Source organism: Stappia sp., from assembly GCF_965276915.1.
Lineage (GTDB): Bacteria > Pseudomonadota > Alphaproteobacteria > Rhizobiales > Stappiaceae > Stappia.
In genome coordinates this window covers 3853093-3963877 of sequence record NZ_OZ255709.1, presented here as the reverse complement: position 1 = coordinate 3963877, position 110785 = coordinate 3853093, and the positions used below count along the sequence as shown (strand labels likewise).

Below are 110785 nucleotides of genomic sequence, written 5' to 3'. Positions count from 1 at the left end.
GCGGTGCTCCTGGCGCCGTATCTGCGCAAGTTCGGTGCCTACACGGTGCCCGACTTCCTCGGCACCCGCTATGGCGGCAACATGGCGCGCCTCGTCGGCATCGTCGTGCTGTTCTGCTGCTCCTTCACCTACATCACCGCGCAGGTCTATGCCTCGGGCATCATCGCCTCGCAGTTCCTCGGGATCGACTTCCGCTATGCCGTCTTCGCCGGCCTTGCGGGCATTCTCGTGTGCTCGATGCTGGGTGGCATGAAGGCCGTGACATGGACGCAGGTGGCGCAGTACATCGTGCTGATCGTCGCCTATCTGCTTCCGGCCATCTGGATGTCGACCGTTCAGTTCGGCATCCCGATCCCGCAGCTCACCTATGGCGGTGCGCTGGCGCAGATCTCGCAGTACGAGCAGCTCCTGGAGGTCACGCGCACGCATGTCGCGCCGTTCCAGACCTACAGCCCGATGGACTATTTCTTCCTGATCTTCTGCCTGATGGTCGGCACGGCTTCGCTGCCGCACATCCTGATGCGCTTCTTCACGACCCCGACGGTTCGTGAGGCACGCAAGTCGGTCGGCTGGTCGCTGTTCTTCATCTTCCTGCTGTACTTCACGGCACCGGCCTATGCCGCCTTCTCGAAGTTCAACCTGATGGGTCTCTTCGTGGCGGCCGGCGCGGATGCAAGCTACCAGCTTGCCTTCACGGCCATTCCGGAGTGGATGACCCAGTGGGGCTCCATCGCGGGCCACCAGCTGGTGACGATCTGCGGCGTCAAGGCGGAGACCGTCGCGGCGATCCAGGCGGCCTGCGAAGCGAAGGGCTTCGCCACCGGCTTCCCGTATACGGAACTGAAGCTGAACAACGACATGATCGTGCTTTCGACCCCGTCGATCGCCGGCATGCCGATCTGGGTTGTCGGTCTCGTCGGCGCGGGCGGGTTCGCCGCGGCGCTGTCGACCGCCGACGGCCTGCTGCTGGCCATCGCCAATGCCCTGTCGCACGACGTCTACTACAAGATGATCGACCCGAAGGCCGACTCCAAGCGTCGCCTGATGGTCGCCAAGATCCTTCTCGTGGTGGTTGCTCTTGCGGCAGCGTTCCTGGCGCGCACCAAGCCGTCCGACATCCTGTCGATGGTGGCGTGGGCGTTCTCGATCGCCGCGGCCGGCCTCTTCGCCCCGCTCGTCATGGGCGTGTGGTGGAAGCGGACGACCAACATGGGCGCGGTGCTCGGCATGGCTACCGGCTTCCTTACGACGATGTATTACCTGATCGGCAACGTCTACGGCTTTGACCTGGTCAAGGGCACGGGCGACGAGATCACGTGGTTCGGCGTCGCATCGATCTCCGCCGGCGTGTTCGGTGTCCCGGTTGCCTTCATCGTCACCTATGTGGTGTCGCTGGTGACGCCGGAACCGAGCGAGGAAATGCAGGACTTCGTCGATCGTCTGCGTCTGCCGAAAGGCGGCACGATGATGGTTCAAACGCACTGACGAACCCGCTATAGACATGACGCAGGGCCTCCGGGCCCTGCGTTTTCATTCCGGATCGGACAATTCCCATGAAGGCTTCCGCGCTCAGCGGCGTTCTCCTGCTCGTCGGCACCTACCTGCTGGCGGTCGTGACCTTTCTTCTTGGCGGCGCACCGACCGAGGTCGCCGTCTTCCTTGGCGGCACCTACGCGCTCACCGCGATGGCGGCCTTCCTGTTCTCGCGCGGCATTCTGGAGCTTGTCGTGGGGGCGGATCGCGACATCACCTTCTTCGTGGTGCTGCGCAAGCTGACCGACCCGCTGCTCGCCCTTACCGCGCCACTGACGCCCGCGTTCCTGCTGCCTTTCGCGGTCTCGCTCTATGCGGCGTTTCTGTTCTTCTTCCTGAAGCTGTTTCTGTTCGGCGACGCCTTCCTCAACATCCCGCCGCTGTTCATCGTGCTCTACCTGATGGTGAGCACGACACTTCAGGGATGAGAATGGCTCCCGGTCTTCGTACGAAAAGGTCGTGCGATGGCCGTGTCGCGCAATTGACACAAAAAAAATCGGCGTCTAGTGTAACAATTGCCTGACTGAATGGTCGGGCGGCAGCAACGGCGCTGTCCGATATCGCAGGCAAAAAGGCCTCCACATGCCTCCTTCTCAGGAGCCATGCGGAGGCCTTTTTGCGTTTCTGGTCCAGCTGGACCGTTTGGGTCGGGCAGCCGGGCGGCAACAAAAAGAAAGCCGCGGCGCCGGACATGGCCGGGCATTGCGCGGGGGAGCCTTCCCGCCCGCGGGCCCGTTGGGGGGTATGCATGTCGAAATTGTCGAAAGAGGTCGAAGCCGTGGAAACGGAAGTCGACCATGTCCTGGGGGCCGAGTACGAGCATGGCGCCGTTCCGCTGACCGCGCGGCGCAGCATGTTCTCGGTCACCACCGTGTGGATCGGTTTCCCGATGATCATCACCGGGGCCATGACCGGGTCCCTGCTCGTTCTCGGCATGGGCTTTTCCGATGCGCTGACCGCGATGATCATCGGCAATGCCATCATGTTCGCCTATGTCGGCGCGCTGGGCGTGCTGGGGACGCGGACGGGATTGAACTTCTCGCTGCTGGCCAGCATCGTTTTCGGCCGCAAGGGCTACGTGCTCGCCTCCGGCCTGCTTTCGACGTTGCTGCTCGGCTGGTACGCCGTGCAGACCGGCATCACCGGCGCGCTGATCAGCACCGCCTACGATCTCAACTATGTGGTGATGACGGTGATCGCCGGGGCGCTCTATATCGGCATCACCTTTGTCGGGGTGCGCGGATTGCACGCCATCGGCCTCGTCTCGGTGCCGCTCTTCGTCGTGCTCGGCCTCTACGTCATGTTCGACGCGGCCGCGACGACGTCCTGGGAGGCGATCGCCGCCTATCCGGGCAACAATGGCGTCGCCACCATGTCGATGGGCGTCGGGCTCACGGTGGTGATCGCGCTCTTTATCGACGCAGGCACGGTGACCGCCGACTTCAACCGCTGGGCCGCCGACACGAAGAGCTCGATCGTCGCGACCTTCAGCGCCTTTCCCTTCGCCAACCTGGTCGCCATGCTTGTCGGCGGTGTGACGACCGCGGCCCTTGCCGTGCCGGATGCCAATCCCTTCGGCGCCGACAACATGTTCGGCTACATGAACGCCAAGCAGCTGACGTTCCTGAGCGTGCTGGCCTTCCTGTTCCTCTACTGCAACCTCGGCTCGGTCTGCGCCCACTGCCTCTACAACGCGGCCACGGGCTGGTCGCGCATCGTCGGCAGCCACATGCGGCTGATGGCGGTGGTGCTGGGTGCCATCGGCATCGTGATCGCCGCCGGCAACGTGTGGGCCTTCTTCATCGAATGGCTGTCGCTGCTCGGCATCCTGGTGCCGCCGATCGGGGCGATCATCATCGTCGACCAGTTCTGGACCCGCCGCAACGCGGTGATCGACCGGGACTGGCGGGCCGGAGCCTTCCTCGCCTGGGGCATCGGCTCGCTCGTCGCCTTCGGCGTCGAATTCTACGCCCCGCAACTGTCCACGGCCATTTGCGCCGGGCTCGCCGGCGGCATCGCCTATGCGGTCATATCCTTCACGGCCGCGCCTGCCAAGGCGTCGGCCTGACCGCATCCGCCCGCGGCTGCTCTTCCCACCGGCCGCGGGCGGGCCCCTTGTTTCCGGCGCTTTGCGCCGCAGTCCTATCCGGAGATCCAGATGAGCCTCGACTACGAGATTTTCGACCTCGGCGACTTCACCCTGCAGCGTGGCGCGACCCTGCGCGGCGCGCATCTCGCCTACAAGACGTTCGGAACGCTGTCGGCGAAGCGCGACAACGCCATCGTCTACCCGACCTGGTATTCGGGCCAGCACATGGACAACGAGTGGCTGGTCGGAACGGGGATGGCGCTCGATCCGGAAAAGTATTTCATCATTATTCCCAACATGATCGGCAACGGGCTCTCGTCGAGCCCGAGCAATACGGCCGAGCCCTACAACGCGGCACGGTTTCCCAAGGTGACCGCCTATGACAATGTCCGCGCCCAGCACCGGCTGGTGACGGAAAAGTTCGGCATCGAGCGGCTGCCGCTCGTTGTCGGCTGGTCGATGGGTGCGTTGCAGACCTTCCACTGGGGGGCGATGTTCCCCGACATGGTCGAGCGGATCGCGCCGTTCTGCGGTTCGGCGAAGTGCTCGCGGCACAATTTCGTCTTCCTGGAGGGCGTCAAGGCGGCGCTGACGGCCGATGCCGCCTGGAACGAGGGCTGGTACGAGAAAAAGCCCGAGCGGGGCCTGCGTGCCATGGCGAGGGTCTATGCCGGCTGGGGCTTCTCGCAGGCCTTCTACCGCGAAGAGCTTGACCTGAAGACGCTCGGGTTCTCGTCGCTGGAGGATTTTCTGGTCGCCTTCTGGGAGGGGTTCTTCCTGCCCAAGGACGCCAACAACCTGCTGACCATGCTGTGGACCTGGCAGAATGGCGACATCAGCGACAACCATCTCTACAATGGCGACTTCAAGGCAGCGCTCGCGGCGATCAAGGCCAAGGCCTTCGTCATGCCGGGCCGCACGGACCTTTACTTCCCGCCGGAAGACAGCGCGTTCGAGGTCGCCAACATGCCGAACGCCGAACTGGTTCCGATCGAGTCGATCTGGGGCCATTTCGCCGGCGGTCCGGGAACCAACCCGGTCGACGTCGCCTTTCTTGACGCCAAGCTGAAGGAGTTGCTTGCGTCCTGAGGACCCTTGCGCGCGCGTCGGCCCCGCACCGGAAACATTCGGGCGGGGCAGGAAAGCGACAGCGCGCAGGGCGCGGGGAGGAGACACGCCAGGGACGAAATATCGTCAATTCTCGCGAGGGGAGTGGTAGTGTCAGGGCGCGCAAAAAAACGGCGGCAAAAGCCGGCGCCATCCAGAATGAGGGACAGCCTGTGGTGAGTTCAGGTCACACATCCGAACCGTGGCGTGTCGGGGTGCTGTTTTCGCAAAGCGGCTTCATGGCCGTGATTGAGGAAACGCAACTCCGCGGAACGCTTACGGCCATCGACGAGATCAACGCGGCCGGGGGCATCAACGGCCGGCCGCTGGAACCGGTGATCTACGATCCGGGTTCCGAGGCGCGCGCCTTCGGGCGCTACGCCCGCAAGCTGATGATCGAGGACGGCGTCAGCACGATGTTCGGCTGCTACACGTCCTCGAGCCGGCGGGCCGTGCTGCCCGTCGTCGAGCGGCTCAACGGACTGCTCTGGTATCCGACGCTCTACGAGGGGTTCGAGTTCTCGCCCAACGTCATCTACACGGGAGCCGCACCCAACCAGAACAGCGTCGAATTGTGCCGGCTGCTGATGGAGGCCTATGGGCGGCGCTTCTTCTTCATCGGCTCCGACTACGTCTATCCGCGCGAATCCAATCGCATCATGGGCGAACTGGTGCGCAACAGCGGCGGCGAGGTGGTGGGCGAACGCTACCTGCGGCTCAACGCGGACCGCTCCGAGTTCCAGCCCTTGATGCGGGAGGTGAAGGCGGCGCAGCCGGACGTGATCTTCTCTACCGTGGTCGGCGACAGCACCGTCTTCCTCTACCAGACCTACCACGATTTCGGTTTCAATCCGAAGGTGATGCCGATTGCCAGCCTGACAACCACGGAGGCCGAGATCCAGGCGATGGGTTTCGACGTGGGTGAGGGGCATCTGACGGGCGCGCCCTATTTCCAGGGCATCGGCAACGAGAGGAATTCGTCCTTCGTCGAACTCTACAAGAAGCGCTACGGCGACGACCAGTCGACCAACATGTGCCTGGAGGCGGCCTATTTCCAGGTTCACATCTTCGCCAAGACGCTGGAGCAGACCAACTCGATCGACACGGAGATCATGCGGACATCGGTGATGGGGTCGGAATTCGACGCGCCGCAGGGCAATATCGCGGTCAATCCGGTCTGTGGCCACACCGATCTGTGGACGCGCGTTGGCCGGGCCAACCGGCAGGGGCAGTTCGATCTGGTTTATGAATCGTCCAGCCGGGTCAAGGCCGATCCCTATCTGATCGGCTACTCCCGCAATCTCGCCTATGCGTGACAGTCGCCCGGGCGATATCGGCCGCAAGAGCCGGCCCCGGGAACCTTGAGGACAGATTTCCGATGCGCAGGATGCAGAACGACATGGCAGGTCAGGCCGGTGCGCGGACACAGCGCGCAACACCTTCGCAACGCGGCGCGCGTCCGGCCCAGGCAAGCTTTCCCTTCGCCGACATGTCCATCGCGGTGATCACGGATCGCGACCGGGACGGCGATGCGTTCATTCGCGAGTTGCAGAAGCTGCGCGCCAATCCGCACCATATCTGGCCGGCGCCGCCGCATCTGCCGCTGGGGTTCGACGCGATCTTCTGCGATCTCGTCGAGGACCTGCCGCGCCGGGTGCCGTGGCTGCCCGGCGAGCCGGAGGCGGCCCTCATCGTGATGCTGAAGAAGCAGGCGGCCTTCCGCCCGGACCTGATCCGCGACTGCGCCGCGCATGGCGTTCTCGTGCTGCCGGCGGAGCCGCTCTCCGTGCAGTGCACGCTGGCACTGGCACGCGACCATTTCCGCTACGAGCAGCGCCTGCGCGGGCGGATAGACAAGCTGGACGAGAACCTGCGCAACATGCGCAGCGTCGAACGGGCGAAGTCGATCGTGATGCACAAGAACAAGTTGAGCGAGGAAGAGGCTTACCAGTTCTTGCGTCGACAAGCGATGTCGAGGAGGGTTTCCATCGGGGCAGTTGCAAATGCAATTGTTGACTCCCAGGAACTTCTTGGGTAGTTTTTCGTTCAAGCGTTGAGGAGCGCTTGATAGGTGGCAACGAAGCCACCTGAAATGCAGGCATTGGTGCCCCGCGACTGTCCGTGAAAGCGGCTTCGCGGGTTTTTTTGCGTTCGCGCACCGTAGTGCGCGGCACCGAATACTTGCGTGCCAGCGACCGGATGGTCGCCCACAAACAAAAATGCGTTGGCAGTGAAGCCCCGCCGTCGTCCGCCCGCAAGGCGGCCGCGCGGGGTTTTTGCGTTCGACCAGAGGGTGAGAGATGACAATGAAGAGACGCAGTTTCCTGAAAGGGGCGGCAGCCACAGGCGCGATCGTCGCCACCGGGTTCCCGCATATCTGGAACAAGAACATGGACCTGGCCCGGGCGGCTGATGGCGAGATCAAGGTCGGGGTCCTGTTCTCGCTGACCGGAACGACGGGCATCATCGAGGAGTCCCTGAACAAGGCGACGCTGCTCGCCATCGAGGAGATCAACGATGCGGGCGGCATCAACGGCATGCGGCTGGTGCCCATCGTCGAGGACCCGGCCTCCGATCCCGCGACCTTCGCGGAGAAGGCGCGCAAGCTCGTCGTCGGCGACAAGTGCGTCTCGGTCTTCGGCTCCTACACCTCGGCCAGCCGCAAGGCGGTGCTGCCGGTCTTCGAGCGGCGCGACAATCTCTACTGGTACCCGACCCTCTACGAGGGGCGCGAATGCTCGAAAAACGTCATCTACACCGGCGCCGTGCCGAACCAGCAGCAGAACGAGTTCATTCCCTGGCTGGTGCAGAATTTCGGCAAGAAATTCTACCTGATCGGCTCGAACTACATCTACCCGAAGGAGGAGAACAACTACTGCAAGAAGATGCTTGAAAGCCTCGGCGGCGAGGTGGTCAACGAGGAATACGTGCCGCTCGGCCATTCGGAATTCTCGTCGGTGATCAACAAGATCCGTTCGAGCGAGCCGAATGTCATCTTCTCCACCGTCGTCGGCGATTCCGTCGTGGCGCTGCATCGCCAGTACCGCGCGGCCGGCCTCGATCCGCAGAAGATGCCGATGGCGAGCCTCACCACGTCGGAGAACGAGGTCGCGGCGATGGGCGGCGAGGCGGCCGCCGGCCACTTCACCTCCGCCCCCTACTTCATGGTGCACAAGTCGCCGGAGAACGAGCGTTTCGTCGCCGCCTACAAGCGCCGCTGGGGCGACGACAAGGTGACCCATTTCGTCTCCGAGCCGTCCTATTTCCAGGTGCATCTGTTCAAGCAGGCGGTGGAGCAGCTGGCGCCCAGCGACATCACCCCGCCGACGATCCGCGAGGCGGTGAAGGGGCAGGAGCTGATGGCTCCGCAGGGCCACATCCGGGTCGACCCGGAAAGCCTGCATACCTGGCTCTGGCCGAAGATCGCGATGGCCCGCGCCGACGGACAGTTCGAGGTGCTGACCAGCTCGTCCGACTGGCTGCTTCCCGAACCCTACGCCGCCTATCCCGGCCAGTCCTGCACCGAGGCGGGCCTCGTCCAGAAGTGACGGATACCTGCCTTCCGCGACCCGGCGCGTGTGCGCCGGGTCCCATCCCCTGCCGCCGTCTTCGCGAGGGAACGTGACGTGGACTTCTTCATTCAACAACTGATGACCGGCCTCAGCATCGGCTCGATCCTGCTGCTGGTCGCGCTGGGCCTGGCGATCATCTACGGCTCGATGGGCGTCATCAACATGGCGCATGGCGAGTTCGTCATGCTGGGAGCCTATGGCGCCTGGGCGATGAACGCCTATTTCGGCCTCGGCCTGCTGGCCAGCCTTGCCTTCGTTTTCGTTGGCGTCGGCGCCTTCGGGTTCGCGGTGGAGCGCGGCGTGATCCGCTTTCTCTACCGGCGGCCGCTCGACACCATCCTCGCCACCTGGGGCATCGGCGTGATGCTGCAGCAGGCGGTGCGCCTCTTCGCCGGCGGCGAGCTGCGTTACGTGGAGATGCCCTCGCTGCTGAGCGGCACTGTGTCCGTGTTCGGCACCATCGTGCCCGGATACCGGGTGTTCATCTTTCTGTTCGTCGCGGCGCTCTTCCTGGTCACCTGGCTCCTGATGTTCCGCACCTCCTTCGGCACGCGGCTGCGCGCGGTGGTGCAGGACCGGCAGACGGCGATGTGTTTCGGCGTCAACGCGGACCGGGTGTACAGCCTGACCTTTGCCTATGGCGCCGGACTTGCCGGACTCGCCGGGGCCCTGGTCGCGCCCTTGAAGAGCGTCTCGCCGGAAATGGGCGGCGCCTATGTGGTCGACGCCTTCTTCGTTGTCGTGCTCGGCGGCGTGCAGAGCCTGTTCGGCACGGTGGCAAGCGCCGCGCTGCTCGGCCAGATGAGCGGCTCGCTCGCCTATCTGGCCAACGACACGATCGCCAAGGCCCTCGTCCTGCTCGCCATCATCGTCCTGATCCGTTTCCGGCCTCAGGGCCTCTTCGCCACCAAGGTCCGGAGCTAGTTCCATGACACGACCGATTTCCGCCTTGCGCGGCGCCGGCGAGGCGAGGCTGCAATTCGCGCTCTACGCCCTCGTCTGCCTCGCCATCTTCCTGGTGCCGCTCGCCGTCGGCGACGATTTCCTGCTCAACCGCTATGCCCGCTATCTGGTGCTCGGCATGGTCGCCATGGCGCTCAGCCTCTCCTGGGGCTATGCCGGCATCCTCAATCTGGGCCAGGCGCTGTCCTTCGGCCTCGGCTCCTACTGCATGGCAATGGCGCTGAAGCTGCGCACGGTGCCGGTGCACACCGGCTCCGACGGGTTGCCGGACTTCATGGTCTGGAACAATGTCGAGACGCTTCCCTGGTTCTGGGTGCCGTTCCACTCGACCGCCTTTGCCATCCTGGCCGGCATTGCGGTGCCGGTGCTGGTCGCCTGCGTGCTCGGCTGGTTCATCTTCCGCGGCCGGGTCACCGGCGTCTTCGTGGCGATCATCACGCTGGCGACGCTGGTCGTTGCCAACCTTTTGATCATCGACCGCCAACCCTATACCGGCGGCTTCAACGGCATCACCGACCTGGCCCAGCTGTCGCTGTTCGGCTTCACCTTCGATGCCTATTCGAAGTCGACCTACTACTTGGTCGCCGCCTGCCTCACCGTTTCGCTCTTCGCCTGCCTGGCGCTGACCCGCTCCAAGGCCGGCCTCATCCTGCAGGCGATCCGCGACGACGAGCGGCGGGTGCGGTTCTTCGGCTATGACGTTGCCGCCTACAAGATGCTGGCCCTGGCCGTCTCGGCCGCCGTCGCAGGGCTTGCCGGCATGCTCTACACGGTGGTGATGGAGTTCGCCTCGCCGACCTTCCTCGACGTGTCGCTGTCGCTTTCCATCGTCATCTGGTGTGCCGTCGGCGGCCGCCAGAGCCTGCTCGGCGCGACGCTGGGGGCGATCCTGATCGCCGGGATGCAAGGCGCGCTGTCGGAATCCGAAGCCTTCCTCGACACCTGGATGCTGGTGATGGGCGCGATCTTCGTGACCGTCGTCCTGGTGCTGCCCAACGGTCTTGCCGGTCTCGTCTCGGCCGGCGCGCATCGGTTGGCCGCGATGCTGGCGAGCCGCGACCCTCGCCGCGGCGAGACGGTTCATCTCGGCAAGCCCGCGGAGGACCGCCCGTGAGCGCGCATCTGGAGCTCTCCGACATCCGCGTCAGCTTCAACGGCTTCCTTGCCGTCAACGGGCTGAACCTTTCCATCTCGAAAGGCGAGCTGCGCTGCCTGATCGGACCCAACGGGGCCGGCAAGACCACCGCGCTCGACCTGATCTGCGGCAAGACGCGGCCGGATGGCGGGTCCGTCCGCTACGCCGGGCAAGAGCTGTCGCACATGGAGGAGCACCTGATCGCCCGGGCCGGGGTGGGGCGCAAGTTCCAGGTTCCCAGCGTCTTCCGCCAGCTCAGCGTGCGCGACAATCTGGAAGTCGCCATGTGCCGGCATACCGGTGTCTTCGCGACCCTCTTTCGCCCGGCACGCGGTCGCAACGGCGAGGGGCTGGAGACACTGGCCGAATTCGTCGGACTGGCCGATGCGCTCGAAGAACCGGCCGCAAACCTCTCGCATGGCCAGACCCAGTGGCTGGAGATCGCCCTGCTGCTTGCCCAGGACAGCGAGCTGATCCTGCTCGACGAGCCGACAGCCGGGATGACCCAGCAGGAGACGGTGAAGACCGCCGACATCTGCAACCGGCTGAAGGGCAAGCACACCATCGTCGTGGTCGAGCACGACATGGGCTTCGTGCGCGAGATCGGCGACGTCATCTCTGTGATGCATCAGGGCCAGCTTCTCGCGGAAGGAACGGTGAGGGAGGTCTCGCAGCACGAGAAGGTGCGTGAGGTCTACCTCGGATCGATGGGGATCGGCGGTGCTTGAGATCAGCGGACTGAATGGTTTTTACGGCAATTCGCGCGCGCTCAGCGACGTATCGCTCAGTGTTGCTTCGGGAGGCTTCCTGTCGGTGCTGGGACGCAACGGGGTCGGCAAGACGACCCTGATGCGCGCCGTGCTCGGCCTGCTCGATCGCACGGACGGGGAGATCCGCCTGCAGGGCGCGGATATCTCCGCCCTGGCGACGCACGAGCGGGCGCGCGCCGGCATCGGCTACGTGCCGCAGGGTCGGGGCATCCTGCCGCGCTTCACCGTGGAGGAAAACCTGCAACTCGGCGGTTTTGCGCGCACCAGCGGGCGCGGCGCCGAGCTGGAGGCGCTCGTCTACCGGATGTTCCCGGTCCTCAGGGAGTTCCGGGGGCGGGCCGGCGGCAACCTGTCCGGCGGACAGCAGCAGCAGCTCGCCATCGGTCGGGCGCTGATGAGCGATCCCTCGATCATCCTGCTCGACGAGCCGGCGGAGGGCATCCAGCCCAACATCGTCGAGCAGATCGAGCAGGCGATCGTCTCCCTCAACAAGGATCTCGGCATCGCCATCGTGCTTGTCGAGCAGGACATCCAGTTTGCGCGCCGTGCCAGTTCCGCTTTCGCGATCCTGGAGAAAGGGCACGTCGTTGCATCCGGGCCCGTCGCCGATCTGACGGATGAACTGGTCCACCGGCACATGGCGGTGTGATCGCCGCCGGCCCAACCGGGACCGAACGCCTTTCAAACGGAGGAAACTGACAAATGCTACATGGCGATATTTCCAGCAGCAACGACACGGTCGGCGTCGCGGTCGTCAACTACAAGATGCCGCGCCTGCACACCAGGGCGGAAGTGCTCGAGAATGCCCGCAAGATCGCGGACATGGTCCAGGGCATGAAGGTCGGCCTGCCGGGCATGGATCTGGTGATCTTCCCGGAATACTCGACCCACGGGATCATGTACGACCCCAAGGAGATGTACGAGACGGCCTCCGCCTGCCCGGGCGAGGAGACGGCGATCTTCGCCGAGGCCTGCCGCAAGGCCAATGTGTGGGGCGTGTTCTCGCTGACCGGCGAGCAGCACGAGGAGCATCCCAACAAGGCGCCCTACAACACGCTGATCCTGATGAACAACGAGGGCGAGATCGTCCAGAAGTACCGCAAGATCATGCCCTGGGTGCCGATCGAGGGCTGGTATCCGGGCAACTGCACCTATGTCTCGGAAGGGCCGAAGGGGCTGAAGATCAGCCTGATCATCTGCGACGACGGCAACTATCCCGAGATCTGGCGCGATTGCGCCATGAAGGGGGCGGAGCTGATCGTCCGCTGCCAGGGCTACATGTATCCGGCCAAGGAGCAGCAGGTGATCATGTCCAAGGCGATGGCATGGGCGAACAACGTCTATGTGGCGGTCGCCAACGCGGCCGGCTTCGACGGCGTCTATTCCTATTTCGGTCATTCGGCCATTGTCGGCTTCGACGGGCGCACGCTCGGCGAGTGCGGCGAGGAGGACTACGGCATCCAATATGCCCAGCTGTCGACCTCGCTGATCCGCGATGCGCGCAAGAACATGCAGTCGCAGAACCATCTCTACAAGCTGGTCCACCGTGGCTACACCGGCATGATCAATTCCGGCGAGAGCGACAAGGGCCTGGCCGCGTGCCCCTATGATTTCTACCAGAAGTGGATTTCCGATCCGGAAGGTACGCGTGAAATGGTCGAGGCGATGACCCGCTCCACCGCCGGCACCGACGAGTGCCCCATGGACGGCATTCCCAACGAAAAGACCAAGGTCCACCGCTAGGGGCTCTCCCGGCGTGGGCCGGTTCCGGCGCGGGGGCGGGCAATGTTTGCCCGGGCCCGCGTCTTGCGCCGGAACCGGCATTTCCGACTGTTTCCGTTGCTCCCCGAACCTGTGAAGTCAGATCATGCCGCTTTCCGCCTATCAGATTGCCGAGGAACCCTATTTCGAACCCCAGGGCGGGGAGGTGGCGCTGTTCTCGGCCGCCCACGCCCTTCGCCAGCCGGTGATGATCAAGGGCCCCACGGGCTGCGGCAAGACCCGCTTCATCGAGCACATGGCCTGGCGGCTCGGCCGGCCGCTGATCACGGTCGCCTGCCACGAGGACATGACGGCCTCCGACCTTGTCGGCCGCTACCTGCTGGATGCCGGCGGCACTGCCTGGCATGACGGGCCGCTGACGCTTGCCGTGCGGCACGGGGCGATCTGCTATCTCGACGAGATCGTCGAGGCGCGCCAGGACACGACCGTCGTCGTTCACCCGCTGACCGACGACCGGCGCATCCTGCCTCTGGAAAAGAAGAACGAGCTGGTTCGGGCCCATCCCGATTTCCAGCTCGTGGTCTCCTACAATCCCGGCTACCAGAGCGTGTTGAAGGACCTGAAGGAATCCACCAAACAGCGCTTCGTCGCGCTCGATTTCGCCTATCCCGATGCGCAGCGAGAGGCGCAGATCGTCGCGCGCGAGGCCGGCATCGCCGGTTCCGATGCCGCCCTGCTGGTGCGCATTGCCGAGCGCACCCGCAACCTCAAGGGGCACGGCCTCGACGAGGGCGCCTCGACGCGGATGCTGATCCAGGCCGGACGGCTGATGAAGCAGGGGGTCGGGCTTGCCGAGGCCTGCCACATTGCGCTCGTGTTGCCGATCACCGACGACATGGGCGTGCGCGAGACGCTGGGCGATGCCATCACCGCCTGCGTCTGAGGCCTCGCCATGACCCTGTCACCGCCAGCGAAGCTGGACACCTCCGTCCTCTTGCCGCTTCAGTCTCGAGAGATGGAAGAACGGCCGCTGTCCGAGCGGATCCCGGGGCTGCGGCGCTATCTGGCGGCGCTTTACGGGGTGCGGGCGAGCCTTCGCGCCCTGCCGGGTGCCGACGGGGCGCAGGCCGTGCGCCGGACAAGCCTCGACGGTCGCGTGCTCTTCCTTCCCGAGACCTATCGCGGCTTTCGCGACGAGACCGCGGACCGGCTCTATCTGGCGGCCACCGCCCATGCAGGCGCGCATCTTGCCTTCGGCGGCGCGCGGTTCGAGCCGAAATCGCTCAAGCCCCTGCAGATCGCGCTGGTCTCGCTGCTGGAGGATGCAAGGGTCGAGTGGCTGGCGATGGAGGCGCTTCCCGGGCTTCGCCGGCTCTGGCGCCCCTTCCATGAAGAGCTGGCCCTCGACAAGGACGGGGCGACGGCCACCGCCGAGGTGCTTTTGGCGCGCCTTTCCCTTGCGCTTTTCGATCCGGCAAGGCCACTCGACAATCCCTGGCTTGCCAAGGGGCGCGACATGTTCTTTGCGGCGATGCCCGAATGGGACGATCCGGGAGCGCTGAGGTTGCTCGGCAGCCTCTTGGGCAACGATCTCGGCCAGATGCGTGTGCAGTTCAACGCCAAGACCTATGCCGTGCAACCGGTCTACCGCGACGACAATGCCGGCCTGTGGGAGTTCGACCGTCCACCGCCGCCCGAGGAGGAAGACGCGAGCCTGGCGGAGGCCGTGCGCATCGAGACGCGGGAAAAACCGCCCGAGCCCGGTGAACGCGAGAGGCAGGAGGCGGGGGAAGAGAGCGATCCGCGCCCGGCAAGCCTTTCCCCGCTTGACCCAGACCAGTGGATCGCGGTGGCGCGGATGCCGGAATGGGACCACGGCGCAGGTCGGTTGCGCCCCGACTGGACGACGATCGTCGAGGCGACACCCCGCACCGCGCCGGCAGGCCTTGTCGAGCGCTGGCTTGAGGCGCGGCCGGACATCGCCCGGCGCACCGCCGGCCTGATCCGTCAGGCAAAGGTCGGGCGGCCGGCACGTCTGCGCCGACAAGGCGAGGGCGACCGGCTCGATTTGGATGCGGCGGTCAGGGCCGCGATCGACCTGCGCGCCGGCTTCGATCCGGACACGCGCATCTTCGAGCGCAGTGCCTTGTCGGAGCGGGATCTTGCAATGCTGGTGCTGCTTGATATCTCGGAGTCCACGAAGGACACGATCGGCGGCACGGCGACCTCCGTCTTCTCCGTCCTGCGCGAGGCGGTCGCGCACCTGTCAGCGGCCCTGGCCGAAACGGGCGACCGCTTCGCGCTGCACGCTTTTTGCTCGAACGGTCGGGACGAGGTGCGCTACAGGCGGGTGAAGGAGTTCACGGAACCGTTCGGAAACGCCGCGAGGTCGCGCCTTGCGGGCCTTCGCCCCGGACTTTCGACCCGCATGGGCGCGGCGCTCCGGGTGGCGACACGCGAGGCGGCACGGCAGCTCTCCCATCGCCGGTTGGTGCTGGTCGTCACCGACGGAGAACCCTCCGACATCGACGTCACCGATCCCGCTTATCTGGTCGAGGACGCCCGCAAGGCGGTGCAGGAGGCGGCGAGCGCCGGGGTCGACGTCTTCTGCGTCGGTCTCGACAAGACCGGCGAGACCTATCTGTCGCGCATCTTCGGACGCGGCAATTTCGTGCAGATCGGCAAGGTGGAGATGCTGCCCGACCGGTTGCCGCAGATCTATGTGCGGCTGACGCGGTGAGGCGTCGCGATCCGGGCCGCTGTCAGTCCCGGCAGGGAATGTCGAAGGCGGAGAGGAAGCGGCCAACGGCGGCGCGGATCTCCGGCTCGGAATCGTCCGGGCAGGGCACCTGATAGACGTACCGGCGGATGCCGATATAGACGATGCCGCCATGCAGGTTCCAGATGTCCTCCATCTCCGGTTTTTCCGGACCGGGAGCGGCAAGACAGACTTCCTCCATCAGCGGACGCAGCAGGAGCCCGCTGACGAATTCCAGATAGCGGCGGTTGAGCTCGGCGCCGGCAAGGCCGGAGAACATGAAGATGCGCATCCACTCGTAGCTGAAGATGGCTTGCGTGTACTCGCGGTAGAAGGTCAGCGTCCGCTCGTGGATCGAGCGTGACCTGTCGCCGATCAATGCCGGCCAGTCCGGCGAGATGCGATCGAGATAGACAGCCCGGTAAACGGCCTCGATCAGGTCGGTCTTGGTGTTGAAGTAATTGAAGATCAACGATTGCGTCACACCCAGGCGCTTGGACAGTTCGCGGGTGTTTCCCTCCAGGCCCACTTCGGAGAAATAGGCGGTGGCGCCGGCGATGATCATCGCCCGCCGTTCTTCCGGCGACAGGCGCTTGCGGTCGCCCGAACTCGTCTCGCTTTTCGTCATCCCGCCCGCTCGTTGTGGCCCAGACCGCTGGAAAACCTTCTTGTTCCGGTCGGCATCGCCGCCGTCAAGTTTTCTCTTGCTTTTCGATAAACCGTAATAGATCATTTGATCAATAAAGAAAGACGCCGTTGCCCCATCCGCTCCTCGAGTGAGGAACGCCCGGAGAAGAATGCGGCCGTCGGGGAGGAACATCGACATGAAAGCCGCAGCGGCCGGATACGTCCGGGCGAACGATCTTTCGCATGCCATTTCCCTGCTTGCCGCCTCTGAAGGGCAGGCGCGGGTGCTGGCCGGCGGGCAGAGCCTGATCGCCTCGCTGAACCTGCGCCTTGCCGGCGAAACCGCGCTGATCGACATCAATGGCGTCACGGAACTTTCCGGCATTGCGCTCGACGGGGACGTCCTTCGCATTGGTGCGCTCACCCGCCACCGCGAACTTGCAACGTCAGATCTCGTTGCCCGCCATGCGCCGGCCATTTCCCAGGCCGCGCCGCTTATCGCCCATGCGGCGATCCGCAACCGGGGGACGATCGGCGGTTCGCTCGCCTATGCCGATCCGGCGGCGGAACTTCCGGCCTGCATGATTGCGCTCGACGCGACCATTGTCGTGCAGGGACCGGCCGGTCGGAGATGGATCCGGGCGACCGATTTCTTCATCGACCTGTTCACCACCGACCTTGGCGAGGACGAGATGATCGTTGCCGTCGAGGTGCCCGCATGCGCGCCCGGCGAGCGTCAGGTGACGATGGAGCTCGCCCGGCGTTCAGGCGACTACGCGCTTGCCGGCATCGTGCTGGTCAGGCGGACGCACGGCGCGCGGGTCGCCTTCTTCGGTGTCGGTCCGACCGCGATGCTGGCGCGTGCCGCGATGGCGGTGATCGACCGTGGCGGTTCGCCGGACGAGGCTGCGGCCGTCCTTGACGAGGATATCCAGCCGCTCGACGACGTGCATGCGCCCGCAGCCGTGCGTCTCCACCTGGCGCGTGTGTTGCTGCGCCGTGCCCTCAACGCGATCCGTGCGGCGGAGGTCGATCATGTCTGATATCGCAGGGTTTCCCACCAAGGTGGACATCTCGCTCACGGTCAATGGCGAAAGGGTCGAGGCGCGTGTCGATGTCGCCCGCCATCTCGTCGATTTCCTGCGTCTCGACCTTGGCCTGAGCGGCAGCCATGCGGGTTGCGAACATGGTGTATGCGGCGCCTGCACGCTGCAGGTCAACGGCGAGGTCGTGCGCGGCTGCCTGACGCTGGCGGCGCAGCTCGACGGCGCGGATGTGTGGACCGTGGAGGGCCTGACCGACACCGGTGCCCTGGCCGATCTTCAGGCCGCTTTCGTCTCCCGCAACGCCCTGCAATGCGGCTTCTGTACGCCGGGCATGCTGTTTGCCGCCGCCGACGTGCTGGCGTCGAAGGACGTGCCGAGCCGCGCGGAAATCCGCGAGCACATTTCCGGCAACTATTGCCGCTGCACCGGCTACGAGGCGGTGGTGGATGCCATCGAGGCCGTCGCAAGGTCGCGCGCCGGCAGCGGGGAGGCTTCGGCATGACCATCAATTTCGGCAATCCCGACCGTCCCAACAGCTATATCGGCCGCACCGTTCCGCGCCCCAATGCCCGCCGGCTGGTCGAAGGCCGGGGCCGCTATGTCGACGACATCGTGCTGCCGCGCATGCTGCATGTTGCCTTCGTCCGCAGCCCCCATGCCCATGCGGAGATCCGCGCCATCGATACCGCCGCGGCGGCGGCCGTGCCGGGCGTGCGCCGTGTCTTCACGGGCTCGGATATCGCGGAATATTGCAGCCCCTGGGTTGCCGTTCTCGCTCATCTGAAGGGGCTGAAGTCGGCGCCCCAGCATCCGCTCGCCATGGAGCGCGCCACCTGGACCGGGGAGGCCGTCGTCGCCGTCGTCGCCGACACGCGGGCTGCTGCGGAGGATGGCGCGGCGCTGGTCGAGGTTGAGTACGAGCCGCTTCCCGTCGTCACCGACATCCGCACCGCGCTCGACGAGGCGACGCCGCTGATCCACCCGGAACTTGGCGACAATCTCGCCTTCCGCCGCCTGCATGAGCACGGCGAGGTGGATGCGGTCTTTGCCGGGGCGCACACGGTGGTGGAGGCGAGTTTCAAGACGGCGCGGCACACGGGCGTGTGCGTCGAGCCGCGCTCGATCCTGGCCGATTACAATCCCGCCGAAGGCCAGATGACGGTCTATCACTCGACCCAGGCCCCGCACATGATGCAAAGCGTCATCGCCCAGCATCTCGACATGCCGGAAGGCAGGGTCCGGGTGATCTGCGGCGACGTGGGCGGTTCCTACGGGATCAAGGTGCACGTCTATCCGGACGAGATGGCGACGGTCGCCATTTCCCGCGCCATGGGCCGGCCGGTCAAGTTCATCGCCGACCGGATCGAGAGCTTCGCCACCGATATCCATGCCCGCGACCACGAGATCGATGCGCGCATCGCGGTCGACGGGGACGGCCGCATCCTCGGCATCGACGTCGATGACTGGACCGGCATCGGTCCCTATTCGGTCTACCCGCGGACCTCGGCGATCGAGGGCAACCAGGTGGTCAACCTGTGCGGCGGTCCCTATGATTTTGCCGCCTACCGGGCCCGCACCACGGTTGTCCTGCAGAACAAGGCGCCGACCTGCCAGTACAGGGCTGTCGGCCATCCGATCGCGGTGGCGATCACGGAAGGGCTGGTCGATTTCGCCGCCGAGGCGCTGGACCTCGATCCGGTCGAGATGCGCCGCCGCAACCTGATCAAAGACGATGCCTATCCGTGCACCTCGCCGGCCAACATGCGCTTCGAGGGACTGTCGCATCATGCCTCACTCGCCAAGCTTCTGGAACTGATGGACTATGACGGCTTGCGGGCCGAGCAGGCAGCGCTGAGAGAGAAGGGCGTCCATCGCGGCATCGGCATCGCCAGCTTCATCGAGCTGACCAATCCGAGCCCGTTCATGTACGGCATCGGCGGTGCGCGCATCTCGGCGCAGGACGGCTGCACCGTGCGCATGGATCCCGACGGCAGCGTCGTTGCCATGTCGGGCGTCACCGAGCAGGGGCAAGGGACCGAGGCGATGCTGTCGCAGATCGTCGCCGAGGCCGTCGGCGTGCCGGTCACGCGGGTGAAGGTGGTGACGGGCGACACCCAGACGACCCCCTATGGCGGGGGAACCTGGGCCTCGCGCGGGGCGGGCATCGGCGGCGAGGCCGCGCTTCAGGCGGGCCTTGCGCTGAAGGAGAGCATCCTGACGGTCGCCGCCTCGATGCTGCAATGCGCGCCGGATGAACTCGACATCGTCGATGGCCAGATCTGCGACAAGGCCGGCGGCGAGGCGCGCATGCCGCTCGAGGAGCTTGGCCGGATCGTCTATTTCCGCGGCGACACATTGCCGAAGGACCTGCCGCGCGAGCTGGTGCAGACGCGCCACTTCATCACCTCGGACTATCCGTTCGCCTTCACCAACGGGGTACAGGCGAGCTACCTGGAGGTCGATGCCGAGACCGGTTTCGTCAAGCTCCTGAAGCACTGGTGCGTGGAGGATTGCGGCCGGGTGATCAACCCGCAGCTCGTCGACGAGCAGATCCGCGGCGGCATCGTCCAGGGTCTTGGCGGGGCGCTCTTCGAGGAGTGCCACTATGACGGGGACGGCCAGCTCCTGAACGCCAACATGGCCGACTACCTCGTGCCGATGGCGGCGGAAATGCCAGACATGGTGATCGGCCACGTGGAGACGCCGACGCAGGAATCGCTGCTTGGCGCGAAGGGCGCGGGAGAGGCCGGCACGGCCGGCGCACCGGCCGCGGTGATGAACGCCATCAACGATGCCCTTCGCCCGCTGGGAGGGCGGGTGACGCAGATGCCGTTCACGCCGGCGCGGATCCTGGCGTCGATCGGAGTGAAATGATCCGCACTCGCAAGGGTGCGCATGCCCCCGGAGGAGGGGAGCGAACTGGGAAGAGAACTGGGAGGAAAGTCATGAACATGAAGCATCTCTTCGTGGCCGCGACGATGCTCGGCACGGCCCTCGCCATGCCGGCGGCGGCACAGCAGTCGATCACGGTCAATATCGGTTCCAGCCACCCGGAGGCGAACATCTGGGTCTGGGCGATGAAGAACGTCTTCCAGCCGGAGGTCGACCGCCTGCTCGCCGAAAAGGGCGAGTACAAGGTCAACTGGGTCGAGGCCTATGGCGGAACGCTCTACAAGTTCACCGACACGCGCGAGGCGGTGCGTGACGGCATCGTCGACGTGGGCATGGTCGGCACGGTCTGGGAAGGCGCCACCATGCCGCTCCAGAACGTCACCTATTTCACCCCGTTCGCGACGTCCGACCATTTGCTGCTGATCGACATTTTCGACCGGCTGTCGGACGAGCTGCCGGAGCTGCGCGACAGCTGGGCGGAGCAGAACATGGTGCACCTGTCGTCGCTGATCACCGACAGCTACGATGTCTATGCCAACTTCGAGATCGACACGCTGGCCGATCTGAAGAACCGCAAGATCAATGCACCGGGCACCTCGGCCAACTGGCTGCGCGACACCGGCGCAACGCCGATCGACGGAGCGCTCACCACCTACTACACCAACATCCAGACCGGCGTTTCTGAAGGAGCGCTCTCGTTTGCCTCCGGCATCCTGCCGACAAGGGTCTACGAGGTCGCGCCGAAGCTGACGCGCGTCGGCATCGGAGCCATGTATTTCGGCGGCATCGCGGTCAACAAGAGCTTCTTCGACGGGCTCCCGGCCGATGTCCAGGCCGTCTTCCGCGCCGCCGGCAAGGAGACGTCCAGGCGTCACGGCGCCTACGTGACCGACAAGGCCAACACGGCCATCACGGAGATGCAGGCGGCGGGCCTGGAGATCACCGAACTGTCGGCCGAGGAAAAGCGCAAGTGGGTCAGCAACCTGCCGAACATTGTCGAGCCGTGGCTGGAGACCGGCGGCGACGCGGCAAAGACCGTGCTCAAGGCCTATTTCGCGGCCCTGCGCGAGGCAGGTGTCGAGCCGCTGCGCGACTGGGACGCCGGGCTCTAGGACAATAGCCGTTTCCGAAGAGGACCCCGCCCGGATAGCATCCGGGCGGGGTCCTTGCGCGGCGCGAATACGGCGCAGCAGGCGCGAAACCGGGGAGAGTGGGTGAATGGCCGAGGAGATCGATCTGGAGACGAGCGTCGAGGCGCCGCCCGTGCGCCCGGTGGCGCGTGGTCCCTTCGCCCTGGCGGCCAACGCGCTGGCGGCGATCGGCACGATCTGGATCTTCGTGATGATGCTGGTCATCGTCGCCGACGTGCTCGGGCGCAACCTCTTCAATGCGCCAATCACAGGTGTGGCGGAAGTCTGCGCCCGCTCCGTTGTCGCCATCGTCTTCCTGCAGGTGTCATCAGCGGTGCTCAGCGGCCGCATGACGCGGGCGGATTTCTTCGTGCGCGGCCTTGAACAGGCAAATCCGCGTGTGATGCGTCTTGTCGATGCGCTGTTCGCGCTCGTGGGCGCTGCCGTCTTTCTGGCGATCCTCTACGCGACATGGCCGGACACGGTGGCTGCCTGGCGGGGCAGCGAGTATTTCGGCGTGCAGGGCGTCTTCACCATTCCGACGCTGCCGTTCCGCGCCATCATCATCATTGGCTCCGCCTTCGCGGCCGCCGCATATCTCGCGGTTGCCGTCTCGCATCTCGTTTCTCAACCGAAAGACGACGCATGACCGCCCTGACCATCGGCGTTCTTCTGATCCTCGCGCTGATCTTTTTCGTACTGATGGGCATGCAGATCGCGGTTGCGCTGTTCGCCGTGGCGTTTGCCGGCGTGTGGATCATTCGCGACAATTTCGAGCTCGCCATGCGGCTCCTCTCTCTCACCGCCTATAACGGCATTGCCGACTATCTCTTCGCCACCATTCCGCTTTTCGTGCTCATGGGGCTGCTGGTGAGCATCTCCAATGTCGGTCGCGACACGTTCGAGGTGGCCGAGGAACTGTTGCGCCGGGTTGCGGGCGGGCTCGGCGTGGCGACGGTTGCCGCCAACACGGTCTTTGCCGCCGTCACGGGCGTTTCCATCGCCTCGGCGGCGGTCTTCACGCGGGTCGCCGTGCCTGAGATGCGCCGGCACGGATACCGGGCGGGCTTTTCCGCCGGCACCGTTGCCGGCAGTTCGGTGCTCGGCATGCTGATCCCGCCGAGCCTGCTGCTGATCATTTACGGCGTTCTGGCGGAAGTCTCGATCGGGCGCATGTTCGTTGCCGGCGTCATTCCCGGGCTGATGCTGGCGCTCGGCTTCGTTGTCATGATCGTGCTGCTTGCCCGGTTCCGCCCGGGCTTCGTCTTCACCGACCCGGCGGCGCGCTCGCTGGCCGCCGCGGACGAGCGGCCGCGCCTTTCCGGGCGTGAGGTCGCCGTCAAGCTGCTGCCGATCCTCGCGCTCGTCGTTCTGGTTCTCGGCGGGCTCTACAGCGGCTTCTTCACGCCGACCGAAGCCGGCGGCGTCGGTGCCTTCGGCGCGCTGCTGATCGCGCTGGCGCGGCGCAAGCTCGACCGCCACCGCATCTGGGAAGTCCTGAAACAGACCGGAACGGTCTCCGTCGGCATTCTCATCCTGCTGATCGCGGCCGGCTTCTACAGCCGCATGCTGTCGGTTGCCGGCATCCCCAACGCCATCGGCGACATGGTGCAGACGAGCGGCTTCGGCCCCTACGGCTTTCTGGCGCTCTATGTGGTGCTGCTGCTCCTGCTCGGCATGATCCTCGACAGCAGCTCGATCCTGCTGATCATGGTGCCGATCGCCGCCCCCATCGCCCAGTCGATGGGGTTCGACCTGATCCATTTCGGCATTGTCACGGTGATCGCGGTGGAAATCGGCCTGCTGACACCGCCCTTCGGCATATCGGTCTTTACCGTCCACAACACGCTCGCCGATCCGGATGTCGGGGTGGAGCAGATCTTCCTCGGTACGATGCCCTACATGGCCGTGATGCTCGCCTCGCTTGCCGCAATCGCCGTTTTCCCCGCGCTGGCGCTGGCTCTGCTGTGAGCGGCCCTGCGCCGGCACGATAACTGTTATTGCGCCGGCGCGATTGACCCTCCCGCCGCCTGCATGCGACCGAAAAGGCAACGCCCGCGCAGCATGGCGACCCGGCACAGCCGCCGGGAGCATGCGCGGGAAACCGGGGATCACCGGCGGTGAGAAGACCGGCCCCGGCCATTCTTCAAGGAGGACATGGCATGCTGGATCTCAAGGGCCGCGTATCGATCTACCAGCCGGAGCAGGAGGGGCTTCAGTTCCCCTATGAGCCCGCCTTCGAAAGCGTCGAGCACGAGCGTCGCCACCGCAAGGAGCGCCTTGTGGCCGCCTGCCGCGCCTTCGCCCTGCAGGGCTTCGACTACGGTTTCGCCGGCCATCTCACCGTGCGCGATCCGGAGCGTCCGGAACTCTACTGGACCAATCCGATGGCGGTGCATTTCGCCAAGGTGAAGATGTCCAACCTGATCCTGGTCGATCACGAAGGCACCGTTGTGGAAGGCACTCACGCGGTCAATCGGGCCGGTTTCGTGCTGCATGCCAACGTGCATGAGGCGCATCCCGATATCATCGCCATGTGCCACGCACACACGGTCTACGGCACCGCATTCGCGGCGCTCGCCCGCCCCATCGAGCCGATCACACAGGATGCCTGTGCGTTCTTCGAGGATCACGTCATCATCGGTGACGAGGCCGGCGCGGTGGCGGTCGAGAACCACGCGGGTTCCAATGTCGCGACCGCCTTCAAGGGCGTGAAGGCGGCGATCCACCAGAACCACGGACTGCTGACGGCTAGCCGTCACAGCATCGAGGCGGCGGCCTTCTGGTTCATCGCGCTGGAACGTTGCTGCCAGCAGCAGCTCGCAATCGCCGCCACCGGTATCCAGCCGACTTACGTCAAGCCGGACCGGGCCCGCTACAGCCGCGAACACGTTGGCAGCGAGTATATCGGCTGGCTGCATTTCCAGGCGATCTGGGAGCAGCTGCGCGAGGACAGCCCGGACATGTTCGACTGAGCGCAGTTTCTACAGTCAGGTTGCCCGACCTGGCGGCCGGTGCGCTCCCCGCGTCCGGTCGCCGTTTTTTTCAAGGCCGGCTGACGAACGTTGCCGGTGTTGGTACCATTCCCTTTCGAGGGACAGGTCGCCCGACGCTGTCCGGCAACACGCCTTGCGACGGGACTTCATGAAAGACAATCGCCTGCTTGAAATGCGGGTTTTCAGGGCGGTGGTGGAGGCTGGCGGGTTTCGCCATGCCGCCGACCTGCTCGGTGCCAGCCAGCCCTTCGTCAGCCAGAGCGTCTCGGCGCTGGAGATGCGTCTCGGCGTCAAGCTGCTGCACCGCTCGACGCGCGGTCACCGGCTCACCGGGGAGGGACAGACCTACTACGCGGCCTGCATCAAGGCGATCGAGACGGTCGACGCCGTCGAGGGCGAGGTGACGGCTGCGACGCGGCAGGTGGCTGGCGATCTTCGCGTCAGCGCTCCGATCGCCTTCGGCACAGACCAGATTGTGCCGCGTATCCCGGCCTTTCTGGAGCACCAGCCAGGGGTCAATGTGGTGCTGTCCCTGACTGATCGCTACGCCAACCTGATCGAGGAGAATATCGATGTCGCCGTGCGGATGGGACGCCTTGACGATTCCTCGCTGATGAGCCGCAAGCTTTGCGACCTGCAGCGCGTCGTTGTGGCCGCGCCGGCTTTTCTTGAGGCCCATGGCCCGGTCGGGCATCCGCGTGATCTGGCCCGGTTCAATTGCCTGGCGTGGGAAGGCCGCAGAGGCCATCTCAACCGGTGGCCTTTCGTCATCGACGGGGCGGTGGAGACCGTCTCCGTCAGCGGCAATTTCCGCAGCGCCAACGGCCTCTCGCTGGTGCAGATGTGCATGGCCGGCGTCGGCATCATGCGGATGGCCGAGCATCTTGCCAATCCGGCGATTGCCCGTGGCGATCTGGTGCGGCTTCTCGCCGGTTTCCAGGCGAAGGACGACACGGCCTTCCACGCGGTCTACCTGCCCGAGCGCCAGTTGCTGCCGCGCGCGCGCCTGTTCATCGACTATCTGGCGGAGGCTTTCCGCGATCCGCCCTGGCAGGCGGTCCGCTGAGGCGGCAGGGGCATTTGACGGTGGGGGCGACAGGCGAATTGTGAGCGCTGCAAAACCGCGCTAAAGAGCATCGGGCGTCACGGTGCAGGGCAGAATGAGCGGACAGTTTCGCGGACAATCCCGGAAAGGGGAGGAACAGGCATTGAGGAGCGCGGTTTCCGCGCTGATGATGCTTGTCGTCCTCGTCACCGGTCTCGTCCCCGCGGGGATGATGCCGACTCGCGACGCGGACGGCCACCTCACTGTCGTCCTTTGCACAACGCAAGGCCTGCGCTCCGTCACGCTCGATGCGGCCGGCCGGGAAGTGCCGGCGCAGGACGAGGACACCGACCGGTCACCCGCGCCCTGTCTCTTCGCCACCGCCGTCGCGCTTGCCGCTGTTGCCGATCCCGCCTGGCAGCCGTCCTTCACGGTCGCGGAAGTTTCTCTCCAGCCAACCGGCCATGGCGACCCGCTTTCCAGGCTCCAGCCGCTGCCGCTGGGAGCCAGGGCACCGCCCGTCACTCTCTGAGACACAGTCCCTTTCCTGACGCGGCTGCGCCGTTCTCCCCGAGTGGAGACGGACGCCATGCCCGTCGACATGTGCTGGAGAGTTTTCATGAGCGTTCAATCCGAAGGCGCGTCCGCGCCCGTTCACCCGGCCGCAGGCGATGCCGACCGCCGGTTTTATCTCGCCGCCTGGCGCTGGCACTTCTATGCCGGCCTCTATGTGGCACCCTTCCTGGTCATGCTGGCCATCACCGGTCTGGCGATGATGTATATCGCCGTCTTCGACGGCCGCGACGGCGAGCATATCGCCGTGACGGTTCCACCCTCCGCCACCGCGCTGAGCGTCGCGGATCAGTCGGCAAGCGCGCTGCAGGCCGTTTCCGGCGGCACGCTGGTCGAGTGGATCAAGCCTGCCACCACGGAGCGGGCCTCGGTCTTTCGCATCGCCGCCGGCGATGGCCAGGCGATGGTCGCGGTCGATCCCTATACGGGCGCCGTGCTGGAGACGTGGGACCGGCGCGCGGGCTGGTACGACTTCGTCAACGACATCCACGGAACCCTGCTTATCGGCACACTCGGCGACCGGCTGATCGAGATCGCGGCCGGTTTCGCCGTCGTGCTTGTCGTGACGGGTCTTTATCTGTGGTGGCCGCGCGGCACGGGTGCCTTCCGTGCCTTCGTGCCGAACCTTGCGGAGCGGGGGCGGGCGCTCTTCAAGAGCCTGCACGTCACGGTCGGTGTCTACGTGTCGCTGATCCTGATCGTCTTCCTGCTTTCGGGCCTCTCATGGTCCGGCATCTGGGGCGAGCGCTTCGTTCAGGCCTGGAGCACCTTCCCGGCCGAGAAATGGGACAATGTCCCGCTCTCCGAAGACATCCACGCCTCGATGAACCACGGAGCGGTCAAGGACGTGCCCTGGGCGCTGGAACAAACGCCGATGCCGGCCTCCGGCTCCGATGCCGGCGTCACAGGCATTGCCGAAGGCGTGCCGGTCAACGCGGATACCGTTGCCGCCCTTGCCGGTGCGCTCGGTTATCGCGGGCGTTTCCGCATGTCCTTCCCGCGCGGCGAGACCGGTGTGTGGACGATCAATCAGGACACGATGAGCAATGACGCGCAGAACCCGGTTTCGGACCGGACGGTGCATGTCGACCGTCATACGGGCCGGGTGCTCGCCGATGTCGGCTTTGCCGACTATTCCGTCGCCGGCAAGGCGATGGCCGTCGGCATCGCCTTCCACGAGGGCGACATGGGCCTGTGGAACCTCGTCCTCAACACGGTGTTCTGCCTGTCGGTGATCTTCCTATCCGTCAGCGGTGTCGTCATGTGGTGGCTGCGTCGGCCGAGGAAGGGGGCGATCCGCCTCTTCGCCCCGCAGGTTCCCGAAGGACTGCCGCACTGGCGTGGCGCGATGCTGGTCATGCTCGCCCTGTCGCTTGCCTTCCCGCTGGTCGGGCTGACGCTGGTCGGCGTCATGGCGCTCGACGTTCTGGTGCTCTCGCGCCTTGCCGTCTTCCGGCGCGTCTTCGCCTGAGACAACGCGGTTTCCGGAGCCGGTTGCAACCGGCTCCGGAGCCTGACCTTCCGCTGCCCCACTTGCTGGTGTAGCAGGGAGCGAGCGGATCGGACGAAAGGCTTGCGGAACATGAGCAGGGACGACATCTATCCCGGGCTGACACAGCTCGGCAAGGCGACGGAAATACCGTCGGACCCGGAACAGGCGGTGCTGGAGCGGGTGCCCAATCCGCAGGCCGGAACGCGCTATGCGGTGCGCTTTACCGCACCGGAATTCACCTCGCTGTGCCCGATGACGGGCCATCCCGACTTCGCCCATCTGGTCATCGACTACCTGCCGGCGGGCTGGCTGGTGGAGAGCAAGTCGCTGAAGCTCTATCTCACCTCGTTCCGCAACCACGGCGCCTTCCACGAGGACTGCACCGTGTCCATCGGCCGGCGACTTGCGGATCTGCTCGAGCCGGAATGGCTGAGGATCGGCGGCTACTGGTATCCGCGCGGCGGCATCCCGATCGACGTCTTCTACCAGACCGGCCCGGCGCCGGCCGATGTGTGGATCCCGGACCAGGGCGTGCCGTCCTATCGCGGGCGCGGGTGACAAGGCGTTGGCAGCAAAGGCGGACATGATGCAAAGATTTGTTGTTCTTGCGGTTTTTCTCCTGCTCGTTGTCGGTGGCGGGTTGCTGCTGGGCGGGCTGAGCGTCGTCGGCGACTGGTATGGGAACCTTGCCAAGCCCGCCTTCAATCCGCCACCCTGGGTGTTCGGTCCGGTCTGGACGGTCCTTTACGTCTTCATCGCGATTGCAGGCTGGCTTGTCTGGCAGAGGGATCGATCCGGTTGGGCGATGCGGCTTTGGGCGGTGCAATTGCTGCTCAACTTTCTCTGGACGCCGGTCTTTTTCGGCGCCCACCGGATCGGGTTGGCGCTTGTCATCATCCTGCTGACGGTCGTCGCCATTCTCTCGTTCGTGGTGTCGGCTTGGCGCAAGCATCGCGCCGCCGCCGTGTTGTTCCTTCCCTATGCCGCGTGGGTGGCGTTTGCATCCGTGCTGAACGCCGCGATTTTTCTGCTGAACTAGATTGTATCGACATTCAGGTTTCGGACGCGGCGGCGGAGACGGAGCCGCGCGAAATGATAAGCTTGCGGCGACCGGCCGGACCGAACCGGCGGAAACGCAGTCCCTGAACCGCCACCGGAGCGAGGCCATGAAGATCATCCGAACCGAAGACAACCCGTCGACGACGCCTCCGGCGGCGTATTTCACCGGCAAGGTCAGCATGGCCTCCCGCTTCACCACGCAAGAGCCGGCGCGCGTCGGCGGCGCGATTGTCACCTTCCAGCCGGGCGCACGCACCGCCTGGCATACCCATCCGCTCGGCCAGACGGTGATCGTCACGGCCGGCACGGGGTGGGCCCAGTGCGAGGGCGAGCCGAAGGAAGAGATCCGGCCAGGCGACATCATCTGGTTTCCGCCGGACGTGCGCCACTGGCACGGCGCCACCGACACAAGCGCCATGACCCACATTGCCATCGCCGAAGCGCTCGACGGGGTCTCCGTCGACTGGATGGAGCATGTTGGCGACGATCAGTATCTCGGTCCCCTTCGCTGACGCGAAGGGGACGGGCGTCGGGTGAGAAATGGAGCGGGTGCGTGACGACGGTACTGATTGACAGAACATTCGAGCGGACGCTCGACCGCCTTGTCGCCGGGGCCGTGCCCGGCCAGGCGTTCGAGGCCTGGACATTCGACGACCGGGACAGCCGCGTTGAGGCTGAAAGGCAGCTTGCGGCAAAAGGCGTGACGGCACGCATCCGCAGCGCCTACAAGCCCCTGCTGCACGCCTTCCTCGAGGAAATCGACCTTGCCGGCGTCACGGCGATCGGGATTGGCTATCCGGTTCTTCCGCACACGCCCGAAAACCGGTTCCGGCTGGAGACCTATCCGCTGGCCGCACTGGTCGGGGAACGGGAGATCCGCTTTTTCCCCCGTATGGACGGGGGGCTCGACTACGACGTCACGCTGACCGGTTCCGACGGGCGGGTGCGGCACTGCCGGATCCTTGCCCCGAACCGGGTGCATGTCGATACGGCGGGGGCGACAAACCTCTCACCGACCGGTTGGTACGCAAGCGGTTCGGACGAGATCGGCGAGCGGCTTGAAACCGATTACGAGGCGGTGTTCGAGGCCGTCATCGAGGCGGTTTCGGAACACGACTGGGGCACGAGCGAACCGTTCTTCGACGAGCTCAACATCCGTGTCGAGCTCCCCTCGGCCGATGAGGCACTCGCCCATCCCGGCGAGACGACCAGCCTGAAGGAAGCCCTGCACGAGGACCTCTATTTTTCCCTGCTGGAGGTCTTCCTGCGCAAGACGGGACGGCCGATCGGCGACAGGGGGCTGCGGCCCGGCCAGATCGTGCCGGAAGTGGTCGAGAGCGACGGGCGCATCGCCTTGCGGATCGAGACGCGGGCGCTGTCGGGAGACGTTGAGGAGTGCGCCGTCCAGCCGCTGGACGCGGCGCGCGAACCGCTTGCCACGGCACAGGTCGCCACTGAACTGGACGGGCTCGGCGGCCGGGCCTTTCAGTCACGGAGCCGGGCGGGGCGGACGGTGAGGGCATGCCATGTGGCCGGATCCGACGCGGCCGTCATGATCAGCGCCGGCCAGCATGCAAACGAGACGACCGGCGTCGTCGGTGCGTTGCGCGCCGCACGGCGTCTGGCGGCACGCGAAGGTTCCCATTTCACGGTCTCGCCGCTGGAGAACCCGGACGGTTACGCCCTGCATCAACGCTTGCGGCGCGACAACCCGCACCACATGCATCATGCTGCGCGGTACACGGCGTTCGGCGACGACCTCGAATACCGCCCGCGCGGCGTTGGCACTCTCCACGAGACGGAAATCCGGGTCATGGCCGAGCGGGTGAGCGGCGCGCGCCTGCATGTCAACCTGCACGGCTACCCTGCCCATGAATGGACGCGGCCGCTTTCCGGCTATGTTCCCGCAGGCCACGGAATGTGGACCGTGCCGAAGGGGTTCTTCCTGATCATGCGCCATCATGAGGGCTGGTCGGACCCGGCGGAGATCCTGCTCGACAAGGTGACGCGCCGCCTGGGCGAGGTTCCAGGCCTTTTGCGGAACAATGCCGGCTGGATCGCCTTGTTCGAGGCCCATGTCGGCGATACCGGATTGCGGCTCGTTAACGGCATTCCCTGCCTGTCAGCCGTCGACGACCGCCATGCCGTGCCGCTGACCCTGATCACCGAATACCCGGACGAGACCATCTATGATGCGGCCTTCGTCGCCGGGCATACGGCGCAGATGGAAACGGTGCTTGCCGCCTATGATGCCTGGCAGGAGATCGCCTCCGCCGGTGCCTGACCGGTGCCTGACCGGTGGAGTTGGCCGGCGGAGTTGACCGGCGGAGCGCGTCAGCGGATCAGCGTCACGTTCTTCGCGCCGGCGAGCCACAGGATGGTGCGCACGACCAGCAGGCAAGCGATGACGATGGCCATGATGCAGACCGAGAAGGCGGCCGCCTGGTTGACGGCGCCGCGATCGGAGAGCTGCAGTACCGAGACCGCCGCGAGCTGGGTCGAGGGCGTCACCAGGAAGATCACCGCCGACAGCGAGACCATCGTGCGCATGAAGTAGAACACGCCAACCCCGAGCAGCGTCGGCCACAGGAGAGGCAGGGTCACCTTCCGGAGCGTCGTCACGGCGCTGCCGCCAAGCGTGGTCGAGGCCTCGTCGAAGGTGGAGCCGATCTGCTTCAGGCTGGTGGAGGAGATCAGGAAGGCGTGGGCGTGGTTGTAGTAGACGCTGAGGATGACGATCAGCGCGAAGCTCCCGTAAAGCACGTTGAGCGGATTGGACGGCTCGTTGAAGGTCAGCACATAGCCGAGGCCGAGCACCATTCCAGGCACCGCTGCGGGAAGGATGGCAAGGAAGGAGAGGGGGCCTGTCAGCGGGTTCCTGAATTTCTGTACGACGATGGCGGTCAGGGCGGTGATCGCGACGCCGACGAACGCCGTTGCAAGCGACACGCCGACGCTGTTCCAAAGCGGCGCGGTGCCGTTCTGGACGTCGAACTCGTAGTGCTTGAGCGTGAAGCTCATGTTGTAGGGCCATAGCCGCACGAAGCTGGCGACGACGACGATTGCCAGGACGCTCAGGATGAGGGCGACGACGACATAGGCATAGACCGAGAACGCCATGTCCCTGCGCAGCGAGGGCTTCACCACCAGCGGCTTGGACTGTGCCGTCACCGAGGCGTGCTGCTTGCGGGAGATCCGCTTCTCGATGAGCTTGGCGAGAATGGCGGGCACCAGCAGGACAATGCCTATGACCGCGCCGAGCCCGAACTGCGCCTGGCCGATCACCTGGTTGTAGACCTCGGTCGCAAGCACGCTGAAATCGCCGCCGATGACCATCGGGTTGCCGAAGTCCGTCATCACCAGGGTGAAAACGACGAAGATCGCGGCGGCGAGCCCGAAGCGCGTGGCCGGCAGCGTCACGTCGCGGAAGATGCGCAAGGGGCCGGCACCCAGCGCCTCTGCGCTTTCGTAGAGACGCGCATCGGCGACGGCGAGTGCGGCCGACAGGATCAGATAGGCGTAAGGAAACGCGTAGAGCGCGTTGGCGATCGCCGTTCCCCAGAAGCCGTAGATGTCGATGTCGAACCCGAGAAACCGGTTGAGCACGCCGTTGCGGCCAAGCAGCAGGATCAGTCCTTGCGCCTGCACCAGGGAGGGCGCGAAAAGCGGGGTGAGCACGGCGATGCGCAGGAACGGCTTGAAGGGGATCTTCGCCCGCTGGAGTGCGTACGCGTAGAAATAGGCAAGGCCGACCGCGGCACATGTCGCCGTCAGGGACATGGCGATGCTGTTGTAGACGAGCTTCCAGAACCGCTCCGCGCCGAACGTGTCCGTGAAGTTGCCGATGCCGTACCCGTCCGGCGTCTCGAACCCGCGCAGCAGGATGCCGGTCAGCGGCATCAGCAGGAAGACCAGGATCGGGATCGCGGCAAGGATGGACAGGCCAAGGGTCACGCTGCGGTCGCCCGTCAGGCCGCCGCCGCGTCTTGCGGCGGGCGGCGCGGTGGTTTCGGCGGCCAGGCTCATGACAGGACCCTCAAGGCCTCGGCGGGAATGGAAATGGCAAGTTGTTCTCCCTGTTCGGGAACCTTCGAGGTCCCGTGCAGCTCGACCATGATGCTGGTCTCCCGGCGCGCATCCGGTTCGACCTCGACACGGGTGACATTGCCGAGGAAGGAGACCGAGCGCACCGTTGCGGGGAGGATGTTGGCGCCGGTGTCGCCCCGGCCCGCGAGCGAGACCGCCTCCGGACGCACGCCGAGCATTGTCGCGCCGTCGCGTGCCGGGTGGTCGATACGCAGCGGCGTGCCGCCGAAACTCATGGCGCCCTGCGCTCCGGCCTCGACCGGCAGCACGTTCATGCGGCCGATGAAGTCGGCGACAAAAGCGCTGGCAGGCTCGCGATAGAGCTGCTGCGGCGTGCCGATCTGCTCGATGCGTCCCTTGTTCATCACCACGATGAGGTCGGCCATGGCGAGCGCTTCCTCCTGGTCATGGGTCACCATGATGGTGGTAATGCCGAGACGCTTCTGCACGGCCCGGATCTCGACGCGCAACTCCTCGCGCACCTTCGCATCGAGCGCCGAGAGCGGTTCGTCGAGCAGGAGGGCGGAAGGGTCGGGTGCGAGCGCGCGGGCGAGCGCGATACGCTGCTGCTGGCCGCCCGACATCTGCGCCGGAAGCTTTTCTGCCTGGTCCGAAAGATGGACCAGATCGAGCATTTCGGCGATGCGGGCCCGGATCCGCTCCTTCTCCCAGTGCCGGCACTCCAGGCCGTAGCCGACATTGCGTGCCGCGGTCATGTTGGGAAAAAGCGAATAGGACTGGAAGACGACGCCGAAATTGCGGGCCCTTGCCGGGATCGAGGAAAGGTCCGCCTCACCCAGGCGGATGCTGCCGGCATCGGCCTCTTCCAGTCCCGCGATGACACGCAGCAGCGTGGTCTTGCCGCAGCCTGAAGGCCCCAGGAAGCAGACAAAGGAGCCGCGCGCCACGTCCAGCGAGACATGGTCCAGCGCCGTGATACGGCCGAAGCGCTTGACGAGATCGTGGATCGAAAGGTCCATGGAAGGTTCCCCTGCTGCGGATGCAGCCTTCAAGAATGCAAAAAGCGGGAGGCCGCCATGGGGCGGCGCCCGTCAGATGACGCGCGCCGGTGAAGACGCGCGTCCCGAAAGCTCGCAGGACAGGCGGTCTCGCGCGAGCGACAAGACCGCCTGTCCTGAACGGAGTTGATGATGGCTGGCGGAGCCTTGGCCGGTTGTACCTGACGATGCGAAAGGCCGCAGGACCTTCAGGCGTCGGCGTCGCTCCGCCGGACGCAGCTCAACGCTCGTACTTTTCCTGCCAGGTCTGGATGATCCGGCTCCGGTCCTCGGCAGCGGCCTTGAAGTCGACCGGGAACAGAACCTGAGACACGTCCGCCGGGAGGCCCGCCTTGGTGAAGCGCTCGGGCATGGTGCCGCCGGGAACCGTGACGATCGCCTTCCAGGAGAAGTAGGCGTTCGCCGCTTCCTTGCTCACCGTCCAGTCGAGGAAGCGCTTGGCGGCTTCCTTGTTCTTCGAGGCGGCGACGAGCCCGTTCGCCTCCAGCTCGTTGCCGGCGCCCTCGGACGGCACCACGAGCGTGATCGGATAACCTTCCTCGATGTTCTTGACGGCGCGCAGCCCGAAGGAGGCGCCGACCGTGTATTCGCCGGCCGAGGCGGCATTGCACGGGCGGGAGCCGGACTTGATGTACTGGGCGACGTTCTTGTCGAGCTTGTCGAGGAAGGCCCAGCCCTTCTCTTCGCCCATCATCTGCAGGAGCGAATCGATCTGGATGTAGCCGGTGCCGGAACTGGCCGGATTGGGCATGACGACTTCGCCCTTGAAGGACGGGTCGGTCAGGTCGGCCCAGGAGGTGGGCATCTTCAGGCCCTTGTCCTTCAGTCGCTCGTTGTTGACGCAAAGTGCCGCCATGTAGCCGGTGACGGCGAACCACTTGCCGTCGGGATCGCGGAAACGGGCCGGGATCGCATCGAGACCCTCGGGCTTGTAGGCCTCGAGGCCCTCGAGAATCTGCGGGTTGACCATCGAGGTGACCGCGAAGCCCCACAGGACGTCGTGCTGCGGATTGGCCTTCTCGGCGATGATGCGCGCCGCCAGGTCGCCGGTGGACAGACGCAGCAGGTTCACGTCGACATCGGGAAGCGCCTTCTTTGCCTCCTCGAGGAACGCGGCGGCCTCGTCTTCCTCGTAGGCCGTGTAGACCGTGATGGATTCGGCCATCGCCGTGCTCGAAAGCATCAGTGCTGTCAGGCCGCCAAGGGCCCACCTCATACCCAGGTGCATATCCGTTCTCCTCTGTTGGAAAGGCAACATTTGTCCTTTTTCGACATTTAACGCGCAAACGCGGTGCCTTCACAACAGTCTAAATGAAACTTGCGAGATTTTTTAGCCGTCGAAGGGCATCCGGGGGCGTTTGCGCCTAGGCGATGTGCAGATTGACCTGCGATGCGGCAAGGGTGTGCTGCAACGCACCTTCAGGCTTCGCGTCGGTGACGAGGTCGTCAACCTCGGTCACGTTGCCCAGATGCACGAGCGCGGTGCGGTAGAACTTGCTGGAATCGGTCGCAAGCAGCGTCGAGCGGGCCTGGCCGATCGCTGTGCGCACGATCGAAACCTCGTTCTGATCGTCATCGCCCATCGCTCCGTCCTCGTCGATGCCGCTGACGGCGATGATGGCGGTGTCGAAGCGGAACCGGCGAATGAACTCGGACATGCTTTCGCCCATCACGCTGCCGGCCACGTTCTTCACGAACCCGCCGGGAACCGCGATTGTGAAGTCGGTCCTGTCCGTCAGGATCACGGCCGCGCGCAGACTGTAGGTGACGACTTTCAGCTCCTTGCGCTCGCAAAGCGCCTCCGCCACCGCTTCGCAGGTCGAGCCCGCATCGAGGAACAGCGAGGCGCCGTCCGGCACGAGCTCGGCAACCCGCCGCGCGATGCGGTGCTTGATCGTGAAGCGTTCCACCCGCCGTTGCCGGTAGGTCTGGGCGTCGATGGGACTCGTCAGGGCAACGCCGCCGTGATGCCGTCGCACCCGTCCCTGCATGGCAAGGTCGGCGATGTCGCGCCGGATGGTCTGCGAGGTGACAGAGAACCGCGTGGTCAGTTCCTCGACGGAGGCGTAGCCCGATTTTTCGAGGAAACCCATCAGATCCAGTTGCCGCAACGTTTTTTTCTTGGGGCTTTCGTCCATCAGGAAGTGTGCCGCTTTCATCGCCCGGCCTGCCTTACCGGCAGCGCCGTCGTCCCGAACCCGTGTCCGTGTTTCAAGCACATGTTGAAAAACCGACATTTCAGCCGGGAATAGGGGCACGGACCGGCAGCCAAGGCAAGTCCGCCTTCCCCGGTCGTGGCAAACATGGCTGGCGGCGGCGGGCCGGGGCGGATCGGAACAGTGCCGTCTCAGTCGGCGTACGAGGCGGTCCGGCGCCGTTCGCTGGGCGAATGGCCGAAGCGTTCCTTGTAGTCGCGCGAGAAGCGTCCGAGATGCGAGAAGCCGCAGGAATAGGCGGCCTCGGTCACGCCAGGCGCATCCTTGTGCGCCATCAACTGGTAATGGGCCGCGTCCAGCCGGGCGTTTCGCAGCACCTGCATCGGCGACAGGCCGAAGATCCGCTGAAACCCCTTTTGCAGGGTCCGCACGTTGATCCGGGCTGCCGCCGCGATGTCGGCCAGCGTGATCGGCTCCGAGAGATTCGCATGGATGTAGTCGAGCGCCTGACGGATCGCCCTCGGCTTCGCCTGCTGGTCGGAGCGCTCGATGATATGCGAGATGTTGCTGTGCTGCAGCGTCAGCAGCGCATGGGCGAGGTCATGCTCGGCGCGCAGATCGCCGCCGCCCAGCGGACGCTGGAACAGGTCGCCGTTCTCGACTGCATCGACGCATGCGGTGACGATCCGCTGCAGGCGTCGTCCGGGCGGCGAGGCGAGGTCGACCTTCATGTCGAACCGGATCGGGCCGGGCAGGGGGGCCCCCACCAATGCCTGAGCCACGCTCTCCAGATGCGCGCGGTCGATCTGGATCAGCAGCTTGCTGCAGCCTTCTCCCCAGTGCAGCCGGGCATTGCGGTCGGGATTGAGAATGGCCGCCATCGACGGGCTCGCCGTCATCTCCTCGCAGCGATGCTGCACGCGGGCCATGCCCGCCAAAGGAATGTGAAACAGGTAGAACGAGCCCAGCAGTCCGGGATCGACGATCACTTCCGGCCCGTAAGCAAGGTAGTTGACCGACAGGTTCAGGCCCTTGACCGCGTTGTGCCGCACCGACAGGCTGGCGCGGCGGCTCTGGATGTCCAGCCGGTGGTCGCAGAACTTCTGGCCGATGCGGTGACGGGCCTCGTCGAGGTCGGTGGTGCGCAGCACGGGATGGCTCGCGAAATACTCGCGCGGCGGCAATGTCCGTTCGGCGGTCATGGCACCTCCCGTGGCTACAGGCTCTCCGGTCACGATGAACGCAAGAACCGCATTTTATTTCAAGCCTAAAATATTTCGCCGCAACAGGCGTTCGTTTTTTGGATAAGCGGTTCCGCGTTTTCGGGGCAGGCTCGCATCACAATAGCCCAACAATAGCGGATCGAAGTGGAGTGCGCACAATGGAACCTGGTGTGACCAAGGCCGATGCCGGACTGAACGGACACGCATGGAACGTCGTGGGGCACACTTATGTGCCCAAGCTTTGGAACGAGGATGCCTTCGTCTGGCATGCCACCCTGCCGGCGGGGACATTCGTCCCGCCGCATATCCATCCGACCCAGGACGAATGGATCTACATGCTCGATGGCGAGCTGGAGGTCGAGTTCGGGGACGAGAAGGTCGTGGCCCGGGTCGGCGACACGGTGAAGATGCCCCGTGGCATCGCCCATGGCATTTTCAACCGCTCCGGCGCGACGGCCCACTGCGTCTTCGGTGTCGCGCCTTCGCGCAGGCTCTACGACCTCTTCATCGCGCTGGATGGCGTCACAGACCCGGCGGAGCTGGTGCGCCTGTCGGCCCTGCACGAGGTCGATTTCCTGCCGCCGCCGGGCGGCGCCTGAGCATCGGTGAAGACCATGACAACGGTTCTTCCCCCCGCCCGCGACTGGGACGATGCCTTCGCGAACATGGCTCATGTGACGAACTCGCATGAGCTTCCGGGTTTCTGGTCGGCGCGTGCCGCCGAATACCGCGCGCGGATGCAGGCCGAGGGGCACCGGCTCGAACTCGACATCGCCTATGGCGGGCACCCGCGCGAGGCCTATGACATCGCCTGGCCGCAAGGGGAGGCGCGCGGGCTCGCCGTCTTCGTCCATGGCGGCTACTGGATGCGGCTCGACAAGTCCTTCTGGACGGACTTCGCCGAGGGCGCGCGGGCAAGGGGGTGGGCGGTCTGCCTGCCGAGCTACACGCTTGCCCCGGAGGCGAGGATCTCGCAGATCACCGCCCAGATCGGCCGGGCCATCGAGCATGTCGCGGCTCACGTTGCCGGACCGATCCGGCTTTCGGGGCATTCGGCCGGTGGCCACCTGGTCAGCCGGATGGTTTGCGCCGACAGCCCGCTCTCCGAGGGCGTTCGCGCCCGCATCGAGCACACGCTGTCGATCAGCGGGCTGCACGACCTGCGCCCGCTGCTCCACACGAAGATGAACGAGACTCTGCGTCTGGATCTTGCCGAGGCACGCAGTGAAAGTGCGGTGCTGGCGCAGCCCGGCGTGGCCGCGCCGCTCACCTGCTGGGTCGGCGGCGGCGAGCGGCCCGAATTCATCCGGCAGGCGCGGTTGCTCGCGGATGTCTGGGGCGGGCTCGACGTGCCGGCCACGGCCCATGTCGAGGGCGATCACAATCACTTCACGGTGCTCGAGGGGCTGAAGGATCCGTCCTCCGCGATCACCGCCGCCTTCGCCGGCGAGGCCTGACCCGCCCCGGCCAACCCCGCATGAAAGGACAGACCATGACCGCAATGGCCCCCGGTATCGTGAAATCCGGCGAGAGCATCGAACAGATCCGCTGGAACATCCTCGGCCAGACCTATGTGCCCAAGCAGATGACCGAGGAGTGTTTCTCCTGGCATGCGACCCTGCCGCCGGGCACTTTCGTGCCGCCGCATATCCATCCGGATCAGGACGAGTTTCTCTACATTCTCGAGGGCCGCTTCACGTTCCTGCTCGACGGGGCCGAGGCGATCGGCGAGCCGGGCGATCTGGTCAAGCTGCCGCGCGGCGTGCCGCACGGGATCTTCAACAAGTCCGAAAGCGCGATCAAGACGCTGTTCTGGGTGACGCCGACGCTGCAGCTCTACGACCTGTTCTGGGCGCTGCACAACATGGGGCCGGGCGCGGACCCGGCCGAGATCGTCGCGGTCTCGGCGGCGCATGCCATCGACTTCCTGCCGCCGCAAGACAGCGAGACGACGCAATGACGGTCCTGATCGCGGGCGCGGGTATCGGCGGGCTGACCACCGCCTTGATGCTGCACGCGCGGGGCATCAAGGCCCAGGTGGTCGAGCAGGCGCCGGAGGTGCGCGAGGTCGGGGTGGGCATCAACACGTTGCCCCACTCGATTGCCGAACTGGCGGAGCTGGGGCTTCTGGAACGGCTCGACGAGGTGGGCCTGCGCACGCGCGAGTTGCGCTATCTGACCCGCCAGGGCCAGGAGGTCTGGCGCGAGCTGCGGGGCCTGCACGCGGGCCACAAGCACCCGCAGTTCTCCATCCACCGGGGGCGGCTGCAGAAACTGCTCTATGACGCGGTGATCGAGCGGATGGGACCAGGTGCGGTTGCGACGGGGCTCAGGTTGTCCGGCTTCGTGCAGGACGAGGCCGGCGTCACGGCGCATTTCACGGACGCGCTCGACGGGCTTTCCTCGCGTACGCTGCGGGCCGAGGTGCTGGTCTGCGCCGACGGCATCCACAGCATGGGGCGCAAGCGCTTCTACCCGGGCGAAGGCTCGCCGAGCTGGCAAGGCGTTGTCATGTGGCGGGGCGCGGCCGAGTGGCCGGTCTGGGAGGACGGTGAGACCATGGCCATCGCCGGCGGGCTGGGTGGCAAGCTGGTGCTTTACCCGATCGCGCCCGCAAAGGACGGCCGGCAACTGATGAACTGGGTGGTCAACGTCCGCGTTGCCGATGCTTCCGTGTCGCCGCCGCCTCCTGAAAGCTGGTCGAAACAGGCACCGCTTTCCAGGGTGCTGCCCCATGCCCGGCGGTTTACCGTGCCCGGCTTCGACGTGGAGGCGCTGGTGCGCGCCAGCGGTACGATCTTCGAATACCCGATGGCGGACCGCGATCCGTTGCCGCGCTGGACGCACGGACGGGTGACGTTGCTCGGCGATGCGGCCCATCCGATGTATCCGGTCGGCTCGAACGGAGCGGCACAGGCCATTCTGGACGCACGCTGCCTTGCCGATCACATGGTTCGAGCCGAACATCCGCGCGAGGCACTCTACCGCTACGAGCTGGACCGGTTGCCGAAGACGGCCGAGGTGGTGCGCACCAACCGCAAGGGCGGGCCGGAGCGGGTGATCGACGAGGTGGAGCGGATCAGCCCGCGCCGCTTCGACAACATCGAGGATGTTCTCAGCCATGCGGACCGCAAGGCCATCGTCGAGGGCTATGCGAAAATGGCGGGTTTCGCCGCGAAGAAGACCGGCTGAGAGCGAAGCCGGCGACAGGAAGAACCGGCGGACGGGAGGCCGGTACGACAGGCCAGGGGGGCGGTGCGCCGTGCCCGGACTGGCCATCTTGCAAAAATCCGACCCCGGTACGGGGCGTGAAGAGGGGAATAATCATGACTTCCAGATGGACACGGAAACTCGCGGGACTGGCAACGGGCGTCGCGCTTGGTGCGCTCGCCACCTCGGCGGCGCTCGCCGAGGATATCAAGATCGGCATGGTGGTCACGCTGTCGGGCCCGCCGGCGGCGCTGGGCCAGCAGATCGTCGACGGCTTTCAGCTGGCGCTCGAGCAGAATGGCGGAATGCTGGGCGGGCAACCGGTGGACCTGATCGTCGAGGATGACGAACTCAAGCCGGACGTGGCGCTGATCAAGGCGCGCTCGCTGCTCGAGCGGGACCAGGTCGACTTCGTGGTCGGTACGGTATTCTCGAACATGCTGCAGGCGATCTTCAAGCCGGTCGTGCAGTCCGAAACCTTCCTGATCAGCCCGAATGCGGGCCCCTCGACCTTTGCCGGGCGCAACTGCAACCCCTATTTCTTCGTCACTTCCTACCAGAACAATCAGCCGGCCGAAGTCAGCGGCATGATCGCCAATGAGGAAGGCTTCAAGAACGTCATCGCCATGGTGCCGAACTACCAGGCCGGGCGCGACAATATCGAGGGCTTCAAGCAGACCTTCAAGGGCGGCGTGGCGGACGAGATGTTCACACCGCTCGGCCATCAGGATTTCTCGCCCGAGCTGGCGCGGATCGCCACCTCGGGTGCCGACGCGCTGTTCACGTTCATGCCGGGCGGCATGGGGGTGCGGCTGGTCCGGCAGTTCGATGCGGCCGGACTTTCCGACAAGCTGAAGTTCCTGTCGGTCTTCACCACGGACGAGTCCACGCTGCCCGGCCAGCAGGATGCCGCGCTCGGTTTCCTCTCCGCCGGATCGTGGGCGCCCGACATGGACAACGAGGCCAACAAGGCCTTCGTCGCCGCTTTCGAGGAGAAATACGGCTATGTCCCGGGTTCCTTCGCGGCGCAAGCCTACGATGCGGCCCAGCTGATCGGCAGCGCTCTTGAAAGGACCGCCGGCAATACCGAGGACAAGGATGCCATGAGGGCGGCGCTCGAGGCCGCCGCGTTCACCTCGGTGCGCGGCGAGTTCTCCTTCAGCAACAATCACTATCCGATCCAGGATTTCCACATGCTGAAGGTGGCCAAGCGCGAGGACGGCAAGTTCTGGACGACGGTGGTGAAGACCGTTGTCGAGGACTATGAGGACAGCTTCCACCAGGACTGCAAGATGTAGGATCCGCTACCCCGCCGGACCCGACCGCGCGGTCGGGCCCGGCGGTAAACAGGCAATACCCCTTGCAGGGGCCTTGAGAATTCATCGCCCGGTCTCGAGCCCCGACAGCAACAGCTCAAGCGTGTCGGCCGCATTGACAAGACGGTTTCCCGGATCGTCTCCATCCGCGATCCACAGCGCTGCATCCACCAGCGCGCCGTTGATCATCCGGGCGAGCGTCTCGGGGTCTCCCGCCTTTACCCGTCCCTCGGCCATCAGCCGTGAGAGCAGGGACGACAGGGAGACAAGACACTTGCGTTCACTGGCCTGGGTATAGGCTGCACCGAGGATCGACGGGGCGTCGCGCAGGACAATGCGCTGGATCTCCGGTTCGAGCGCCATTTCCAGGTAGAGACGACAGCGCTGCCGGAATGCCTCCCACAGATCGCTCGACCCGCTGGCCGCAGCCTCCAGCCGTTGGTCCATCTCGCCTTCGACCGTCTGCACGACGGCGCGCAACAGGCCCTTCTTGTCACCGAAATGGTGATAGAGCGCGCCACGGGTCAGGCCTGCCGATCCGGTGAAATCCTCCATCGCCGCGTCCGCATAGCCCTCGCGAGCCAATATGCCGCGAGCAGATGCGATCAGCTTTCGCTTCGTTTCCTCGATCATTTCCTGCCGGGTTCGGCGAACCATGCCGGGCTCCTTATTCACATACATAATGCATGTTAATTGACATACAGATTGCATGTCAGTATCACTCACATGCAATCTGTATGTCAATCTCGGGCGAGCAATCGCGCTTCCGCCCTCCAAGGGATATCCAACATGGCCAACCCCTACCGGGACCTCTTTCGCGCTCCGGGAACGGCGAGCTTTGCCGTCGCCGGCTTCCTCGCGCGCCTGCCTCTGCCGATGACCGGCATCGGCATCATCACGATGGTTTCCCAGCTTCGCGGCAGCTACGGGCTGGCCGGCGGCGTGGCGGCGACCTTCGTCTTTACCTATGCGCTGGCCGCTCCGCAGATTTCCCGTCTGGTCGACAGGAAGGGGCAGGGGCGTGTGTTGCCCGCAGCGGCCGGAGCGAGCGTTTCCGGACTGCTGATCCTGCTGGCCTGCTCATACTGGCGGATGCCGGACTGGACATTGTTCGCGGCTGCGATCCTCTCCGGTTTCATGCCCAGCATGTCCGCGATGGCACGCGCCCGCTGGACGGAAATCTACAGCGGACAGCCGCAGCTGAAGGCGGCCTACTCCCTCGAGACGGTCCTCGACGAGATGTCTTTCATCGCCGGTCCGCCGCTGTCCGTCGGCCTCGGCGTTGCGCTTTTCCCCCAGGCGGGACCACTTGCGGCGGCGGTTCTGCTGGCAGCGGGCGTGGCGCTTTTCACCGCCCAGACCGCGACCGAGCCCGGTGTGAAGCCTGTCGCTCCGCTCCCGGGCGAGAACATCGCTGTCTTTCGCAATCCGGTGGTCCTTGCCCTGACCCTGATGATGGTTGCCATGGGCGGCGTCGTTGGTTCAATCGATATCGGAAGCGTGGCGTTTGCCGACCAGCAGGGGCGGCCGGCCGCCGCGAGCTTCGTTCTGTCGTCCTATGCCGTGGGTTCCTGCGCTGCCGGCCTGCTTTTCGGAGCCTTGCGGATCGATATCCCGCACCGCCATCTTCTGGTGCTCGGCGGGCTGGCGACGGCTGCGGCGACCGTGCCCCTGCTGCTTGCGGGCAACATCATGGCGCTCTCGCTGGCAGTGCTGGTCGGTGGCCTGTTCTTCGCCCCGACGATGATCGTGGCGATGGAACTGGTGGAACAGGCAGTGCCGGGAGCAAAACTGACGGAGGGGCTGACCTGGCTTCTCGCCGGCCTCAACACGGGAACGGCACTGGGCGCTGCGCTGGCCGGGCAGATCGTCGATGCCTTCGACGTGCAAGCCGGGTTTTTTGTCGCGGTTGGAGCGGGCCTCGCCATCTTGATGCTCGCGGTTCTCGGCTCTCGCCTTCTCGCCCGCAGGGGCGGCCGAGGCCTGCCGGAGATGCGCCCGCATGTCTGCTGATCGGGAGGGCCGTGGCCGCCTGCGAGCAGGCGCTACCCACTGCGGTCTTCCCTGGCGGACCGCGTCATGTTCTCTCGGCTCCGGTTTTCGAAGCTCTGCGGGGTCACACGCCGGGCGCGCGCCACATGGCGGAGGTGACGCCGGCGTCGGTCAGGGCCTTTTGCTGCGGATAGGCGCGTTCCCAGCGATCGCGCGCGGCGAGATAGGTTTCCGCCATTGCAGGGTCGGGCGTCACGATCCGTTCCACTTCGGACATTTCCGAGCCGGCTTCCGCCAGCGAGGAGAAGTTGCCGATGCCGAAGGCGGCGACGGCGGCACATCCCAAGGCCGTTGCCTCGCGCACCTTGGGAATGGCGACTTCGCGGCCCAGCACATCGGCCAGGATCTGAGCCCAGAGTGCTCCTTTGGAGGCGCCTCCGGCGAACACGACCGGCTTGTCGATGCTGACCTTGGAGAAGCTCATCACCCGCTCCAGGTTGATGCTGGAGACGATGGCGGCGTTCTCTTCCAGGGCCCGGAACAGGCTCGCCTTGGTGGTGTGCCCCGGCTCGATCGACATGTTCAGGAAGGAGGGCGCTGCGTGGTACCAGTGCCCGAAATCCATCGCGTCGGAAAAGACCGGGATGATCCCGTTGCTACCGGGCGGAACCCTGGCTGCCATTTCCTCCAAGAGGGCGTAGACGTCCATGCCGCGCCGGGCGGCCTCTGCTTTTTCCGCGTCGCAGAACGTGTCGCGAAACCAGCGCATGGTCAGGCCGACGAAAAAGGAGATGCATTCGGCCTGGTTGAGCCCGGTCACCACATGGGGATTGATGCGCACCCGCCTTGTGTCGTCGGTGCGGCCCGTTGGGATGTTGATCACCTGCTGCCAGAACGTGCCGCCGAGAATGGCGGCGTCGCCGTCGCGGGTGACGCCGAGGCCAAGCGTTCCCATCTGCACGTCGCCGCCGCCGCAGATCACCGGCGTGCCGGTTTTCAGCCCCGTTTCCTCCGCCGCCTTCGCTGTCACACCGCCGATCGCCGATCCGGGTTCGACGACCTGCGGGAACAACCCGCGCGGCAGTCCGGCCCTGGCGATGAGCGCGTCCGACCATTGCCGGGCGCCGGGATCCAGCAGTCCCGTGGTTCCTGCGTTGGACGGTTCGACGACGATCTCGCCGCTCAACCGGGCGGCAACCCAGTCGTTGATCATCGACAGCCTTGCCGCCTTTTCGAAGATGCGAGGGCGGTTGCGGCGCAGCCATTCCAGGCGCGGCCAGACCCCGAGCGCGAAAGTCTGGCCGCTGACGCGGTAGAAATGCGCTTCCAGTTCCTCGTCGCGGGCCTTCAGGTCGGCGACTTCGGCCGTTGCCCGTCCATCGACATTGGCGCAGGCCCACAATTCGGTTCCGGCCGCGTCGTAGACGACGATGCCTTCGCGCATCGAGGTCGAGCTGATCGCCGCGATCTCGTCGGCGCGGATGTCGGCATCGGCGATGGCGCGGCGGATGCAGCGGGAGAGCAACCGCCAGTTCGCCGCGCAGTCGAAGCTCATCGAGCCGGGAACGCCCGCCTCGCTGATATGGGTCCATTCCTCCTGGCTGAGACCGCATTGCCGGCCCGTGTGATCAAAGACCACGGCCCGGCCGCTGCCGGTGCCGGCATCGATGGCAAGATAGTATTGCGGCATTGAGCTCTCCTCGTCGTGCTATCGGCCGGTCTCAGCCGTTGAACTCGGCGATGTGCAGGCCTCCGCCACTGAAATCAGTAAAATAGACAAGGCCGGCCGAGTCCACGAAGACGTCGGTGGTGTTGATAACCAGCGGCCGGCCGGGACGGTGGTCGACGTGACGGGTCGGTGCCTGGGGCACCAGTGCGCCGACCTCCCGGGGCGCATAGGGATTGGAAATGTCGTGCACCCTGAGGCCGGCATTCTGCCAGGTGGAGAAGATCAGCGTTGAGCTGACGAAGCTGCCCGGCCGGTTTTCATGCACGTTGTGCGGCCCGAAATGACCGCCGACGGCCTTGTAGTCCCGGTCGTCGGGTTTGGGGAACGTGGCGATCGACACCGGGTTGGCCGGATTGCGGATGTCGAAGATCCAGATCGGCTTGTCGCCGTCCTCCTCGTTGTCGAGGACCGTCTCGTCGACGACGATCAGCAGATCGCGGTCGGGCAGGGGCAGGCAATTATGGGTGCCGCCGCCGAAGGGCGGCGCCCAGTTGCGATGCGCGATCATCCTGGGGTCGGTGCGGTCCTTCACGTCGACAACGACAAGGCAGGCGTCGCGCCAGCCGCAATAGGCCGTGTCGCCGTGAACGATCGGATGATGCAGGCTGTAGCGCCCCTCCGCGAGCGGCCAGTCCGGCACTTCGCCAGCGGCGACATTCATGCCCGGCAGCCAGAACCGGCCGGCGATCTCCGGCCGCGTCGGGTCGGACATGTCGATCGTCACGAGAATGAAATCGGTGAAGCCCTCGATCTGGGCGGAGGCATAGGCCCAGCGCCCGCCCGTGTACCAGATCCGGTGCAGGCCGACGCCGTCGACCGGCATGAACCCGATCTGGCGCGGGGTGACCGGGTCGCTCAGGTCGTAGACGGCCATGCCGGCGGAGTGGTTGCGGTCTTTCGATCCCATCGCCTTGGAGACGTCGCGCGTGTCCGCCTTGTAGTAGTTGCGCTCGTCGTCGCTTGAAGGCTGGGCGAACTGGTCCTGGGCATGCACCGTCAGCAGCAGATTGTCATGCACCTGGAGATGCAGCGACCACGTGTTGGCCGGGGAGGGGACATAGTTCACCGTGCGCGGCCGGGCCGGGTCGCGAACGTCGATCACGCTGAAGCCCCCGGAGAAGATGTGGGCGACATAGGCATAACCGTCCCGCACCATGATCTGGGTGCCGTCGGACCGGCCTCCCTGGGTGCAATGGCCGATCAGCCGCATGTTGGAAGCGTGGGCGGGCGCGCGCAAGGCGGTGGTCGTCATGATGTTCCTCTCCGGGGGAAGGTCCGGCTGTCCGGCCCGTTTCGTCCGAGGCCTGAATGGTGGATGCCAGATCGCTTTACGACTAGATCAATTGTTGTTATAAAAAACATATGAACACGAGCGATGCGGGTCGTCAAGCGCCCTGACCCGCATTTCACCTTGACTGCCCGGTTCGCCCCGGGGCAAACGCGCCAGGCCAAGGGTGACCGCTTTCAGCTTGAAGTTTGGCGGGACCTGATTCGTAATGCCGTTGAGTTTTCGGCCGGAAACCCCTGCGTCAGAAAAGGCCCACGTCCCGGTGCGTGCCTGAGAGATCATCCATGAATGCTTTTGAAACGCCCATCATTTCCGAGGAAGACGCGCTGCTCGCCAGGGTCGCCTGGTATTACTACCATGACGGCCTGACGCAGCAGGCGATCGGCGAGAAACTGGGACTGCCGCGCATCAAAGTCTCAAGGATGCTTGAAAATGGCCGCCGCAGCGGCATGCTCGAGGTGCGGATCAATTCCGCTTTGCAGGGCTGCCTCGAGATCGAACGGCGCGTGCAGGATCGTTTCAAGCTGGAGGAGGTGCGGGTCATTCCGCATCTGTCGGGGGAGCCGCGCAGCGAACGGCTGGGCCAGGCCGCCGCCCAGTTCCTGATGCAACGCCTGGAGGAAGGCGGTCTCCTGGCCGTCGGCTGGGGGGAAATGGTCGGCGCGGCGATCCGCCGCCTCGGCCATCTCGTCAATGACCGGCGGATCGACCTCGTTGGCATGACCGGCGGCGTACAGGCCTATGTCGACGGGCTCCGGGTCGTCAGCGCCGATTGCAAGATGTTCCTCGTGCCGGCCCCGCTTGTGGTCGAGGACGCCCAGATCGCCAAGGCGATGCTGCGCGATGCCAGCGTGCGAAACACCTTGCAGATGGCCCTGAAGGCCGATTACGCGCTGGTCGGCATCGGCGCGGTTGACGAGACCGCCAGCGTGATACGACGCGGTTATGTCCATCCGGCCGAGGTCGAGGCCATGCGCCGCAGCGGCGCGGTCGGGGATGTTTTGTGCCGCTTCTTCGATGCCGGGGGCAACGAGATCGACCTGCCCTTGCACGAAAGGGTGATCGGCCTCCCGCTGGAGAGCTACCGCAAGGCGCCACGCATGATTGCCGCCTCCGGCGGTCTCGACAAGGTGCCCGCGATCCGGGCCGCCCTCCAGGGCGATTTCATCAACATTTTCATCACCGACGAGCAGACTGCCAACGCGCTCGTGGAGTGATCCGCCTCCTTTCCATGTCTGCCTGAATGCGTTTCACGCCCCGTTTTCGGGGTGTGCGACGGCGTGCGCCTGCGCGCGTCGCTGGGCCCGAAAATGAGCCTCTTGACACCTTTCCGAAGGTGTGTGTTCAATTGATCCAACAAAAAACAAATGAACATATTCTTCTGGGAGAGAACATTGGCACTCGTACAAGACGACGGTTCCGCGAAGGCCGCGCGGCAGCGCCAGGCGCTTGAGACCCCGAGCTGGCGGGGCAACCTGCCTCCCTTGTTCGGACCGACCAAGGTTCCGCTCGCCGCGCCGGCGGTGATGCTCGTCATCATCGCGCTGCTCATGGCCGTCACCACGCCGAACTTCTTTTCAGCCGGCAACATGCGGGCGATTTCCCTTGATGCCTCGCTGATCATGCTGCTCGGCATCGGCATGACGGCGGTGATCACCGCGCGCGGCATCGATCTGTCGATCGGCGCGATCCTGACGCTCTCGAGCGTCGCCTTCGCGGCCGCGCTGAAGGATTTCGGCCTGCCGCTGTGGGTCGCGATACTTGTCGGCTTTGCCACCGGCGGGCTCTGCGGCCTGGTCAACGGGTTGCTGATCACGCGGCTCAGGATGCCGGACTTCATCGTCACTCTGTCGACGGAGCTCGTGTTCCGCGGTCTCGCCCTTGTCTATGCAGGCGGCGGCGTCTTTTTCGGGTTTCCGGAGGTCATCACCTGGCTCGGGCGCGGGCGGCTGCTCGGAATTCCCATGCCGCTGATCATCGCCCTGACCCTGATCGTCGTGGCGCATTGCATCTTCGCCTACCACAAGATCGGCGCCCGGCTGCATGCCGTCGGTGGCAATCCGGTCGCGGCCCGGCGGCTCGGCATCAGCGTGCTCAACTACCGGGTCGGCGTCTACGTGTTCATGGGTCTGATCGCGGCTCTGGGCGGCATCATCCTGACCGGTCGTCTCGACGCGGTGGTCGCCTCGGGCGCGGTGACGATCCTGCTGAACACCGTCGCTGCGGTGATCGTCGGCGGCACCAACCTGTTCGGCGGACGCGGCTCGATCATCGGAACGCTGCTCGGTGCCTGGCTGCTGGCCACCATCACCAATGCCGTCGTGATGCTCGGCTTCGAGGCGTTCTGGCAGCATGTCGCCGCCGGCGCCGTCATCCTGATCACCATCGGCCTCTACTCCCGCAGCAACAGCCGCAGCGAGGAATAGGTTTACCTGGATACCAAAAAACAAAGAGGAGGAGACGAAAATGACCAAGAAGACATTCGCCAAGACGATCCTGCTGACCGGTGCTGCAGTCCTTGCCCTGTCCTTGCCGCTTGCGGCCCAGGAGGTGCCGGCGGGCGCCAAGGAGCGTGGCTACTTCCTGCTGCCGGAGCTGCATGAAATGGTGCCGGCCGAACGGGTCGCCATGGATGCGTTCATGAAGTCCGTGGTTGCCGAACCGGTTGCCAGCACCAGGACATTCGACAAGCCGCTGCGCATCGCCTTGATGTTCCCGAGCCTTGAAACCTCGGACGCCTGGGCCCGTCTCAACATCTCGACCCGCAAGCGGCTCGAGGAACTCGGCGTGCCCTTCGAGATCACCGAGTTCATGATCAAGCCGGACGAGCACGACCGCCAGGGCGCGCAGGTCGAACAGGTTCTGGCCGGCAATTTCGACTATGTCGTGATCGGCCCGTCCGAGTATCAGGTGCAGAAGTCCAATATCTCCCGCCTGTCCGAGAGCCTGCCGACGCTGGTGATGAACGTCGTCAATCCCTTCGTCGACACCTACGGCACCGAAAAGCAGCCGATCACCCATGTCGGTTTTGACCACACGATCGGTGCCGAGGCGCTGTGCCGCTGGGTGATCGGCGAGACCGGCGGCGAGGGCACGTTCGCGCTCGTTCGCTACATTCCCGGTCTCATCGACGGCCAGCGTTCGGATCACTTCGCCGACTGCGTGACCAAGAACTCCAACATGAAGCTGGTTGGCGAATTCGAGGCGAACGGCGACCGTGAACTGGCCTTCAGCGGAGCCAATGCGCTGCTGAGCCGCTATCCCGACATCAAGATGCTGCATGCGGGCAACACCGCCGTGGCGCTTGGCGTTCTGGCGGCCGCGACGGAACGCGGCGTCCTGGATGATGTCATCATCAATGGCTGGGGCGGCGGTGCCGACGAACTGAAGTCGATCAAGGAGGGTGGCCTGAAAGTGACGGCCTTCCGGGTCAATGACGACTGGGGCGTTGCGGTTGCCGAAGCCATTCGGGCCCATGCGCAGGGAGATCCCGTGCCGGTGGTCCTGGCCGCGACGATCAAGCCGCTGGACTACAAGATGTCGAGCGAGGCGATCGACGCGGAAACCGCGCATGCCTTCCGCTACTCGGGCCAGCTCGACCGCTGAGCGCCGCCTCCTGCAGGGGCCGCGTCGCGGCCCCTGCCTCCAACGTTTCTGCGAACACTGGATGGCATGACATGAGCGTGGTTCTGCGCGGAATTTCCAAATCCTACGGGCAGGTCAAAGCGATCGAGGGCATCGACCTGGAAGTGAAGGCCGGCGAGGTGGTCGGCCTCTTGGGAGACAACGGCGCGGGCAAGTCCACCCTGATGAAGGTGCTTGCCGGTGCCGTGACACCGGACAAGGGCGTCATCGAGGTGGATGGCGAGACCTGTTCCTTTTCCAGCTCGTCCGAGGCGCGCGATGCGGGCATTGCCATGCTGTACCAGGACCTGGCCCTGTTCGACGACATGCCGGTCGTGCACAACATCTTCCTCGGCCGCGAGATCACCAACCGCTTCGGTTTCCTGAAATACGGCGAGATGCGGAAGCGCGCCCAGGAGATCGTCAACAGCTTCTCCGTGCGCCCCTTCGATGTGCGGACCCCGTCCGGGCACCTGTCGGGCGGGCAGCGGCAGGTGTCGGCGCTGGCGCGGACCACCGCCTTCGGCAGCCGCTACATCATCCTCGACGAGCCGACATCCGCCCTCAGCCCGAGCGCCAGGGACGAGGTTCTCTCCGTCGTGCGCGAACTCGCCGACAAGGGCATCGGCATCGTCATGGTCAGCCACGACCTTGGCCATGTGCGCAAGGTCTGCGACCGGGTGGCCATCCTGCATCTGGGCGGAATGGCCGGTGTGCGCGACATGGCCACCACCTCCCAGGACGAAATCATTTCTCTCATTGTTCAGGGACATGCCTGAACGACTTCCTCCCACGCGAAAGGACAATGCCATGCGGCGCAATGGAATTCTCAACGTGAAACTGAGCCGGGCCATCTCCGAGATGGGTCATGACGACATTCTCCTCGTCACTGATGCCGGCTATCCGATGGCCTATGACGACCGGGTCATCGACCTGGCACTGTGCCCGGGCGTGCCGGATCTGGTGACCGTGCTGCGCGCGATCCGTCAGGAAATGTGGGTGGAAGAGTACCACATGATCGAGGACGCCAAGGAGAACAACCCGAACGCCTGGAATGGCGTTGCCGAGGTCTTCCCCGATGCCAAGGCCAGCACGCGTCCCAACAGCTGGTTCCACGAGGACGGCTATCGCGGCGCGAAATACATCGTGCGCACCGGCGCCTGGATGCCATGGGGCAATGTCGCCCTGGTCTCGGGCATTCCCGTCCAGGAGTGGTTTAACAACACCGGCGCGCCCGTGCCGGAAAGCTGGACCGAGCGCCACGAGCTGAACGTCAAGTTCGGCAAGACCGGCGTGGAGTGAACCCGAAGATGTTCGTTCAGCTGGTTCACATCCATGTGAAGCCGGATCGCATCGGGGATTTCCTCGATGCCTTCCGGATCAACTACGAAGGCACGATCCGGGAACCGGGCAATCTTCGTTTCGACGTTCTGCAGGATCCGGAGGACGAGACGCGGTTCACCATCGTCGAGATATTCCGCAGCGCCGAGAGCGTCGACGACCATCGCCGGACCGATCACTACAAGAAGACGGTGGCCTTGCTGGAGGACATCATGAGCGGCCCGCGCAGCAAGGATATCTACCGGCTGGTGATGTCGGATCTGGCGGACGAGCGGGTTTGAGACGATGGGCGACGTGCGGATGATCAACAGATGGAACGACGACGAGGCGCATGCCTGGTTGCGCGAGGCAGGGGAGGAGGAAGCCGAACGCGACCTGGCCTTGCGCATCTACACGTCGCGGCTGATCGGCGGGGAGACCGACCTCGTGCTGCATGGCGGCGGCAACACCTCGGTCAAGACGCGGCGGCGAACGGCGGGGGGAGATCTCCTGCCGGTCCTGCATGTGAAGGGCAGCGGCTGGGACCTGGGCTCGATCGAGGCTCCCGGCCTGCCGGCGCTCGAGCTGACCCCGCTGTGCGAGGCCCGTTCGGGGACGGCCCTCTCAGACCCGCAGATGGTGGCGCTGCTGCGGGCCAACCTGCTCGATCCGACCTCTCCCAATCCTTCGATCGAGACCCTGCTGCATGCCTTCCTGCCGGCGAAATATGTCGACCACTCCCATGCCGCAGCGGTTCTGGCGCTGGTCAACCAGCCTGATGCGGCGGCGATCGGCCGGCGTCTTTACGGGCGGCGCCTCGCCATCGTGCCCTATGTGATGCCGGGCTACGACCTGTCCATCGAAGCGGCCCGGATCTTCGACGCCCATCCGGATTGCGAAGGCCTCTGGCTGGTCAATCACGGTCTCTTCACCTTCGGCGAGACGGCGCGCCAGTCCTATGAGCGTATGATCGAGTTCGTGAACATTGCGGAGGCGCACCTGGCCGAGCATGGCGTGCATCTCGTTCCTCCGCTTGCCCCGCGCGGCGACACAGCTGACAGCCTGGCTTTCGGCGAACTGCTGTCGGCGTGCATCCGGGCGGCCGGACCTGCCTTCGCTTCGGGCGTTTCGCTCGATTTTCGCGCGGATGCGGCAATCGACACCCTCCTGCAGCAGCCGGACCTGGCGGAGATCACCGGCCGGGGCACGATCACCCCGGACCACGTCATCCGGGTCAAGCCGTTCCCGCTGGTCCTGGACGGCACCGAAGGCGCGGGCGAACTGGATGCAGCCCTTGCGGACTTCACCAGGCGCTATGAACGTTATTTCGAGATTCATGCGGCGCAGGCCAGCGAGCCGAAGACCATGCTCGATCCGCTGCCGCGGGTGATCCTCGTGCGGGGCATGGGCCTGTTTGGTGCGGGAAGGAGCGCCGGGGAGGCGAAGATCGTCGCCGACCTGGCGTCGCAAACGGCGCGGGTCATCCAGGCGGCGGAAGCTTATGGCCGGTTCACGCCGTTGCCGACGCCGGATCTCTTCGACATGGAATACTGGTCCCTGGAACAGGCGAAGCTGCAGGGCAAGGGCTGAGGCGTCATCGCGCCTCCCGCGCAGGACCTGCCCTGGCTTGGCGCCCGTACGGGAGGCGAAACCTGAAGGTTTCCCACTTCATGATGCCGCCGACAGGGCAGGGCGTTGGCTGCCCTATGGCTTTGCATCCGCCAGCGCCGCGTGACCGGCTGTGGCCGTCACGCCATCGGCAGGACCTGCCGGCGAGAGTGCCGCGACGACGGCATCGGTCGTGCGCTGGACATGCACGGAGATGATGCCGGCCGCCTTTTCCACGTCCCTTGCCATGGCCGCCTCGAAGAGTGCCTCGTGCTCGGCGTGGATGTTTCTGGTCCAGACCGTCTTGATGCGGCTGAAGCGGCGGTAGCGCTCGTGCTGGCGGAAGAGCTGCTCGCGCAGCCGAAGCAGCCATGCCGAACCGCAGGCCGAGACGGTTGCATCGTGAAAGGCGGAGTTGTGCTTCTCCCAGAGATCGAGCGCCTTGATGCCCTGGTCCTCGCCGGTCTCCAGCCGCGACAGGCGGTGATAGGTGGTGATCAACCGCTCTTCCCAGGCGGTGTCGCCACGCGGGATCGAGCGCGACAGTGCCTCGACCTCGAGCAGCTTGCGCAGGTCGCCGATTTCGGCGGCGTCATGCACGGAGATCGGCGCGACGACGAAGCCGCGCTGGCCGATGACATTGACGAGATGGTCGCCGGACAGCCGCGACAGCGCTTCGCGCAAGGGCGCCGCGCCAAAGCCGTAGCGCTTGCGCAGGATGTCGATTTTCAGCTTCTCGCCCGGCTTGAGGATGCCGGATACGATATCTTCCCGGATCGTGCGATAGGCACGTTCCGCGATGGTCTTCTCCGGACCCTGTGAATCAGCGTTCAAGCCCAAGCCTCCTGCCCATGATTTTGATAGCCTTTCGCAGAGGATACGCCAATCTGGCAAAAGTGCAATAATATCGATTTTTTGTTTGACAGTGTAAAAATATCGATATTCACTCGCGCTCCGATCGCCAATAGCGAGTTAAGGCAAGGGAGATGCGTATGGCTGCGCCGGGGAAGGCTGACGAAAGCAATGGATTTCGCGCCCGGTTGATGCGGATGAGCGATGCCGTGGCCTGGGTCGAGGCGCGTTTCGCAGGTGCGATCGTTGTCGCCATTCTGGGGCTTCTGCTTGCCAATGTCGTGTCCCGCGCTTTCGGTCGTCCGTTGATCTGGACGGATGAACTTGCCGTCTACCTGATGGTTCTCGGTGCCTTTGCCGGCGCGTCCCTGGGCCTTGCCAACCGACAGCACATTGCCGTCACGCTGGTGTCCGACGGACTGGGGGAGCACGTTCGCAAGATACTGGCGCGCGTCGTCGATACGGTCCTCCTCGCGCTCTTCGCGCTCTTCGCCTGGATGCTGTGGAACTGGTTCGATCCGCTCGGCGTACTCGCAGCGGAAGACCTCCAGGCCTATTCGCTCAAGAGCTTCAACTTCCTCTATCAGGAGCCGACGACGACGCTTGGCATGCGCAAGGTCTGGTTCTGGCTCATTCTTCCCGTCTTCTGCCTGACGGGGATCGTCCATGTACTGGCCCGCTTCGGCACTGTCTCGGAGCGCGCGCAATGATCGGCGGCGGTTTCTTCCTTGCCTTCCTGATCGCCGGCGTGCCGATCGCCTTTGCGCTGATGGCGCTTGCCGTCGTCATCATTCTCGCGAGCGGCAATCACATCCTGTTCCAGAGTTTCCCGCAGCAGTTTTTCGGCGGGCTCGAGAATTACGGATTGCTGGCGCTGCCGCTGTTCATTCTCCTGGGCGAGTTCATGAACGAGGGCGGCATCGGCCGGCGGCTGATGGCCTTCGCCATGGCGCTGCTCGGCTCGATGCGTGGCGGCCTTGCCTATGTCAATCTTGTCGCCAACATGATGATGGCCTCGATCCTCGGTTCGACCGTGGCGCAGATCACCATCATGTCGCGTATCGCCGTGCCTGAAATGGAACGCGCCGGCTATCCGCGCGACGTCTCTGTGGCGATCACCGCGGCCGGCGGCATGCTGGCACCGATCATCCCGCCCTCGATGATGTTCATCATCTTCGGTGTCATTGCCCAGCTTCCGATCGGCGACCTGTTCATCGCCGGCATCGTGCCGGGCGTCATCCTGTTCCTCGCCTTCCTGGCTGTCATCGCCTGGCTCGGGCACCGGTACAACTTCCCGAAAAGCGGCAAACTGGAACTGCGCGAGCGTGCCGTCGCGGTCCGTGACGCGTTGCCGGCGGCGGCCATTCCCGTTGTCATCATCGGCTCGATCCTCGGCGGCTTCGCGACGCCGACGGAAGCGGCGGCCGTCGCCTCTGTGGCGGCCGTCATCGTCGGCATGTTCGTTTATCGCGAGATGTCGGTGAAGGACATCTGGCCCGCCTTCATGCGGGCCGCGGCGTCCTCCGCCGTCGTCCTGTTCCTGATCGCCGCCGCCGGGCTCTTCTCCTGGGTCATCACCTTCGAGAACGTGCCGGCCATCGTCTCGGCCTGGGTGCAGTCGCTGACGACGTCGCCGATCGTCTTCCTGCTGACGATCAACCTGATCCTGCTCTTCCTCGGCATGGTGACGGATCCGATCCCGGCGATCATCCTTGTCGTGCCGGTGTTCCTGCCGGTGGCGACCGGTGTCTATGGCATCGACCCGTTCCAGTTCGGTGTCATCGTCTGCCTGAACCTGACGGCGGGCCTGCTGACGCCGCCGGTCGGCACGGGTCTCTTCACCGCCGCTCTGATGGGCAATGTCCGGGCAGAGCGCCTGGCGCGGCTGATCCTGCCCTTCTTCCTTGCCGTTGCGCTGGTTATCGTCGCCCTGTCGCTGTTTCCGTTGCTCTCGACCGGCCTTGGGGCCGCGCTGCAATGACCCGAGTTGCGGTCATTGGCGGGGGGCTGATCGGGGCGGGCTGGGCCGCTGCCTTCGCCGGCGCAGGGTACGATACGCTGGTCGTCGATCCGGATCCGGGAGCATCCGACCGCGTAGCCGCCACCTGGGAGCAGGCGCGCGCGGTGCTCGCCCGGCTCGGCAATCTCGCAGACGGGGCAGGGCCGCCGGTGGTGGTCGCGACATGTCCGCAAGGCGGCGTCGACCTTGTCCAGGAAGCCTTGCCCGAGAGCCTCGACCTGAAGCAGCGCGTTCTTGCCGATGTCGAGCGAAAGGTCGGGACGGATACCATCATCGCTTCGTCCTCATCGAGCTTCACCGCCGATGCCATCGCGGCGGGGCTGGAGCGGCCGGACCGGCTCCTGATCGGCCATCCCTGCAATCCGCCCTATCTGATGCCGGTGGTCGAGACCGCCGGCGGGGCAGGGACCTCGGCCGATGCGATGGCGAGGGCGCGCGGGATTTACGAGGCGATGGGCAAGACGGTGCTCGAACTAAAGAAACCGGTCGCCGGGCATCTGGTCAACCGTCTGCAGGCGGCCTTGTGGCGGGAAGCCGTGCATCTCGTCGCCACCGGCGCGGCGAGCCTGGAGGACACCGAGCGCGCCGTCACCGACGCGCTGGCGCCGCGCTGGTGCCGGCTTGGCCCGATGAGCGTCTTCGCGCTGGCCGGTGCCGAGCGCGGCATGGCCGGTTTTCTCGAGGCGCTCGGCCCGCAGTTCCAGGCGCTGTTCGACGATCTCGGTGCGCCGGTTCTCGATGCGAAGACCTGCCGGATCATCGCCGAAGCCTACGAGGCGGCGGACCTGCCGCCGCTTGCCGGAATCGCCGCCGACCGCGATGCGACCATGCCGGTCCTGCTCGATCAGGTGGCGAGGATGAACCGCGAGCGTGACAGCGCCCTCTAAAATAACGAGAAAATTTCTTTCTTTGCAGAAATATCGATTTTTTGTTGATCTCAGAAAAATATCGATATTTTATGAAGCCACGGCCGGCGACCTCTTATCTGCACGGCTGAGCAAAATGGGGAGGTAGGACATGCAACGCTTCAAAGGCGCCGCGCTGGCGGCATCCATCCTGGCAATGACCGTCGGCTCGGCCACCGCCGAGCAATACCGGCTCGGCCTGATCACGCCGCCGCCACACCAGTGGACGGTGACCGCGACAGCCGCCGCCGAGGAGATCAAGGCCCGAACCGAGGGCCGGGTCGATATCCTGGTCTTCCCGTCGGGCCAGCTCGGCAGCGAAGCGCAGATGCTGCAGCAGCTGCAGACCGGCGTGATGGACTTCGCCTTCTTCACGCTTGGCGAATTCGCCAACCGTGATCCCAATTACGGCATCTTCCTCGCCCCTTATATCGTCAAGGACGTGGCCGGCGCGCGCGAGCTGCTGAAGGGCAAGACCGCGACGAAGCTGCTGGACGGCATGAGCAATTTCGGCCTCACCGGTCTCGGCTGGGGCATGGCCGGCATGCGCATGATCGTCACTCGGGGCGAGACCGCGACGGTCGGGGACCTGAAGGGCAAGAAGATCCGCACGATCCCCTTCGCGCCCGAACTCGCCTTCTGGGAGGGGCTTGGCGCGGCGCCGACGCCGATGCCGCTGCCGGCGCTCTATGACGCCTTCGCCAACGGCCAGGTCGACGGCATGCAGATCGATGTCGAAGGCACCTGGAACTCGAAATACTACGACCATGCCGGATCCATCGTCATCTCCGACCACATGATGTTCCCGATGGCTGCCATCGCCTCGGGGCGCAAGTGGGGCACGATTGCGGAAGCAGACCGCACCATCGTCGAGGAGGTCTTCGCGGAGCGGCTCGACACGCTGGTCGCCGGCTATGCCGGGATCGATGCCGACTACCGCGCCAAGCTGGAGACGACCGATGTTCCGGTCATCCAGGTCGGTCGCGAGTGGTTCGGAGATGCCGTCGACCAGTGGTACGCCCGCTGGCGCGAGGAAGCACCGCTCCTCAAGGAGCTTGAGGCCGAAGCCTCCGGGATGTGAGTTTCAGGTTCGAACAGTGCACACGGGCGGTCCGTCGCCCGTGTGCACCCCGACCGCAAGGAGCCGATGATGAAATACCGTGACCTCAGATACCTGCGTGTGGCCGTCGACAATCTCGACGAGGCCGCGCGTTTCGCACGGGACGTCCTCGGCCTGCAGGCGTCTGACCGCGACGACGAGCGCGCCATGTTCCGCTCCGATGACCGCAATTATTCGCTCTGCCTTTCCACGGCGGGCGACGGCGAGGCGATCGCGCTCACCGTGGCACGCGAGGAGGACCTTGGGGCGCTCAAGGCACGGCTCGAGGCTGCCGGGTATTCGTCGCGCATGCTCGATGCCGACGGGGCGCGTCTGCGTCAGGCGAAGGCGGTGCTTGCCACCGAAGCGCCGAACGGCGTCATGGTCGAGATCGTCTGGCGGCCGCTGACCTCCGGCTGGCGCTATCACGGTCCTCGCGATGCCGGCATCACCGGTTTCGGCGCCGTCCAGCTTGCCTGCACCGACGTCGCCGCGAACGAGGCCTTCTTCGTCAAGGGCCTGGGTCTCACGGTGTCCGACTGGGCCGGCGACACTGCCTATCTGTCGCTCGACGAGGCGCATCACCGCATCGCGCTCTACCCGTCCGCCAGCGACGGCATTCTCGGCGCGGCCTATGAGGTGGACGCGAAGGACAGCCTGATGCGCAACTGGTACTTCATCCAGAAGAGCCAGCTTCCCGTCGTCGCCGGCCCGGACCGGCAGGCCGCCTCGGGCGCCATGTATGTGACGACGCGCGGCCCCCGGGGCCTGCTGCTGAGCTACATGACGGGCATGGAGAAGGGGCCTCAGATCGAGGCGCGCGGTCCGCGCCAGTTCCCCGACACCGCGCTGAGTCACGGCCAATGGGGCTCGGTGACCGGGCAACCGGAATTCCTGGGAGGAGATGCGCGATGATCGAGCTGAAGGACGTCGTCTACTGCCGCCTTGGCACCACGGATCTCGCAGGAGCGGAGTGGTTCGCTACCAATATCCTCGGCCTCGAGGTCTCCGAGCGCCGCCGCGGCGCGACCTATTTCAAGTCCGACGAGCGCGCCCACACGCTGTGCTATGTCGAGGGCGATCCGGCCGACCAGATGACCGCCTTTGAGCTCGGGCGCGGCGAGGACCTGCAGACGGCGGCCGCCACGCTGGAAGCGCTCGGCCACCATGTTCATTACGGCACGCGCGAGGAATGCGAGGCGCGGCTGGTGCGCGAGTTCATCCGCTTCCGCGATCCGACCGGCAACGCCATCGAGTTCGTCGTCCGTCCCGAGACGACGGGCCTGCGCTATCACGGCACCCGCGATGCCGGCATCACCGGCTTCTCCCATGTCGGGCTCTGCACCACGGACGCCGCGCGCGACGAAGCCTTCTGGACCAGCGTTTGCAATGCCCGCGTTTCGGACCGGATCGGCGACGCGCCGCTGATGCGGCTCGGCACGATCCATCATTCGATCGCGCTCTTCCCCTTCCACAAGGCGGGCATCCAGCACATCAACCACCAGGTTGGCGGTACCGACGACATCCAGCGCTCGTTCAACTTTGTCTCCGACAACCAGGTCAACGTCACCTTCGGCCCCGGCCAGCACCCGACCTCGTCGGCCGAATTCCTCTATTTCACAGGGCCGGACGGCATGACCTTCGAGTATTCGACCGGGGTCTGCGAGATCCACGACGAGCCGCTTTGGCGCGACCGGCAGTTCCATTTCGAGCCGAAGGGCTTCTGCAAGTGGGGGTCCGCCCCGCGCATTGCCGCCTTCGACAATGCCAAGGGCGGCGACGGGCAGGGCTGATGAGCGATCTCTCCCTTACCGTTCGGCTGGCGGCCCGTGCGCTCGCCCGGGCCGGCCTCGTTCACGCCTACGGGCACTGCTCGGCGCGCATCGACGCGGAACGCTTTCTCGTCTGTCCAGCCGAGCCGATGGGCCTGATCGCGCCGGGCGCCGAATGCACCGAGGTGCCGGTCGACGGGCCATTGCCCGAAGGCGTGCTCGGCGAGGTGCGGCTGCACCAGCAGATCTACCGGCGTCGGCCGGAGGCGCACGGCGTCGTGCGCTTCATGGGCCCGAGCGCGATGGCGCTCGGCGCGACCTCGACAGTGCCCGCCATGCGCCACGGGTTCGGCACCTATTTCACCCCCGCCGTCGGCCTTTGGGGCGACGTCCAGCTCATCCGCGACGATGCCCGTGCCCAGGGCGCGATCGACGCGATGGGGGAGGGCGCGGGTCTCCTGATGCGCGGCAATGGCGCGGTGACGGCGGGCGCGAGCCTTCAGGAGGCGACGGTGCTTGCCTGGTATCTGGAGGACATGTGCCGGGTGGAGCTCGCGGCGCGCGCGGCCGGGCTCACCGAGGCCCCCGCGATATCGCAGGCGGAGGCGACCCAACGCGCGACCCGGGCCGGGCGCATTGTTGAGCGCATGTGGGATCATCTGACAGCGGCGGATCCGGAGACGGTTCCCAAGGAAAAAGGCGGCGCAACGTGACCGAATTCAGGAACTTCATCGATGGCCGGTTCGTTTCCGGCCGGGGCGACGGCTTTGCCAACCACTTCCCGACCACCGGCGAGGTGATCGGCGAGATCCGGGCCGCCGACAAGGCGCAGGTCGACGAGGCCGTTGGCGCCGCCCGTGCGGCGCTGAAAGGCCCTTGGGGCCGGATGAGCGTGGCCGAGCGCACCGGCCTCCTGCGCAAGCTTGCCGATGGCATCAACGCGCGTTTCGACGAGTTCCTCGCCGCCGAGATCCGCGATACAGGCAAGCCGCGTTCGATCGCCAGCCATATCGACATTCCGCGCGGCGCCGCCAATTTCAACGTCTTCGCCGACCAGGTCGCGACGCTCGGCACCGAAAGCTTCGCCATGCCGACACCGGATGGCACCGGCGCGCTGAACTATGCGGTGCGCACGCCGCGCGGCGTCATTGCCGTGATCTGTCCGTGGAACCTGCCGTTGCTGCTGATGACCTGGAAGGTCGCCCCGGCGCTCGCCTGCGGCAATACGGTTGTCGTCAAGCCGTCCGAGGAAACGCCTGCAACGGCAACGCTTCTGGGCGAGGTGATGAACGAGGTCGGCATTCCCGCCGGCGTCTACAATGTCGTGCACGGGCGCGGCCCGGGCTGCACCGGCGAATTTCTGACCACGCATGCGGATGTCGACGGCATCACCTTCACCGGCGAGACCCGCACCGGCGAGGCGATCATGGCGGCGGCCGCGCACGGCGTGCGTCCGGTCTCGCTCGAACTCGGCGGCAAGAATCCCGGCATCATTTTCGACGACGCCGACTTCGACAAGACGATGGAAGGCATCGGCCGCGCCTGTTTTGCCAATACCGGACAGGTCTGCCTTGGCACCGAGCGCATCTACGTTCAGCGCGGCATCTTCGACAGGGTCGCGGAAGGCCTTGCCGACAAGGCCCGGAGCTACCGCTTCGGTGATCCTTTCGACACGGCGACGACGATGGGCCCGGTGATCTCGGCCGCGCACCGCGCCAAGGTACTGTCCTTCTACGACAAGGCCCGCGCCGAGGGCGCGAACATGATCGTCGGCGGCGGAGTACCGGACCTCCAGGGCTATGAGGGCGGTTACTGGGTCGAGCCGACCGTGTGGACCGGCCTGCCCGAAACCTCGCCGGTCATCACCGAGGAGATCTTCGGCCCCTGCACGCATCTCACCCCCTTCGATACCGAGGAGGAGGCGGTCGCGCTTGCCAACAACTCGCCCTACGGGCTTGCCACCTCGATCTGGACGGAAAACCTGACGCGGGCGCACCGCGTCGCGGGTCAGGTCGAGGTCGGAATCAGCTGGGTCAATTGCTGGTTCCTGCGCGATCTCAGGACCCCGTTCGGCGGGACCAAGGCGAGCGGCATCGGCCGCGAGGGCGGCGTCCATTCCATGGAGTTCTATTCCGAACTCCGCAACGTCTGCATCAAGCTCTGAGGATTTGAGGACATCATGCTGACCGAAGCCCAGCGCGGGGAGGTCGTTGCCTCCCTGCTTGAAAGCCATCGCACCAAGGTGCAGGGCCGACGCCCCTCCGAAATGTTCCCGGAGATCGCGATCGAGGATTCCTATGCGATCTCGTCCGCCGTCGCCGCCGAGCGGGTCAAGGCGGGCCGGAAGATCGTCGGCCACAAGATCGGCCTGACCTCCAAGGCGATGCAGGCCTCCTCGAAGATCGACGAACCGGATTACGGCTATCTCTTCGACGACCTGGTCCTGTCCGACGGCGCCAAGGTTCCCTTCGATGCCTTCTGCGTGCCGCGGGTCGAGCCGGAACTGACCTTCATTCTCAAGGAGCCGTTGAAAGGTCCGGGCATCGGCCTTGTCGACGTGCTGCGCGCCACCGAATGGGTTGTGCCCTCGATCGAGATCATCGACGCGCGCGTCACCGAGCCGCGCCGGATCTACGACACGGTGGCCGACAACGGCGCTGCCGCCGGCATTGTGCTCGGCGGCCGGCCCGTGCGCCCGGATGCCGTCGACCTGCGCTGGGTCGGCGCGGTGTTCTACCGCAATTCCGAGATCGAGGAGACCGGCCTTGCCGCCGGCGTCCTCGGTCATCCGGCGATGGCGATCGCCTGGCTCGCCAACAAGATCGGCCCTTTCGGGACGACGCTGGAGCCTGGCCACCTGATGCTGTCCGGCTCCTTCACGCGGCCGGTCTGGGCGGCCAAGGGTGACACGCTGCATGCCGATTTCGGCCCGCTCGGCTCCGTCGCGGTGCAGTTCGTATGACCATGCCGCAGAACCGCTTCAAGGCGCGCCTTCTGGCGGGTGAGCTGCAATGGGGCCTGTGGAGTTCGCTCGCCAGCCCGGTCGCGGCCGAGGCCCTGTCGCTCACCGGTTTCGACTGGATGCTCTTCGATACCGAGCACTCGCCGGTCGAGGTCGCCGCCCTGCAGCCGATCCTTCAGGCCGCCGCCACCGGAACCGCCTCCGCCGTGGCGCGGCCGGCCTGGAACGACAAGGTGCTGATCAAGCGACTGCTCGACATAGGCATTCAGACCCTGCTCGTGCCCTTTGTCGAGACGGCGGGGGAGGCGGAGGCCGCCGTGCGTGCCACCCGTTATCCCCCGGACGGCATTCGCGGCGTCGCCGGGTCTACGCGCGCCAGCCGCTACGGCACGGTGCCGGACTATCTGCAAAAGGCCAATGGCGAAATCTGCGTCCTCGTCCAGATCGAGACGGCGCAGGCCATGGCCCGGCTGGAGGAAATCGCGGCAGTCGAGGGTGTCGACGGCGTCTTCATCGGCCCGTCGGATCTTTCCGCCTCGATGGGCCATCTCGGCAATCCGGCCCATCCGGACGTGCAGGAGGCGATCCGCATGGCGGCGCAGCGCATCGCCGCTGCAGGCAAGGTTCCGGGTATTCTTGCGACCCGCGCGGAAGATGCCGTCCGCTATCGCGACTGGGGGTATCGCTTCGTTGCCGCCGGCGTCGACACCGGCCTGCTCGTCGGCTCGGCGCGGACCTTGTTGCAGGCTGTTTCAGGTCGGCCATAAGGCGACCTTCCGGCATGCAAGGGCTTTCGGCGGGCGGTCGCGTGAGCACCGCCCGTTCTTCCCTCCGGCCTTCCCGGATCGCACGCTGACACGGCCATTCGAGGACCTGGGCGAACGAGGTCCTGGGCGAACGAGGACCTGGGCGAAATCGAGGGCGCCGGGGAAAAAGACCTGCATCCGAAGGGGCGCGTCGACAGGCGCGTAGCAGCCCCTCGTGCTTCAATATCCGATTGATTTCTTGTCAGGAAAATTTGGCTGGGGAACCTGGATTCGAACCAGGACTAACGGAGTCAGAGTCCGTGGGTCTACCGTTAACCTATTCCCCAATGCCGAACGGTGCGCCTTGATCGTCCGGCCTGCGCGGCGGCCCTTTACGGCAACCTGATGCGAAAGCCGGAGCGTCGCCCGCCGCATTGGCAGCAGCGCTTCCGTGTGCGCGTTGTATGAATCGTCGCCCGCCCTGTCAAGTGCGGCGCTGCAAATTCTCGCTTGCCGCCTGTGCAAATCCCTGCCGCGGAAAACGGGGAGGGCACCTCCGGCGGTGCTGTTTCCGTCGGGTTCAGCCTGCGCATTGCGGGGCGCGCATATGATGGTAAACTTGGCCCAACGGAAAAGCGCTTCAGGCCGCGACGCCACGAGGCGGTCGCCCTGGAGGCGGAGGCGCGAAAGCGCCGGCAAGGATCGAGTGTGAGCGAATCGGGACCAATGGGGCCGGATGGTATCCGGCCGCATTCCGGCGCGACACCGGGGAACGGTGACGAGGCAAGGCCCGCGGCAGCGGGCGCCAAACGCCGCCGCTCCCGGAAGAAACGCAGGCAGCACGGGGCCGGAGGGGCCGGGGCTGCGACCGGGGGGCAGGCCGCGCAAGCGGCGGCGTCCGGGCGGAATGCGTCAGAACTGGCGAATGGCGGCTTGCGTGCCGCCGACGACAGCGTGCGGACTGCGGCCGGCGGGAGCAGCGACGCCGACGCCCGGCGCCCGGGCGATGCACCGGGGGGCGGCAAGCGGCGCGGCAAGAAGCGCCGCCGTCCCAACCGGGCAGAGCGTCGTGCGCAGGTCGGGAAACCGGACCTTGGTCTGTCCGCTGGCGAGACGCCTGGCAACGACCAGGCCGGGTCGGATCAGTCCGGACACGGCCAAGCAAGAGATGATCAGGCAAGACACGGCCAGGCAAGGCAGGGCCGTGCTGGAAACGGTCGACCCGGAAACGACAGATCCGACATGAACCGCTCGGGAAGGAGCGAGGCAAGAGCGCAGCCGGAGGCTGCCTCCGATGCGCTCCAGCGCAGGCCGGCAAATACGGATACCGTCACGGCAGTGTCGGAGCCAAGCCGGGCCGGCACGGTCGGCCGTTCTTTGGAGCTTGCAGGTTTGGAACGGGCGGCCTCGGGTCCGGCGGCCACCGCCGGGCCGGCTGCCGAGCGGTCGTCCGGCGATCCGCGTTCGGGAGAGGCCAGGGACCTGCGATCGCGCCCGGCGCGCGAGGGGCGCCACGGCACCGCGCCGGGCGCGGTGCCTGACCGCCTATACGCCGCGCTCGATCTTGGCACCAACAATTGCCGCCTGCTCGTGGCCCGGCCCGAGCAGCGCGGTTTTCGCGTCGTTGACGCCTATTCGCGGATCGTGCGGCTCGGCGAGGGGCTCGGCCATGCCAACCGGCTGGGCGAGGCGGCGATGGACCGGGCGCTCGAGGCGCTTGTCTGCTGTCGCGACAAGATGCGCGATCGCGGCGTCGAGCGGGCGCGCCTGATCGCCACGGAAGCCTGCCGCGCGGCGGAAAACGGTCCGCAATTCATCGAGCGGGTGCGGCAGGAGACCGGCATGTCGCTGGAGATCGCCTCGCGGGAGACCGAGGCGCGCCTGGCGGTTGCCGGTTGCGCCTCTCTTGTCGACCCGGATGCCAACGGTGTGGTTCTGTTCGATATCGGCGGCGGTTCGTCGGAGATCGTCTGGCTGGATCTCCGCAACCGCTGCGGCGCGCGCGGCGTCGCGCTGACGCGGTTCATCCGCGCCTGGATCTCGCTGCCCGTCGGCGTGGTCAACCTGGCCGAGCGCCATGGCGGGCGGCACGTCACCTCCGACACGTTCGAGGCGATGGTCAACGACGCCCGCGAGCATCTCGAGGCGTTTTCGCTCGGGCGCGAGCTGAGCGCCGCGATCTGCGACGGAAAGGTCCACATGCTCGGCACGTCCGGCACGGTGACGACGCTGGCCGGGGTGCATTTCGGCCTGAAGCGCTACGACCGTCGCCGCATCGACGGCGTATGGATGGATGACGAAGACGTCACGGCAATGATTGAGCGGTTGCGCGCGATGCCCTATGAGGAGCGCGTCGGCAATCCGTGCATCGGCGCGGATCGGGCCGATCTGGTGCTTGCCGGCTGCGCGATCCTGGAATCGATCCGCCGGCGCTGGCCCTGCCAGCGGCTGCGTGTCGCCGACAGGGGCCTGCGGGAAGGCATCCTCATGGAACTGATGGCCGCCGACAATGTCTGGCGTCGCAACGCACCGCACCGTCACCGGTCGCGGTCAAGGAAACAGCAATGAGCACATCGGGCCGCGGACGCGGCGATCGTGGCATGTTCGAACGGGTGAAGACGGCCCGGCGGCGGAGCAATTCCTCCACCCGCTGGCTGCAGCGCCAGCTCAACGACCCTTATGTTCGCCGCGCCAAGATCGACGGCTACCGCTCGCGCGCCGCCTACAAGATCCTGGAGATCGACGACAAGCACAACCTGCTGAAGCCGGGCCTGCGAATCGTCGACCTGGGCGCGGCCCCCGGCGGCTGGTGCCAGGTGGCGGCGGCCAGGACCGGCTCCACGGACGAGGATCCGCGCATCGTCGGCATCGACTATCTCGAGGTGGAGCCGTTGCCCGGCGTGACGCTGCTGCTCAAGGACTTCCTCGACGACGATGCGCCCGACGCCCTGCGCGCCGCGCTTGGCGGCCAGATGCCGGATCTGGTCCTGTCCGACATGGCGGCGCCGACCACCGGCCACCGCCAGACCGACCACCTGCGCACCACGTATCTGTTCGAGGTGGCGGCGCTTTTCGCCAGCGAGAACCTGGCGCCGGGCGGGGCTTTTCTCTCCAAGGTGTTCCGGGGTGGCACCGAGAATGAACTGCTTGCCGGCTTGAAGCGCGACTACCAGACGGTGCATCACATCAAGCCGCCGGCAAGCCGCAAGGAAAGCCCGGAGCTTTATGTGCTTGCCAAGGGGTTTCGCGGCCGGCGGGGTGGCGACTAGCGCGGCCCGCGCGCCGTCCCGGCCGGAAATAGCTGCGGCGCATGGCGCGATGCCGCTTCCCTTCCTGTCATGCCCGTGTTAATGACCCGCGCCAACTTCTCCCATCCGCGACCGCCCGCCGGCCCCTCCTGGCCGGGTGACGGAGCGTCCTTTCCTGAAAGGGGAATTGGCCAATGCCCGCATTCTACGAGTCCATTCACGGTGCGGAAGCGCTGACCTTCGACGATGTCCTGCTGATGCCGGGCCATTCGGAGGTCCTGCCGGCCGAAACGGACCTGCGCACCCGGGTCACGCGCGGCCTGGAACTGAATTTCCCGATTCTCTCCAGTGCCATGGACACGGTGACCGAAGGCAAGCTGGCGATCGCCATGGCGCAGGCCGGCGGCATCGGCGTCATCCATCGCAACCTGACCATGGACCAGCAGGCCGAGCAGGTTCGCCAGGTGAAGAAGTTCGAATCCGGCATGGTCGTCAATCCGCTGGTGATCGGCCCGGACGCGACGCTGCAGGATGCGCTCGACCTGATGCAGCGCTTCGGCATTTCCGGTGTGCCGGTGGTCGAGAATGGCGGTTCCGGCGGCCAGCTTGTCGGCCGCCTCGTCGGTATCCTCACCAACCGCGACGTGCGCTTTGCCTCCGATCCGAGCCAGAGGGTCGCAGAGCTGATGACGCGCGATGGGCTGATCACCGTGCGCGATACGGTCAATCAGGCCGAAGCGAAGAAGCTGCTGCATGCCCATCGCATCGAGAAGCTGGTTGTCGTCGACGACCATCAGAACTGCATTGGCCTCATCACCGTGAAGGACATGGAGAAGGCTCAGCTCAATCCGAACGCCTCCAAGGACGACCAGGGCCGCTTGCGCGTTGCGGCGGCGACGACCGTCGGGCCGGAGGGCTTCGAGCGGGCCGAGCGCCTCATCGATGCCGGTGTCGACCTGCTTGTCGTCGATACCGCGCATGGCCATTCCGAGCGCGTGCTGGAGATGGTGCGCCGGGTGAAGACCCAGTCGAATTCGGTGCAGGTGCTGGCCGGCAATGTCGCCACGGCCGACGGTACGCGCGCGCTGATCGACGCGGGCGCCGATGCGGTCAAGGTGGGCATCGGACCGGGCTCGATCTGCACCACGCGGATTGTCGCCGGCGTCGGCGTGCCGCAACTCACCGCGATCATGGAAGCCTGTTCGGTCGCCGACAAGGACGGTGTGCCGATCGTCGCCGACGGCGGCATCAAGTATTCCGGCGATCTTGCCAAGGCGCTTGCCGGCGGGGCGTCGGCGGCGATGATCGGCTCGCTTCTGGCCGGCACGGACGAAAGCCCGGGCGAGGTCTATCTGCACCAGGGCCGGTCCTACAAGTCCTACCGGGGCATGGGTTCGGTCGGGGCGATGGCGCGCGGTTCCGCCGACCGCTATTTCCAGGCCGAGGTGCGCGACGCGTTGAAGCTGGTGCCGGAGGGCATCGAGGGGCAGGTGCCCTACAAGGGGCCGCTTGCCAGCGTGCTGCACCAGCTCGGCGGCGGCCTGCGTGCCGCGATGGGCTATGTCGGGGCCCGCTCGATCACCGATTTCCAGGATAAGGCGCGGTTTGTGAGGATTTCGGGCGCGGCGCTGCGCGAGAGCCATGCCCATGACGTAACGATCACCCGGGAAAGCCCGAACTACCCTTCGAACGTGTGAACCGGGGCTCCGGCGAGGTGCTTCGTGGAGGCCACGCGGCAGGGCCGGCGAGAGCCGGCCTTGCGTTTTCAGGAAAAGGCCGCCGCCCGTGTGCCCTTCACTCGGCGGCGGGTGCGGTCGCAGGCTCCGGCATGCGCCGCCTTCCGCCCCTGCGATTGCCCTTCTGCTCTTGTGTCATCTCCAGCAGGCGGTGCGCGCAGGCGACCAGAATTTCCGGCGATTCCCCTCCCAGATCTTGCGCGGCATACGCGAAATAGGCTTTCCAGGCCTCGATTTCCTTTGCCGGGTCCATGGTTGTAGCTGCTTGCGTGTGATTTCCGTTTTTCTGCATGACATCCACCTCCAGTCCTTAAGATGAAACGCCGCTCAACGTTATGGAAGCGTTATTCTTCATCTAGGGAAAGACACGTATTGGTTGAGTATAAGTTGTATGCTGTAAATATTACTGACTAAGATCTACTTTTAGTTGACTTGGCCTGCAATCAATACGCGAGGACACCTGACGTAATTGACATTGGGCATTTCCGACCGGGCGTTGGCAAGCGGCGACGGATCGGATAAAGCAGCCGGAGACAGGCTCTTCCGCAGGCGCGGTATTCGCCCGCCTGCCACCAGTGCGCGAACCCGTGACCAGTCCGGCTGCCTCATCGAGTGCTGGACGGTTCGGGGGGTGGGCGATCCCTGCGGGCATGAACATTCGGGGACAGGGAATATGAAGGACGGAGGCCGGCTGGCCGCTGCGATCGAGATTCTGGGCGAGGTGGAAAGCGCCCGCCGTCCGGTGCAGGACGCGCTTCGGGACTGGGGGCGGGGGCATCGTTTCGCCGGGTCCGGCGATCGCCTTGTCATCGCCAACCTGGTGTTCGACGCGCTGCGCCGGCGCCTGTCGCTTGCCGCGCTGATGGCGGAGGACAGTCCGCGCGCGCTTGTGATGGCCACCTATGTGCGGATCTGGGGGCTCGGCCTCGACGGGCTTGCCGCAGCCCTTGACGGCGACCGCTTCGCGCCGCCGCCGCCCAGCGAGGAGGAGGCCGCCAGGCTCTCCGCGGCGGAGCCGGTCGACATGGTCCCGCAGGTGGCGGCCGACATTCCCGACTGGCTCTGGCCGCAATTCGAGGCGGCCTTCGGCGCGGACAGCGTTGCCGAGGGACAGGCGCTCGCCGCGCGCGCGCCGATCGACCTGCGTGTCAACCTGCTGAAGGGCGACCGCGAGCGGATGTTGCGCAAGCTGTCCCACCTGACGCTGCACGAGACGGCGGTGTCGCCGGTGGGGCTGCGCATCGAGCCGCCGCAAGGCAAGGACCGGGCGCCGCACGTGCAGGCGGAAGAGGGCTTCCGCAAGGGCTGGTTCGAACTGCAGGACGAAGCAAGCCAGGTCGCTGCCCTGGTCGCTGCCTCGGTCGAACCGACGCAGGTGCTGGACTATTGCGCCGGCGGAGGGGGCAAGACCCTGGCGCTCGCCGGCGCGATGGGCAATCGGGGGCAGATCTACGCCCATGACGCCAGCAAGCTGCGGCTCGCGCCGATCTTCGAGCGGCTCCAGCGCGCCGGTGCCCGCAACATCCAGGTGCGCGACCCGGAGACGACGGGGCTCGACGATCTCGAGGGACGCATGGACCTCGTCTTCGTCGATGTGCCCTGTTCGGGCACAGGCGTATGGCGCAGGCGCCCGGATTCCAAGTGGCGCATCACGCCCAACGCACTTGCCGCGCGCACCCGCGAGCAGCGCGAGGTGCTGGATGCCGCGAGCCGTTACGTACGGCCCGGCGGTCATCTCCTCTACGCCACCTGTTCGCTCCTGCCTTGCGAGAATGCCGACCAGGTCGGTGCCTTCCTCGAAACGCATGAGACGTTCGAGGTGGTGCCGCTGGAGCCGCGCTGGGGCGCGCTGTTCGGGGAAAGTGCCCCGCGTCCGCGTTTCGATGCGGCCGGCCTTGCCACGCTCAGCCCCGCGCGGACCGCGACCGACGGGTTCTTCATCGCGCTCCTGAGGCGGCGCGAGGACGGTTAATCCCGTCCATTGCGCCTCTCGCATCCTGCCGGAGCAAGGGTCTGGCAGGATGCCGTCCGCCATCGCACGACACGTCTCCCGGCCCTGGAGAGCGCTGCCTCAAAAACCCGGAAAGAGCGGCATGGAGGGAGTTCCCTCCTGCCCGTCGCCCTCGTCTTGTGCAGCTTCTCCGTCCGGAGCCTGCGGCAGGGGGCTGTCGGGAGAACCCTCCAGCGCCCGGGTCTCTTGGTCCGCCCCGGTCTGGGAAGCAGCATCCGCGGAGATCCCGTCCTGCGCCCTGCCGGAGGCCAGCAGCCTCTCGGCGCGTTCCGATGCCTGGCTGGCGATCGTGTCCGCCTGATCGCGCGCCTGCTGTTCCAGGTGCGGGATAAGCATGTCGAGGTCGCGCCACACGCTCACCGTCACCTTGTCGCGACTGCCGGCTGCCATCAGCACGCTGCGGGCCTGCAGGCCGGCGCCGGCCGCCGCCAATGCGGTTCCAAGGGCATTGCCCGCCGCCCTGTTCTCGCCATCCAGTTCCCAGGCGGCGCGCGCATGCGACAGGGCGCCGGCAAGGTCGCCCGACTTGCGGCAGGCATGGCTCAGGTGGATGCTGTGAACGGCATTGCCCGGCTCGCTTTCCTGCGCGGCGGCGAAGGCCTCGATCGCCTCCGGCCAATGCTCGGCGGCGAGGTGGATCGTCCCGGCAAGCGCTAGGATGGTTGCATCCGCGGGTGCGCGGGCGGCGGCGCGCCGGACGGCCTCGCGGGCCTCGTCCAGGCGGCCCTGGCGATAGAGAATGTCGGCCAGGCCCTTCAGCGCCGGCACATAGCCCGCGTCCAGCCGCAGCGCGTGGCGGTATTGCGCGATGGCGCCGGCGACATTGCCGAGCGGACCTTGTGCGTCCGCATCGAGCGTCAGCGCGGCGGCGCTTTCCGGCATCGCCTTGAGCAGCCGCCTGGCATGGGGCGCGGCCTCGGCATGGCGTGCAAGGCGATTGAGGATGGTGGCCAGTCCGAAGAGTGCGTTGCGGTTGTCCGGGTCTTCCTCCAGTACCTGCTGGAAGGTCTCGCCGGCCTGTTCGTCGCGCCCCATCAGCAGGAAGGCGTTGCCAAGATTGGCGCGCGCGGCGCGATGTTCGGGCTGCGAGAAGACGACCTGGCGCAACAGCGTCACGGCTTCCTCCAGATCGCCCTTGCGCATCAATGCGGTGCCGGCCCGGTAGCGCGCCTCGAGATCGTCCGGATCGCGGGCGACCAGCGTCCGGTAGATGTCGAGCGCCCCGGCAAAATCGCCGGCAGCCTCGCGGGTCGCTGCTGCGAGCAGGGCGTCGGAGGCTTCGGGCGGCGAGAGGAATGACGCCATGGATCTGCTGGCTCCTGAGCCGCTCTGGCGCCTGAGATCAGGGATGCGCGGGCGATTCTTCGTCCGTGCCGACTCAGGCTGCCTCTTGAAAAAAAGCGTAGGGTGCTTCGTCCTTGCGGTCAAAGTCCCGGCGCGATCCCTGCAGCTTATCCGCAGTCGTCCGGCGAGATTGCGGCACGCAGGCGGATATCCCGCGCTGGGCAAGCAGATTCCTGTTCAAAACCCGGGCTGCTTTGGGTATTAGCTGCCCATGACCGACCAGCTCCTCATCATCGATTTCGGCTCGCAGGTAACCCAGCTCATCGCGCGGCGCCTGCGCGAGCTGAACGTCTATTGCGAGATCCACCCCTTCCAGAACGTCACCGACGCGTTCCTGACCGAGTTCAGGCCGAAGGCGGTGATCTTTTCCGGCGGACCCGACAGCGTCACCCGCAAGGGCTCCCCGCGCCCCCCGGCCTCCGTCTATGAACTCGGCGTGCCGATCCTGGGCATCTGCTACGGCCAGCAGGTGATGATGCAGGACCTGGGCGGCAAGGTCGACGGCGGCAAGATTTCCGGCGGCGGCGGCACGGCGGAGTTCGGCCGTGCCTACGTGACTCCCTCGGAGAGCCGCATCCCGATCCTGGACGGCTGGTTCGAAAGCGGCCGCGAGCAGGTCTGGATGAGCCACGGCGACCATGTCAGCCGGCTTGCGCCTGGCTTCGAGGTGCTCGGCACTTCGCCCAACGCGCCCTTTGCAATCACCGCAGACCTGTCGCGCAATTTCTACGCGGTGCAGTTTCACCCCGAAGTGCATCACACGCCGAACGGCCGCAAGCTTTACGAGAATTTCGTCAGGCTGGCCGGCTTCACCGGCGACTGGACGATGGGCGCCTATCGCGAGGAGGCGATCCGCAAGATCCGCGAGCAGGTCGGCGACAAGAAGGTCATCTGCGGCCTGTCCGGCGGCGTCGACAGCTCGGTTGCCGCCGTCCTCATTCACGAGGCGATCGGCGACCAGCTTACCTGCGTCTTCGTCGATCACGGTCTACTGCGTCTCAACGAGGCGGACGAGGTCGTCACCATGTTCCGCGACCACTACAACATCCGCCTGATCCATGCCGACGAACAGGATCTGTTCCTCGGCGCGCTGGAAGGGATCTCCGACCCTGAGGTCAAGCGCAAGACCATCGGCCGGCTGTTCATCGACGTCTTCCAGAAGCACGCCAACACGATCGAGGGGGCCGAGTTCCTCGCGCAAGGCACGCTCTATCCCGACGTGATCGAGAGCGTCTCCTTCTCCGGCGGCCCGTCGGTGACGATCAAGAGCCATCACAATGTCGGGGGACTGCCGGAAAAGATGGGGCTGAAGCTGGTCGAGCCCTTGCGCGAGCTGTTCAAGGACGAGGTGAGGGCGCTCGGGCGCGAGCTCGGCCTGCCGGCAAGCTTCATCGGCCGCCATCCGTTCCCCGGGCCGGGTCTTGCCATCCGCTGCCCGGGCGAGATCACCCGCGCCAAGCTCGACATCCTGCGCAAGGCGGATGCGGTCTATATCGACCAGATCCGCCGGCACGGGCTCTATGACGAGATCTGGCAGGCATTCGTCGCCATCCTTCCGGTGCGCACCGTCGGCGTGATGGGCGACGGGCGCACCTATGACTATGCCTGCGCGCTCAGGGCGGTGACCTCGGTCGACGGCATGACGGCGGACTACTACCCCTTCACCCACGAGTTCCTCGGCGAGACCGCGACGCGGATCATCAACGAGGTCGAGGGCATCAACCGGGTGACCTACGACATCACCTCCAAGCCCCCGGGAACAATCGAGTGGGAATGATTCAGGCCCATCCGCACCGATAACCGTTCCTGACCAACGTTGAACGTGCGCCGGAGGCTTGGCCCGGCATCCTCGCCGCGCCGCGCCGCGGGCTTCCGGCTTCCGCCAGTTTCGGACGTTCGGTTGTGACGCGGTTCTTGCAAGGCGAAGAAGCTTCTAGCGCGCGCCCGGTCTTGAACGGAAAGACTGGAATGGTTCCAGGCGTTTCCGGACCGGGAGCTTTTCGACCGCAGGCGCCTTCCAGTGCAGCGGATCGTCGGCGAAGAGCCGGTATGTGCTGCGGTAGTCGAAACCGTGTTCGGCGGCCTCATTGCGATCCGCGGCGAAGAACACGTGCGCGATTCCGGCAAAGCGCGCACTCATGTAGCACATTGCGCAGGGCTCTCCCGATGCCAGCAGCGTCGCGCCGGAGAGACTGGATGTGCCGTATGTGCGGCAGGCGTCCCGTATCGCCTCGACTTCGGCATGCGCGGTCGGGTCGTGGTGCTCCCGGACGCGGTTGACGCCGCGTCCGAGAATGTTGCCGTTGCGATCAACCACGAGGGCGGTGAACGGAATGCCGCCGTGGTGAACATGGTCCGTGGAAAAGGCCACGGTCTCTTCCATGAGCCTCTGGTAGCGGGATCCAGATCCGGCGCACATCAGTGCTGCTCCTGAAGCTTCGCGCTGTCGGCAAGCTTGAGCCAGACGACGCCGCCGATGATGACTGCAAGCCAGACTGCCTGCGCGAGGGTGAGCTGCTCGCCGAGAAGCACGCTGCCGAATGCAGCCGCGCCGACGGAACCGATGCCTGCCCATACCGCGTAGCCGATGCCCACATCGATGGTGCGCAAGGCAACGCTGAGGAAGTAAAGCGTCAGCAGGAAGAAGACGATGGCTGCAACCGACCAGCTGAGGACGGTGAAGGCCTCGCTGCCGCCAACGCTGAGCGCGTATCCGATCTCGAAAGCTCCGGCGAGGAGCAGGCTTATCCATGCGCGCGTGCTGCTTGCATTGTCCTGATTTGTCTTCGTCATGTCGAAAATCCTTGAAACTGATGGAAAGCGGGGAGGTGCCTGGCGGGGGTCTGGTTATGCCGCGCCGCTGAGGCGCAGGCCGACGACGCCGCCGACAACAAGGAGAATGCCGAGGGTCTTCTTCCAGTTGAGCGTTTGGCCGAAGAACGCGACGCCCAGAACGACAATTCCGACGCCGGCCGCAGAGGTCCAGATGGCGTAGCCCACGCCGACATCGAAGGTGAGAAGGGCAAGGCTCAGGAAGAACGTCGCGACAGCCCCGCTGACGAGGGTCGCGGCGGTCCATCCGACATGGGTGAACCCCTTCGCCTTGCCGGCGCTGATTGCAACCGCGATCTCCAGGATCACGGCAATTCCGAGATAGAGCCAGCTCATCGTATTTTCCTTTCGTGGTTATCGTGTCGTCAGGCGGTTGCCTGATGTGCTGATTGGTTTGTTTCGAGGTCTTCGATGGCCCGCCGCAATTCATCCAGCGGCGGTGTTCCGCGGAAAATCCGCTCGCCGACGACGATCGTCGGGACCGAGGTAATCGCCATGTCCTCGCGGGCGTGGCGCAGGGCTTCGCGGTGGCGCGCCGCATAGGCGCCACTGTCCAGCGCCGCACGGGCCTCTTGCGCATCGAGACCGGCCTCGACCGCAAGCTTGATCAGAACTTCGGGGTCGCCGATGTCGCTGCCGTCCTGGAAGAAGGCGCGCAGCACCCGCATGGAGTAGGGGTGGTCGAGGCCCTTGTCCTGCGCCATGGCCAGAAGCTCGAACGCCTTCGCCGTGCGGGGCTGGGGCGAGATCGACGGCAACCGGATGCGCACGCCCAGCTGTTCTGCGCGCGGGTAGACAGCGTTTTTCCAGATCGCCGGCAGATAGCCGTCTTCCACGCGCAAGGTCGGGACCGGTTCGGGGCGCAGTTCAAAAGCGCGCCAGTTTACGGAGATGTCCCTGTCGCCGATCGCCTCCGACAGGACGCTTTCCGCCAACAGGCAGAACGGGCAGACATAGTCGGAGTAGACGGTTACTTGGGGCTTCTGCGCAGTCTCCGCCTGGGCGTCTGCAGCAACTTCCGGCAACGTCGTCATGTGTTTCCTCGCTGGTGGATGACTGTTGCCATTGGAGATATCAGCCGTGGAAAAGCCTGGCCAAAGCGGATATCTCAGGCGCACGATGAATCAGATTCATCATGACGGCGTGATTGACCCAGGAGATCGTGACCTTGCGAAAGCTTCCGCCACTTCACGGACTGCGGGCCTTCGAAGCCGCCGCGCGGCATCTGCATTTCACGCGCGCGGCCGAGGAGTTGCACCTCACGCCCACCGCCATCAGCCATCAGGTGAGGCAATTGGAGGAAATCCTGGGCGTGGAGCTGTTTCGGCGCTACCCGCGTCCGGTGAGACTTTCGCCCGCGGGCGAGAAGCTGTTTCCGGTGCTCAGGGATTCCCTCGATCGCATTGCCGCCGCCATCGGGCAGCTGTCCGATGGTCAGGACGGACCGCTGCGTCTGTCCGTGACCATGGCCTTTGCCAGCAGATGGCTGATGCCCCGGCTTCCGCACCTGCGCGAGCAGACAGGGCTCAGCCTGGAAATCGAGGCGAATGACGATGTGGCGGATCTGCACGCCTCGGGCATCGACATGGCGATCCGCTATGCCGAGCGGCCCGGTGCGGACGCCGAGTGGAACCGGCTGTTTCCCGACCGCATCATACCGGTCTGTGCGCCCGGCCTGCTGTCAGGCCGGGAGCCGCTTTCACCGGATGAGATCCTCGCATTGCCGTTGCTGCATTATCGCTGGCGGTCCGGGTCAGCCAATGCGCCGAACTGGGAGCGATGGCAGGCCCGCGCGCAGGCGGATTCGGGCCGGCCGCACATCACCCAGACGTTTTCCGAAGAAGTTCACGCGCTTGACGCGGCCATGGCCGGCCAGGGGGCTGTCCTTGCCTCCGAGCTGCTCGTCAGCGATCAATTGAACGCAGGCACGCTCGTCCCGCTTTCAGACGTCTCGCTGCCCGGCCCGACATACTGGGCGGTGTTCCTGACCAGCCACCCGGCGAAGGAGCGCTTGCGGCTGTTGCTCGACTGGTTCCGGGAGCAATCTGTTCTATTTGAGTTTAGCCGCAATTCTTCTACTTGATGTAGTAGTAAATACTGCTGCGCGATGCGCCGAGTGCCTTCGCGACCTCATCGATCGAGCCTTTCAGCGACATCATTCCCAAGTCTTGCAGGTGGGCCATCAGGTCGCGCTTCTCGGACGTGTTGAGCGACCTGGGATCCTTGTTTCGTGCAAGCGCGAAGTCGCGAACGCATTTGATGATGTCATCGGATCGCGGTGCCTGGATACGTTCAGAGACGCCCTCAATATCGCGGATTTCAGTCAATCTTCCAATGTAATCGGCCATTCCATTCAGGTACGACACGTCGACATTCAAGCAAAGCGCCGCGACATAGGCGCCTTTGCTGTCTTTCAATCCAATTGACGTGCTCTTCACGATCCGGCCGTCGGACAGCGTATTCGCATAGTTGACCAGCTTGTCCGGAAAATTCGAGTCGGAGATGCGAGCAAGTCCCAACTCGGTCGCCGGATCGCCAACAGATCTGCCCGAAATATTGTTCTCGATCTTGACGATCGCATGCGACGGATTGGTGAGGTCGTGCAGCACCACTTCACAGATCGGGGCGAAGGTTTCCGCTAGGGCATCGGCGATCTTGGACGCCTCGCGAAGAAGGAGATCGTGCTCGGAGTTTTTTGACATTTCGTCCGCTTTCAACATTTTGTCATTGACATAAGATCAGTTTTTGACATTTTGTCCAAAGGGTCAATAGGGACACGGCCGCGAGGAGCGGATATTCCCGAGCGGCACAAGGAAAGTGAGCGAATGGCGATCGATCTAATTGAAACTCCCGAAGCGGCGCTCCCGCTCGGGCACTATTCCCAGGCCGTCGCGCATCAAGGCACGCTGTACCTTTCGGGTATCCTGCCGGTGGCGATTGACGGCGATCGCTTCGCCGTTCGGCCGTTTGACGAACAGGCCGATCTCGTCCTCGCTCACGCGGGGGCGATCCTCGCGAAAGCCGGGGCGACGGTTGCCGACATCGTCAAGGTCTCGATCTACGTGACAGACATTTCCAACTGGGCAGGCTTCGATGCCCGCTATGCCCGGTTCGTCGGCGACCACAAGCCGGCACGCGCCGTGATCCCGGTTCCCGCACTCCATCATGGCTTCGACATCGAACTCGAGCTGATCGCCGCCGTCAAAGGATAGAACCATGCTCCGCTCAACAGCCCCCGCCTTCGTCGATCCGCGCAATGGCGCCCGTCTGCCCATCGATACGCTCGCCTGGCGGTCTGACGAGGGGAACCCACTCATGATGACCGATCTCCGGGGGATCAATCGCGCCGACATTCGTACCGGGGTTCGCACGATTTGGCGCTATGCCGCCGCGCTTCCGACCCGGATCGCGGAGCCGGTGTCGCTGGGCGAGGGAATGACGCCACTCGTCAACGCAGACATCGATGGCATCTCGTGCCGATTGAAGCTCGAATGGTTCGCACCGACAGGCTCCTTCAAGGATCGGGGCGCTTCGGTTCTCATCTCCCATCTGCGTTCCCTTGGCATCACGTCGGTGGTGGAGGACAGTTCCGGTAACGGGGGAGCGGCCATTGCCGCTTATGGCGCGGCCGCCGGCATGGCGGTGGGCATCTTCGTGCCGCACTACACGCAGCCGGCCAAGATCGCCCAGCTTCGCGCATACGGGGCCCGGGTGACGCTCGTGCCCGGTACGCGCCAGGACACGGAAACGGCCGCGATCCAGGAGGCTGAACGCACTTACTATGCCAGCCACAACTGGCACCCGATGTTCCTGCAGGGCACCAAGACACTTGGCTACGAGATCTGGGAGGATCTCGGTTTCCGCGCGCCCGACAACATCGTCATTCCGGCGGCGGCCGGCAGCAATGTGCTTGGCTGCCACATTGCCTTTCGTGAACTCCTTGCCGCCGGCGAGATCGCGAAGATGCCCCGGATATTCGTCACTCAACCCGAGAATTGCTGTCCGGTCCATCACGCCCTCCATCCGGAAATCCTGGGGGGCCGAGCGCCTGAATATTCGTCGACAGTTGCCGAGGGGACGGCAATTCGCAATCCGATCCGGCTTGCGGAAATGGTTGCCGCAATTCGCGGAACCGGAGGCGACAGCACCGCCGTAGCGGAGGCCGATATCGTCGCCACGGCCAAGCGCCTCGCCGCAAAGGGGTTCTACACGGAGCCGACCTCGGCCCACGCGGTCGCGGGGCTGCGACAGTTCGTTGAAGCGGGTCGGATCGGGCGCGGCGAGGAGACGGTTGTGATCCTGACCGGCTCCGGGCTCAAGGCGACGCAATTCTACGCTGATCAGTTCGGCTGACCGCAGCCGCTTTTTTTGCCTGGTACATCGACAGGTTCCCGGGAACGCTCCGCCGCAATGGCGAGGCGAGGGCCTGCTTGTGCCGAAAATCGCCGGCTGCAGGGGAGTGCGGCCGGCATTGCTTGCAGTGAATGCCATCAAGGGAGGAACCAAATGGCAACGCAATCAAGACACGCGCGCCCGTTCTCGATCTGGACACGCATGCTTCTGTGGAAGCAAATCGCCGTGGCGCTCGTTCTCGGACTGGCGCTCGGCGTGGCGCTCAACCTGACTGGAAACGTCGCCGTCGCCGGTACGATCAAGCTCGTGGGTGACGCGTTCATCGCGGCAATCAAGATGCTCGTCGTGCCGCTGGTCTTCGTCTCGCTTGTGTGCGGGATGACCTCGGTCGCCGAGATCGGGCGCATGGGCCGCATCGGCGTCAAGACGCTCGCCTTCTATCTCGGTACAACGGCTTTCGCCGTCACGATCGGGCTGCTGCTCGGGATATTGCTTGAACCCGGCGCCGGTGTTGCCCTGGTTGCCGACGGTGCGGTGGACGCCAAAGCCGCCCCGCCGTTCGGCAAGCTTCTTGTCGGCATCATCCCCGCCAACCCCATCTCTGCAGCCGCGGACGGCAACGTCCTGCAGATCATCTTTTTTGCGATCATCTTTGGTCTTGCGATCAACCTCGCCGGTGCGGTGGCGCAGCCGATCCGCGGCTTCTTCGAGGCCCTCAACGCGGTCATCATGAAGCTTGCCGAAATCGTCATCGCCTTCGCGCCCTATGGCGTCTTCGCGCTGATGACCTGGGTCGCGGGCACCTACGGGTTCGAGATGCTCCTGCCGCTCGGGCTGATCATTCTGGCTGTTTACCTCGGCTGTCTCATTCACGCCGTGGTCGTCTACGGATCGATCGTGGCATTCATGGCCAGGCTCAACCCCGTGCGTTTCTTTCAAGGGGTCATCGAGCCCGCGATCGTCTCGTTCACGAGTACGTCCAGCGCCGGCACCCTGCCGGTGACGATGGCGGCCGCGACGCGAAACCTTGGCGTGAAGAATTCGGTGGCGAGCTTTACCCTGCCGCTCGGCGCCACCATCAACATGGATGGCACGGCGCTGTATCAGGGCGTCACCGCCGTGTTCGTCGCGCAGGCCTTCGGCGTGACGTTGTCAGGCGCCGATTACGCGACGATTGTCGCTGCCGCGACACTCGCGTCGATCGGTACGGCGGGCGTTCCCGGTGGCGGTCTCATCATGCTTTCAATGGTGCTCGCATCGGTGGGATTGCCGTTGGAAGGCGTGGCGATCATCGCAGGCATAGACCGCATTCTCGACATGGCCCGAACCACGCTCAATGTGGTGGGAGACTGCGCCTGTACCGTGCTTGTCGCCAGGTCCGAGGGAGAGGTCGATCTCGACGCCTTCAACACGCCGCATGTCATGGCGGCGCCGAAACTCGGAACCGGCTGAGGGCGTCGAGGCTGAACCGGGCCGATTGGCTGAATGCATTCTTCTCGTGCCAGACGGCAGGTCGCTCCGCGTCGCCGGGGCGGCCTGCCCGTCTGAATCCGAGGCGGCTGGCAGCCAAGCTCCTTCCCGCGGTGACGTTTAACCTGAGCCCCTGAATTTCCTCCGGATTTTGGTGGAGCCCGTCGAGTGCGGAGACGAACGGATGAAGCGCTTCCGACACGCTGTCGACCGGGGGATCTACTTCAGCTTGACGACGACCTTGCCCCTTGAGCGTCCCGTCTCGACATAGGCCATGGCTTCGTTGGTCGCGTCGAACGGGAAGCTCCGGTCCATCACCGGGCGAATGATCCCGGCTTCGATCAGAGACGTGATCTGACGCAATTGCCCGCCGTTCGCGCGCATGAACAGGAACGAGTAGGCGACGCCCCGGCCTGCGGCCTTCGTTCGGATACCGAAGCTCAGGACGCGCATGACCTGTCGGAGGAACCAGTTCAGGCCTTGTTCCCTTGCGAAGGCGGGGTCCGGCGGACCGGAGATCGAGATCAGCTTGCCGCCGGGCTTCAGCACGTTCAGGGATTTTCGCAACGTGTCGCCCCCGAGACTGTTCAGCACGACGTCGTAGCCGGACAGAACCTTCTCGAAGTCCTCGCTCTTGTAGTCGATGACGACATCGGCGCCGAGACTTGTGACCAGTTCGACATTCGCCGTGCTTGTCGTCGTCGCCACCGTTGCGCCGAGATGCTTGGCGAGCTGGATGGCGAATGTCCCCACGCCGCCGGAGCCCGCGTGGATGAGGATCTTCTGTCCGTTCTGCAGGTCGGCCCGCTCGACCAATGCCTGCCAGGCTGTCAGCCCGACCAGGGGGATCGAGGCCGCTTCCTCCATGCTCAGGTTCTTCGGCTTCAGCGCCAGGTCGGCCTCATTGACGGATATCAGTTCCGCAAACGTCCCGACGCGGCCGTCGCGCGGCCGGGCATAGACCTCGTCGCCCGGTTTGAACTGGTGCACCCTCGATCCGGCGCGGACAACGGTTCCGGCCATGTCATGCCCCAGGATGAAGGGCGGGCGATAGGGCAGGAGGCGCTTGAACGCTCCGTCGCGGAGTTTCGTGTCCAGGGGGTTGAGTCCGGCCGCATGGATCTCCACCAGAACGTCGTCGTCGTCCAAGGCCGGCACGGGCATGTCGCCGGGACGCAGGGCTGCGTTCTTCTTGTACGCGTCGAGGATGAAGGCCTTCATGAGGGTCGGTTCTCCGGTTTTCCGCCAATGCCGGTCTTGCGCCGGAACACTGCCGCGAATGATGAGGAACAAAAGGGCCGGGCCGCGCCCGTGCGCGGCCCGGAAGAGGTCAGGGCCGGCCTTCGCCCGCCATGACGGGATAGTCGGTGTAGCCCCCGGCGCCGCCGCCATAGAGCGTTGCCGGGTCGAACTCGGCAAGCGGCGCACCGGTTTCCAGCCTCTCCACAAGGTCGGGATTGGCGACAAAGGGCCGACCGAAGGCGAACAGGTCGGCCTTGTCCTCGGCCAGTCGCGAGGTCGCAAGATCCAGATCATAGCCGTTGTTGGCGATATAGGCGTTCTTGAAGCGCCGGCGCAGGGATCCGAAGTCGAACGAGGCGGCGTCGCGCGGCCCGCCCGTGGCGCCCTCGACGACATGAATGTAGACGATGCCAAGCGCGTCGAGCCGGTCGACGATGTGATCGAACTGTGCCTGCGGATCGCTGCTTGAGACACCGTTCGCGGGCGATACGGGCGATATCCGGATGCCGGTACGCCCGGCGCCGATCTCTTTCACGACCGCGGCTGCAACCTCCAGCATCAGACGCGCGCGGTTCTCGACCGAGCCGCCGTAGTCGTCCGTGCGGATGTTGGCGTCGTCCCGGGCAAACTGATCGAGCAGATAGCCGTTGGCGCCGTGGATCTCGACGCCGTCGAAACCGGCGGCGATGGCGTTTGCGGCCGCTTGCCGGAAGTCGTCCACGATGCCGGGCAGTTCATCGCGTTCGAGTGCTCGCGGCTGCGAGACGTCGACGAAGCCGTTGTTGACGAATGTCCGGGTGTCGGCCCGGATCGCCGAGGGAGCAACCGGTGCGGCCCCGTCCTGCTGGAGGTCGACATGGCTGACGCGGCCGACATGCCAGAGCTGCAGGAAAATGCGCCCGCCCTTGTCGTGGACGGCCTTGGTGACCTTTCGCCAACCGTCGACCTGCTCCTGGGTGTAGATGCCCGGCGTGTCCTGGTAGCCCTGTCCCTGCCGCGAGATCTGCGTTGCCTCGGAAATGATCAGCCCGGCCGAGGCGCGCTGGCCATAATACTCCGCGGCGAGATCTCCGGGAACGAAGCCCGGGCCGGCGCGGTTGCGTGTCAGGGGCGCCATCACGATCCGATTGGCGAGGGTCAGCGAGCCGAGAGTGTAGGGCTCAAACAATGCGTTGCTGGTCATAAGTCACCTTGTGTGTCACCGCTGCAGGCAGTGCCTCGTTGATGTTTGCCGATGATCAGGCGGGGGTGCGATACCGCTCGGCGGGATGCCCGTTTCCATAGTTGGGAATCATGGCCTGGCGCGCCGCTTGAAGTGCGTCCCACTGACCGGAATCGGGAAGCGGGGGGATGGTCACCGGCTCGCGGCGGTCGAAACCGACCAGCGCCGCGTCGACCAGATCGCCGACCTCCATCACGTTGGACAGCGTGTTGACGTCGGCACCGGCGCGTTCCCAGATTTCGGTTCGCGTCGTGGCGGGCAGCACGGCCTGGACATAGACGCCCTTCGGCTCGAGTTCGAGGCTGAGCCCCTGCGACAGGAACAGGACGAAGGCCTTGGTTGCGCCGTAAACGGTCATGCCGAACTCCGGGACCAGGGCGACCACGGAACCGATGTTGATGATCGCTCCCTCGCCCGCCTCTGCAAGGCGCGGGGCAATGGCGCTGGCAAGCCGCAGAAGGGCGGTCGTGTTGAGCGCCACCAGCCGCGCAACATCGTCGGTGCTCTGCTCGATGAAGCTTCCGCCGATGGCGGTTCCGGCATTGTTGACCAGGATACCGATGCGCGTGTCGTCGCGTAGCCTCGCTTCCGTCGCCGCAAGCTCGGCGGGCTGCGTGAGGTCGGCCTGGATGATGTCGATCGCAACGCCGGTCTCCCGGCGCAGGTGCGCCGACAGCGCTTCCATTCGGGTCGTGTCGCGGGCAACCAGCACGAGGTCGTGGCCCCGGCGGGCAAAGCGCTCGGCGTAGGCGGCTCCGATGCCGGTGGAGGCGCCGGTGATGAGGACTGAGGGAATTGCGGCCATGGATTGCTCTCTTTCGGGGTATAGCCTATATTCATGATGATCATCATGATTGATGCTAAATATGATGAATATCATGTAAATGTCAATGGGACCGGCGGGGAATAGAAAATGAAGGTCAGTCGAGAGCAGATGGCGGAGAACCGTCAGCGGATCCTGGAGGAGGCGGGCCGGCTGTTTCGCGACAAGGGGTTCGACGCGGTCAGTGTCGCCGAGGTGATGAAGGCCGCCGGGCTCACCCATGGCGGCTTCTATGGTCATTTCAGTTCTAAGGACGACCTGATTGCGCAGACCCTTGACCATGTCCTGGCCGGCGGTTCAGGCGGGAATGGCGATATCTGCGGGTATGTTGATGCCTATCTTTCGCCGCGCCACCGCGACAATGCCGCCGGGGGGTGCCCTAATGCGGCCCTTGCCGCGGCCATTCGCCATCAGGGCCCGGCGGCACGCCTGGCCATGACGGACGGTCTTCGCTCGCAGATCGGGCGCGTCGAGGAGGCGCTACCGGCGATGGATCCGGGCGACAGACGCCGGGCGGCAATCGGAAGCTGGGCGGCGATGGTGGGAGCGGTGATGCTCGCCCGTGCGGTCGACGATCCCGCCCTTTCCGACGAGATTCTGGAGCAGACGGGCGCCTGGATCGATGCCGGGATCAACGGGAAGCCTGCCACGTAGTCGCAGCGCTGCGGCCGCCGGCTTCGTCACAAACCATGTCGACATTTCCGTCGACTTGACGTGCCCGGCATGGTGCATTGCCGTCCTTATTGGGGGGGACAATGAAATCAGTTGTTTGTGTGATTGCCTGCGCGATCCTCGTCACGGGTTGCGCGTCCATTGCCCGCGGCACCTCGGAAGAGGTCGTCATCAACGCCGAGCCGGCCGATGCCCGGATCACCACCACGCTCGGCCATTCCTGCAAGACCTCGCCCTGCACGGTGAAGGTGAGCCGCAAGAAGACCTTCACGGTCCACGCCGCGAAGGAGGGCTACAAGCCCGGGCAGGTCTTCGTCGACACGAAGATGAGCGGCAAGGGGGCCGCCGGGCTTGCCGGCAATCTCCTCGTCGGCGGGGTGATCGGCGTCGGGGTCGACGCGGTGTCGGGGGCGACCCTCGACCACGACCCCAACCCGGTCACTATCCGGCTGGTGCCGGTCGAGGATCCGGGCGAGAGCACCAATATCGGCAAGCCGCCTGCCGCGCAGGCCGAACCCGCCCCGACCTCGTAGCGGGACGGCATTGCCGCCGCCCGGCGCCTCAGGCGTAAGGGTCGGCGGCAATGCCGGCGCAGGCGGCGCGATATTCCGCCGTGAGCCGGTCGCACAACTCGGCCGCTTTCGGCAGGTCGGTGATCGTGCCGGTGCCCTGGCCGGCGGACCAGATGTTCTTCCACACCTTTGCCTCGCTGCCCATATCGAGCGATCCCGCGTGCTGCAGGTTGTCCGGGTCGAGGCCGGCGCGCTCGATGCTCGGGCGCAGGAAGTTGGCGTTCACGCCGCTGATCGCCGGGGTGTAGAGGATGTCGGCAGCGCTCGCATCCAGGATCATCTGCTTGTAGTCGTCGACGATCATGGCTTCCCTCGTCGCCAGGAAGCGGGTGCCGAGATAGGCGAGGTCCGCACCCATCGCCCGGGCGGCGACGACCTGGGCGCCGGTGTTGATGGCGCCCGCCAGAATGATGGCGCCGTCGTAGAAGGCGCGGATCTCGGACACGAGGGCGAAGGGGCTCATCGTGCCGGCATGGCCGCCGGCCCCGGCGCAGACCGCGATGATGCCGTCGACACCGGCCTCGGCCGCCTTTTTCGCGTGACGCGGGTTGATGATGTCATGGAACACCAGCCCGCCATAGGAGTGCACGGCGGAGACGACGTCCGGATTGGCTCCGAGCGAGGTGATGACGAGCGGCACCTTGCGCGCAACGGTCACCTCCAGATCGGCTTCGAGCCGCGCATTGCTGCGGTGGACGATCAGGTTGACCCCGTAGGGCGCGGCATCGGGATGTGCGGCGAGGCGCTCCTCGATCTCCGTAAGCCAGTCGCCATAGCCCTCGCTCGTGCGCTGGTTGAGGGCGGGGAAGGTGCCGATCACGCCGGAGCGGCAGGTCTCGACGACGAGATCCGGCCCGGAGGCGAGGAACATCGGCGAGGCGATCGCCGGCAGTTTCAGTCGGCCCTCGAGTGCTGTCGGCAGGGTCATGCAACGTCTCCTGTACCCGTCTCTGCGTGCGATCCGTTCATTCGCCGCGGAACTGCGGTTGGCGCTTGTCCAGGAAGGCCGCAACGCCCTCGCGGAAGTCGCCGGTTTCGGTCATGCGGATGAAAGAGGCGCGTTCCGCCTCCAGATGGGCGGCGAACGGGTGGTCGAACGCGGCGTCGACAAGCTTGCGATAGGCACCGTAGGCGCGTGTCGGTCCGCTGGCGATGCGCCGCGCCATGGTCTCGGCATGGGCGTCAAGCTCGTCGGGGCCGACCACCGCGTTGACGATGCCGGCCGCTTTTGCCTCGTCCGCCGACAGCGTCTGGCCGAGCAGCATCAGTTCCATCGCCTTTGCCCGTCCGACCTTGCGCGGCAGGGCGAAGGTGGCGCCGCAATCGGGCGTGGTGCCGATGCGGTCATAGGCGATGACGAAGCGGGCATCCGTTTCCGCGACCGCAAGGTCTGCGCCCAGCACCAGGCTGAAGCCGGCGCCGGCGGCAACGCCGCGCACGGCGGCGATCACCGGGGCAGGGGCCTCGCGCAGCGCCACCAGCGCGGGATGCAGTGCATCGAGCAACTCGTGCACGACCTCGGCGGCGCGGTCGGGATCGGAGCCGAAGGCGGCGACGTCGCCGCCGGCGACGAAAGCACGTCCGGCGCCGCGCAGCACGATGCAGCGCACGTCCTTGCGCGCCGTCACCTCGCGCACCGCCTTGAGGAAGGCGCGCGCCGTCGGCACGTCGAGGGCGTTCAGAACCTTCGGCCGGTTGATCGTTATCGTCGCGACGCCGCTCGTGGCATCGATATCGGCAAGCACCAGCTCGTCGCTCATGCGGCTGCCTCCTTGTTCGGGTGGAACCGTCCGCCGTCGCGGGCCATGGCGGCAAGACCGACGGGGATCTCCAGCCCGTCGGCGCGGCAGGCGGCGGCGAAGGCGGCAGCGCCGGCCGTGTCGATCATCGTCAGCGGCCCGCCGGTCCAGACCGGAAAGCCGGCCGCGTCGATGGCGTGGACATCCGCCTCGGCCGCCGAGGCGACATCGCCGCGCTCAAGTGCCGCTGCCGCCGCAAGGGCTGCAGCGCGCAGCAGCCGCAGGCCGGCCGGGCGCAGGCCCGTGCGGTCGCTTTCGACCGCTGCTCCGTCCCCGTTCGGCAGTCGCGGTGGGGTGGCCAGCCCGACGACGCGGGCCGCGTTGCGGATGAAGGCCGGGCTCGTGCCCTGCGCCATCATCCGCAGCGCCTCCGCGTCAAGCGCGTTGCGGCAGGCGAGGGCGAGAGGCCCGTCTGGATCCGCTTTGGCGCGGCCCTCGCGGGCGAGCGCCTGGCGGGCAAAGAACTGCGTGCCGATCATCGCCTGTGCCACTTCGCCATGCACCAGATGGCCGAAATACTGCCGCTCGACCTTGAGCGCCTTGTCGATGGGGAGCCGCAACCCCTCGTAGACGCAGGAAAGGATCGCCTCCAGTGCGGGGTAGTTTCTCTGGCCGGTGGCGCGAACCCTTGCATTGGCAAGGAGGAAGACGTTCGAAGCGGCTTCGGAGGCGACGGCCGGGCCGGGCGGGGCGAAGCCCTTGCGGTCCCAGGGCGCATCCGGCGGGACACGGCCTTCCGCGATCGCCCGCCTGGCGGCCGCGACGAGGTCCTCCGGCTCGGCCAGTTCGTCGAGGATGCCGAGTGCGAGCGCCTCGTCGGCGGAAAGGCGTTGCCCTTCCAGCAGCAGCGGGAGGGCTGCCTCGATGCCGATGACGCGGGGCAGGCGCTGGGTGCCGCCGGCGCCCGGCAGGATGCCGAGCGTCACCTCGGGCAGGCCGAAGACGGCTTTCCCGTTGCGTGCCGCGATGCGGTAGTGGCAGGCGAGCATCAGTTTCAGCCCGCCGCCGAGCGCGGTGCCGCTTGCCACTGCTACGACCGGCTTGCCGCATGTCTCGATCGCCCGGAACGCGTCCGTCATGGCGCGGATGCGTTCGGATGCGCTCGCCGGCGAGGTGCCAGGGCCGCTCATGCCGTTCATGATGGCAAGGTCCGCGCCGGCGATGAAGCTCGCCTTGCCCGACGAGATGATGATGCCGGCCACCTGCGGGTCGGCCGCCAGCCGGGTGATTTCGGTGCGCAAGGCGTCGGTGAAGGCCCAGTCGATGACATTCATCGAGCGGCCGGGCATGTCGATGGTCACCAGCGCGATGCCGTCCTTGTCGATTGCGCTCGTCAGCATGGGCACCTCCTCAGATCCGTTCGATGATGGTGGCAACGCCCATGCCGGCGCCGACGCACAGGGTGACGAGGGCGGTCTGCTTGCCGGTACGCTCCAGTTCGTCCAGCGCGGTGCCGAGGATCATCGCGCCGGTGGCGCCGAGCGGATGGCCCATGGCGATCGCCCCGCCGTTGACGTTGACCGTCTCCGGGTCGAGGTCGAGCGCCTCGATGAAGCGCATGGCGACGGCGGCGAAGGCCTCGTTGATCTCGAAGAGGTCGATGTCGGCCACCGTCATGCCGGCGCGTTTCAGCGCCTTTTCGGCGGCGAAGGACGGCGCGGTCAGCATGATGGTCGGCTCCGAGCCGATTTCGGCGAAGGCGCGGATGCGGCCGCGCGGGGTCAGTCCGGCGCGCTTGCCGGCCTCGCGCGTGCCCAGCAGGACGGCGGCGGCGCCGTCGACGATGCCGGAGGAGTTGCCGGCGTGATGAACATGGCGGATCGCGTCGAAATCCGGATAGCGCTCCAGCGCGATCGCGTCGAAGCCTGCCTTTTCGCCGAGCGCGACGAAGGACGGCTTCAGCCGGGCCAGATCGTCCGTCGTCGAGTTGCCGCGAATGGTCTCGTCGCGGGCGAGCAGCACCTCGCCGACCCGGTCGTGAACGGGAACCACGCTGGCCGTGAAGCGGCCTTCCGACCAGGCGCGGGCCGCGCGGCGATGGCTCTCCACCGCATAGGCGTCCACATCCTCGCGCGAGTAGCCCCATTTGGTCGCGATCAGGTCGGCGGAGATGCCTTGCGGCACGAAGGAGGTGGCGGCCGCCACTTGAGGATCGGCGCCCCAGGCGCCGCCATCGGACAGGATCGGGACGCGCGACATGGATTCCACCCCGCCGGCGACCATCATGCCGGCCTGCCCGGCCATCACCTTGGCCGCCGCCATGTTGCAGGCCTCCAGGCCGGATGCACAGAAGCGGTTGACCTGCACGCCGGCGGTCTCCTGCGAGTAACCGGCGGCGATGGCGGCCACCCTCGGCAGGCACTGGCCCTGCTCGCCGACGGGCATGACGATGCCCATCACCACGTCGTCGACAAGGGCCGTGTCGAGCGTGTTGCGCTCGCGCACAGCCTCGAGCACCGTGGTGGCGAGACGGATCGGCGTTACCTCGTGCAGGGCGCCGTCCGGCTTGCCACGGCCGCGCGGCGTGCGCAGGTGGTCGTAGATCAGGGCGTCGGGCATGGCTTTTGCGGGGCTCCGTTCGAAAAGGGGAGGGCCTGCCTGACGCGTGTCAGCCGGCTGCGTAGAGGCCGGCGATCTCGCCGGCATATTTGGTCTGGATGCTGGAGCGGCGCACCTTCATCGTCGCCGTCACCTCGTCGTCGTCGTGGTCCAGCTCCTTGGTCAGCAGGTGGAAGCGGCGGATGTGGGAAACCTGGGCGAGCTGGCCGTTGGCGGCCCGGATCTCGCTGTCGACCAGTTCACGCACCGCCGGGTTCTCGGCGAGGCTGCGGAAATTGGTGTAGGACAGGTTCTCCTCCTCCGCCCATTTGGCGACGGTCTCGAAGTCGATCTGGATCAGCGCGGAGACGTATTTGCGCCCCTCGCCGATGACGATGCATTCCTTGATATAGGGGCTGCCCTTGACGGTGTTCTCGATCTCCGAGGGGCTGAGGTTCTTGCCGCCGGCGGTGATCATGATGTCCTTCAGCCGGTCGACGATACGGAACTCGTCGCCCTCGGTCTCGACCACGTCGCCGGTATGCAGCCAGCCGTCGCGCAGGGAAGACGCCGTCGCGGCGTCGTTCTTGTAATAGCCGACGAAGACCGTATCGCCCCTGATCTGCAACTCGCCGTGCTCGCCCATGCGCGCCTCGACGCCCTTGACCGCCGGGCCGACGGAGCCGGGCACGAGCCGGTCGAGGGTCTGGCCGAGCGCCACGCCACTCGATTCCGTCATGCCGTAGACCTCGACCAGCGGCACGCCGATGGTGCGGAAGAAATGCACGATCTTCGGCGAGATCGGTGCTGCGCCGGTCATGGCGATGCGGGCGCGGCGCAGGCCGATATAGTTCTGCAGGGCGCGGAAGACGAGAAGGTAGCAGAGCGCGAAGGTCAACCGCTCGCCGATGCTGCGCGCGGCCTTCGGCTTCTCGGCGAAGGGCTCGCAGGCGCGATAGGCCCGCTCGTAGAGGGCCCGGCGGTAACCGCCCGCCTCCAGCATGCGGATATGGATCGAGGAATGCAGCTTCTCCCAGATCCGCGGCACGCCGAGGAAGGAGGAGGGGGCGACCTCGCGCAGGTCGTCCTGCACGGTGCGAATGGATTCGCCGAAGCAGATCCGCGCGCCGAGATAGACCGGCGCCATCACCGTCACCATCTGCTCGGCGACATGGCACAGCGGCAGGTAGGAAAGATGCACGGTGTCGGCGTCGAGGCCGATGCGATCGGCGACCGCGATCGCCTGGGCGCGCAGGTTGCGATAGGAGAGCATCGCGCCCTTGGGCTTGCCGGTCGAACCCGAGGTGTAGATCATCAGCGCCACGTCATCGAGCGTGCGCGCGGCAAGGCTTTCCCCGGCCAGGCCGGGACGGGCGGCGCGATGGGCCCGCCCCATCTCCTCCATCGCGGCAAAGGAAATGACGAAGTCGCCGGAATATCCGCGCAGGCCCTTGGTCTCGATCACGACCACCCGGCGCAGCTTCGGCAGCTGGTCGCGCATCTCGATCACCTTGTCGAGTTGCTCCTGGTCCTCGCAGACGATGATCTCGCTGTCGGAATGCTCCAGCACATAGCCGACCTCGTTCGCCGGGCTGGTCGGATAGACGCCGATGGTGACGCCGCCAACGATGCCGGCGCCGAGCTGGGCGAGCACCCATTCGACACGGTTTTCCGACAGCACCGCCACGTGCCCCCTGTCGCCGAGGCCAAGGGCGAGCAGCCCGTGGCCGACGTCGCAGGCGCGCTCGTGATACTGGCACCAGGTGAGCGGGTTCCAGATGCCGAAATCCTTCTGCAGCACCGCGACCCGGTCCGGCATCTTCTCGGCATGGACGCGCAGCATCTGCGGCAGGGTGAGTTCGGGGAAGTCGGCCATGGTCGTCTCGCCTCAGGACAGCCAGCGCTTGCGGCGCTTGTAATGCTTGATGTCGCGGTAGCTCTTGGTGCCCTCGCCGCCGCTGGCGCCGAGGTAGAACTCGCGCACGTCGTCGTCCTTCACCAGCCGCTCGCTCGGCCCGTCGAGGACGATCTTGCCGGTCTCCATGATGTAGCCGTAATGGGAGACGGCGAAGGCGACGGCCGCGTTCTGTTCGACCAGGAGCATCGATACGCCGAGATCGCGGTTGATCGAGGCGATGATGGTGAATATCTCCTCGACCAGCACAGGGGAGAGGCCGAGCGAGGGCTCGTCCAGCAGGATCAGCGAAGGCTGGGCGATCAGCGCCCGACCGATCGCCAGCATCTGCTGCTCGCCGCCCGAGAGATAGCCGGCCCGTCCCTGGCGCCGCTCGAACAGGCGCGGGAAGTACTGGTAGACGAGGTCGAAGGAGGTCGGCTTCAGCCCGCGCCCGGACAGCGCGAAGGTCGCCGCCGTCAGGTTTTCCTCGACCGTCAGGTCCTCGAAGATGCGGCGCCCCTCCATCACGTGGAAGAGGCCGCGCCGCACCAGCGCGTGCGGCGCCAGGCGGGAAATGTCATCGCCGTCGAAGCGGATCGCGCCGGCGGTGACGGCGCCGTTCTCCAGCGCGAGCAGGTTCGACACCGCCTTCAGCGTCGTCGACTTGCCGGCGCCGTTGGAGCCGAGCAGGGTGACGATCTTGCCCCGCTCGACGCTCAGCGACAGGCCGCGGAGCACCTGCACCGTCTTGTTGTAGACGACCTCGATGTTGTTGATGTCGAGGAGGATGTCCGCGGCCATCTTGCTTACTCCTGCACGCTGATCCAGTCGGAAGCCGGCTGCATCTTCTGGGCACTCGCGTCGTAGCGATAGATGCGGCCGACCGGGATGGAATTGCCGGGGACCGAGATCGGCACGCCGATGATGCCGCCGGTGTCGAAGTTCTCGATCGAGTTGAGGGCGGCCTTCAGGTTGGCGCCGTTGAGCTCCTTGCCGGCCTCGAGCGTGCGCTTGGCCGCCTCGGTGAACAGCATGGCGGTGAGGAAGCCCTGCATGTAGGGCGTCGACTGGTACTCGGGGCGCATCTCGCGGATGCGGTCGAGCATCGGCGCGTCGCCGGCCTCGTCATAGTAGTAGCGGTAGGGCATGACGCCCATGAAGCCGTCGGCGGTCTCGCCGACCTTGGCCCAGATGCTGGAATCCATCGACCAGAAGGTGCCCATGAACTTGGTTTCCAGGCCGAGCTGCTTGGCCTGGCTCATGAATTCCGGCAGCGGCGCCAGCACGTAGCCGTGGAAGATCGTGTAGTCCGGCCGGGCGCGGCGCAGCTTCAGGACTTCGGTGGAGACATCGACGGCGGTCGGCGGGGTGATGATCTCCTCGACGACCTCGAGGCCGAGTTCTCCGGCCCGCGCCTTGGTGGCGGCGATCGGGTCGCGGCCGAATTCCGTGTCGGAATTGACCAGCACGATCTTCGCGCCCGGCTTCTCCTTGGCGATGTATTCCAGCAGGATGCCGGTCATCTCGGAATAGTCGGGACCCGCCATGAACTGGTGCGGGAAGGTCTTGGGATCGTTCAGCTCGGTGGCGAAGGACGCACCCGCCATCATGATCGAGCCGAGCCGGTCAAGTTCGCCGTTGATCGTCTTGGCGAAGCCGGTCGAGTCGCCGTAGTAGAGATGGATCTCGTCCTGGCTCGTCAGCTTGTTGAAGACGGCGACGGAGGCATCGACTTTGTAGCCGGTGTCCTCGTAGGCGAGGCGCACCTTGCGCCCCTGGATGCCGCCGGCCTCGTTGAGGATCTTGATATAGTCCTGCATGCCCGCCTCGATGCCGATGCCGGCAAAGGCAAAGACGCCGGTGAGCGGGATCGAGCCGCCGATGACGATGTCGTCCGCCGCCGCCGCGGGCAGCGAGGTGGCGATGGCTGCCGATGCCGAAAGGGCGATCAGCGTTCTCCTGGTGATGCCAAACATGGTTTCCTCCGGTTTTGTCGTGACTTTTCGGTCATTCACTTCTTGAAGGGCCAGAGATGGAAGTAACGCCGTGTTCTCTGGACGATTTCGGCAAGTCCCTTCGGCTCGAAGATGAGAAAGCCGACGATCAGCAGGCCGAAAACGATGGTGCGCACCGGCGAGAGCATCGCCGCCGCGTTTGGAAGGACGGGGGTCAGCCAGTCGATGCCGAAGCGCAGAAGCTCCGGCACCAGGGTCATGAAGACGGCGCCCAGAATGGCGCCAAGGATCGTTCCCATGCCGCCGACGATGATCGCTGCAAGGAAGAAGATCGAATAGACGAAGGGGAAGCTCTCCGGCGTGACGACGCGGAAGAAATAGGCCCACATGCCGCCGGCGATGCCGGCATAGAAGGACGAGATCGCGAAACTCATCAGCTTGGTGCGCAGCAGCGAGATGCCCAGCACCTCGGCCGAGATGTCGCGGTCGCGGATGGCGATGAAGGCGCGGCCGATGCGGGTGCGGAAGAGGTTGGCGGCGCCCAGCACCATCAGGGCGGTGATCGGCACGAAGACGAAATAGAGCTGCGAATAGTCCGTCAGCGGGGTGCCGAGGAAGGTGGCCGGCGTCAGCGTCAGCCCGCTGTTGCCGTTGGTCACGCTCTCCCAGTTGACGAAGACGAAATGCAGGATGAAGGAGGCGGCGATGGTGGCGATGGCCAGGTACAGCCCCTTGACCCTGAGGCTCGGCAGGCCGACCACCAGACCGACCGCTGCCGCGGTGACGCCGCCGGCAAGAAGGTTGAGCAGGAAGGGCGTCGGCAGGTTCAGCTGCATCCAGCCGACCGTGTAGGCGCCGACCGCCATGAAGGCCGCCTGGCCGAGACTGACGAGGCCGGTATAGCCGGTCAGGATGTTGAGGCCGGTGGCGCTCGCCACGTTGATGGCGACGAGGCAGGCGAGATAGAGCCAGTAATTGTCGAGCAGGAAGGGGGCAGCGCAAAGGCCGAGTGCGAAGAGCGCCAACCACACGCGCTGCGGCCGTGTCGTCAGCAGCGCCTCGTCGGCCCGGTAGCTGTGTTTGGCGGTTCCGATCTGCATGTCAAAGACGCTCGATTTCGGTCGTGCCGAACAGCCCGTAAGGGCGGATCATCAGCGCGACGAGGAGAAGGCCGAAAGTGGTGACGAGCTTGAATTCGCCGCCCAGATAGGTGCCGGCCCAGGCTTCGATCAGGCCGATGACCAGCCCGCCGACAAGGGCGCCGGCGACCGAATCGAGCCCGCCGACGATGACGACGACCAGCGCCGACAATCCGAACACGCCCATGGCCGGCGAGATGCCGCCGATAGAGCCAAGCAGCACCCCGGCGCCGGCGGCGGTGCCGCAACCCACGATCCAGGCAAGCGAGAAGACCCCCGGCACGTTGATGCCGCAGGAATAGGCGGCCGCCTGGTCGGTGGCCGTGGCGCGCAGCGCGACGCCGCCGCGCCAGAAGCGGAAGAGGGCGAGGAAGACGGCGATGACGACGGCCGCGACGACGAAGGCGATGGCGATCTTGCGCGACACATAGGCCTCGCCGATGAAGACCGGCGCCGTGCCCATGAAGGCGGGCAGGGCGCGCGGATCGGTGCCCCAGACCAGTTCGACCAGCCCGACCAGCACCGAGCCGAGGCCGATCGTCACCATGAAGACGGAGATCGGGTTTTCGCCCAGCATCGGGCGGATCAGGCCGCGCTCGACGATCGCGCCGACCAGTCCCCCGCCGGCGACCGCGAGCGGTATCGCCGCCCATGCCGGCAGGCCGAGCCCGGCGGCGAAGGCGAAGAACAGGTAGCCGCCGAGCATCAGCATCTCGCCGACGGCCAGGTTGATGACCCGCGTCGCCTTGTAGATCAGCACGAAGGCAAGCGCGGTGAGCGCCAGCAGCGCGCCGGAGCCGAGGCCCGCCAGCGTCACCTCGATGAAGAACAGGAGATCGCTCATGCCACTTCCTCCCGGTTGCGGCCGGCATCCGGCCCTTCGCCCCTCAACCGCGCCATCAGGGCGGCCGGGTCGCCGCTGCCCAGATAGGCTTCTGTGACATGCGGGTCGGCCTGCACCTTGTGCGGCAACCCGCTGGCGATGACCTGGCCGAAATTCAGCACGACGACATGGTCGGAGATGTCCATCACCATGCCCATGTCGTGCTCGACCATCAGGATGGTGGTGCCCCATTCCTCCTTCACGTCGAGGATGAAGCGGGCCATGTCCTCCGTCTCCTCGCGGTTCATGCCGGCGACCGGCTCGTCGAGAAGCAGGATGCGGGGCCGCATGGCGAGCGCGCGGGCAAGCTCGACGCGCTTCTGCAAGCCATAGGAGAGGGCGGCGACGGGCATGTTGCGGATGTGGTTGATCTCGAGGAAGTCGATGATGCGCTCCTCGACTTCGGCGCGCAGGGCCATTTCCTCGCGCTGGGCGGGGCCCCAGTAGGCGAGGGCCTGCAGCAGGTTCGTCTTCATGTGGGCGTGGCGGCCGAGCTTGATGTTGTCGAGCACGGTCATGCCGCGGAACAGGGCAATGTTCTGGAAGGTGCGGGCGAAGCCGAGCGCGGCGCGTCCGGGCGGATGCATGCGCGTCACGTCGCGGCCATCGAAGCGGACGGCGCCCTGCTGCGGGTGGTAGAAGCCGGAAATGCAGTTGAACATCGAGGTCTTGCCGGCCCCGTTCGGGCCGATCAGGGCCGTGATCGAACCCGGCTCGGCCGCGAAGGACACGGTGCTCAACGCCTTGAGGCCGCCGAAGGAGAGCGACAGGCCCTCGACCTCGAGACGCGCCGCGCCGGTGGCGCCGGTTTCGCTTTTGCCCGTCATCCGCGATCCTTCCGGAAGCGGGCGCGCACGATGATGCCGGTCGCTACCGACCGGTCGTTGAAAACGTCCGACATGTTCCTCCCCGATACTGTCTTCGGCCCGCCTCCACGGACCTTGCGGTCAAGTCCTCACGAGTACTGCCTGGCCGTGGACAGGCGCTCGAAAATCCGTTCCACGGGCTCGTCGATGTCGCGCCCGGCGCGCTCGAAGCCCTTCCTCCAGTCGACGAGGTGTCGCCGGGTCCAGACCCGTGCCGTCTCCTTGTCGCGCGAGGCCACCGCGTCGATCATGTGACGGTGTGCGGTGACCATGCGCCCCGCGCCTTGCGGGACCCTGCGGCAGATCAACTCCGACGTCGGAAAAAACAGCAGGGCGGCGGGTTCGCGCGCCAGTTCAAGTACCCGGTTGCCTGAGGCCCGGGCGAGCAGCGCGTGGAAATTCGTGTCGATCTCGGCAAGCCGGACCGGATCGTCGACAGCGGCCTCGGCCTGCTTCTGGTTGGCTTCCAGCGCGGCGAGGTCGTCGGCGTCGGCGTTTTCCACCGCAGCTTCGATGACGCCGAGCTCGAGGATCATCGAGGCGTTGAACAATTCGCGGAACGTCACCTGGTGCAGCACCAGGGCGCGGCTCATGCGGTCGGAGAGCTTGCGGTAATGCGGCAGGCAGACATAGAGCTTGCGGCCGGCCTCGCGCTGGACCAGCCCGCCCTGTTCGAGCAGGCGGATGCCCTCGCGCACTGTCGAGCGATTGACGCCGAACTGGCGCACCAGTTCCGCCTCGGTTCCGATCTCGTCGCCCGGGCGCAGCCTGCCGGCCATGATTTCCCGTTCGATGGCCTCCGCCACCATCTGGTAGGCGGACGGCACCTTGATCTTCTCGAACCGGCCACTCTCCGCCACCGACATGTCGAAAGCCTCCCCCGGACGGTCCGCCGACGCCTCTTGCTTGTGCGCCGTGTCAGTTCGTCCCTTTGTCGGACAAAGCTTGCACACGGACAAACAGACCGTCAAGCGACCTTTTTCTTGCTGCAGTGCGGTGCAGAAGCTCGCCAATGTCGGGCAGGTGAGCCTGTCGTAGGGTAATTGCCGGTTTGTCGGACAAAGGCAGGCAGGGCATTGGCCGAAGAAAAATTCGGATGGCTCTCCCATGCGGCGATTTCTGGCCGAAGAGGAGCCGGATCGCCTATCCTTGCCCCGAAGCAAGGAGCGCGAACGCATGGCGAAAGGAACGTTGGCAGTGGCAATCAGGGCGGCGCGGGAGGCGGACATCCCGTCGATGACCAACCTTCTTCTGGAGGACGCGGGCGAGCGCCGCGCAGGTAGTCCCGGCCTGTGGGGGCTGGCCGGCGATGCCGGGACCAGGGTCGGCGCGGCGCTTGCCGCCGCCATTGCGGGCGAGGGGCATGGGCCCCGGCATGCCTGGCTGGTCGCCGAGGTCGGGGGCGAACTGGTCGGGATGGCCCATTCGCTGGTGCTGCCGGTGCCGCCGATCTATGCCGGAAACTGGGGTGACCCGGGTCTCCTGATGCCGGAATGTTTCGTGACGAAGACGGCGCCGGAAGGCACGATGCTGGCGCTTGTCGAGGCGGCGGAGGCGGATCTTCGCGCCGTCGGGGTGCAGTTGCATCTCGCCTCCGGCATTGGCTTGCGGCAATGCGCGATGCTGGAGCAGGCGGGTTACCGGCCGATCACGCTCTATCTTGCAAAATCCGGACTGCAGGCGGTTCCGGCAGCGGGCGCGGTTCGCCCGGCGGGTGACGGCGACATTGCCGGGATCGTTGCCCTCAGTGCCGAGCACAGGCGCGTGATTGCAGCGCTCAACGCGCGGTTCTGGGCCCCGCATCCGCAGGCCGACACCCGCTTCGATGCCTGGATGCGGCGTAGCCTCACTCTTGAGGATCGGGACATGCTGGTCGCAGGCGAGAGCGACGCGCTCGAGGGCTACGCGATCGCCCAGCCGGCCTCGCGCCTGCATTTTCCACCCGCCCATGACATTTCCGCGACCGGAATTCTGGACGACTTCTTCCATCGCGACTTTGCCGATCCGACCCGGCTTTCTGATGACGGGAAAGGGGCGGGAGCGCTGCTGCAAGCGGCGGAAGCCGCGTTCGCCCGGCGCGGGATCGGCGCTGCAGTGGTGATCTGCCCGGCCGCGTGGCCCTCCAAGATCGAGGCGCTGGAGGCGCATGGCTACCGGACTGCGATCACCTGGATGATCAAGTAGCGGCGGTGCAGGCCCTGCTTTCCGCCGGCTGCCGGTGCCGCGGCGGCTTGACAACACCGATATCACGTAACATATAAAGTTCCATGAAAAGAGACAGCCGCCTGTCCGGCGTGCTCCACGTGCTTCTGCACATGGCCGAGCATGACGGTCCCGTGACCTCAGAGGTGCTGGCGAGAGCCATGTGCACCAACCCTGTCGTGATCCGCCGGATCATGGCGGGCCTGCGCGAGCGCGGCTATGTGCGCTCGGAAAAGGGCCATCGCGGCGGCTGGAGGATCGCCCGCGATCTTTCCGAAATCACCCTGCGCGATGTCTACGACGCGCTGGGCCGGCCGTCGCTCTTTGCCATGGGCAATCGCAACGAGGCGCCCGGTTGCCTTGTCGAGCAGGCGGTCAACACGGCGCTCGACAGCGCCTTCCAGGAGGCGGAGGCCTTGCTGCTTGCCCGCCTCGGCGAGGTGACGCTCGCCGCCCTCAGCGCCGAGTTTCATGCAGGGCTTGTCGCGCGCCGCGGCGCGCCGGAGACGGAGATTGACATTGAAAACGTCCACTGAAGACAGCATTAACCCGTTCCTCAAGTCGTTCCAGGACCCTCAGGCGGTTGCGCACTATATCGATGGACCGCGCCGCTACGTGCCCGGTCTTGCCGACCTGCACCGCATGACCGGCCTCCTGCTGGCGGAAGAGGCGCCGGAGGATGCGAGGATCCTGGTGCTGGGGGCGGGGGGCGGCCTGGAGCTGAAGGCGCTGTCGGATGCCCATCCGGGCTGGCATTTCGTCGGGGTCGATCCGGCCGGACCGATGCTGGACCTGGCGCGGGACGTGCTCGGGCCTGCCATGGCGCGGATCGAACTGGTGCAGGGCTATATCGACGACGCGCCGGAGGGCCCGTTCGACGGGGCTGTCTGCCTGCTCACCCTGCATTTCCTTTCGCCGGGCGAGCGGCGGCGCACGGCGGGGGAGATCCATCGCAGGCTGAAGCCCGGCGCGCCGTTTGTCGCCGTCCATTGCAGCTTTCCGCAAGGGGCGGGGGAACGCTCCGCATGGCTGTCGCGCTATGCCGCTTTCGCGCTGGCGTCCGGCGCGGACCCGGAGCAGGTAAGCGCGGCGCGGTCGGCGATCGAAGCCAGCGAGATGGCCCTCGATCCGGGCCATGACGAGGACCTGCTGCGCGACGCGGGCTTTGCGGATGCGAGCCTCTTCTACGCCGCCTTCACCTTGCGCGGCTGGACGGCGCATGCGTGAGTTTTGGCTTCGGGAGATCCGGCGCCGGTCTCAGTCGGCGATGATCTCGAAGACGCCGGGATGGACGACGATCGGTTCCGGAAAGCCCTTGCCCAGCACCTTCATGCCGTCGGCGTTCAGCCCCTCGGCATTGCCGTAGCCTTCGTTGACGACCGCGTCATAGGCCGCCTGCGATTCCCACACCACGATGTTGATGAAGTTGATAAGCCCTCGCGCGGTGGAGGCGCGGTAGAAGGTGGAGGAGACGAACCCCGCCTTGCCGCGAAAATAGTCGACATAGGCGTTGCGCACGCGGATGGCGGTGTCCTCCATGCCGTCGGGAACCTCGATGCAATTGATGGCGCTGATCTGGGGCATTGTCTCTCCCGGTGTCCGGAGGGGCGGCCGGTCGGCCTGAGCCTACCGATTACACGGGCGGGGCGGGGCTGTCATCACTCCTGCAGGCGGAGGCGGCGAGGGGAACAAGCTTCGTCCCCGGCCGCGCGAACCTTCCTGTTTTCGCTATGGTTTCAGCGGGATGGCCGTCGTTTCCTTGCCGGTTCGGATCACGAACATCGTGTAAAACCGCGCGACATTGGTGTCGTCGCGGAAGTTCCGCTCGCACAATGCGTCGAACTCCTCCATGTCCGAAAGCCGCAGCATCAGCACCACGTCGGTCTCGCCGCTGACGGCATAGGCCTGCACCACCGCGGGTTCTTTCTCGACAAGATCGAGGAAACGGCGGGTCTGCTGCTCGCCATGGCGTTCGAGTTCGACCGTGACGACCGCCTTCAGCCCCTTGCCGGCGCGCGAGGGGTCGAGAATCGCCACCGTACGGTCGATGATGCCGGCTGCCTTCAGCCGGCGGATGCGGCGCAGGCAGCTTGACGGCGACAACCCGACCTCCTCCGCCAGGGCCGCGTTGGTGCGGCCGGCATCCGCCTGCAGCAGGTTGAGCAGCTTGCGGTCGATGCGGTCGGTCTGCGTGTGGTCCATGGCTCCTCCGAAGGGAATATCCGTGCCGGCTTCAGTGTCGCCGATCCTCGTGACGGCATGCAATAAAATTGCACAAGCTTGCAAAGTTTGACCAAAAATTCCGTCGGTACCGGGGTATTTCTGTCGGCAAACGCGATGGAGTGTTGAGGATGTCAGTGACTGCGCTGCTGGTTCGCCGGACCCGCGAAACGATTGAAATCTATTGGGAACTGGTGCGCATCATCGTGCCCGTCATGGTGGTGACCGAGCTGCTGGCCCAGTACGGCGTGATCCGTGCGGTGTCGCCGCATTTCGCGCCGCTGATGCAGCTCTTCGGCCTGCCGCCGGAGCTGGCGCTTGCCTGGCTGACGGGGCTCCTCGTCGGCATCTGGGGCGCCATCGTGATCCTGTTCGCGCTGGTGCCGGTCTCGGAACTGACGGTCGCCGACATCACCGTCTTCTCGACCCTGCTGCTCTTTGCCCACGCGCTGCCGATCGAGCAGAGGATCATCCAGAAGGCGGGGCCGGGCTTCTGGATCACCACGGTGCTGCGCATCGTCGGCGGGCTTGCCTGCGCGGCGCTGCTGCATGCGCTGTTCTCCGCCACCGGCTGGCTGGCGCAGCCGCTTTCGCCGGCCTGGATGCCGATGGAAGAGACAACGGGCTGGGCCGGCTTCGCGCTTGGCATGGGCAAGACCCTGGCGGTCATGCTGGTCATCCTGCTCGGCCTCAGCTGGCTGATGGAGATCCTGCGGATCACCGGCATTCTCGACCTCCTGAACCGGGCCCTGGTGCCGCTCTTCCGCCTGGCGGGCATCGAGGCGCCGGCGGTTCCCTTCGCCGCGGTCGGGCTCCTGCTCGGCATCTCCTATGGCGGCGGCCTCCTGATCCGCGAGGCGCGGGCCGCCCGGGTCGATCCGCGCCAGGTGTTCCTTGCCTGCGCCTTCATGGGCTTTGCCCACAGCCTGATCGAGGACACGCTGATCGTCGTGGCGATGGGAGCGGATTTCGTCAGCGTCTTCTTTGGCCGTCTGGCCTTCGCGGTGGTCGCGACCGCGCTGCTCGCCCGCGTCGTGGCGCTGATCCCGGACCGGGTGCTTTTCACGGAACCGCCCGCCCGGCCGGCGGAGGAAGCAGCGGAGAGCTGATCCTCCTTCGGCCGTCACTCCGGCCGGCCGTCAGCCTCTTCTGCCGCGTGCCGCAGAAGGGCGTCGCGCAAGGCCCGGGCCGCCTGACCCAGCGCCACATCGGTGCGGTGCATCAGATAGATGCGGGTCAGCGTCTCGCCCCGCTCGCCGAACTCGTCCGTCGGCACGCGCTGGAGCCGCCCTTCGGCCAGATCGCGCTCAACCAGCCAGAGCGGCAGGTTGCCCCAGCCGATGCCGGCCAGGATCAGGGCGTGCTTGGTGGCGTTGTCGGCGACCCGCCAGGTGCCGGGCGACAGCACGTTGAAATCCTGGCCCTTCGTCAGCGGCGAGGGGTCCTCCACCACCACCTGGACGTGCTCGGCCAGCTCCTCGGCGCTTGCCGGCCGGCCCTTTTCGGCGAAGCGGGCAAGGGGATGCGCGGCGGCAACGACCGCCGCGCGCTGCACGAAGGTAAGCGTCTGGCGTTCGATGCCGGGGTCGGGAATGTCGACCCCGCTGACCGAGAGCGTGCAGCGGCGCTCGCGCAGGGCATGGACGGCCTCGCCCAGCGAGGCGGTCAGTATCCGGATCGAGACCGACGGCCACGCCTGCTTCATGTCCATCAGCGCGCGGGAGACCAGGTCCTGGGGCGCCTGCGGATCGAGGGCCACCGTCAGGCCCAGTTCGACGCCTTCGCCCAGTCCGCGCGCCCGGGCGCGCATCTTGTCGACCTTGAGCAGGATGGCGCGCGTGTCGGCCAGCAGCGACTGGGCTTCCGGCGTCAGGGCGGGGCGATGGCCGGAGCGGTCGAAGAGCTTCACCCCGAGCTGGGCTTCCAGGTTGCCGATGGCGTGGCTCACCGCCGACTGGACCCGGCCAAGCCGGGCCGCCGCCGCGCGGAAGCTTCCGGTCTCCGCCACGGCGGCGAAGACCCGCATCTGGTCGAGGGTCAGGGCGTCTATCATGATCGATTTCTTGGATCAGGTTGAGCTAATTTTCCTCAGTTACATCGATATGTCCAGCCTGTCATCAGTGTTGCGAACGGCGAACCGCCGATAGCAGCAGTGAGACAGGAGACGGCCATGACCAGGGTTCTGGTGCTTTACTATTCCTCCCACGGCCATGTCGCGACGATGGCGCAGGCGGTCGCCGAAGGGGTCAGGGAAACCGGTGCGGAGGCGACGCTGCGCCGCGTGCCGGAGCTGGTGCCCGAGGCGGTTGCGCGCAAGTCGGGCTATGTGCTCGACCAGGAGGCTCCGGTCGCCAGCGTCGCGGAACTCGCCGAGCATGACGCGGTGATTTTCGGCACGCCGACCCGGTTCGGCAACATGGCGAGCCAAATGAAGAATTTCCTCGATCAGGCCGGCGGCCTGTGGGCGAGCGATGCCCTCGTCGGCAAGCTCGGCAGCGTCTTCACCTCCACCGGCAGCCAGCATGGCGGCCAGGAGAGCACGATCCTTTCCACCCATGTGGTCTTGATGCATCTGGGCATGGTCGTTGCCGGACTGCCCTACACGTTCAAGGGGCAGATGCGGATGGACGAGATCACCGGCTGTTCGCCTTACGGCGCCTCGACGCTGGCCGACGACGGAGATGGCGGTGACCGCAGCCCGAGCGCCAACGAGCTGGCCGGCGCACGGTTCCAGGGGGCTCATGTCGCCCGGCTGGCCACGGACCTGCGCCTTGGCCGGGCGCAGCAGGCAGGCGAGGCGGCACGGTGAGCCTTGCCCGGACGGGCGGCGACGCCGGCCTGTGGTCGTCCGTCATGCTGGTCGTTGCCGCCGGCGTTGCCTCCGCCATTCAGGTCGGCAAGGCACCGGCGGTGCTCTCCGCGATCCAGGCCGATCTCGGCCTTTCCCTTGCCGCGGTCGCCTGGCTGATGTCGGCCTTCGCCGTGACAGGCGCGCTCGCCGGCCTGCCGGTCGGGCTCCTCGCCGACCGTATCGGGGCGAAACGGATGGTGATCGGCGGCCTGCTCGCGCAGGCGGCCGGCTCGCTGCTCGGGGCGCTTGCCGGTGGCGGTATGGCGCTGGTCGCGACGCGGTTCGTCGAGGGGGCGGGTTTTCTGGCGGTGATCGTCGCGGCGCCGGCCATGGTGGTGGCGATCGCGCCCGAACGGTTGCGGGACCGCGCGATGGCGCTGTGGGCGACCTTCATGCCGGCCGGACTGACGATCGCGCTGCTGTCGGGCACGCTTGCCGGGCTGCTTGGCTGGCGCGGCCTTTGGGGCGCGAACGCGGTGCTGCTCCTGCTCGCCGCAACCTGCCTTGGCGTCGGGCTTCGTCTGGCCAGGGCTCCCGCAAGGCAAGGGGAGACATCGGCGCGTGCGATCGGACTGACCCTGCGGGCGCCCGGGCCGTGGGTGCTCGCCGCACTGTTCTGTGCTTTCTCCGCTGCCTTCTTCTGCGCTTTCACCTTCCTGCCAGCCTATCTCGCGGCGCGCTTTGGCATGGGCGCCGGGGCGGCAGGTGTTGCAAGTGCGCTTGCGGTGGCCGCAAGCGGTGTCGGCAATCTCGCCTGCGGCCGGCTGCTGAGTGGCGGCACGGGGTCGCGCCAGCTGCTTGTTCTGGGCTTCTGCGTGATGGCTGTGAGCGGTGCCGTCATGTTCGCGCCCTTCATGCCGGCGCTGCCGGCCCTTGCGCTGGCGATGATCTTCGCCTTTGCCAGCGGGCTCGTCCCCGTCGTCATTTTCGACGCCGCGCCGCGCCTGGCGCCGGAAGGCCAGGTCGGAGCGACACTCGGGCTTGCCATGCAGGGCAACAATGTCGGGCTGCTCGTCGGTCCCGCCATCGGCGGCATGGTGGCCGAAGCCTGGGGCTGGCCGTTTCTCGCCCTGCCGCTGCTGGGAATCGCGCTGGTGGCACTCGCCATCGTCGCGTTGGCAAGGCGGATCTGAAGATTGTCTCCCGGCTGGCCGGCCGCGATGGCGGCGTCACGGTTCCATGTTGCGGGCGGTCCTGCTATCGGTCGGGTCTTGCGCAAGATCCGCCGCAATCGCGGGGTCCCTGCTTGTCAGGGTCCTGCCCGACCGGCGGGACCGATTCAGGCGAAGGCCATGCTGTCAGATGATTTGTCCCGATGCGTCGTTCTCAACATCGTCGTGGCTGCCCGCACGCTGCTGCGCCGCTATGACGCGAAGCTGAAGCCCTACGGCGTTACCGTCCAGCAATTCGCCCTGCTGGGCGCGTTGCGGGCCCATCCGTGCGCGCCGGTCGCGGTGCTGGCCGAGCGGATCGTGCTCGACCGTACCAGCCTGACCCGCAATCTCGACCTCATGGAGCGCAAGGGCCTCGTGCGGCGGGTTGCGGCGGCGGGAAACCTGCGCCTGTGCGAGCTCACCGGGAAGGGTGACGCCCTGCTGGAGGAACTCATTCCGCAATGGCAGGCGTCGAAAGCGGATCTTCTGCAAGGGATCAGCGAGCAGGATGCGGATACGTTCTTCAAGGTGGTTCGACACATCGCGCGGGACTGACGCACGCAACGTCGCCTGCACCGGCCGGGAGGGAAGGGCCGGCGCGGCGGGGGCGAAGGGATTGAACCGGACGCTTAATGTGTATATGCACAGTGCAGATGCACATAAGGAGCCGTCATGTCTGAACCCATCGTTGTCACCGGACTGGGCGCGGTATCGCCGCTGGGCTCCGGCGTTCCGGCCACCTGGGAGCGGTTGCTCGCCGGCAGGAGCGGCGTCGGTCAGAACACGCGTTTCGACACGGAGGGCTGGAAGTGCCGCATCGCCGGCCTGGTTCTGGGCCGCGAGGACGATCCGGACGGCTTCGATCCCGAGGCGGCGATGGACCCGCGCGAGTTGCGCCGCACGGATCTCTTCATTCACTATGCGATGGCGGCGGCTTGCGAGGCGCTCGGTCAGGCCGGCTGGCAGCCCGAGGACAGGCAAGAGCGGGTGCGCACGGCGACCGTCATCGGCACCGGCGTCGGCGGTGTGCCGGCGATTACCGCGGCGAACGAGACGATCCGCACCGCCGGCGTGCGCCGCCTTTCGCCCTTCGTGGTGCCGTCCTTCCTGCCGAACCTTGCCAGCGGCCAGGTCGCCATCCGTTTCGGCTTTCATGGCCCGTCGGGCGCGCCGGTCACCGCTTGCGCCGCCTCCGCCCAGGCGATTGGCGATGCCATGCGGATGATCCGCTGCGGGGAGGCCGACATCGCCCTGTGCGGCGGCACCGAGGCCTGTGTCGATCCGGTCGCCATCGGCGGGTTCACTGCGGCGAAAGCTTTGTCCCTCGGCTTCAACGATGCGCCGGAGCGCGCCTCCCGGCCCTTCGATGCCGGTCATGACGGGTTCGTGCTCTCGGAAGGGGCGGCGATGCTGGTGATCGAGCGATTGAGCCATGCCGAGCGGCGCGGCGCGACGCCGCTGGCGGTCCTGTCCGGCTACGGCACCACCACGGACGGGCATCATGTCACCGCGGGCTGGCCCGACGGGCGCGAGGCGGCGCGGGCGATGGAACTGGCGCTCGCCTCGGCGAGGCTCGATGCTTCGGCGATCGGCTACGTCAACGCGCATGCGACCTCGACGCCGGTGGGCGATGCGGCGGAACTTGCCGCCCTGGAACGGGTGTTCGGCAGTGGCGGCGGCGGGGTGCCCGTCAGTTCGACCAAGTCCGCGACCGGTCACATGCTGGGTGCGGCCGGCGCCATGGAGGCGGTCTTCTCGGTGCTTGCGCTCCGGCACCGGATCCTCCCGGCCGGGCTCAACATCGCGGAGCCGATGGAGGGTGCCGGGCGGTTCGACCTGGTGCGCGGTGCGGCGCGTGCTGCTGCCCCCGAACATGTGCTGTCCAATGCCTTCGGCTTCGGCGGCGTCAACGCAGCGCTGGTCTTCAGCCGGTTCGCCTGAGGCGGGGAACGGATATCGGCATCTCGCTGCCGCCTTCGGGCGATAGGGCGGAACGGATCGCGGTTCCTCTCGTTGACCTTCAGACGGACCGGCCGGGGACCGGGACCGAAACACTGGGGGCCGGGCGAAGAGGAGACCGAAGATGCCGTCACAATCCCGCGACGCGGTCCTCTACCGCATGGTCACCCGCGACCATGTCTGTCCGTTCGGCCTCAAGTCGCTCGACCTGCTGAAACGCGAGGGATTCTCGGTCGATGACCGCCCGTTGACGACACGGGCACAGACGGATGCCTTCATGACCGAGCACGATGTCGAGACCACGCCGCAGACCTTCATCGGTGGCACCCGGGTCGGCGGCCATGACGCGTTGTTGCAACACTTCGGAAAGGCCGGCGACGACGATGCCTCCGGCGTCAGCTATGTCCCGGTGATTGCCGTTTTCGCGATGTCAGCGCTGATGGCGCTGGCGGCAAGCTGGGCGGCCTTCGGCTCGATCCTGACGCTGCGCAGCGCCGAGTGGTTCGTCGCCATCGCCATGTGCATGCTGGCGATGCTCAAGCTGCGCGATGTCGAGGGCTTCTCCAACATGTTCCTCGGCTACGACCTTCTGGCGCAGCGCTGGGTTCGCTACGCCTATCTCTATCCCTTCGGCGAGGCGCTGGCCGGGATCCTGATGCTCGCCGGCGCGGCCCTCTGGCTGACGGTTCCCGTTGCCTTCGTGATCGGCAGTATCGGCGCGGTTTCCGTGTTCAAGGCCGTCTATCTCGACCGGCGCGAGCTGACCTGCGCCTGTGTCGGCGGCGACAGCAAGGTGCCGCTCGGCTTCGTCTCCCTCACGGAAAACCTGATGATGGTCGCCATGGCCATCTGGATGATGGCGGGTCACCAGGTGGCAGGCTGACTGTTGTGCCGGACACGGCGAGTGATCTTTTTTTCCTGCCATGTCACACCGGGGGAGGCCGGATCGTCATATCAGAGACACCTGCCTCGTACCTCATCCTCAGGGAGAATAATCCGTGACCATCGCAAGCAAGCCTCCGGCCGCTTTCGCCCTTTCCAATCCCGCCGGTCTTTATGATCCTTCCGCCAACGGCTATTCGCATCTGGCCGTTCTGGCCGCCGGCGCCCGGATCGTCTGCGTTGCCGGGCAGGGCGGGGAGACCGAGACGGGGGCCCTCGACGCCGACTTCCGCGCCCAGGTGCGCCAGGCTTTCGCCAATCTGCGCATCGCGCTGGAGGCGGGCGGCGCGGGCACCGCCGACGTTTTCAAGCTGACGGTGCTCATCGTCGATCACACGATGGAGCGGCTCGTCATCCTCGGCGAGGAACTGGCGCGCGCCTTCGGACCGGGCATGAAGCCGGCCTGCACGCTGATTCCCGTTCCGTGCCTGGCGCTCGAGGGCATGCTGTTCGAGGTCGAGGCGCTGGCCGCCGTTACAGGCTAGCTTGCCGCAAGTCTGGCATGGGCGCCGACCGGAAAGGTGCCCATGCCGGCGATCTTCGGCGGCACGGCGGAGAAGCGAAAACCCTCCGCCGGCAGCGCGGCGAGCCCCGTCAGGTGCTCGACGATCGGGATGCCGGCGCCGAGCAGCACCGTGTGCACCGGCCGCGTAGCACCGTCCGTGTCGTCGATGTTGAGGCTGTCGATGCCGACCAGAAGCGCGCCCTGGTCGCGCAGGTAGAGCGCCGCCTTTTCCGTCAGGAAGGGATGGCCCTCGAAGTAACGCTCGCTGCCCCAGTTGCGGTCCCAGCCGGTCTGGACCAGAACCGCGTGGCCGCGACAGTCGACCGGCACGAAGTGATGCCAGTCGATGGCGCGCGTCGCCCCTCCCTCGACCCGCACGAGCACGGCCGGCAGGTCGGCACAGCGCTCCAGCGGCAGCGCGGCGAGATCGTGCCCGTCGGCGTAGCGATGAAACGGCACGTCGATATAGGTGCCGGTGTTGCCGACCATGTCGATGCGGCCGATCTGGAACTCGGTGCCTGGCGCGTAATGCTGGCGCGAAGCTTCGCGCGACAGGTGATCGCAGACAAGCGGCGCCGGCAGGCCCTTGTAGGTCACCATGCCGGCCTCGATCACATGGCTGAGGTCGACGAGCCTGTCCCTTTGTTCCGTCACGCGGCCCTCGTCGAGGGCGGATCCGGTGCCGCCCTTGCGCTTGTGGGCCTCCTCGATGATATGCTTGTTGAGGATGCGCGCCTCGCCGACCATCAGCAGACGCATGTCGCGGATGATATAGGCGGCCAGTTCCTCGTCGCTGATGTCCTCGCCGTCGATGTCGAGGCGAAAGCCCTGTCCCTGGATGCCGCCGCCGTTTGAAAAGGCGATGTCGAAATCGAAGCAGACCCGCTTCTCGCTCATGTTCCGTTCCCCCCGTTTTGCGCCGCCGCCTGTCTGGCGCGATATTTCCTGACCTTTGCCCGGTTGCCGCAGCCCTGCGCCGAGGAGCACCAGAGCCGTTTCCCCGGCCGTGACGTGTCGAGGAACATCATCCGGCACTCCGGGCATTGCCTGAGCCGGTCCCGCAAGGGATCGACGAAGAGGGCGAGGGCATCGGCCGCGAGAAGCGACAGTGCCCCTTGCACCGGCGCCGCAGCCAGATGGACGATCCTGCCCGCCACCAGTTGCGGCCGGAGCGGCTTGGCCGAGGCCGCGCGATTGACGAGGGCGAGGTCGGCTGCGGGAAGGTCTTCGCCGGCGATCGCCGCCAGCCCGCAGCGATGGATCGCCTCGCGCAGGGTCCGGGCCTCGTCGAGGTCCTTGCGGTTCGCCGCGTCACCGGCCTGGGACGAGAGCCCGGCGGCGCAAAGCCAGGCATCCAGCGCGGCCGGGTCCGGCAGGCGTTCGATCACCGCGCCGCCGTCCCGGTCGCCGCCCCGGTTCCCCATCGTGTCGACTAGGCAAAGCGCCGGACTTCCGGCGATGAATTCGAAGGGCTGTCTGTCGTTCATGTAACCTGTTTATCAGGTGTCAATGATTGCGGCAAGCGGGCCTTTCGTCGGTCGGGCGAAACAGCTCATATCCTCGAAATGCAAGGGTGAAGGTTACGCAGATGGATCGTTTCGTTGTTGTTTCCGGATGTTCGGGAGGGGGAAAGTCGACGCTGGTCGCGGAACTGGCGCGGCGCGGACATGTCACGGTTGCCGAGCCCGGCCGGCGGATTGTCGAGCGGGAGCGCGCCTCGGGCGGCTTGGCGCTGCCATGGGTGGACCTTGCCGCCTTCGCGCGTGCCGCCATCGCGATGGCGCTGGATGACCGGGCGGCTCTGATGGCGGAGGACGATCCGGCGTCCGGAGCGGCCCCGGTCTTCTTCGATCGCGGGCTGGTCGATGCGGCGGCGGCACTGGAGCATGCGAGCGGCGAAAAGGTCCTGGAGGACCTTGCCGCCGCGCATCGCTACAATCCGCTGGTCTTCATGACGCCGCCCTGGCCGGAGATCTACACACAGGATCCCGGGCGGCGGCACGGGTTTCAGGACGCGCTTGCAGAATACGAGCGCCTTCTGGTCGCCTATCCGGCGCATGGCTACGAGGTCGTCCCGGTGCCCAGGACGTCCGTCTCGGCTCGGGCCGATTTCGTCCTGGAGAGGCTGGGTCTTTGAAGGCCGGCGGCCGGCTCGTTCCGGCCGCCGGCTGATCTCAGAGCTCGGCGGCGATCGCCTTGCCGCAATCCTGCGTCGAGAGCGTTCCGCCAAGGTCGGCAGTGCGTCCCGTGGGTTTCTCCAGCACCCGCTCCATCGCCGCGACGATGGCGGCGGCGGCCTCGCGCTCGCCGAAATGGTCGAGCATCATCGCTGCCGTCCAGATCTGGCCGACCGGGTTGGCGATGCCTTTGCCGGCGATGTCGGGAGCCGAGCCGTGCACCGGCTCGAACAGGGACGGGTGCTCGCCGGCCGGGTTGATGTTGGCCGAGGGCGCGATGCCGATCGTGCCGGTGCAGGCAGGTCCCAGGTCGGAGAGGATGTCGCCGAACAGGTTCGAGGCGACGACCACGTCGAAGCGGTCCGGATTGAGCACGAAATGGGCCGCCAGCGCGTCGATATGGTACTTGTCGCGGCGCACGTCCGGATAGTCGGCGCCCATCGCCTCCACCCGCTCGTCCCAGTAGGGCATGGTGATGGCGATGCCGTTCGACTTGGTCGCCGAGGTCAGGTGCTTCTTCTCGCGCGACTGTGCCAGGTCGAACGCATAGCGCAGGATGCGGTCGACGCCGACCCGCGTCATCACCGTCTCCTGGATCACCACCTCGCGCTCGGTGCCCTCGAAGGCGCGTCCGCCGACGGAGGAATACTCGCCCTCCGTGTTCTCGCGCACCACGTAGAAGTCGATCTCGCCCGGCTTGCGGCCGGCCAGCGGCGAGGGCACGCCCGGCATCAGCC

111 protein-coding genes and 1 tRNA gene (2 of these 112 running past the window's edge) are annotated in these 110785 nt (G+C 66.0%); 73 read left to right on the top strand and 39 right to left on the bottom strand.

All coding sequences use genetic code 11. From position 1 onward, the window contains the following. From ACQY46_RS18405 to ACQY46_RS18340, 14 genes are all read left to right on the top strand, one after another. Positions 1-1485, top strand: partial view of a sodium:solute symporter family protein gene (locus ACQY46_RS18405; protein WP_428697454.1) — the 3' portion only. It extends 375 nt beyond the left edge of the window; the window shows 1485 of its 1860 coding nt (coding positions 376-1860); its start codon lies beyond the left edge, outside the window; the stop codon is at positions 1483-1485. Positions 1486-1553: 68 nt separating this feature from the next. Beyond that, complete coding sequence (locus ACQY46_RS18400; protein WP_428697453.1) at positions 1554-1961, top strand: hypothetical protein; 408 nt, start codon at positions 1554-1556, stop codon at positions 1959-1961. 320 nt (positions 1962-2281) lie between these two features. Further along, positions 2282-3601: a purine-cytosine permease family protein gene (locus ACQY46_RS18395; RefSeq protein WP_428697452.1), complete on the top strand. Its 1320-nt coding sequence runs from the start codon at positions 2282-2284 to the stop codon at positions 3599-3601. Positions 3602-3691: 90 nt separating this feature from the next. Next, on the top strand, positions 3692-4711 hold the full coding sequence (locus ACQY46_RS18390; protein ID WP_428697451.1) for an alpha/beta fold hydrolase: 1020 nt from the start codon (positions 3692-3694) through the stop codon (positions 4709-4711). 194 nt (positions 4712-4905) lie between these two features. After that, a complete protein-coding gene (locus ACQY46_RS18385; RefSeq protein WP_428697450.1) occupies positions 4906-6045 on the top strand; it encodes a transporter substrate-binding domain-containing protein in 1140 nt (379 codons plus the stop codon). A gap of 173 nt (positions 6046-6218) precedes the next feature. Continuing rightward, entirely contained in the window at positions 6219-6767 is a 549-nt protein-coding gene (locus tag ACQY46_RS18380; protein ID WP_428697449.1) for an ANTAR domain-containing response regulator, read from the top strand. A gap of 268 nt (positions 6768-7035) precedes the next feature. Continuing rightward, on the top strand, positions 7036-8277 hold the full coding sequence (locus ACQY46_RS18375; RefSeq protein ID WP_428697448.1) for a transporter substrate-binding protein: 1242 nt from the start codon (positions 7036-7038) through the stop codon (positions 8275-8277). Positions 8278-8355: 78 nt separating this feature from the next. Next, complete coding sequence (gene urtB / locus ACQY46_RS18370) at positions 8356-9225, top strand: urea ABC transporter permease subunit UrtB (RefSeq protein WP_428697447.1); 870 nt, start codon at positions 8356-8358, stop codon at positions 9223-9225. A 4-nt stretch (positions 9226-9229) separates the two neighbouring features. Beyond that, positions 9230-10378 (top strand): urea ABC transporter permease subunit UrtC, encoded by a 1149-nt coding sequence (gene urtC, locus ACQY46_RS18365; protein ID WP_428697446.1) that lies wholly within the window; start codon positions 9230-9232, stop codon positions 10376-10378. Then, a complete protein-coding gene (urtD, locus tag ACQY46_RS18360; protein WP_428697445.1) occupies positions 10375-11127 on the top strand; it encodes an urea ABC transporter ATP-binding protein UrtD in 753 nt (250 codons plus the stop codon). Before urtC ends, urtD begins: the two co-directional genes overlap by 4 nt. After that, positions 11120-11818: an urea ABC transporter ATP-binding subunit UrtE gene (gene urtE, locus ACQY46_RS18355; protein WP_428697444.1), complete on the top strand. Its 699-nt coding sequence runs from the start codon at positions 11120-11122 to the stop codon at positions 11816-11818. The genes urtD and urtE overlap by 8 nt, the downstream gene beginning before the upstream one ends. A 53-nt stretch (positions 11819-11871) precedes the next feature. Further along, entirely contained in the window at positions 11872-12912 is a 1041-nt protein-coding gene (locus ACQY46_RS18350; protein ID WP_428697443.1) for an aliphatic amidase, read from the top strand. A gap of 124 nt (positions 12913-13036) precedes the next feature. Then, positions 13037-13834, top strand: coding sequence for a CbbQ/NirQ/NorQ/GpvN family protein (locus tag ACQY46_RS18345; protein WP_428697442.1), 798 nt, complete (start codon positions 13037-13039; stop codon positions 13832-13834). A gap of 9 nt (positions 13835-13843) precedes the next feature. Beyond that, positions 13844-15631 carry a nitric oxide reductase activation protein NorD gene (locus ACQY46_RS18340; RefSeq protein WP_428697441.1) on the top strand — a complete coding sequence of 596 codons (1788 nt, stop codon included), beginning with the start codon at positions 13844-13846 and terminating at the stop codon, positions 15629-15631. 22 nt (positions 15632-15653) lie between these two features. Here ACQY46_RS18340 and ACQY46_RS18335 read toward each other — a convergent pair whose 3' ends face one another. Beyond that, complete coding sequence (locus ACQY46_RS18335; protein WP_428697440.1) at positions 15654-16277, bottom strand: TetR/AcrR family transcriptional regulator; 624 nt, start codon at positions 16275-16277, stop codon at positions 15654-15656. Between the two features lie 196 nt (positions 16278-16473). On the opposite strand from ACQY46_RS18335, the gene ACQY46_RS18330 reads away from it, so the two are divergent. The 14 genes from ACQY46_RS18330 (at position 16474) to ACQY46_RS18265 (ending at position 30793) form a co-directional block, all read left to right on the top strand. Beyond that, complete coding sequence (locus ACQY46_RS18330; protein WP_428697439.1) at positions 16474-17319, top strand: FAD binding domain-containing protein; 846 nt, start codon at positions 16474-16476, stop codon at positions 17317-17319. After that, a complete protein-coding gene (locus tag ACQY46_RS18325; protein WP_428697438.1) occupies positions 17312-17824 on the top strand; it encodes a (2Fe-2S)-binding protein in 513 nt (170 codons plus the stop codon). The genes ACQY46_RS18330 and ACQY46_RS18325 overlap by 8 nt, the downstream gene beginning before the upstream one ends. Next, the gene (locus tag ACQY46_RS18320; protein ID WP_428697437.1) at positions 17821-20196 is read left to right on the top strand and encodes a xanthine dehydrogenase family protein molybdopterin-binding subunit; all 2376 of its coding nucleotides are present in this window, start codon (positions 17821-17823) and stop codon (positions 20194-20196) included. The genes ACQY46_RS18325 and ACQY46_RS18320 overlap by 4 nt, the downstream gene beginning before the upstream one ends. A gap of 71 nt (positions 20197-20267) precedes the next feature. Continuing rightward, positions 20268-21326, top strand: a complete 1059-nt coding sequence (locus tag ACQY46_RS18315; protein WP_428697436.1) for a C4-dicarboxylate TRAP transporter substrate-binding protein — start codon at positions 20268-20270, stop codon at positions 21324-21326. 106 nt (positions 21327-21432) lie between these two features. Continuing rightward, the gene (locus ACQY46_RS18310) at positions 21433-21993 is read left to right on the top strand and encodes a TRAP transporter small permease subunit (protein ID WP_428697435.1); all 561 of its coding nucleotides are present in this window, start codon (positions 21433-21435) and stop codon (positions 21991-21993) included. Then, positions 21990-23315 (top strand): TRAP transporter large permease, encoded by a 1326-nt coding sequence (locus ACQY46_RS18305; protein ID WP_428697434.1) that lies wholly within the window; start codon positions 21990-21992, stop codon positions 23313-23315. The genes ACQY46_RS18310 and ACQY46_RS18305 overlap by 4 nt, the downstream gene beginning before the upstream one ends. Before the next feature lie 191 nt (positions 23316-23506). After that, positions 23507-24319: a class II aldolase/adducin family protein gene (locus tag ACQY46_RS18300; protein WP_428697433.1), complete on the top strand. Its 813-nt coding sequence runs from the start codon at positions 23507-23509 to the stop codon at positions 24317-24319. A gap of 169 nt (positions 24320-24488) precedes the next feature. After that, a complete protein-coding gene (locus ACQY46_RS18295; RefSeq protein ID WP_428697432.1) occupies positions 24489-25406 on the top strand; it encodes a LysR family transcriptional regulator in 918 nt (305 codons plus the stop codon). Positions 25407-25548: 142 nt separating this feature from the next. After that, positions 25549-25917, top strand: a complete 369-nt coding sequence (locus ACQY46_RS18290) for a DUF2946 family protein (protein WP_428697431.1) — start codon at positions 25549-25551, stop codon at positions 25915-25917. Between the two features lie 87 nt (positions 25918-26004). Continuing rightward, complete coding sequence (locus ACQY46_RS18285) at positions 26005-27429, top strand: PepSY-associated TM helix domain-containing protein (RefSeq protein WP_428697430.1); 1425 nt, start codon at positions 26005-26007, stop codon at positions 27427-27429. 111 nt (positions 27430-27540) lie between these two features. Further along, the gene (queF, locus tag ACQY46_RS18280; RefSeq protein ID WP_428697429.1) at positions 27541-28008 is read left to right on the top strand and encodes a preQ(1) synthase; all 468 of its coding nucleotides are present in this window, start codon (positions 27541-27543) and stop codon (positions 28006-28008) included. A gap of 28 nt (positions 28009-28036) precedes the next feature. After that, positions 28037-28489: a TspO/MBR family protein gene (locus ACQY46_RS18275; RefSeq protein ID WP_428697428.1), complete on the top strand. Its 453-nt coding sequence runs from the start codon at positions 28037-28039 to the stop codon at positions 28487-28489. Between the two features lie 127 nt (positions 28490-28616). Next, on the top strand, positions 28617-29021 hold the full coding sequence (locus ACQY46_RS18270) for a (R)-mandelonitrile lyase (RefSeq protein WP_428697427.1): 405 nt from the start codon (positions 28617-28619) through the stop codon (positions 29019-29021). A gap of 41 nt (positions 29022-29062) precedes the next feature. Beyond that, positions 29063-30793, top strand: a complete 1731-nt coding sequence (locus ACQY46_RS18265) for a peptidase M14 (protein WP_428697426.1) — start codon at positions 29063-29065, stop codon at positions 30791-30793. 50 nt (positions 30794-30843) lie between these two features. Here the strand turns inward: ACQY46_RS18265 and ACQY46_RS18260 are convergent, their stop codons facing one another. The 5 genes from ACQY46_RS18260 to ACQY46_RS18240 form a co-directional block, all read right to left on the bottom strand. After that, positions 30844-32535: an ABC transporter permease subunit gene (locus ACQY46_RS18260; protein ID WP_428697425.1), complete on the bottom strand. Its 1692-nt coding sequence runs from the start codon at positions 32533-32535 to the stop codon at positions 30844-30846. Continuing rightward, entirely contained in the window at positions 32532-33575 is a 1044-nt protein-coding gene (locus tag ACQY46_RS18255; RefSeq protein WP_428697424.1) for a putative 2-aminoethylphosphonate ABC transporter ATP-binding protein, read from the bottom strand. The genes ACQY46_RS18260 and ACQY46_RS18255 overlap by 4 nt, the downstream gene beginning before the upstream one ends. A 259-nt stretch (positions 33576-33834) precedes the next feature. Continuing rightward, positions 33835-34842: an ABC transporter substrate-binding protein gene (locus ACQY46_RS18250; protein ID WP_428697423.1), complete on the bottom strand. Its 1008-nt coding sequence runs from the start codon at positions 34840-34842 to the stop codon at positions 33835-33837. Between the two features lie 136 nt (positions 34843-34978). Further along, entirely contained in the window at positions 34979-35773 is a 795-nt protein-coding gene (locus ACQY46_RS18245) for a DeoR/GlpR family DNA-binding transcription regulator (RefSeq protein WP_428697422.1), read from the bottom strand. Between the two features lie 188 nt (positions 35774-35961). Continuing rightward, on the bottom strand, positions 35962-36972 hold the full coding sequence (locus tag ACQY46_RS18240) for an AraC family transcriptional regulator (protein WP_428697421.1): 1011 nt from the start codon (positions 36970-36972) through the stop codon (positions 35962-35964). Positions 36973-37151: 179 nt separating this feature from the next. On the opposite strand from ACQY46_RS18240, the gene ACQY46_RS18235 reads away from it, so the two are divergent. The 5 genes from ACQY46_RS18235 to ACQY46_RS18215 all read left to right on the top strand — a co-directional run bounded on the left by ACQY46_RS18235 (position 37152) and on the right by ACQY46_RS18215 (position 41501). Further along, positions 37152-37592 carry a cupin domain-containing protein gene (locus ACQY46_RS18235; RefSeq protein ID WP_428697420.1) on the top strand — a complete coding sequence of 147 codons (441 nt, stop codon included), beginning with the start codon at positions 37152-37154 and terminating at the stop codon, positions 37590-37592. 15 nt (positions 37593-37607) lie between these two features. Continuing rightward, positions 37608-38450, top strand: coding sequence for an alpha/beta hydrolase (locus ACQY46_RS18230; protein WP_428697419.1), 843 nt, complete (start codon positions 37608-37610; stop codon positions 38448-38450). 35 nt (positions 38451-38485) lie between these two features. Further along, on the top strand, positions 38486-38953 hold the full coding sequence (locus tag ACQY46_RS18225) for a cupin domain-containing protein (protein WP_428697418.1): 468 nt from the start codon (positions 38486-38488) through the stop codon (positions 38951-38953). Further along, on the top strand, positions 38950-40185 hold the full coding sequence (locus tag ACQY46_RS18220; RefSeq protein ID WP_428697417.1) for a flavin-dependent oxidoreductase: 1236 nt from the start codon (positions 38950-38952) through the stop codon (positions 40183-40185). Before ACQY46_RS18225 ends, ACQY46_RS18220 begins: the two co-directional genes overlap by 4 nt. A gap of 134 nt (positions 40186-40319) precedes the next feature. Then, positions 40320-41501: an ABC transporter substrate-binding protein gene (locus ACQY46_RS18215; RefSeq protein ID WP_428697416.1), complete on the top strand. Its 1182-nt coding sequence runs from the start codon at positions 40320-40322 to the stop codon at positions 41499-41501. 81 nt (positions 41502-41582) lie between these two features. Here ACQY46_RS18215 and ACQY46_RS18210 read toward each other — a convergent pair whose 3' ends face one another. Then, positions 41583-42176, bottom strand: coding sequence for a TetR/AcrR family transcriptional regulator (locus ACQY46_RS18210; RefSeq protein ID WP_428697415.1), 594 nt, complete (start codon positions 42174-42176; stop codon positions 41583-41585). Between the two features lie 132 nt (positions 42177-42308). Here ACQY46_RS18210 and ACQY46_RS18205 point away from each other — a divergent pair, with 132 nt between their 5' ends. Further along, positions 42309-43532: an MFS transporter gene (locus ACQY46_RS18205; protein WP_428697414.1), complete on the top strand. Its 1224-nt coding sequence runs from the start codon at positions 42309-42311 to the stop codon at positions 43530-43532. A gap of 103 nt (positions 43533-43635) precedes the next feature. Here ACQY46_RS18205 and lsrK read toward each other — a convergent pair whose 3' ends face one another. Continuing rightward, entirely contained in the window at positions 43636-45201 is a 1566-nt protein-coding gene (lsrK, locus tag ACQY46_RS18200) for an autoinducer-2 kinase (protein ID WP_428697413.1), read from the bottom strand. A gap of 31 nt (positions 45202-45232) precedes the next feature. Further along, entirely contained in the window at positions 45233-46492 is a 1260-nt protein-coding gene (locus ACQY46_RS18195; protein ID WP_428697412.1) for an LVIVD repeat-containing protein, read from the bottom strand. Positions 46493-46812: 320 nt separating this feature from the next. On the opposite strand from ACQY46_RS18195, the gene ACQY46_RS18190 reads away from it, so the two are divergent. The 7 genes from ACQY46_RS18190 (at position 46813) to ACQY46_RS18160 (ending at position 53062) form a co-directional block, all read left to right on the top strand. Continuing rightward, complete coding sequence (locus ACQY46_RS18190; protein WP_306028275.1) at positions 46813-47745, top strand: sugar-binding transcriptional regulator; 933 nt, start codon at positions 46813-46815, stop codon at positions 47743-47745. Positions 47746-47922: 177 nt separating this feature from the next. Further along, positions 47923-48954 (top strand): ABC transporter permease, encoded by a 1032-nt coding sequence (locus tag ACQY46_RS18185; RefSeq protein WP_306028276.1) that lies wholly within the window; start codon positions 47923-47925, stop codon positions 48952-48954. 40 nt (positions 48955-48994) lie between these two features. Next, positions 48995-50134, top strand: a complete 1140-nt coding sequence (locus tag ACQY46_RS18180; protein ID WP_428697411.1) for a substrate-binding domain-containing protein — start codon at positions 48995-48997, stop codon at positions 50132-50134. 71 nt (positions 50135-50205) lie between these two features. Continuing rightward, entirely contained in the window at positions 50206-50931 is a 726-nt protein-coding gene (locus ACQY46_RS18175; RefSeq protein WP_428697410.1) for an ATP-binding cassette domain-containing protein, read from the top strand. Positions 50932-50962: 31 nt separating this feature from the next. After that, positions 50963-51454, top strand: coding sequence for a D-ribose pyranase (gene rbsD / locus ACQY46_RS18170; protein ID WP_158193677.1), 492 nt, complete (start codon positions 50963-50965; stop codon positions 51452-51454). A gap of 8 nt (positions 51455-51462) precedes the next feature. After that, complete coding sequence (locus ACQY46_RS18165) at positions 51463-51774, top strand: antibiotic biosynthesis monooxygenase (protein WP_428697409.1); 312 nt, start codon at positions 51463-51465, stop codon at positions 51772-51774. Between the two features lie 19 nt (positions 51775-51793). Then, the gene (locus tag ACQY46_RS18160; protein WP_428697408.1) at positions 51794-53062 is read left to right on the top strand and encodes a class II aldolase/adducin family protein; all 1269 of its coding nucleotides are present in this window, start codon (positions 51794-51796) and stop codon (positions 53060-53062) included. A gap of 114 nt (positions 53063-53176) precedes the next feature. Here the strand turns inward: ACQY46_RS18160 and ACQY46_RS18155 are convergent, their stop codons facing one another. Next, positions 53177-53914, bottom strand: a complete 738-nt coding sequence (locus ACQY46_RS18155; protein ID WP_428697407.1) for a GntR family transcriptional regulator — start codon at positions 53912-53914, stop codon at positions 53177-53179. 158 nt (positions 53915-54072) lie between these two features. On the opposite strand from ACQY46_RS18155, the gene ACQY46_RS18150 reads away from it, so the two are divergent. The 10 genes from ACQY46_RS18150 to ACQY46_RS18105 all read left to right on the top strand — a co-directional run bounded on the left by ACQY46_RS18150 (position 54073) and on the right by ACQY46_RS18105 (position 63457). Then, complete coding sequence (locus tag ACQY46_RS18150; protein WP_428697406.1) at positions 54073-54642, top strand: TRAP transporter small permease; 570 nt, start codon at positions 54073-54075, stop codon at positions 54640-54642. Next, positions 54639-55913 carry a TRAP transporter large permease gene (locus ACQY46_RS18145; protein WP_428697405.1) on the top strand — a complete coding sequence of 425 codons (1275 nt, stop codon included), beginning with the start codon at positions 54639-54641 and terminating at the stop codon, positions 55911-55913. The genes ACQY46_RS18150 and ACQY46_RS18145 overlap by 4 nt, the downstream gene beginning before the upstream one ends. Next, on the top strand, positions 55910-56839 hold the full coding sequence (locus tag ACQY46_RS18140) for a 3-hydroxyacyl-CoA dehydrogenase NAD-binding domain-containing protein (RefSeq protein ID WP_428697404.1): 930 nt from the start codon (positions 55910-55912) through the stop codon (positions 56837-56839). The genes ACQY46_RS18145 and ACQY46_RS18140 overlap by 4 nt, the downstream gene beginning before the upstream one ends. A gap of 130 nt (positions 56840-56969) precedes the next feature. Next, positions 56970-57938, top strand: coding sequence for a TRAP transporter substrate-binding protein (locus ACQY46_RS18135; RefSeq protein ID WP_428697403.1), 969 nt, complete (start codon positions 56970-56972; stop codon positions 57936-57938). 69 nt (positions 57939-58007) lie between these two features. Further along, complete coding sequence (locus ACQY46_RS18130) at positions 58008-58871, top strand: VOC family protein (protein ID WP_428697402.1); 864 nt, start codon at positions 58008-58010, stop codon at positions 58869-58871. After that, positions 58868-59749 (top strand): VOC family protein, encoded by an 882-nt coding sequence (locus ACQY46_RS18125; protein WP_428697401.1) that lies wholly within the window; start codon positions 58868-58870, stop codon positions 59747-59749. The genes ACQY46_RS18130 and ACQY46_RS18125 overlap by 4 nt, the downstream gene beginning before the upstream one ends. After that, a complete protein-coding gene (locus ACQY46_RS18120; protein ID WP_428697400.1) occupies positions 59749-60441 on the top strand; it encodes a class II aldolase/adducin family protein in 693 nt (230 codons plus the stop codon). Before ACQY46_RS18125 ends, ACQY46_RS18120 begins: the two co-directional genes overlap by 1 nt. Then, positions 60438-61892 (top strand): 2-hydroxymuconic semialdehyde dehydrogenase, encoded by a 1455-nt coding sequence (locus ACQY46_RS18115; protein ID WP_428697399.1) that lies wholly within the window; start codon positions 60438-60440, stop codon positions 61890-61892. The genes ACQY46_RS18120 and ACQY46_RS18115 overlap by 4 nt, the downstream gene beginning before the upstream one ends. Positions 61893-61907: 15 nt before the next feature. Beyond that, positions 61908-62690, top strand: coding sequence for a 2-oxo-hept-4-ene-1,7-dioate hydratase (gene hpaH / locus ACQY46_RS18110; protein ID WP_428697398.1), 783 nt, complete (start codon positions 61908-61910; stop codon positions 62688-62690). Then, positions 62687-63457 (top strand): HpcH/HpaI aldolase family protein, encoded by a 771-nt coding sequence (locus tag ACQY46_RS18105; RefSeq protein WP_428697397.1) that lies wholly within the window; start codon positions 62687-62689, stop codon positions 63455-63457. Before hpaH ends, ACQY46_RS18105 begins: the two co-directional genes overlap by 4 nt. A 252-nt stretch (positions 63458-63709) precedes the next feature. On the opposite strand, the gene ACQY46_RS18100 is transcribed toward ACQY46_RS18105, so the two are convergent. Then, positions 63710-63783 (bottom strand) — tRNA-Gln (locus ACQY46_RS18100). 565 nt (positions 63784-64348) lie between these two features. Next, a complete protein-coding gene (locus ACQY46_RS18095; RefSeq protein WP_428697396.1) occupies positions 64349-64591 on the bottom strand; it encodes a hypothetical protein in 243 nt (80 codons plus the stop codon). Positions 64592-64774: 183 nt separating this feature from the next. Between ACQY46_RS18095 and ACQY46_RS18090 the strand changes: the two genes are divergently transcribed. The 3 genes from ACQY46_RS18090 to guaB all read left to right on the top strand — a co-directional run bounded on the left by ACQY46_RS18090 (position 64775) and on the right by guaB (position 68381). Then, a complete protein-coding gene (locus ACQY46_RS18090) occupies positions 64775-66004 on the top strand; it encodes a Ppx/GppA phosphatase family protein (protein ID WP_428697395.1) in 1230 nt (409 codons plus the stop codon). Further along, positions 66001-66705 (top strand): RlmE family RNA methyltransferase, encoded by a 705-nt coding sequence (locus ACQY46_RS18085; RefSeq protein WP_428697394.1) that lies wholly within the window; start codon positions 66001-66003, stop codon positions 66703-66705. The genes ACQY46_RS18090 and ACQY46_RS18085 overlap by 4 nt, the downstream gene beginning before the upstream one ends. 173 nt (positions 66706-66878) lie before the next feature. Then, positions 66879-68381 carry an IMP dehydrogenase gene (gene guaB / locus ACQY46_RS18080; RefSeq protein ID WP_428697393.1) on the top strand — a complete coding sequence of 501 codons (1503 nt, stop codon included), beginning with the start codon at positions 66879-66881 and terminating at the stop codon, positions 68379-68381. A gap of 97 nt (positions 68382-68478) precedes the next feature. On the opposite strand, the gene ACQY46_RS18075 is transcribed toward guaB, so the two are convergent. Beyond that, the gene (locus tag ACQY46_RS18075; RefSeq protein WP_428697392.1) at positions 68479-68712 is read right to left on the bottom strand and encodes a hypothetical protein; all 234 of its coding nucleotides are present in this window, start codon (positions 68710-68712) and stop codon (positions 68479-68481) included. 381 nt (positions 68713-69093) lie between these two features. Between ACQY46_RS18075 and ACQY46_RS18070 the strand changes: the two genes are divergently transcribed. Then, positions 69094-70392 (top strand): RsmB/NOP family class I SAM-dependent RNA methyltransferase, encoded by a 1299-nt coding sequence (locus ACQY46_RS18070; RefSeq protein ID WP_428697391.1) that lies wholly within the window; start codon positions 69094-69096, stop codon positions 70390-70392. Between the two features lie 99 nt (positions 70393-70491). On the opposite strand, the gene ACQY46_RS18065 is transcribed toward ACQY46_RS18070, so the two are convergent. Further along, complete coding sequence (locus ACQY46_RS18065) at positions 70492-71736, bottom strand: tetratricopeptide repeat protein (RefSeq protein WP_428697390.1); 1245 nt, start codon at positions 71734-71736, stop codon at positions 70492-70494. 250 nt (positions 71737-71986) lie between these two features. On the opposite strand from ACQY46_RS18065, the gene guaA reads away from it, so the two are divergent. Next, complete coding sequence (guaA, locus tag ACQY46_RS18060; protein ID WP_428697389.1) at positions 71987-73552, top strand: glutamine-hydrolyzing GMP synthase; 1566 nt, start codon at positions 71987-71989, stop codon at positions 73550-73552. Positions 73553-73708: 156 nt separating this feature from the next. Here the strand turns inward: guaA and ACQY46_RS18055 are convergent, their stop codons facing one another. Genes ACQY46_RS18055 through ACQY46_RS18040 form a run of 4 tightly spaced genes read right to left on the bottom strand, consistent with a single transcriptional unit; the run spans position 73709 to position 75641 of the window. Then, positions 73709-74158: a nucleoside deaminase gene (locus tag ACQY46_RS18055; RefSeq protein ID WP_428697388.1), complete on the bottom strand. Its 450-nt coding sequence runs from the start codon at positions 74156-74158 to the stop codon at positions 73709-73711. Positions 74159-74193: 35 nt separating this feature from the next. Next, positions 74194-74568 (bottom strand): DMT family transporter, encoded by a 375-nt coding sequence (locus ACQY46_RS18050; protein ID WP_428697387.1) that lies wholly within the window; start codon positions 74566-74568, stop codon positions 74194-74196. Between the two features lie 54 nt (positions 74569-74622). Then, entirely contained in the window at positions 74623-74943 is a 321-nt protein-coding gene (locus ACQY46_RS18045; protein WP_428697386.1) for a DMT family transporter, read from the bottom strand. Positions 74944-74972: 29 nt separating this feature from the next. After that, positions 74973-75641 (bottom strand): DsbA family oxidoreductase, encoded by a 669-nt coding sequence (locus ACQY46_RS18040; protein ID WP_428697385.1) that lies wholly within the window; start codon positions 75639-75641, stop codon positions 74973-74975. Positions 75642-75754: 113 nt separating this feature from the next. Between ACQY46_RS18040 and ACQY46_RS18035 the strand changes: the two genes are divergently transcribed. Then, on the top strand, positions 75755-76690 hold the full coding sequence (locus tag ACQY46_RS18035) for a LysR substrate-binding domain-containing protein (RefSeq protein ID WP_428697384.1): 936 nt from the start codon (positions 75755-75757) through the stop codon (positions 76688-76690). Here the strand turns inward: ACQY46_RS18035 and ACQY46_RS18030 are convergent. Continuing rightward, positions 76683-77324 carry a helix-turn-helix transcriptional regulator gene (locus tag ACQY46_RS18030; RefSeq protein WP_428697383.1) on the bottom strand — a complete coding sequence of 214 codons (642 nt, stop codon included), beginning with the start codon at positions 77322-77324 and terminating at the stop codon, positions 76683-76685. The two genes, ACQY46_RS18035 and ACQY46_RS18030, sit on opposite strands and share 8 nt — an antisense overlap. A 108-nt stretch (positions 77325-77432) precedes the next feature. Between ACQY46_RS18030 and ACQY46_RS18025 the strand changes: the two genes are divergently transcribed. The 3 genes from ACQY46_RS18025 to ACQY46_RS18015 all read left to right on the top strand — a co-directional run bounded on the left by ACQY46_RS18025 (position 77433) and on the right by ACQY46_RS18015 (position 80412). Beyond that, positions 77433-77819: a RidA family protein gene (locus ACQY46_RS18025; protein ID WP_428697382.1), complete on the top strand. Its 387-nt coding sequence runs from the start codon at positions 77433-77435 to the stop codon at positions 77817-77819. Between the two features lie 4 nt (positions 77820-77823). Further along, the gene (locus tag ACQY46_RS18020) at positions 77824-78960 is read left to right on the top strand and encodes a threonine synthase (RefSeq protein WP_428697381.1); all 1137 of its coding nucleotides are present in this window, start codon (positions 77824-77826) and stop codon (positions 78958-78960) included. A gap of 153 nt (positions 78961-79113) precedes the next feature. After that, positions 79114-80412: a dicarboxylate/amino acid:cation symporter gene (locus ACQY46_RS18015; RefSeq protein ID WP_428697380.1), complete on the top strand. Its 1299-nt coding sequence runs from the start codon at positions 79114-79116 to the stop codon at positions 80410-80412. A gap of 237 nt (positions 80413-80649) precedes the next feature. On the opposite strand, the gene ACQY46_RS18010 is transcribed toward ACQY46_RS18015, so the two are convergent. From ACQY46_RS18010 to ACQY46_RS18000, 3 genes are all read right to left on the bottom strand, one after another. Next, positions 80650-81651, bottom strand: a complete 1002-nt coding sequence (locus ACQY46_RS18010; protein ID WP_428697379.1) for an NADP-dependent oxidoreductase — start codon at positions 81649-81651, stop codon at positions 80650-80652. A gap of 109 nt (positions 81652-81760) precedes the next feature. Beyond that, positions 81761-82855, bottom strand: a complete 1095-nt coding sequence (locus ACQY46_RS18005) for an alkene reductase (protein ID WP_428697378.1) — start codon at positions 82853-82855, stop codon at positions 81761-81763. Between the two features lie 55 nt (positions 82856-82910). Continuing rightward, positions 82911-83699: an SDR family NAD(P)-dependent oxidoreductase gene (locus tag ACQY46_RS18000; protein ID WP_428697377.1), complete on the bottom strand. Its 789-nt coding sequence runs from the start codon at positions 83697-83699 to the stop codon at positions 82911-82913. Positions 83700-83807: 108 nt separating this feature from the next. Here ACQY46_RS18000 and ACQY46_RS17995 point away from each other — a divergent pair, with 108 nt between their 5' ends. Beyond that, a complete protein-coding gene (locus tag ACQY46_RS17995) occupies positions 83808-84371 on the top strand; it encodes a TetR/AcrR family transcriptional regulator (protein ID WP_428697376.1) in 564 nt (187 codons plus the stop codon). A 101-nt stretch (positions 84372-84472) separates the two neighbouring features. Next, positions 84473-84922 (top strand): translation initiation factor 2, encoded by a 450-nt coding sequence (locus ACQY46_RS17990; RefSeq protein WP_428697375.1) that lies wholly within the window; start codon positions 84473-84475, stop codon positions 84920-84922. Between the two features lie 28 nt (positions 84923-84950). Here the strand turns inward: ACQY46_RS17990 and ACQY46_RS17985 are convergent, their stop codons facing one another. The 11 genes from ACQY46_RS17985 to ACQY46_RS17935 form a co-directional block, all read right to left on the bottom strand. Then, positions 84951-85889: an NAD(P)H-dependent flavin oxidoreductase gene (locus ACQY46_RS17985; RefSeq protein WP_428697374.1), complete on the bottom strand. Its 939-nt coding sequence runs from the start codon at positions 85887-85889 to the stop codon at positions 84951-84953. Positions 85890-85926: 37 nt separating this feature from the next. Next, positions 85927-86721, bottom strand: a complete 795-nt coding sequence (locus ACQY46_RS17980; RefSeq protein WP_428697373.1) for an enoyl-CoA hydratase/isomerase family protein — start codon at positions 86719-86721, stop codon at positions 85927-85929. Continuing rightward, positions 86718-88100: an enoyl-CoA hydratase-related protein gene (locus ACQY46_RS17975; protein WP_428697372.1), complete on the bottom strand. Its 1383-nt coding sequence runs from the start codon at positions 88098-88100 to the stop codon at positions 86718-86720. The genes ACQY46_RS17980 and ACQY46_RS17975 overlap by 4 nt, the downstream gene beginning before the upstream one ends. Positions 88101-88110: 10 nt before the next feature. Next, positions 88111-89319 (bottom strand): acetyl-CoA C-acetyltransferase, encoded by a 1209-nt coding sequence (locus ACQY46_RS17970; protein ID WP_428697371.1) that lies wholly within the window; start codon positions 89317-89319, stop codon positions 88111-88113. 49 nt (positions 89320-89368) lie between these two features. Next, positions 89369-91174 (bottom strand): AMP-dependent synthetase/ligase, encoded by a 1806-nt coding sequence (locus ACQY46_RS17965; protein WP_428697370.1) that lies wholly within the window; start codon positions 91172-91174, stop codon positions 89369-89371. A gap of 12 nt (positions 91175-91186) precedes the next feature. Next, a complete protein-coding gene (locus tag ACQY46_RS17960; protein WP_428697369.1) occupies positions 91187-91996 on the bottom strand; it encodes an ABC transporter ATP-binding protein in 810 nt (269 codons plus the stop codon). A 5-nt stretch (positions 91997-92001) separates the two neighbouring features. Further along, positions 92002-93171 carry an ABC transporter substrate-binding protein gene (locus ACQY46_RS17955; protein WP_428697368.1) on the bottom strand — a complete coding sequence of 390 codons (1170 nt, stop codon included), beginning with the start codon at positions 93169-93171 and terminating at the stop codon, positions 92002-92004. Positions 93172-93206: 35 nt separating this feature from the next. After that, positions 93207-94250: a branched-chain amino acid ABC transporter permease gene (locus tag ACQY46_RS17950; RefSeq protein ID WP_428697367.1), complete on the bottom strand. Its 1044-nt coding sequence runs from the start codon at positions 94248-94250 to the stop codon at positions 93207-93209. 1 nt (position 94251) lies between these two features. After that, positions 94252-95133, bottom strand: coding sequence for a branched-chain amino acid ABC transporter permease (locus tag ACQY46_RS17945; RefSeq protein ID WP_428697366.1), 882 nt, complete (start codon positions 95131-95133; stop codon positions 94252-94254). Beyond that, entirely contained in the window at positions 95130-95999 is an 870-nt protein-coding gene (locus tag ACQY46_RS17940; RefSeq protein WP_428697365.1) for an ABC transporter ATP-binding protein, read from the bottom strand. Before ACQY46_RS17940 ends, ACQY46_RS17945 begins: the two co-directional genes overlap by 4 nt. Before the next feature lie 128 nt (positions 96000-96127). Further along, positions 96128-96904, bottom strand: a complete 777-nt coding sequence (locus tag ACQY46_RS17935; protein ID WP_428697364.1) for a FadR/GntR family transcriptional regulator — start codon at positions 96902-96904, stop codon at positions 96128-96130. A gap of 310 nt (positions 96905-97214) precedes the next feature. Here ACQY46_RS17935 and ACQY46_RS17930 point away from each other — a divergent pair, with 310 nt between their 5' ends. From ACQY46_RS17930 to ACQY46_RS17920, 3 genes are all read left to right on the top strand, one after another. Further along, a complete protein-coding gene (locus ACQY46_RS17930) occupies positions 97215-98222 on the top strand; it encodes an N-acetyltransferase family protein (protein ID WP_428697363.1) in 1008 nt (335 codons plus the stop codon). Between the two features lie 83 nt (positions 98223-98305). Beyond that, on the top strand, positions 98306-98776 hold the full coding sequence (locus ACQY46_RS17925; protein WP_428697362.1) for an RrF2 family transcriptional regulator: 471 nt from the start codon (positions 98306-98308) through the stop codon (positions 98774-98776). Then, a complete protein-coding gene (locus tag ACQY46_RS17920; protein WP_428697361.1) occupies positions 98754-99467 on the top strand; it encodes a class I SAM-dependent methyltransferase in 714 nt (237 codons plus the stop codon). Before ACQY46_RS17925 ends, ACQY46_RS17920 begins: the two co-directional genes overlap by 23 nt. A gap of 30 nt (positions 99468-99497) precedes the next feature. On the opposite strand, the gene ACQY46_RS17915 is transcribed toward ACQY46_RS17920, so the two are convergent. Beyond that, positions 99498-99824: an antibiotic biosynthesis monooxygenase family protein gene (locus ACQY46_RS17915; protein WP_428697360.1), complete on the bottom strand. Its 327-nt coding sequence runs from the start codon at positions 99822-99824 to the stop codon at positions 99498-99500. Positions 99825-99968: 144 nt separating this feature from the next. Next, entirely contained in the window at positions 99969-100442 is a 474-nt protein-coding gene (locus ACQY46_RS17910; RefSeq protein WP_428697359.1) for an Lrp/AsnC family transcriptional regulator, read from the bottom strand. Positions 100443-100591: 149 nt separating this feature from the next. Between ACQY46_RS17910 and ACQY46_RS17905 the strand changes: the two genes are divergently transcribed. Then, entirely contained in the window at positions 100592-101569 is a 978-nt protein-coding gene (locus ACQY46_RS17905) for a nucleoside recognition domain-containing protein (RefSeq protein ID WP_428697358.1), read from the top strand. A 14-nt stretch (positions 101570-101583) separates the two neighbouring features. Here ACQY46_RS17905 and ACQY46_RS17900 read toward each other — a convergent pair whose 3' ends face one another. Next, on the bottom strand, positions 101584-102513 hold the full coding sequence (locus tag ACQY46_RS17900; RefSeq protein WP_428697357.1) for a LysR family transcriptional regulator: 930 nt from the start codon (positions 102511-102513) through the stop codon (positions 101584-101586). Between the two features lie 117 nt (positions 102514-102630). Here ACQY46_RS17900 and wrbA point away from each other — a divergent pair, with 117 nt between their 5' ends. The 6 genes from wrbA (at position 102631) to ACQY46_RS17870 (ending at position 107851) form a co-directional block, all read left to right on the top strand. Beyond that, on the top strand, positions 102631-103269 hold the full coding sequence (gene wrbA, locus ACQY46_RS17895) for an NAD(P)H:quinone oxidoreductase (protein WP_428697356.1): 639 nt from the start codon (positions 102631-102633) through the stop codon (positions 103267-103269). Next, entirely contained in the window at positions 103266-104444 is a 1179-nt protein-coding gene (locus tag ACQY46_RS17890) for an MFS transporter (protein WP_428697355.1), read from the top strand. Before wrbA ends, ACQY46_RS17890 begins: the two co-directional genes overlap by 4 nt. A 159-nt stretch (positions 104445-104603) precedes the next feature. Then, a complete protein-coding gene (locus tag ACQY46_RS17885; protein ID WP_428697354.1) occupies positions 104604-105020 on the top strand; it encodes a MarR family winged helix-turn-helix transcriptional regulator in 417 nt (138 codons plus the stop codon). A gap of 117 nt (positions 105021-105137) precedes the next feature. Further along, positions 105138-106406: a beta-ketoacyl-ACP synthase II gene (fabF, locus tag ACQY46_RS17880; RefSeq protein WP_428697353.1), complete on the top strand. Its 1269-nt coding sequence runs from the start codon at positions 105138-105140 to the stop codon at positions 106404-106406. 142 nt (positions 106407-106548) lie between these two features. After that, a complete protein-coding gene (locus ACQY46_RS17875) occupies positions 106549-107307 on the top strand; it encodes a MauE/DoxX family redox-associated membrane protein (RefSeq protein ID WP_428697352.1) in 759 nt (252 codons plus the stop codon). Positions 107308-107422: 115 nt separating this feature from the next. Continuing rightward, positions 107423-107851, top strand: a complete 429-nt coding sequence (locus ACQY46_RS17870; RefSeq protein WP_428697351.1) for a RidA family protein — start codon at positions 107423-107425, stop codon at positions 107849-107851. Here ACQY46_RS17870 and ACQY46_RS17865 read toward each other — a convergent pair. Further along, positions 107848-108768, bottom strand: a complete 921-nt coding sequence (locus tag ACQY46_RS17865; RefSeq protein ID WP_428697350.1) for a cyclase family protein — start codon at positions 108766-108768, stop codon at positions 107848-107850. The genes ACQY46_RS17870 and ACQY46_RS17865 overlap by 4 nt on opposite strands. Beyond that, positions 108765-109358 carry a CGNR zinc finger domain-containing protein gene (locus ACQY46_RS17860; RefSeq protein WP_428697349.1) on the bottom strand — a complete coding sequence of 198 codons (594 nt, stop codon included), beginning with the start codon at positions 109356-109358 and terminating at the stop codon, positions 108765-108767. Before ACQY46_RS17860 ends, ACQY46_RS17865 begins: the two co-directional genes overlap by 4 nt. A 101-nt stretch (positions 109359-109459) precedes the next feature. On the opposite strand from ACQY46_RS17860, the gene ACQY46_RS17855 reads away from it, so the two are divergent. Further along, on the top strand, positions 109460-110008 hold the full coding sequence (locus tag ACQY46_RS17855) for an AAA family ATPase (RefSeq protein ID WP_428697348.1): 549 nt from the start codon (positions 109460-109462) through the stop codon (positions 110006-110008). Positions 110009-110045: 37 nt separating this feature from the next. Here ACQY46_RS17855 and ACQY46_RS17850 read toward each other — a convergent pair whose 3' ends face one another. After that, positions 110046-110785: the 3' portion of a tartrate dehydrogenase gene (locus ACQY46_RS17850; RefSeq protein WP_428697347.1), read on the bottom strand. The gene runs 337 nt beyond the window's last position; 740 of the gene's 1077 nt are visible here — the last part of the coding sequence; its start codon lies off the right edge, out of view; it ends in the stop codon at positions 110046-110048.

What these genes read in the sequence shown, in the direction of transcription:
- ACQY46_RS18400 (WP_428697453.1), top strand. Translation starts at nt 1,554, where the DNA reads ATGAAGGCTTCCGCGCTCAGCGGCGTTCTCCTGCTCGTCGGCACCTAC.
- ACQY46_RS18395 (WP_428697452.1), top strand. Translation starts at nt 2,282, where the DNA reads ATGTCGAAATTGTCGAAAGAGGTCGAAGCCGTGGAAACGGAAGTCGAC.
- ACQY46_RS18390 (WP_428697451.1), top strand. Translation starts at nt 3,692, where the DNA reads ATGAGCCTCGACTACGAGATTTTCGACCTCGGCGACTTCACCCTGCAG.
- ACQY46_RS18380 (WP_428697449.1), top strand. Translation starts at nt 6,219, where the DNA reads ATGTCCATCGCGGTGATCACGGATCGCGACCGGGACGGCGATGCGTTC.
- ACQY46_RS18375 (WP_428697448.1), top strand. Translation starts at nt 7,036, where the DNA reads ATGAAGAGACGCAGTTTCCTGAAAGGGGCGGCAGCCACAGGCGCGATC.
- urtC (WP_428697446.1), top strand. Translation starts at nt 9,230, where the DNA reads ATGACACGACCGATTTCCGCCTTGCGCGGCGCCGGCGAGGCGAGGCTG.
- ACQY46_RS18350 (WP_428697443.1), top strand. Translation starts at nt 11,872, where the DNA reads ATGCTACATGGCGATATTTCCAGCAGCAACGACACGGTCGGCGTCGCG.
- ACQY46_RS18345 (WP_428697442.1), top strand. Translation starts at nt 13,037, where the DNA reads ATGCCGCTTTCCGCCTATCAGATTGCCGAGGAACCCTATTTCGAACCC.
- ACQY46_RS18340 (WP_428697441.1), top strand. Translation starts at nt 13,844, where the DNA reads ATGACCCTGTCACCGCCAGCGAAGCTGGACACCTCCGTCCTCTTGCCG.
- ACQY46_RS18335 (WP_428697440.1), bottom strand. Translation starts at nt 16,277, where the DNA reads ATGACGAAAAGCGAGACGAGTTCGGGCGACCGCAAGCGCCTGTCGCCG.
- ACQY46_RS18330 (WP_428697439.1), top strand. Translation starts at nt 16,474, where the DNA reads ATGAAAGCCGCAGCGGCCGGATACGTCCGGGCGAACGATCTTTCGCAT.
- ACQY46_RS18325 (WP_428697438.1), top strand. Translation starts at nt 17,312, where the DNA reads ATGTCTGATATCGCAGGGTTTCCCACCAAGGTGGACATCTCGCTCACG.
- ACQY46_RS18320 (WP_428697437.1), top strand. Translation starts at nt 17,821, where the DNA reads ATGACCATCAATTTCGGCAATCCCGACCGTCCCAACAGCTATATCGGC.
- ACQY46_RS18315 (WP_428697436.1), top strand. Translation starts at nt 20,268, where the DNA reads ATGAACATGAAGCATCTCTTCGTGGCCGCGACGATGCTCGGCACGGCC.
- ACQY46_RS18310 (WP_428697435.1), top strand. Translation starts at nt 21,433, where the DNA reads ATGGCCGAGGAGATCGATCTGGAGACGAGCGTCGAGGCGCCGCCCGTG.
- ACQY46_RS18305 (WP_428697434.1), top strand. Translation starts at nt 21,990, where the DNA reads ATGACCGCCCTGACCATCGGCGTTCTTCTGATCCTCGCGCTGATCTTT.
- ACQY46_RS18300 (WP_428697433.1), top strand. Translation starts at nt 23,507, where the DNA reads ATGCTGGATCTCAAGGGCCGCGTATCGATCTACCAGCCGGAGCAGGAG.
- ACQY46_RS18295 (WP_428697432.1), top strand. Translation starts at nt 24,489, where the DNA reads ATGAAAGACAATCGCCTGCTTGAAATGCGGGTTTTCAGGGCGGTGGTG.
- ACQY46_RS18285 (WP_428697430.1), top strand. Translation starts at nt 26,005, where the DNA reads ATGAGCGTTCAATCCGAAGGCGCGTCCGCGCCCGTTCACCCGGCCGCA.
- queF (WP_428697429.1), top strand. Translation starts at nt 27,541, where the DNA reads ATGAGCAGGGACGACATCTATCCCGGGCTGACACAGCTCGGCAAGGCG.
- ACQY46_RS18275 (WP_428697428.1), top strand. Translation starts at nt 28,037, where the DNA reads ATGCAAAGATTTGTTGTTCTTGCGGTTTTTCTCCTGCTCGTTGTCGGT.
- ACQY46_RS18270 (WP_428697427.1), top strand. Translation starts at nt 28,617, where the DNA reads ATGAAGATCATCCGAACCGAAGACAACCCGTCGACGACGCCTCCGGCG.
- ACQY46_RS18260 (WP_428697425.1), bottom strand. Translation starts at nt 32,535, where the DNA reads ATGAGCCTGGCCGCCGAAACCACCGCGCCGCCCGCCGCAAGACGCGGC.
- ACQY46_RS18255 (WP_428697424.1), bottom strand. Translation starts at nt 33,575, where the DNA reads ATGGACCTTTCGATCCACGATCTCGTCAAGCGCTTCGGCCGTATCACG.
- ACQY46_RS18250 (WP_428697423.1), bottom strand. Translation starts at nt 34,842, where the DNA reads ATGCACCTGGGTATGAGGTGGGCCCTTGGCGGCCTGACAGCACTGATG.
- ACQY46_RS18245 (WP_428697422.1), bottom strand. Translation starts at nt 35,773, where the DNA reads ATGAAAGCGGCACACTTCCTGATGGACGAAAGCCCCAAGAAAAAAACG.
- ACQY46_RS18240 (WP_428697421.1), bottom strand. Translation starts at nt 36,972, where the DNA reads ATGACCGCCGAACGGACATTGCCGCCGCGCGAGTATTTCGCGAGCCAT.
- ACQY46_RS18235 (WP_428697420.1), top strand. Translation starts at nt 37,152, where the DNA reads ATGGAACCTGGTGTGACCAAGGCCGATGCCGGACTGAACGGACACGCA.
- ACQY46_RS18230 (WP_428697419.1), top strand. Translation starts at nt 37,608, where the DNA reads ATGACAACGGTTCTTCCCCCCGCCCGCGACTGGGACGATGCCTTCGCG.
- ACQY46_RS18225 (WP_428697418.1), top strand. Translation starts at nt 38,486, where the DNA reads ATGACCGCAATGGCCCCCGGTATCGTGAAATCCGGCGAGAGCATCGAA.
- ACQY46_RS18220 (WP_428697417.1), top strand. Translation starts at nt 38,950, where the DNA reads ATGACGGTCCTGATCGCGGGCGCGGGTATCGGCGGGCTGACCACCGCC.
- ACQY46_RS18215 (WP_428697416.1), top strand. Translation starts at nt 40,320, where the DNA reads ATGACTTCCAGATGGACACGGAAACTCGCGGGACTGGCAACGGGCGTC.
- ACQY46_RS18210 (WP_428697415.1), bottom strand. Translation starts at nt 42,176, where the DNA reads ATGGTTCGCCGAACCCGGCAGGAAATGATCGAGGAAACGAAGCGAAAG.
- ACQY46_RS18205 (WP_428697414.1), top strand. Translation starts at nt 42,309, where the DNA reads ATGGCCAACCCCTACCGGGACCTCTTTCGCGCTCCGGGAACGGCGAGC.
- lsrK (WP_428697413.1), bottom strand. Translation starts at nt 45,201, where the DNA reads ATGCCGCAATACTATCTTGCCATCGATGCCGGCACCGGCAGCGGCCGG.
- ACQY46_RS18195 (WP_428697412.1), bottom strand. Translation starts at nt 46,492, where the DNA reads ATGACGACCACCGCCTTGCGCGCGCCCGCCCACGCTTCCAACATGCGG.
- ACQY46_RS18190 (WP_306028275.1), top strand. Translation starts at nt 46,813, where the DNA reads ATGAATGCTTTTGAAACGCCCATCATTTCCGAGGAAGACGCGCTGCTC.
- ACQY46_RS18180 (WP_428697411.1), top strand. Translation starts at nt 48,995, where the DNA reads ATGACCAAGAAGACATTCGCCAAGACGATCCTGCTGACCGGTGCTGCA.
- ACQY46_RS18175 (WP_428697410.1), top strand. Translation starts at nt 50,206, where the DNA reads ATGAGCGTGGTTCTGCGCGGAATTTCCAAATCCTACGGGCAGGTCAAA.
- rbsD (WP_158193677.1), top strand. Translation starts at nt 50,963, where the DNA reads ATGCGGCGCAATGGAATTCTCAACGTGAAACTGAGCCGGGCCATCTCC.
- ACQY46_RS18165 (WP_428697409.1), top strand. Translation starts at nt 51,463, where the DNA reads ATGTTCGTTCAGCTGGTTCACATCCATGTGAAGCCGGATCGCATCGGG.
- ACQY46_RS18160 (WP_428697408.1), top strand. Translation starts at nt 51,794, where the DNA reads ATGATCAACAGATGGAACGACGACGAGGCGCATGCCTGGTTGCGCGAG.
- ACQY46_RS18150 (WP_428697406.1), top strand. Translation starts at nt 54,073, where the DNA reads ATGGCTGCGCCGGGGAAGGCTGACGAAAGCAATGGATTTCGCGCCCGG.
- ACQY46_RS18145 (WP_428697405.1), top strand. Translation starts at nt 54,639, where the DNA reads ATGATCGGCGGCGGTTTCTTCCTTGCCTTCCTGATCGCCGGCGTGCCG.
- ACQY46_RS18140 (WP_428697404.1), top strand. Translation starts at nt 55,910, where the DNA reads ATGACCCGAGTTGCGGTCATTGGCGGGGGGCTGATCGGGGCGGGCTGG.
- ACQY46_RS18135 (WP_428697403.1), top strand. Translation starts at nt 56,970, where the DNA reads ATGCAACGCTTCAAAGGCGCCGCGCTGGCGGCATCCATCCTGGCAATG.
- ACQY46_RS18130 (WP_428697402.1), top strand. Translation starts at nt 58,008, where the DNA reads ATGAAATACCGTGACCTCAGATACCTGCGTGTGGCCGTCGACAATCTC.
- ACQY46_RS18125 (WP_428697401.1), top strand. Translation starts at nt 58,868, where the DNA reads ATGATCGAGCTGAAGGACGTCGTCTACTGCCGCCTTGGCACCACGGAT.
- ACQY46_RS18120 (WP_428697400.1), top strand. Translation starts at nt 59,749, where the DNA reads ATGAGCGATCTCTCCCTTACCGTTCGGCTGGCGGCCCGTGCGCTCGCC.
- hpaH (WP_428697398.1), top strand. Translation starts at nt 61,908, where the DNA reads ATGCTGACCGAAGCCCAGCGCGGGGAGGTCGTTGCCTCCCTGCTTGAA.
- ACQY46_RS18105 (WP_428697397.1), top strand. Translation starts at nt 62,687, where the DNA reads ATGACCATGCCGCAGAACCGCTTCAAGGCGCGCCTTCTGGCGGGTGAG.
- ACQY46_RS18085 (WP_428697394.1), top strand. Translation starts at nt 66,001, where the DNA reads ATGAGCACATCGGGCCGCGGACGCGGCGATCGTGGCATGTTCGAACGG.
- guaB (WP_428697393.1), top strand. Translation starts at nt 66,879, where the DNA reads ATGCCCGCATTCTACGAGTCCATTCACGGTGCGGAAGCGCTGACCTTC.
- ACQY46_RS18075 (WP_428697392.1), bottom strand. Translation starts at nt 68,712, where the DNA reads ATGCAGAAAAACGGAAATCACACGCAAGCAGCTACAACCATGGACCCG.
- ACQY46_RS18070 (WP_428697391.1), top strand. Translation starts at nt 69,094, where the DNA reads ATGAAGGACGGAGGCCGGCTGGCCGCTGCGATCGAGATTCTGGGCGAG.
- ACQY46_RS18065 (WP_428697390.1), bottom strand. Translation starts at nt 71,736, where the DNA reads ATGGCGTCATTCCTCTCGCCGCCCGAAGCCTCCGACGCCCTGCTCGCA.
- guaA (WP_428697389.1), top strand. Translation starts at nt 71,987, where the DNA reads ATGACCGACCAGCTCCTCATCATCGATTTCGGCTCGCAGGTAACCCAG.
- ACQY46_RS18055 (WP_428697388.1), bottom strand. Translation starts at nt 74,158, where the DNA reads ATGGAAGAGACCGTGGCCTTTTCCACGGACCATGTTCACCACGGCGGC.
- ACQY46_RS18050 (WP_428697387.1), bottom strand. Translation starts at nt 74,568, where the DNA reads ATGACGAAGACAAATCAGGACAATGCAAGCAGCACGCGCGCATGGATA.
- ACQY46_RS18045 (WP_428697386.1), bottom strand. Translation starts at nt 74,943, where the DNA reads ATGAGCTGGCTCTATCTCGGAATTGCCGTGATCCTGGAGATCGCGGTT.
- ACQY46_RS18040 (WP_428697385.1), bottom strand. Translation starts at nt 75,641, where the DNA reads ATGACGACGTTGCCGGAAGTTGCTGCAGACGCCCAGGCGGAGACTGCG.
- ACQY46_RS18025 (WP_428697382.1), top strand. Translation starts at nt 77,433, where the DNA reads ATGGCGATCGATCTAATTGAAACTCCCGAAGCGGCGCTCCCGCTCGGG.
- ACQY46_RS18020 (WP_428697381.1), top strand. Translation starts at nt 77,824, where the DNA reads ATGCTCCGCTCAACAGCCCCCGCCTTCGTCGATCCGCGCAATGGCGCC.
- ACQY46_RS18015 (WP_428697380.1), top strand. Translation starts at nt 79,114, where the DNA reads ATGGCAACGCAATCAAGACACGCGCGCCCGTTCTCGATCTGGACACGC.
- ACQY46_RS18010 (WP_428697379.1), bottom strand. Translation starts at nt 81,651, where the DNA reads ATGAAGGCCTTCATCCTCGACGCGTACAAGAAGAACGCAGCCCTGCGT.
- ACQY46_RS18005 (WP_428697378.1), bottom strand. Translation starts at nt 82,855, where the DNA reads ATGACCAGCAACGCATTGTTTGAGCCCTACACTCTCGGCTCGCTGACC.
- ACQY46_RS18000 (WP_428697377.1), bottom strand. Translation starts at nt 83,699, where the DNA reads ATGGCCGCAATTCCCTCAGTCCTCATCACCGGCGCCTCCACCGGCATC.
- ACQY46_RS17995 (WP_428697376.1), top strand. Translation starts at nt 83,808, where the DNA reads ATGAAGGTCAGTCGAGAGCAGATGGCGGAGAACCGTCAGCGGATCCTG.
- ACQY46_RS17990 (WP_428697375.1), top strand. Translation starts at nt 84,473, where the DNA reads ATGAAATCAGTTGTTTGTGTGATTGCCTGCGCGATCCTCGTCACGGGT.
- ACQY46_RS17985 (WP_428697374.1), bottom strand. Translation starts at nt 85,889, where the DNA reads ATGACCCTGCCGACAGCACTCGAGGGCCGACTGAAACTGCCGGCGATC.
- ACQY46_RS17980 (WP_428697373.1), bottom strand. Translation starts at nt 86,721, where the DNA reads ATGAGCGACGAGCTGGTGCTTGCCGATATCGATGCCACGAGCGGCGTC.
- ACQY46_RS17975 (WP_428697372.1), bottom strand. Translation starts at nt 88,100, where the DNA reads ATGCTGACGAGCGCAATCGACAAGGACGGCATCGCGCTGGTGACCATC.
- ACQY46_RS17970 (WP_428697371.1), bottom strand. Translation starts at nt 89,319, where the DNA reads ATGCCCGACGCCCTGATCTACGACCACCTGCGCACGCCGCGCGGCCGT.
- ACQY46_RS17965 (WP_428697370.1), bottom strand. Translation starts at nt 91,174, where the DNA reads ATGGCCGACTTCCCCGAACTCACCCTGCCGCAGATGCTGCGCGTCCAT.
- ACQY46_RS17960 (WP_428697369.1), bottom strand. Translation starts at nt 91,996, where the DNA reads ATGGCCGCGGACATCCTCCTCGACATCAACAACATCGAGGTCGTCTAC.
- ACQY46_RS17955 (WP_428697368.1), bottom strand. Translation starts at nt 93,171, where the DNA reads ATGTTTGGCATCACCAGGAGAACGCTGATCGCCCTTTCGGCATCGGCA.
- ACQY46_RS17950 (WP_428697367.1), bottom strand. Translation starts at nt 94,250, where the DNA reads ATGCAGATCGGAACCGCCAAACACAGCTACCGGGCCGACGAGGCGCTG.
- ACQY46_RS17945 (WP_428697366.1), bottom strand. Translation starts at nt 95,133, where the DNA reads ATGAGCGATCTCCTGTTCTTCATCGAGGTGACGCTGGCGGGCCTCGGC.
- ACQY46_RS17940 (WP_428697365.1), bottom strand. Translation starts at nt 95,999, where the DNA reads ATGACGGGCAAAAGCGAAACCGGCGCCACCGGCGCGGCGCGTCTCGAG.
- ACQY46_RS17935 (WP_428697364.1), bottom strand. Translation starts at nt 96,904, where the DNA reads ATGTCGGTGGCGGAGAGTGGCCGGTTCGAGAAGATCAAGGTGCCGTCC.
- ACQY46_RS17930 (WP_428697363.1), top strand. Translation starts at nt 97,215, where the DNA reads ATGGCGAAAGGAACGTTGGCAGTGGCAATCAGGGCGGCGCGGGAGGCG.
- ACQY46_RS17925 (WP_428697362.1), top strand. Translation starts at nt 98,306, where the DNA reads ATGAAAAGAGACAGCCGCCTGTCCGGCGTGCTCCACGTGCTTCTGCAC.
- ACQY46_RS17915 (WP_428697360.1), bottom strand. Translation starts at nt 99,824, where the DNA reads ATGCCCCAGATCAGCGCCATCAATTGCATCGAGGTTCCCGACGGCATG.
- ACQY46_RS17910 (WP_428697359.1), bottom strand. Translation starts at nt 100,442, where the DNA reads ATGGACCACACGCAGACCGACCGCATCGACCGCAAGCTGCTCAACCTG.
- ACQY46_RS17905 (WP_428697358.1), top strand. Translation starts at nt 100,592, where the DNA reads ATGTCAGTGACTGCGCTGCTGGTTCGCCGGACCCGCGAAACGATTGAA.
- ACQY46_RS17900 (WP_428697357.1), bottom strand. Translation starts at nt 102,513, where the DNA reads ATGATAGACGCCCTGACCCTCGACCAGATGCGGGTCTTCGCCGCCGTG.
- wrbA (WP_428697356.1), top strand. Translation starts at nt 102,631, where the DNA reads ATGACCAGGGTTCTGGTGCTTTACTATTCCTCCCACGGCCATGTCGCG.
- ACQY46_RS17885 (WP_428697354.1), top strand. Translation starts at nt 104,604, where the DNA reads ATGCTGTCAGATGATTTGTCCCGATGCGTCGTTCTCAACATCGTCGTG.
- fabF (WP_428697353.1), top strand. Translation starts at nt 105,138, where the DNA reads ATGTCTGAACCCATCGTTGTCACCGGACTGGGCGCGGTATCGCCGCTG.
- ACQY46_RS17875 (WP_428697352.1), top strand. Translation starts at nt 106,549, where the DNA reads ATGCCGTCACAATCCCGCGACGCGGTCCTCTACCGCATGGTCACCCGC.
- ACQY46_RS17865 (WP_428697350.1), bottom strand. Translation starts at nt 108,768, where the DNA reads ATGAGCGAGAAGCGGGTCTGCTTCGATTTCGACATCGCCTTTTCAAAC.
- ACQY46_RS17860 (WP_428697349.1), bottom strand. Translation starts at nt 109,358, where the DNA reads ATGAACGACAGACAGCCCTTCGAATTCATCGCCGGAAGTCCGGCGCTT.
- ACQY46_RS17855 (WP_428697348.1), top strand. Translation starts at nt 109,460, where the DNA reads ATGGATCGTTTCGTTGTTGTTTCCGGATGTTCGGGAGGGGGAAAGTCG.